Below are 85644 nucleotides of genomic sequence, written 5' to 3'. Positions count from 1 at the left end.
GCTCGCTGCAGGAGCAGGCGCAGCGCCTGGCCGAAGCCGTGGCGGTATTCCGCATCAACGCCGGCGAAGTCATCGACCTGCCGGCCGCGCAACTGCACGGCTACGGTGCGGCGCCGATGGTGACGCAAGCCTGATAGCGATTGCCATCTGATCGCTGCCTGGTTCATCGGGCGGCTTTCGACGACGGCGTCAACGGGTCGGATCCTCTTGGGAGTCCGGCCCGTTTTGTTTGTGTGCGTATTATCCGTCGCTTATATCGGGGTGGCTGCGGGCTCTTGGGACGTTCGATGTCTCTCGAAAGCGTCCTCTGTGGATCGGGTAGCCCGCGCCGGCCAAGTCACTTGGCTCGGGCGCGCCACCAGGCGCCCTCGGCCCCCTGCGGGGGCTTCCCTCGCTCCAATTGGCCGTCACGGGCCACCCGCCCCACAGAGGACTCACGCCAGTGGCATGCGCAGGTCTGGAAACCCCATGCGCGGCGGCGGTGGGCTTCATGGCGCGAGTGTCGAACTATGTCGTGGTCGACGCTCATGCTTTTCCGAGCGTCGAAGCGAGGGCCGAATCACGTCGGCCAAGGTCGTGACGAAGCCCAAGCCGATGCTGGAACCCATCGTTCAGTGCGAATACCGACACCAAGGTCGAAGCCAGGCTAGACAGTGAATAGCCAAGGTCACGTCAAGCAAGAGACATTCCAAACCCTGCCATGGCAAAAGCCCCACCAAGCCCAGCCCAGCTAACCTCCTGAACACATCGGCTGATGTCCATTCCATGAAAAGAGTCGACCGTCCGCTCGCGATGACTCCGATGCAGCCTCTGTGCGTCAGCCGGGGCCGTGGCGGCCAATTGGAGCGAGGGTAGCCCCCGTAGGGGGCCGAGGGCGCCTGGTGGCGCGCCCGACCCGAGTGACTTGGCCGGCACGGTCCCGGCTGACGCACAGGGGCGGACTCAAGAACCACCACCCGTCAGACAAGAACGACAACCGACAACCGAAAACCAGACCAAGAACGACAGCCCAAACCACCAAAGAAGACGGCTACCGCCCCGACAACCTCAGTATGAGATCCCCCATCGCCCGGAATCCCGCCTGGAACTGATCCTCGAAGAACGGGCCCGAATGCGGCAGGACGACGGCCAGCAGGATCAGCCCGCCGATCAGGTGGATCGGGAACCCGATGGCGAACACCGTCAGCTGGGGCGATGCGCGGTTCAGGATGCCCAGCGCCAGGTTCACCGTCAGCTGCGAGCAGATCAGCGGCAGGGCCAGCAGCAGCCCGGCCGTGAAGATGGTGCCACTCCAGTCGAGCAGCACGCCCCAGCCGTTCGGATCCAGCCCGTTCAGGCTCACCGGCAGCACCTCGAAGCTGCGCGCCAGGGTGGCCAGCATCAGCAGGTGCCCGTCCAGCGACAGGAAGACCAGCACCGCCACGATGTTGAACAGCCGCGACAGCACCGCCGTGTTGGCGCCGATCGACGGATCGAAGAGCGAGGCGAACGACAGGCTCATCTGCAGGCCCACGAATTCGCCGGCCGTCTGCACCGCGGCGAAGACGATGCGCATCACCAGACCCATGGCCATGCCGATCAGCACCTGCTGCAGCACGATCCACAGCGCGCCGTACGAATTCAGCGGCACCGCCGGCATCGGGTCCAGGCCGGGGGCCAGCGCCACCGTCAGCATGAACGCCGCGCCGATCTTGGCCTGGTTGGGGATGCTGGATTCGGAGAACAGGGGAGAGGCGCCCATCAGGGCGAGCACGCGCACGAAGGGCCAGAGGTACTGGCCGAGCCAGCCGGTCAGCTGCTCCAGGGTGAACGAGATCATGGCGCGCGACCGGCCTGGCGGGTCAGGAGACCAGCATCGGGATCTGGCCGATCAACTGGCGGATGTAGTCGACCATCATGCTCATCAGCCAGGGGCCCAGCAGCACGAGGGCGCCGCAGATCGCCAGCAGCTTCGGGATGAAGGCCAGCGTCATTTCGTTGATCTGCGTGGCAGCCTGGAACACGCTGATGACCAGGCCCACCACCAGCGTGATCAGCAGCAGCGGGCCCGCCATGGCCAGGGCGACCTGCATGGCCTGATAGGCCAGGGTCATGACGGTTTCGGCGGTCATGGCGTGGCGTCCCGTGCGGTCATTGATAGAAGCTCTGCGCGAGCGATCCCAGCAGCAGGTGCCAGCCGTCGGCCAGCACGAACAGCATCAGCTTGAATGGCAGGGACACCGTCACGGGCGGCACCATCATCATGCCCAGCGCCATCAGCACGCTGGCCACCACCATGTCGATGATGAGGAACGGGATGAAGATGGTGAAGCCGATCTGGAACGCCGTCTTCAATTCGCTGGTGATGAAGGCCGGGATCAGGATGCGCATGGGCACCTGCGAGGGGTCCTCCATGGCCGGCTGTTTGGCCATGTCGGCAAACAGGGCCAGGTCGGCCTCGCGGGTCTGGTGCAGCATGAAGGTGTGCAGGGGCGCGCCCGCGCGCTGCACGGCGGTCTCGAAGGTGATGGCGCCGTTGCTGAGCGGCTGGTAGGCGTCCGCGTAGATCTGGTCGAAGACCGGCGACATCGTATAGAAGGTCAGGAACAGCGCCAGGCCGATCAGCACGTGGTTGGGCGGCGAGGTCGGCGTGCCGATGGCGCTGCGCAGCAGGCCCAGCACGATGATGATGCGGGTGAAGCCGGTCATCATCAGCAGGGCCGCCGGCAGGAACGACAGCGACGTCATCAGCAGCAGCGTCTGCATGCTGAGCGAATACGTTTCCGAGCCGCCCGGGCCGGGCGTGGCCGTGATGGCGGGCAGCGTGGCCTGCGCCAGCGTGGCGCCGGGCCACAGCGCCAGCGAGGCCAGCAGCAGCACGGCCGCGCGGGGCCAGGCCGCGCGCAGGCTCGCTAGACGACGGCGATTGAGGAAAAGCATGATGTACGTAGGGCTACGGGCGCTTGTTGAGCGCGTCGGCGAAGCGCTTGGCCAGCGCCGTTGCGAAAGTGCCGGGCGCCTGCTGTCCGGGCACGGCCAGGGCAGCGTCGCCGGCGGATCGGGGCGCGCCGGCATCGGCCGCCGGTTCGGCGGGCAGGGTGTGCAGGGGCGTCATGCCGCCGGAGGTGATGCCCACCACCACCCAGGTGTCGCGCACCTGGATGACGGCGATGTTCTGGCGCGGACCGACGGTCAGGCTGGCGACGATGCGCAGGATGCCGCCGCCCTGGCGCTGCAGCAGGCCGGAGCGCCTGGCCAGCCACGCGGCGGCCAGGATGGCGGCGATGATCAGGCCTAGGGCGAGGGCGACGCGCAGGACGTCGGCATGCGTCATGGGATCAGCGGCGGTTGTTGAGGCGGTTCAGCCGTTCCGACGGGGTGATGATGTCGGTCAGGCGGATGCCGTACTTGTCTTCGACCACGACCACTTCACCCTGGGCGATGAGGTAGCCGTTGACGAAGATGTCCATGGGTTCGCCGGCCAGGCCGTCGAGCTCGACGACCGAGCCCTGGCCCAGCTGCAGCAGGTTCTTGATGGTCAGGCGCGTGCGGCCCAGTTCGACCGTGAGCTGGACAGGCACGTCCATGATCAGGTCGATGTCGGTGCCCGTGACGCTGTCCTTGGTGGACAGCGGCTTGAAGATCGAGTCCGCAGCGGACTTGGCCGACGTGGCGCTGCTGCTGGCGGCCGGCGCGCTGGCGGGCGCCGCGGCGGGTTCGGCGGGCTTCAGGCCGTCGGCCTGGGTGGGGGGATTGGGAACGCGGGCCTGTTCGGCGAGCGCGTCGGCCCAATCGTCGGCGGCCGAGGAGGCGGGCGTGCTGCTGTCGCCGGTCTGGTCAGTCATTTTCGGGAGCCTCGGGGGATTCGAAATCGTAGTTGAGCATGTTCTGTACGCGCAGGGCGTACTGGCCATTGAAGACGCCGTAGCCGCAATCCATGATCGGCACGCCGTCGATGTGGGCGGTGATGGTTTGCGGGACGTCGATGGGCAGCACGTCGCCCACCTTCAGGCGCATCAGTTCGCCGATGGAGGACGGGATGCGCCCGAATTCGGCGGACAGCTGCACGTCGGCGCTGCGCACCTGGCGCGACAACTGCTGCGTCCAGCGCTGGTCGACCTCTTCGAGGGCGGTTTCCTGCAACGGGCGGGTCAGCAGGTCGCGCACCGGCTCGATCATCGAGTACGGCAGGCAGATGTTCAGGTCGCCGCCGGTGGCGCCGAATTCGATGTGGAAGGGGGTGACCACCACCACTTCGTTGTCGCCCGTGATGCTGGCGAATTTCGTGTGCATCTCGGAGCGTACGTATTCGAACTCGATGGGATACACGGGTTCCCAGGAGCGGCCGTAGCATTCCAGCGTCAGGTTCAGCAGGCGGCGGATGATGCGCTGTTCGGTATTCGTGAAGTCGCGCCCTTCGACGCGCGTGTGGTAGCGGCCATCGCCGCCGAACAGGCTGTCGATGACCAGGAACACCAGGTTCGGGTCGTAGGTGAACAGGGCAGTGCCGCGCAGGGGCCGCATCTGGATCATGTTCAGATTGCTGGGCACCGGCAGGTTGCGCTCGAAGTCGGCGTACTTCTGGATGCGGATGGCGCCGACCGTGATGTCGGCGCTGCGGCGCATGAAGTTCAGCAGCACGTTGCGCATGCCGCGCGCGAACCGTTCGTTGATGAGCTCCAGCGTCTGCATGCGCCGGCGCACGACGCGATCTGGCGAACTGAGATCGTAGGCACGGGTGCCGTCGGGTTCGGCCTGCGCGGGGGCTGCGTCTTCGCTCTCGCCGGTTACGCCGGCGAGCAGGGCATCGACTTCGTCCTGGGAAAGAAACGCCTCATAGGCCATGCTTATTGCACCACGAATTCCGTGAACAGCACATCGGTGACGTACTGGCCGTCAGGGATCGGAGAGAACGGCTTGTTGATGGTCTGCATGATGGTCTTGGCCATGTCGGCCTTGCCCTGGGGCGTACGCACGGTCTGCGGCGTCTGGGCGGACAGCACCATCAGGACGCGGCTGCGCACTTCCGGCAGGTACTTCTCGATACGCGTGCGGGTCTGCTCATCGCTGACGCGCAGCGTGATGCCGACGCGAACGATGCGTTCCGATTCCTGGTCTTCGACGGTGGCCGTGAAGGGCTCCAGCGGCACGAAGATCGGGGCGGGCACGGGCTGCGGCGAGGCAGGCGGAGCCACGAAGGTGGTGGGTTGCGCGCCGGGCTGCCCGCCCGGCTGGCCGGCGACCGCCGCGCCGGGCTGGCCCGAGGCGCCCACGCCCAGCTGCACGGGGCTGAGGTCGCGGCCGCCTTGCCAGTGCAGGAAGAACCAGGTGCCGGCGACGCTGACGCCGGCGACCAGCAGCAGGATCACCAGCATGAGCAGCGGGCGCAGCAGGCGGCGGATGCCACCCGAGGAAGATGCTGCGCCGGGCGCTGCAGAAGAAGTCTTGGAGGTCGCCATCTCGTTGTCGATACGGGTTGTGCGGCTGAAACTGAACCGATGCTGATGGAATGAAAGCATTCTGCCCCAAAGTCCGCCTGCACAGGCACGCGAAAAACAGGACGAAAGCGGGGTATCTCAGGCTATTACGGCGCGTGTGCGATCAGGCGAAGGTGTCGACCAGCGCATTGGCATCGCGCACGACGGCAACCCGTTGCGCGGCGTCGGTTTCGCCCTGGGAATCGGTGCCTGCGCCGGCCTGGCCGTTACCCTGGCGGCCGGCCGGGGATTGCTCCTGGGCGAACTGATTGCCCTGTTCGCCGACGTCGGCCTGGCCCAGCGAGATGCCGGCCTCGGCCAGTGCCTGCTGCAGCTGCGGCAGCGCCGATTCGAGGGCCTGGCGCACGGAGGCATGGGCCGACACGAAGCTGGCCGTGGCCACGCCGTCGGACAGACTGAGGGTGACGCGCAGCGGACCCAGGTCGGGCGGGTCCAGGCGCAATTCGGCGGTGTGCTGGCCGCGCTGGGCGTCGCCGCCCAGCAAGACGAGCTGGCGGCCGATATCGCGGCCCCAGGTGGACGAGCCGACGGGGCTCTGCACGTCCAGGATGGGCGCGGGCGGCGCGGCGCGGGTCTCGGCGGCGCCCGACGGCGCCTGCGCCGCAACGGGGCGCAGGGCGGCAGCGGCGAACGCGGTCAGGTCGCCACGGGCACGGGCGCCGTCGTCCTGCTGCTGACCGGCCAATTGCGATCCGAAATCGGGCAACGGGGCGGCGACGGCCTCGGGGTCTGCGGGTACCTGCGCCAGCGCGTCCTGCGTGCCCTGGGCATGCTGGCCGCCGGCCGTATGGCCCGCCGCGCGCGGATCGCGCGCGGTGGCGATGGTCTGGCGCAGCGCGGCGAAGGGATTCTCCTGCGGCGCGGCGGGCTTGACGGCGGGCAGCGCGTCCTGCGCGGCTTGGGCGGCCTGCTGCGGCAGCGTGGCTGCCTGCAGCGCCGAGGCGGCGGCGGCCTGTGCGGCGGTGGGCTGAGTGCCGTTGGCCGGCCCGGCGCCTTGCTGCTGGGCGGCGGCGGGAGCGGCGGCGCCTGCTTGCGCGGCGGCCGCGGCCTGCTGCGCGGCCAGCCGGGCGGCGGATTGCGATTGCAGGGCGGCTGACTGGGCGGCGATCTCGAGCGCCTGGATGGGCAACGTCGGCGCGGCCTGTGTCTGGACCTGGGCCTGGGCGGCCGCCTGTGCCGCGGCCTGCGCCTCGGCCTGGGCCAGTTGGGCGGCCGAGGCATCGGACGGGGCCGTCGCGTCGGCGGCGGTGTCCTTGCCGGCGACCGGCTCGGCCGGCTGCTGGGCGTCGGCCTGGGCCGCGGGCGTGGCGTCCTGCTGCGATTCGGCGGGCTTGGGCTTGCTGTCCGGCGATTTCTCGGCGGGCTTGGCGTCCGCCTTCTTGCCCGGCGCATCCTGGCGCGAGGCGTTCTTCTGGTCGGCCAGCATCTTGGAGAACGACGGGCCCTTGTCGTCGCTCTTGGCGACGGGCGCAGCCGGCGTGGGTGCGGGCGCGGGCGCCGCGGGGGCGATGGTCAACAGGCTGGCAAGCGGAGCGGAGGTCGGCATGTTCTTGTGGGTCCCGCGAGGATCAGTAGATGGCTTGGCCGCGCGCCAGGCGCGCCGAATATTCGTCGCTGGCGCGCTGCTCGCGCCGGTTCTCGGCCAACTGCTCGGCGCGCACCTGGCGCTGCGACAGGGCGTCGAAGGAGTTCAGCTTGCGCTGCTCCTGCTGCCAGTGCTGCCGGCCGCGCGCCAGATGGTCGTCGGCCGCGCGCAACACGTTGGTCTGCTGGCCGATGGCGTCGTCCAGAGTGGAGATGAAGCGCTGGTAATTCTGGCAGTCGGCGACCGACATGCCCGTCTGCATGGCACGCTGCAGCCGCTGCAGGTAGTCCTGGCGGTAGTCGTACAGCATGGTCAGCTGGCGCTCGGCCTGCGAGCGGTCGGCGCTCAGCTTGCCCAGCACACGGGCGGCGGCGTCGGCGCTTTCCTTGGCCAGTCCCAGCAGCATGTCCAGAGGCAATTGGCTAGGCATAGGTGTCCTTGATTTCGAACGAACCCCGCAACTGGTCGACGGCGGTCGCGTAGTCGACGTTGTCGGTGATGTCTTGCTGCAGATAGGCTTCCAGGCGCGGATAGCGCGCGATGGCATCGTCCAGTTGGTGGTCGTTGCCGGCGGCGTACGCGCCCACGGCGATCAGGTCGCGGTTGCGCTGGTAGCGCGAGAACGTCTGCTTGAAGCGCCGCACCAGCGAGAACTGCTGCGGCGTGATCAGCGACGTCATGGCGCGCGAGATGGAGGCCTCGATGTCGATGGCGGGGTAATGGCCGGCCTCGGCCAGGTGTCGCGACAGGACGATGTGGCCGTCCAGGATCGCGCGCGCCGAGTCGGCGATGGGATCCTGCTGGTCGTCGCCCTCGGCCAGCACCGTATAGAAGGCGGTGATGGAGCCCGCCTTGCCATTCGGGCCCGGCGCGCCCATGCCGGTGCGCTCGACCAGCGCGGGCAGGCGCGCGAACACGGATGGCGGATAGCCCTTGGTGGCGGGCGGCTCGCCGATGGCCAGCGCGATCTCGCGCTGCGCCATGGCGTAGCGGGTCAGCGAATCCATGATCAGCAGCACGTCCAGGCCCTGGTCGCGGAAATGCTCGGCCAGGCGCGTGGCGTAGCTGGCGCCCTGCAGCCGCAGCAGCGGCGAGACGTCGGCCGGCGCGGCCACCACCACCGAGCGGGCCAGGCCCTCGGGACCCAGGTTGTGCTCGATGAATTCCTTCACTTCGCGGCCGCGTTCGCCGATCAGGCCCACGACGATGATGTCGGCGCGCGTATAGCGGGCCATCATGCCCAGCAGCACGCTCTTGCCGACGCCGGAGCCCGCGAACAGGCCCATGCGCTGGCCCCGGCCCACGGTCAGCAGGCCGTTGATGGCGCGCACCCCGACGTCCAGCACGGTGTCGATGGGCGCGCGCGACAGGGGGTTGATGGGGAGGGCGGTCAGCGGCGCGGCTTCGGCGCCGGTCAGCGGGCCCAGGCCGTCCAGCGGCCGGCCGGCGCCGTCGACCACTCGGCCCAGCATGGCGTTGCCCACGGGCAGGTGGCGGCCCAGCTGCGGCTTCGCGTTGCCGTTCAGTTCGGCCTTGCGCGGCAGCGGTACGGGGCGTTGCACGGTGGGCTCGCTGGGCACCACGCGAGCGCCGGGGGGCAGGCCGGAGATGTCCGCCTGCGGCATCAGGTACAGGGTGTGTCCGTCGAAACCGACCACTTCGGCGTCGGCCCAGTGGTCGTGGCCGCGCGCGATCTCGATGCGGCAGGCGGCGCCCACGGGCAGCCGCAGGCCGGTGGCATGCAGCACCAGGCCGGTGGCGCGCGTGATGCGGCCCGTGACCAGCCACGGCTCGGTCGACGCCGCGCGGATCGAGCCGATCTGCAGCTGCGTCTTCCAGCGGTCGGCCAGCGGCACCGGGGCCGCCGCGTCGGGCAGGGGCTGCAAGGCGGGATTCACGGCTGCTCGTCCCACGAGGCGCTGCGGCCCAGCGACGCCGCCACGCGGCGCCAGCGGGTCTGCAGCGTGGCGTCGATGTCGCCATAGGGCGTCTCGGCGCGGCAGCCGCCGCGCGTGATGGACTCGTCGGCCAGCACGCGCCAGTTGCCTTCCTTCAGTTCGTCGGCCAGGTGCAGGCGCACCAGTTCGAGGTCCTCGGGATGGATCCACAGGCGCAACGCGCCCTGTGGCGGGGTGGGGTTGATGTGCAACACCTCGCGCACGGCGGCCAGCATGGCCTGCGGCTGTTCGGCCAGCTGCTGGCGCACGACCTGCGCGGCGATGTCCAGGGCCAGGGTGATGAGGCTCTGGCCCAGTTGTTCCTCGATGCCGCGCAGCGACGTGGCCAGATTGCCGACCAGGGTGTTCAGGTGCGCGGCCTCGACGTTGCCCTGTTCGCGGCCCTGCGCCAGGCCTTCGGCGTAGCCTTCCTCGCGGCCGGCCGCCAGGCCTTCCTGGTGGCCCTGTTCGCGGCCTTCGGCCAGGCCTTGCCGGTGGCCCTCGGCCATGCCCTGCATGTGGCCCTCGCTGCGGGCCTGTTCGCGCAGCGCTTGCCGCACTTCCTCGGGATCGGGGCCGGGGTCGGGCGCGGGGACCGGCTCGGCGGGCGCTTCCTCGACCTGGGGTTCGTCGAAAGACGCCATCTGCCAGCGCTGCCAGGCAGCGCGGCGCGACAGCGTGGATCCGACGGGACCACGGTCAGACATACGCGTCGTCTCCGGAGTTGCCCAGCACGATCTGGCCGCTCTCGGCCAGGCGGCGGGCGATCTGCAGGATCTTCTTCTGCTCGCTCTCGACCTTGGACATGCGCACCGGGCCCTGGGCCTCGAGGTCTTCGCGCAGCATCTCGGCCGCGCGGCTGGACATGTTGCGCAGGAACTTGTTGCGCAGCTCGTCCTGCGCGCCCTTGAGCGCGACCATCAGCATGTCGTTGTCGATTTCCTTGAGGATGAGCTGGATGCCGCGGTCCTCGACGTCCAGCAGGTTCTCGAAGACGAACATCTCGTCGATGATCTTCTGGGCCAGGTCGGCGTCGCGTTCGCGCAGGCTGTTGACCACGGCCTCTTCCTGCGTCGAGTTCATCATGTTCAGGATTTCGGCCGCGGTGCGCACGCCGCCCATCTTGCTGCGCTTGGCGCTCTGGCCGGACAGCATGGAGTTCAGCACTTCCGTCAGCTCGGCCAGCGCCGAGGGCTGCACGCCGCCGAACGTGGCGATGCGCAGCATGACGTCGTTGCGCAGGCGGTCGGTCAGCAGGGCCAGCACGCCGGCGGCCCGATCGCGTTCCAGGTGGACCAGGATCGTGGCGATGATCTGCGGATGCTCGTTGCCGACCAGTTCGGCCACCGTGACGGGATCGAGCCAGTTCAGTGCGTCGATGCCGCTGCCGCCTTCGCCGGCCTCGAGGATGTCCTCGATCAGGCCCGCGGCGCGGTCGCTGCCCAGCGCCTTGGTCAGCACGGTGCGGATGTAGTCGTCCGACCCCAGCGTGACCGCGGTGAACTGGTCGGCTTCCTGGCGAAACTCTTCCAGTACGCCGCCGACGTCGCGGCGCGTGACCTGCTTGAGGGTGGCCATGGACGCGCCGACCTGCTGCACTTCACGCGCGGTCAGGTAGCGGAAAACTTCGGCGGCGGCGTCCTCGCCCAGCGACATCAGCAGGACGGCGCTGCGGGTCATGCCGTCCATCGGTTTGCCGTCATTCATCATCTTTGCTCATCCAGGTGCGCAGCACCATTGCGACGGCGCGCGGGTCCTTGGTGGCCATGTCGCGGGCGCGCTGCAGGTTCTCTTCGTAGCGGTCGATTTCGCGGGCACGCGCGGTGGCCTGCGCCTCGCGTTCGGCGTCGCGGCGTTCCTGCGCCTCGAGCTCGGGGTCCACCGCCGGATAGAAGTGCTCGATGACCGCCGGCTTGATCTTGCGGTACAGCCACAGCACCACGATGACGGCCAGCAGCCAGCCCAGCACGGACTTGCTGATGGCGATCAGCTCGGCATCGCGCCACAGCGGCACGGAGGGCTCGACGTCGTTGAACTGGCTGTTGACGACGTTCAGCGAATCGCCGCGGGCTTCGGAATAGCCCATGGCCTCGCGGACCAGGTCGGTCAGCTTGTTGAGTTCCTCGGGCGGCAGGGCCTGGCGGTCGCCGCCATCCTTGCCGGGCAGATAGTTGACGACCACCGCCACCGACATGCGCTTGAGCGTGCCCACGGGCTGCTTGATGTGGCTGATGGTGCGGTCGACTTCGTAGTTGGTGGTGGTGTCGTGACGGTTGTTCGTGGAGACGCCCGCCTGCGTGCCGGCCTGCGCGGTGCCCGTGGTGGTGCCGGTCTGCTGCGGCTGCTGCTGTTGCGCCTGCTGCTGCTGCTGGCCTTGCTGGCCGGGCGGCGTCTGCGGATTGTTCAGCGGTGCCTGGGTGGGCGCGGGCACCTGGTTGCTCAGCGCGCCCGGCACGCCGCGCGCGGGGTCGACGCCGCTTTGGCGCGACTCGCTGCTCTGCTGGCTGCGCACGGCGCCCTGGCCAGGCTCCTGGTTGGGGCGGTAGACCTCGGACGTCTCTTCGCGGCGCGCGAAATCGACGTCGGCGGTGGCCTGGGCATGCACGTTGCCCGGGCCCACCAGCGGGTTCAGGATGGTGAGGATGCGCTCGACGGCGCGCTGCTCGACCTCGCGCACGAAACGCATCTGGTCGGCATCCATGCCACGGCCTTCGCCCTGCGGGGCGGACAGCAGGCGGCCGTTCTGATCGACGATGGAGACGTTGTCGGCCGTCAGTTCGGGCACGCTGGACGCCACCAGCCAGGTGATGGAAGAGACCTGGGCGTCGGCCAGGCTGCGGCCGGGATACAGGTTCAGCAGCACCGAGGCGGTGGGGGACTGGCGTTCGCGCACGAACAGCGACTGGCGCGGCATGGCCAGGTGCACGCGCGCCTTCTGCACGCCGTTCATGGCCTCGATGGAGCGTGCCAGTTCGCCTTCCAGGCCGCGCTGGTAGTTGATCTGCTCGGTGAACTGGCTGGCGCCGAAGCGCGCGTTGTCCATCAGTTCGAAGCCGACGTTGCCGCCGCGCGGCAGGCCCTGGCTGGCCAGCTGCATGCGGGCGTCGTAGACGCGCTCGCCGGGCACCAGGATGGCGGTGCCGGTTTCGTTGTAGCGGTAGGGCACGTTCATGGTGCCCAGGGCCGCCACGATGGCGCCGCTGTCGCGGTCGTCCAGATTGGAGAACAGGACCTTGTAGTCCGGCTCGCGGCTCCAGAGCGCCAACACGGCGACCAGGGCCACCAGGGCGGCGGCCGCGCCGATCAACAGGGGTTTGGGCAGAGTCCGTACTTTCTCGAGTACCGGAAACCGGGCCAGAAGCGACGCACCGAGGGTTGCCTGTTGGTTCATCGGTGGCTCCCGCAAGCTTCGCGGAGCAGGGATTCTAGCGACATGGTCGAGGAAGGCAGGTTACACATGCAACGTGCTTTAGGTCGGGGAGCGTGGATTATGGCGGGGGGCCAGGCAATCCCAATCGCCGAAAACAACCGTTTTTCCCCGTTATTTGTCTCCTATGTCCCGGCCGGCGTCGCGCCGGGCCGCGCACGGGTGCGCCGGTTACAAACGCCGGTGAACTGCCGGGGTTTTTGGCGGCTTTTAGGCGTTATGAACGCGCGCGGCCCGAGGTACGCTTGCCCACTCTCCCGTTTGACGTCCGAGGTATCTTCATGGCGGTCTCTGGCCTGTCCGGAATCGAAAACATGTTGCAGCAGATGCGCGCCGTGGTGCGCACCGCGCAGGGCGGCGTGTCCGATCCCGCCGAGCTGTCGCCGAATCCCACGGGCTTCGCCGCCGAGCTCGAGCGGTCGCTCAAGCGCGTATCCGCGGCCCAGAAATCCGCCAACGCCCAGGCCCAGGCCTTCGAATTGGGCGCGCCCGACGTGTCGCTGAACGACGTCATGATCGACCTGCAGAAAGCCAGCATCGGGTTCCAGACCGCGCTGCAGGTACGCAATCGTCTGGTGTCCGCATACCGCGAAATCGCTTCCATGCCGCTCTAAGCCGGCGCAATGCCGGCCGGTCCGGCGTCCGGCCGGGCCGCCGTCGGTCATTCCTGGCGATCCGCACGACAATCCGTCAGACATTCAGGCCTCAATGCGCGCCGAATTCCTGCCGCAGGCGGTTCGGGAAGGGCGACACCATCAGCATGCTGCCGTCGTCGAAACGCACCACCGACGGCCGGCCGGACTGGAACTGCAGCCAGGCGCCGTCATGCGCCGTGGCGGTGAAGTCCAGCGGCGTCGCCGCTAGCCGCGCGGCCAGGTCTTCGCCCTGCGGGATCCGCGCGTTCTCGGGGCGCCAGAAGAACAGCCGCGAGCGTACGTCCAGCCCCAGTACCTTCACCATCCAGTGCATGCCGCGGTTGTCGCGCGCCTGCACCAGGCTGGACGGGTGCGTCAGCGACGACAGCGCGCTGCGGATCTCGCTGGCGCCTTGCAGCCAGGCTTCGTGATCGGGCGGTTCAGCGGAGGGGTGCACGGCGCGCCGCTGCGTCAGGCCGCAGGCTGCGCGTTGCCCTTGGGCAGCGCAGGGACGTCGCGGGCTTCGAGGCGGTACAGCCACGCCAGCAGTTCGGCCACGGCGGCATACAGCTGCGGCGGGATCTGCGAGTCCAGGTCGACCTGCATCAGCAGGCCCACCAGTTCATTGGATTCGTGTACGTACAGATCGTGTTCGCGCGCGTTGCGCACGATGGTGTCGGCCAGCTTGCCGTAGCCCTTGGCGACGACGCGCGGGGCGTCTTCCTGCTCGTCGTACGAAATGGCGACGGCGGCGCGGCGATTCGGATCGGCGGGCGTGGACGTGTCGTTCATGGTTCGTAGACGAAAGGCGAGGGCGGCGCGATGTCGACGCTGAGCTGGCTGAGCGTCAGGCCGACCGCGGTCATGCGCTGGCGCAGGGCGTCGCCATGGCGGCCCAGTTCGGCGGCGCTGCGCGGCGCCACCACGTGCATCACCAACTGGTTGCCGGCGATGTTCAGGCGTGCCTCGACCAGGCCCAGGCGCGGCAGGTCGAGCTTGATGCGAGTGGCCCAGTGGCCTTCCTCGACCTCGGTTCCGCCTGCGGTACGGTCGCGTTCGACCTCCCACTCCATCTCGGTGCCGGGCCAGGGCTCGCCCTGCCAGGCGACGGCCTGATTTGCCAGTACGTCGAGCTGCTGGCGCACCAGCACGGTGGCGTCCGGGTGGATGCTGGCCAGCGCCTGGGCGGGCGACGCGTGTGGGCCGCTGCTTAGCGAGACCGTGGCGCTGCTGGTCGGTGACGGGGAGGGCGTGCTGTCGCGGGGTGCCAGCGCATCGGCCATGGATTGCCTGGCGGCGGACGCCGCGGCATCGGCCTGGCCAGGCGGCATGCGCATCGCTGCCTGCGGTTCGCCGCTCAGTTGTTCCGGCGTACGTTGGCCGTAGACCATCTGCGTCAGGTGCGATTCGTAGAACAGGCCGCTTTGCTGCAACGCTGCGCGCAAGGCCTGGGCCAGGGCGGCGGGCGGCGGCGAGTTTCCGCTGGGCGCCGCCGCGGCGGCTTGGGCGGCGGGCACGGCGCCGCCGGCGCGGTTCGTGCCGGCGGTCCCAGCGTCCGAGCCAGCTTGCGCGGCGCCGGCGGCGGACGCGCCGCCTTGGGTGGGCGCGCCGGCTCCGGGCGCAGCAGCACCAGGCGACCCGGCGCCAGGCATACTCGCGCCCTGCGTACCGGCCCCAGGCGTCCCGGCCGCGGGCCGGCCGCTGCCGGGCGCAGCCGCGGCCTCGTCACCGGTGGGCGGCGTCCAGAGCGGCTCGCGTCCGGCGATCGGCGGCGCCTTGTCGGGGAACTGCGCCAGCAGCGCCAGGATGGTACGTGCCGTCATGCCCAGGGTGGTGGGCGCCGACGCCGTCAGGTCGCTGCGCGTGATCAGGCCGCGCGCGGCCAGTGCCAGAGCGGCCGCGGTCTTGGCGTCGGTGATGGCATTCTGCCGGCCGCTGCCACCGCCTTCGACGGTGTCGATGCCTTGCCGAGGACCGCGCGTGGCGTTCTCGGTGCCGTCGGGGCGTCCGCTCTCGCCCGGCGGGGGCACCGCGTCGGCGCGGGTGCCGGACACCATGTTGGCGTGCGCGGCCATGCTGGTGCCCAGCACGGCATCGAGCCGCTGGACCAGGATGTTGCCTAGCGCGGGCGGACCGATACTCATGCGCCCGCCGCTTGACCCCGATAGGCGGCCAGCACGGACTGCTGGCGCTTCATGCGACCCAGCAGCGTGCCCAGGCGGGCCAGCTGGGGCAGGGCCAGGTCACGGACGGCGGCGTCGTTCTCGAGGATGCGCACCAGCAGGTCATGCTTCAAGGTCCGGCCCGCCTCGTCCAGGGGCTGGCCCGGCTCCACGTCACGCAGGCGCTCGACGGTTTCGCAGTATTGCTGGCCACAGACCAGCACGGTGTCCCAATCGTCCGACTGCGCCGCGGTAAGCATTGCAGTTGTGATGTTTGCAATGTCTAGATACAAATCAAGAACAGGAGTGTGCTGCATGAGGGACGACATAGGGAGTCTCGCGATCGGGGCGGGCGTAAGGATGCGGCCCCGGGTCAGGCCGGGTTGGCGGACGGTTGCACGTCCACCGATTGCTGCCACGCTTCGGCCAGTTCCGCGAGCAACTGGTCTGCCACGTCCAGTTGTTCGGCGTCCGACTTCAGGTTGGCGGTAAGCAGTGCGCGGATGATGAAATCGTAAAGGCGGGAGAGGTTCTCGGCGATTTCGCCGCCGGCCTCCACGTTGAGCCCCTGCTTGAGGCCCTCTTCGACGATGCGGGTGGCCTTGCTGATGGCCGCGCCGCGTTCGGCGATGCGGCCGGCATCCATGTGGATGCGCGCCTGCGCAATGGCCGCCCGCGCGCCGCTGAACAGCAGCGTGATCAGCCGTTCCGGGCCGGCGCTCAGCACCTGGGTTTCCAGGCCGATGTCCGAATAGGAGCGAACCGAATAAGAGCCCGTCGGGCGGCGCGAGGCGTAGGTCATGGTGTGACGAGAGGATTACGACGTCGATTTGGACAGGGAAGCGAATTGCTGGGTGAGGTAGCTGCTGGTGCTGTTCATCTGGGCCACCATGACGCTCAGGGCGACGAATCGGGCACGCATGTTGTCCAGTTCGGCGTCCATCCGGGCTTCGGTGTTGTCATGCTGCTCCTTCAGCGAATCCACGGTCTCTTTCAAGCCGTCCTGGCGGTTCTTGATAGAGCCATTGGAGCCGAGGATGGTGTCGGTGGCCTTGGTGATGGAAGCCGCCAGGCCGTTGGGGCCGGCCAGCACGCGCGCCACGTCGGCGGGGTTGCTGGCCAGGGCCTTGTTGAGCTTGACCGAATCGACCGCCAGCGTGCCCGCCACGCCCGCGACCTTGTCGGGGTTGCTGGTGATGCCCAGCGCGCCCAGCGTCTGGATGGCGCCTTCGCCGCTTGCCACCTGCAGGGCGCCTGCCAGGCTGGTCTGGATACTGCGGGCGGTGCCGTCGCCGGTCAGCGGGTTCTGCGTCTCGGCGTCCACATCGAAGGAGGTCAGGCTGTACAGCGTGGTCTGCAGCGAGTTGTAGGCGTTGACGAACTTCTTTACGGCGTCGGTGATGGCGGTCGGATCGGACGTGATCGTGACGGTGGCCTTGTCGTTGACCTCCGCGTCGGGCGCGATGGTGAACGTCACGCCGTCCACGGCATCGCTGATGCTGTTGGAGGCGCTTTTGACCGCGACGCCGTTGATGGTGACGTTCGCGTCCCTGGCAGCCTGGGTCTGGTTCAGGTTGCCGCCGGGGGTGGCGGCGTCGTAGTCCAGCAGGGACGCCAGGTCGCCGCTGTTGCCGGTGACCGTGATCTTGGCGATGGCGTTCTTCTCGCCCGTCTCCTTGCTGGTCAGCATGAGATAAGAGCCGTTTTCGCCATCGTTGATGATGGTGGCGTGCACGCCGGCCTTGTCGTTGGCGTTGATGGCCTTGGCCACGGCATCCATCGACGTGTCGGTGAGGTTGATCGTGCTTTTCTCACCGTTCTCCAGCTCGATCTCGATGGTGCCGCCGGTACCGTGGGCGACAGTGCGATCGATCGGCGTGCTGGATTGCAGGCGTTGCGCGGTGGCGACTTGATTGACGGTGATCGAATATTGGCCCGGCGTGGCGCCGGACGCGGTGGAGACCGTGACGCTGTCGCCGGAGACGGAGCTTTTGACGGCATTCAGCGTGTCGACATTGGCCAAGGCCTTGGCGGCGTCCAGCACGGACTGGACGCTGCTCTGCAGCTGGCTGAACGACGAAACTTTTACCTCATAGCTCTTCTGGCGCGTGGTGATCGCGTCCAGGGTGGTCTGGTTGGCGGCATCCAGTTGCTTGAGGATAGTCTCCAGCTCCAGCGACGTACCGGCACCCAGCGAGGTAATGGTGGCCATGAAAAACTCCTTGCTAGCAATAGAATTCTGTCAAAAAACCGTCCAACCTATTGGCCGGGAAACGGCATAACGTTGGGCTATTTCAAAAAACTTGATTTAAACGCACCATTTTGGTGCGTTCGCCTGGCATATTCCGTGGCGTATTCCTGGGATCCGGCACCGGTCAGGCCGAGGTTTCCACCGCGTTGCCCTGCAGCTTCACGATCATCTTCGCGATGCGCAGCACGGCATCCGAGGGGATGGTGCGCACGACGTCGCCGCTCTTGGAATCGACCACCGACACGACCACGCGGTTGATGTCCGGATCGATCTCGAACTGGAGCTGGGTGGCCCAGGCCTTCATCTGCTCGTTGATGTCGTCCAGCGCCTTCTCGATGGTCTGCGGCTGCTGCGAGGGGTCGGAGGCCGCGTCGCGGGCGCCGTTGCCGTCGGTGGCGCCGGCCGCGGGAGTGACGGCCACGGCGGAATCGACCACGATGGGAGCGATCGGGGCCGCGGCTTGTGCCACGGGAGCCGAGACGGCAGGATGAAGCGGACTTACGGCCATGATGTTTTAGCTCCGGCGAGGTAGGGGCGCGTTCGATGTCAGCAAATCTCGATGGCATAACGGCATGCCGGGCCTCGAACTTTAGGTGCGGCGAACGGTCTGTCCGCAAGGGGCGGACGCGGTCGCCGGCCGACCCCGCCCGCAGCACGGACATGCGGGTAAACGCGGACGCGACTGGTACACTTCCGCGTGTTTCATTTTCGTGTCGCCGCTCATGACGCTTTCGCGCCCCGATGCCGCCACGCCGCTGGCCGGCTGGCTGCAATACCTGGAATCCCTGCATGCCCAGACCATCGAGCTGGGACTGGAGCGGGTCGGCGCCGTCGCGCAGCGGCTGGGCATCCAGCTGGACGCCGTCAAGTTCGTGGTCGGGGGCACCAACGGCAAGGGTTCGACCTGTGCGATGCTCGAGGCCATCCTGCTGGCGGCTGGCTACAAGGTCGGGCTGTACACCTCGCCGCACCTGATCGACTTCAACGAACGCGCCCGCATCAACGGTGAGATCGCATCCGATGCCGCCTTCGTCGAACAGTTCCAGGCGGTCGAGGCCGCGCGCGGCGACATCAGCCTGACATATTTCGAGTTCACCACGCTGGCCGTGCTGCGCATGTTCTCGCAGGCCGGGCTGGACGCCGTCGTGCTCGAGGTCGGCCTGGGCGGGCGGCTGGACGCCGTCAATCTGGTCGACGCCGACTGCGCGGTCGTCACCAGCGTCGATCTCGACCACATGGATTACCTGGGCGACACGCGCGAGAAGATCGGCTTCGAGAAGGCCCACATCTTCCGCGCGGGCCGTCCCGCGATCTGTAGCGACCCCGTGCCGCCGCAATCGCTGCTCGACTACGCGGCGGCCATCGGCGCAGACCTGTGGCTGTTCACGCGCGATTTCAATTATTCGGGAGACCGGCAGCAATGGGCCTACGGCGGCCGGGAACAGCGCCGCGCCGCGCTGGCATACCCGGCGCTGCGCGGGGCCAATCAGCTGCTCAACGCGTCGGCCGCGCTGGCCGCGCTGGAATCGGTGCGCGATCGCCTGCCGGTGCCGCAACAGGCCGTGCGCATCGGGTTGCTGCAGGCCTCGCTGCCGGGCCGCTTCCAGATCCTGCCCGGCCAGCCGCTGGTCATCCTGGACGTGGCGCACAATCCGCACGCGGCGGCGGTGCTTGCGCAGAACCTCGACAACATGGGGTTCCATCCGTATACGCATGCGGTGTTCGGCATGCTGTCCGACAAGGACATCGCCGGCGTGGTCGCCAAGATCGGCACGCGCATCGATCATTGGTATTGCGCGGGCCTGCCCGGTCCGCGCGGGCTGGCGCCGCAGGCGCTGGCCGAGCAGGTGCGGGCCGCCTTGCCGCCTGCGCCCGCCGCGGCCGAAGGGCCCACGGTGCAGGCCTGCGCCGACCCTGCGGCGGCCTATGCCGCGGCGCGGGCCGCGGCAGGCGAGGGTGATAGAATTCTCGTGTTCGGGTCCTTCCTCACCGTGGCCGGCGTCTTGCAGGCGCTGGGTCGTCGTGGATAGGGCGTCGAACGGGGCGCAGACAGGCTGGATGCTCCATCCGGCCGCCAGGGGTTGATCTCGAATGGGATTGTTCACACGCAAAAATTCCGCCGCCGACACGGGTTCGTCGCGGCCGCGTCCATCCGTCACCAGCGAGGCCCAGGCGGCCGAACTGCGGGCTCGCGCCAGGCGCCGCCTGGCCGGCGCCGTCGTGCTGGTGCTGGCCGCCGTCATCGTGCTGCCCATGGTGCTCGACTCCGAGCCCGTGCCGGTGGCCGACGACATCCCCATCCGCATTCCCGACCGCGACACGCCGTTCCAGCCGCAGGTCAGCGAGCCCCAGGCGCAATCGGGCCTGGCGGGCCAACCGCCTGCCAGCGGCGCCGCGCCTGCCGATGCGGCTTCGGGCCAGAGCGGGCAGGCACAGGCGCCCGCCGTGCAGCCGGGCACCGCCACAGCGGCCGGCCAGCAGCCGCCGACCCCGCCCGTGCCCGGCCAGCTGGCCGACAACACGGTGCCGGTGACGACACATCCCGCCACGCCGCCCAAGCCCGCCGAGACCAAGCCTGCCGAGACCCGCCCCGTGCAGAACAAGCCCGTCGAGGCCAAGCCCGAGACGCCGGCCAAGCCGCCCACCAACAGCACGCGCACCGACGACGGCGCGCGCGCCCTGGCGCTGCTCGAAGGCCGTCCGGCGCCCGCCCAGCAGCCGGCGCCCGCGGCCAAGCCGGCGCAGCAGTCCGGCAATTTCGTGCTGCAGATCGCCTCGTACGGCGCGCAGGCCGACGCCCAGTCGCGCCGCACGCAACTGCACCAGGCCGGCATCACCAACGCATTCGTCGAGCAGGCCAGCATCAACGGCAAGCAGCAGTACCGCCTGCGCGTCGGGCCGTTCCCGTCGCGTGAAGCGGCCCAGGCGGCCCAGGCGCGCTTGCGCACGCTGGGCTACGACAACGGTTTCATCGCCGCGCAGTGACCGGTTTCGATTTCGTCGTTCTGGCCATCCTGGCGGTGTCCGGCGTGCTCGGACTGGTCCGGGGCCTGCTGAAGGAACTGCTGTCGCTGATCGCCTACCTGGCGGCATTCGCCGCGGCCATCTGGTGGGGGCCTACCGTCTACGGCTGGCTCGAGCCCTATATCGAGACCACGCTGCTGCGCATGGCCGTTTCCTATGCCGTGGTCTTCATCGTGGTGCTGCTGGGGGTCGGGTTGGTCAACATGACGCTGTCGGCGCTGATCCGCACCACCGGGCTGGGCCCGGCGGACCACGGGCTGGGCGCCATGTTCGGATTGGCGCGCGGGTTGCTGATCATCGTGGTTCTGGTGGCAGCGGCGGGCTATACGCCGCTGCCCAAGGAACCCTGGTGGGAAGGCGCCATGTTTTCGCATTCGGCGGTCGAGGCCGTCAAACATATCAAGTCATGGCTGCCGCCGTCGCTGGCGGAGTACCTGCCGTACTGATATCCGCTTTACTTAACAGGAACTACCATGTGTGGAATCGTCGGGGTCATCGGGCGCGGGCCGGTCAACCAGCTGCTCTATGACAGCCTGTTGCTGCTGCAGCACCGCGGCCAGGACGCCGCGGGCATCGCAACGTCCAGCGGCAATACCTTCAACATGTTCAAGGCCCATGGCCTGGTGCGTGACGTGTTCCGCACCCGCAACATGCGCGCGCTGCCGGGCACCACGGGCGTGGGGCAGGTGCGCTATCCCACGGCGGGCTCCAGCGCCAGCGAGGAAGAGGCCCAGCCCTTCTACGTGAACGCCCCGTTCGGCATCATGTTCGCCCACAACGGCAACCTGACCAACTGGCGCGAACTGCGCGAGTCGCTCTACCGCGTCGACCGCCGCCACATCAACACCAATTCCGACTCCGAAGTGCTGTTGAACGTGCTGGCGCACGAGCTGCAGTCGGCCGCCAATGGCGTGTCTCTGGACGACGACGCCATGTTCCGCGCGGTCGCCGCGGTGCACAAGCGCGTGCGCGGCGCCTACGCCGTGGTCGCGCAGATCTCGGGCTACGGCCTGCTGGCCTTCCGCGATCCGCACGGCATCCGCCCGCTGTGCATCGGCCGCCAGGAAACCGACGAGGGCGTCGAATGGATGGTGGCGTCCGAATCCGTGGCGCTGGAAGGCAGCGGCTTCAGCTTCGTGCGCGACGTCGAGCCCGGCGAAGCCGTGTTCATCGACCTGGACGGCCGCCTGGTCAGCCGCCAGTGCGCCGACAATCCCCAGCTGGTGCCCTGCATTTTCGAATACGTGTACTTTGCTCGTCCCGATTCGCTGATGGACGGCGTGTCGGTCTACAGCGCGCGCCTGCGCATGGGCGAATACCTGGCCGACAAGCTGGCGCGCAACATGCGCCTGGGCGACATCGACGTGGTCATGCCCATTCCCGATTCCTCACGCCCGGCCGCCATGCAGCTTGCGGCGCGCCTGAACCTGGACTACCGCGAAGGGCTGATCAAGAACCGCTACGTCGGCCGCACTTTCATCATGCCGGGCCAGGCGGTGCGCCGTAAATCGGTGCGCCAGAAGCTCAACACCATCGGCGAAGAGTTCAAGGGCAAGAACGTGCTGCTGGTCGACGACTCGATCGTGCGCGGCACCACCAGCCGCGAGATCGTCGAGATGGCCCGCGCCGCTGGCGCCAACAAGGTTTACTTCGCCTCGGCCGCGCCGCCGGTGCGCTATCCCAACGTGTACGGCATCGACATGCCCACGCAGCACGAGCTGATCGCCACGGGCCGCAGCGACGCCGAGATCGCGCAGGCCATCGGCGCCGACGCGCTGGTCTACCAGGATCTGGAAGACATGCAGCAGGCCGTGCGCGACATCAATCCCGCGCTGTCGCGCTTCGAGGCTTCCTGCTTCGACGGCCAGTACATCACCGGCGACATCACCGCCGAGTACCTGGCCCGCCTGAGCCAGTCGCGCGAGGGCAGCTCGGGCGACGAGGAACGCAGCGGCGGCCTGCAGTTCAACATGGGCTACGCAGCCAACGACCAGTAGTGACTGCGGGCCGGCGGCGCATGCCTGCGGCATTGCGTCCGCCGGGCATGCCGACGCGGTCTGGCATGTCGGCATCGGGCGGCCTTGGCCGCCCGATGCGCTTCCGGGGCCGCGCATCGGGCCCATTCGGGGCTACGTATCGGCCCACGTATCGGGCCCATGCACGAGGGCGGAATCGCGCGCGCCGTCAGGCTGCGCACGCGGGCACGCAGCCTCGCGCAACGGGCTTACGCTATGCAACAAGCCCCGCATCAAGCCAATGCATCAGCCTCAGTGCATCAGGCCCGGCGCAGCAGCGCGATCAGCGACGCCAACAGCAGCACGGCAAACAGCGCCAGGCTCCACAGCGCGTACTCCAGCCCCAGCACTTCCACCGAGGCGTCCATGCAGGTGGCGAAGATGCCGAACAGCCACGGCACGGCGCCGTCCAGGCCCGTGGATACCATGAAGCGGTCGGCGAAGGTTTGATCGCACGACAGCATCTTGGCGGCCACCGTGTACTGGTACCAGGCGGCCACGATGCCCCCGGCAGACAGCACGGCCGTCAGAACGCCGGCGATGCGGGTGGCCACGGCGCCGCCCACCGCGCCCAGCAGGGCCACGATGCCGATCGCCAGGTAGATCAGGCGCTGGAACACGCACCAGGCGCAAGGCGCGAAGTCGTAGACGTGCTGCGAGACGAGCGCGACGGCGATGGCGGCGAAACTCAGGAAACTGATCAGAAGCAACAGGCTCTTGCGGGAGGAGGGCATGGCGGTGGTGGTCAAGGGTTGAACGGCAAGCTTGGCGAGCAGGCGCGGGAGTGCGGCGCATCCGACCGGGCCAGGTCGGGCCGGCCGCGTTCGGTCGGATGTATCCGGTCGAACCGGACTGGCCCCACCGCGTGCCCACGCCACGCTTAGGTCGGCGGCGCGGCAATTGGTTGCATGGATTGGCGCATCAATTCCAGCAGCAGCTCGCGCGAACCGTCCCAGAAGATCTGCACGCCCAGGCACAGCAGGATGAATGCCGACAGGCGCATGAACACCGCGGTGCCATTCTCGCCCAGCCGGTGCAGCATCTGCGCGGCGAAGCGCAGGCATACGTAAAGCGCCAGCGACACCACGACCAGGCCCGGCAGCGAGCCGGCCAGCCGCACCGCGCTGAGCAGCGGATTGTGGTCGCGCAGCGAGGCGCCCACCGTGATCGCGGCCGCGATCGTGCCGGGGCCGCAGCTGATGGGGAAGGTGAGGGGGTAGAAGGCCCGCGAGCGCGCCATTTCCGGGGTGAACGATTCGGCCATGCGCGCCACGCGGCTGGTATCGGCGTCGGGCGAGTTCACCAGGCGCCAGGCGCTGTGCATGACGAGGATGCCGCCGCCCACGCGGACAATGGCCAGCGAAATGCCGAAGAACGTCAGCAGCAGGTTGCCGGCGACCATGGCGATGGTCATCATCAGCATCACGTTGATCGCCACGCGCTTGGACAGGTTGGCGCGTGTCTGTGCCGACGCGCCCTCGGTCAGCGTCCAGAAAATGGGCGCGACGGCGGGCGGGTTCAGGAAGGGCAGCAGCGTGGCCAGCGCGAAAAGGAAGCTGCGGCCGAAGACGAGCAGATATTCGTTGTACGGCATGCCGGCTGGCCCAGAAGAGAATAGGTGGGGCGATTTTATGCGGGATCGGATGCCGCGCAGGCCTCGGCAGGGCACCTTCGTGCTCCGCGCTCCAACATTCGCCCTATGGGCGGCTCCGCACTCCGGTATTCGCCCTTGGGAGCGGCCCGGCGGGGGCAGATGAACCTTCGTGCTCCGCACTCCGGTATTCGCCCTTGGGAGCGGCCCGGCGGGCTCAGGCCGCGGCCTGCTGCTGCGCCTCGTCGCCCGCCAGCGCGCGGAGCACGGCCCGCTCGAACTGCATCTGCGTGCGCGGCCGTTCCAGCGCCGCGCCCGAAATGATGAACACGTCTTCCACGCGGTCGCCCAGCGTCATGATCTTGGCCATGATGAGGCTGACCTCGTTGTCTGCGAACACGCGTCCCAGCGCGTGCAGCAGGCCCGGACGGTCGGTGGCGGTGACCGACAGGCGCCACGAGCGGCTGCCCTCGTCGGGGTCCAGCTGCGCCTGCGGCATGACCGGGAACAGCCTGGACAGCCGAGATTGGCGCGAGCGGTAGTGCCGCACGGGCGGCAACTGCGACACTTCCTCGCGCCGCAGGCTCAGGCGCTCGGCGAGTTCGTGCTCCACCAGCGGCGCCAGCGCGCGCAGGTCGGACTGGCCTTCGGGCGGCAGCACGATGTAGCTGTCCAGCGCCCAGCCGTGCCGCGTGGTGTGCACGCGGGCGTCCTGCACGCTGAGCGACTTGGCGTCGAAATAGCTGCACGTGTTGACGAACAGGTCAGGCACGTCGGGCGTGTAGACCATGATCTGCAGGCCTTCGCCTTGCTCGGTGGGACGCGCGCGCACCACGGGCCGGTCGGGCGCCACCTGGTAGTACAGGTGGCGGGTGTGCCAGGCGATCTCGGAAGCGTCGTGGCGCAGGAAATAGGCCACGTCCAGCTGGCGCCAGAAAGCCTCGCGCGCATCGTCGCGCAGGCCGGCCAGGCGGGTCAGGGCGGCGGCCTCTTCCTTGCGCTGCGACAGCACGGTGTGCGCGTCCGGATGCGTGCCGCCCAAGGCCGCCAGGGTGAGACGGTACAGGTCTTCCAGCAGCTTGCCCTTCCAGGCGTTCCAGACCTTGGGACTGGTGCCGCGGATGTCGGCCACGGTAAGCAGGTACAGCGCGGTCAGGTGGCGCTCGTCGCCGACCTTGGCGGCGAACTCCTGCACCACGGCGGGATCGCTGAGGTCGCGCTTCTGCGCCACGGCCGACATGAGCAGGTGCTGGCGCACCAGGAACTCGGCCAGCTCGGCGTCCGCCGGATCCAGGCCGTGCTCGTGCGCGAAGCGGCGCACCTCGCGCGCGCCCAGTTCCGAATGGTCGCCGCCGCGGCCCTTGGCGATGTCGTGGAACAGCGCCGCCACGTACAGGACCCAGTGGCGGTCCAGGCTGGCGATCAGCTGGCTGGCGAAGGGGTACTCCTGTGCGTGCTCCGGCATGGTGAAGCGACGCAGGTTGCGCACCACGGCCAGGGTGTGCTGGTCGACGGTATAGACGTGGAACAGGTCGTGCTGCATCTGCCCGACGATGCGTCGGAACACCGGCAGGTAGCGCGGCAGGATGTTCAGCATGGTCATGCGGCGCAGTTCGTGCACGATGCCGCGCGGCTGCTGCAGGATCTGCAGGAACAGCCGGCGGTTGACCGGATTGCGGCGGAACTGCGCATCGATGCGGTGGCGCGAGTGCCAGATGGCGCGCATGGTGCGCGCCGACATGCCGTTCAGTTCGGGTTGCTGCTGCATCACCAGGAAGGCGCGCAGCAGCAGGGTGGGATTGCGTTCGAAGCAGTCGTCGCGGACGATGTCCAGCCTGTCGTGCAGGTTGCGGAAATCCTCGTCGATCTGACGGGCGTCGTCTTCGGGGCGCGGAAACAGCCGCTCTTCGATGTTCTGCACCAGGATCACGTTGAGCTGCGTCACCAGGCGCGCGGCCCAGTAATAGCGCTGCATCAGCAGTTCGCTGGCGCGCCGGGTGGCGGTGGCCTGGATGCCGTAGACCTCGGCCAGGCCGGGCTGCAGGTCGAACAGCACGCGGTCCTCGCGGCGGCCGGTCAGCAGGTGCAGTTCGATGCGCAGGCGCTTGAAGGCCTGTTCGGCGCGGCGCAGGTCGCGCGCCTCGGTGGGCGTGAGCAGGCCGGCCTGCGCCACCTCGCGCCAGGTGCCGCCGACGTCGGCCGCGCGCGCCATCCACAGGATGACCTGCAGGTCGCGCAGGCCGCCGGGGGACTCTTTGCAGTTCGGTTCGAGCGAGTAGGGCGAGTCGCGGTGGCGCGCATGGCGCTGCTGCATCTCGACCCGCTTGGCCTGGAAGAAGGCGCGGGCATCGAGCCGCGCGTGCATGGCCTGCTCGAAGCGCTTCATCAGCGAGCGGCTGCCGGCCAGCCAGCGCGATTCCAGCAGCGCGGTCTCGACCGTGATGTCGGCCTGGGCCTCCTGTTCGCATTCCTCGATGGTGCGCACGCTGTGGCCGGGCTCCAGGCCCAGGTCCCACAGCGCGGCCACCAGTTGCTCGATGGCGCCTTCGTCCTGCGGGCCCGGCGCCTGCGGCAGCAGGATCAGCAGGTCGACGTCGGAGTGCGGATAGAGCTCGCCGCGGCCATAGCCGCCCACGGCCGCCATCGTGGCGCCCGCCGGCAGCGGGCACAGCCGCACCAGCTCGCGCAGAGCCTGGTCAACGATGCGGCGCAGCTCGGCCAGCAGCGGATCGGGGCGGCGGTGTTCGCGGAACTCGGCGATGGCCGCAGCGCGGGCCGCCTGCAGGCGCGTCTTCAGCGGGGTCAGGTCGATGGGATCCATGCGGGCGGCGTGGCGGTGGCGCAGGTCAGAGGGCGGGAATGCCGACGGGCTCGGTGATGAAGGCGGGCGGGGCGGGCATGCCGGGAGAGACGGTCAGCACCTCGTAGCCGGTGTCGGTGACGCACACGGCGTGCTCCCACTGGGCCGACAGGCTGTGGTCGCGCGTGACCACGGTCCAGCCGTCGGACAGCTGGCGGATCTCGCGCCGGCCGGCGTTGATCATCGGCTCGATGGTGAACAGCATGCCGGTGACCAGGCGCACGCCCGTGCCGGGCTTGCCGTAATGCAGCACCTGCGGGTCTTCGTGGAAGCGGCGGCCGATGCCGTGGCCGCAGAACTCGCGCACCACGGAGAAGCCGTTGGATTCGGCGTGCTTCTGGATGGCCGAGCCCACGTCGCCCAGCGTGGCGCCGTTGCGCACCTGCTGGATGCCCTTCCACATGCACTCGAAGGTGATGTCGGCCAAGCGGCGCGACAGGATGGAGGGTTCGCCCACGTGGTACATGCGGCTGGTGTCGCCGAACCAGCCATCCTTGATGATGGTGACGTCGATGTTCAGCGAGTCGCCGTTCTTAAGCACCTTGTCGCCCGGGATGCCGTGGCAGATCTGGTGGTTGACAGACGTACAGATGGCGCCGGGGAAGGGCGGATAGCCAGGCGGCGCATAGCCTACCGTAGCGGACTTCACCTTCAGTTCGTCGGTCAGGTATTCCAGGCACAGGCGGTCGAGTTCGCCCGTGGTAATGCCCGGCTTGACGTACGGGGTGATGAAGTCGAGGATCTTGGCGGCATCCTGGCAGGCGGCGCGCATCTTGGCCAGGTCGGCCGGATCGGTTATGAGTCCCATGTATCTCTTGATCGGCTCTCCTCGCGGGTTTGTGCGCCGCGACTTGAGCAGTTGCTTGGAAAGATAGTAGAATTATAGGCTTTCCCGAATTTTCGGGCAGGCTCGGTACTAAGGTAAAAACACACCTCCGTGCTAGGGACGGGTTTGATACGCCGTTCTTGCTAGGGGTTTTTACTCAGTGTACGAAAAATCGCGCGTCGTGCCGCAAAGGGTCCGGAGCGGTGGGCAGGGCAAGAGGCTTCCTTTTCCGAAGCTGCCTTGAATCCATCCACTGGTACTGGCATTGGCGCAAGACCCAACCCTTGGAGATTTTATATGTCCCTCATGCGTGAAATGCTCGAAGCCGGCGTCCACTTCGGCCACCAGACCCGTTACTGGAACCCGAAGATGGCTCCCTACATCTTCGGCCATCGTAACAAGATCCACATCGTCAACCTGGAAAAGACGGTCGAGAAGTACCAGGACGCCACCAAGTTCGTGAAGCAGCTGGCTGCCCGCGGCGGCAACATCCTGTTCGTCGGTACCAAGCGCGCCGCTCGCGAGCTGGTCGCCGCCGAAGCCGCCCGTTGCGGCATGCCCTACGTCGACGCCCGCTGGCTGGGCGGCATGCTGACCAACTTCAAGACGGTCAAGACCTCGATCAAGCGCCTGAAGGACATGGAAGTCGTCGTCGCCGAAGGCGGCGCCGAGCGCATGATCAAGAAGGAAGGCCTGCTGTTCCAACGCGAACTGGACAAGCTGAACAAGTCGATCGGCGGCATCAAGGACATGAACGGCCTGCCCGACGCCCTGTTCGTCATCGACGTGGGCTACCACAAGATCGCCGTCGCCGAAGCCCGCGTGCTGGGCATCCCGGTGGTCGCCGTGGTGGACACCAACCACTCGCCCGACGGCATCGACTACATCATCCCCGGCAACGATGACTCGGCCAAGGCCATCGCGCTGTACGCCAAGGGCATCGCCGACGCCGTTCTGGAAGGCCGCGAACAGAACATCAACGGTCTGGTCGAAGAACTCGGCGAAGGCCAGGAAGAGTTCGTGGAAGTCCAGGAAAACCAGGGCTGAAGCCGCTGGCAGGCCTGGGACGAGGCACAGTCGCCCGCCCATGAGCCTGTAACCTCCGGCGGCTAGGATGGGGCGGGGCAACCCGCCCGCCGTCCGGCCGCCGTGCCCGTGGCGCACGGATTGCGCCCGTCCGCCGCAATGCCGGCGGGTCCGTCCGTTGCGTAACATCCATACCCTTGCCCCGGTCCTCCGGGGCATGTCTTAGCGAAATTTGGAGCAAACCATGGCTGAAATTACCGCCGCGCTGGTCAAAGAGCTGCGCGAAAAGACCGACGCCCCCATGATGGAGTGCAAGAAGGCCCTGACGGAAGCCGAAGGCGATCTGGCTCGCGCCGAGGAACTGCTGCGCGTCAAGCTGGGTAACAAGGCCAGCAAGGCTGCCTCCCGCGTCACCGCCGAGGGCCTGATCGGCCTGTTCATCAGCGCCGACGCCAAGAAGGGCGCCGTGCTGGAAGTCAACTGCGAAACCGACTTCGTGGCCAAGAACGACGACTTCGTCGCCTTCGTCAACAAGCTGGCCGAGCTGGTCGCCACGCAGAACCCGGCCGACGTGGCCGCGCTGTCGGCCCTGCCGTTCGGTGAAGGCACCGTCGACACCACCCGCACCGCCCTGATCGGCAAGATCGGCGAAAACATCTCGATCCGCCGCTTCGAGCGCATCGAGACGCCGAACGCGCTGGCCAGCTACGTGCACGGCGGCCGCATCGGCGTGCTGGTCGAGTACTCGGGCGCCGACGAAGTGGGCAAGGACCTGGCCATGCACATCGCGGCCACCAAGCCCAAGGCGCTGGACGCCAGCGGCGTCGCCGCCGAGGATATCGCCACCGAGCGTTCGGTCGCCGAGCAGAAGGCCGCCGAGTCTGGCAAGCCTGCCGAGATCGTCGCCAAGATGGTCGAAGGTTCGGTCCAGAAGTTCCTGAAGGAAGTCACGCTGCTGTCCCAGCCGTTCGTCAAGAACGACAAGCAGAGCGTGGAACAGATGCTCAAGGAAAAGAGCGCTACCATCAGCAAGTTCGTGCTGTACGTGGTGGGCGAGGGCATCGAGAAGAAGACGACCGACTTCGCCGCCGAAGTCGCCGCCGCCGCAGCCGCCCGCTAAGGGGCCGCACGGGCCGGTGCCCAGGAGCCGCCAGCGCGGTTGCCGGGCCCGGCCCGTTTCTTGTCATACACTTTCGTCGGATCGTTCTTCGGGATATCGCCTATGAGCAGCAGATCATACAAACGGGTTCTTCTCAAACTTTCTGGCGAAGCGCTGATGGGCGAGGATGCGTTCGGCATCAATCGCAGCACCATCATCCGCATGACCGAGGAGATCGCCGAGGTTGCGGCCTCCGGCGTCGAACTGGCCATCGTCATCGGTGGGGGCAACATCTTCCGTGGCGTCGCGCCCGGTGCGCAGGGCATGGACCGCGCCACCGCCGACTACATGGGCATGATGGCCACCATCATGAACGCCCTGGCGCTGCAGGACGCGCTGAAGCACCGCGGTGTCGACACCCGCGTGCAATCGGCCCTGAACATCGACCAGGTCGTCGAGCCCTACATCCGTCCCAAGGCCCTGCGCTACCTCGAAGAGGGCAGGGTGGTGATCTTCGCCGCCGGCACGGGCAACCCGTTCTTCACCACCGACACGGCCGCCGCGTTGCGCGGCGCCGAGATCGGCGCCGAGATCGTGCTGAAGGCCACCAAGGTGGACGGCATCTACAGCGCGGATCCCAACAAGGATCCCACCGCCACCCGTTATTCGCGCATCAGTTTCGACGAGGCCATCGTGCGTCGTCTGGAAGTCATGGACGCCACGGCCTTCGCGCTGTGCCGTGACCAGAAACTGCCCATCAAGGTGTTTTCGATCAATAAATCGGGGGCGCTCAAGCGCGCCATCGGTGGCGAGGACGAAGGCACCCTGGTCCACGTCTAAGTCCAAGCAAGCAAGGAAAAAGACCATGAGCGTCGCAGATACCCGCAAGTCCGCAGAAACCAGGATGACGAAGTCCCTGGAAACCCTGAAGACGAACCTGGCCAAGATCCGCACCGGCCGCGCGCACACCGGCATCCTGGATCACGTGCAGGTCGAATACTACGGTTCGCCCGTGCCCGTGGGCCAGGTGGCCAACGTCAACCTGGTCGACGCGCGCACCATCAGCGTGCAGCCGTACGAGAAGAACATGGCCGGCCCCATCGAGAAGGCCATCCGCGAGTCCGACCTGGGCCTGAACCCGGTCGCGCTGGGCGACAGCATCCGCGTGCCGATGCCCGCCCTGACCGAAGAGCGCCGCCGCGACCTGACCAAGGTGGTCAAGAGCGAAGGCGAGGACGCCAAGGTGGCCGTGCGCAACCTGCGCCGCGAAGCCAACGAAACCCTGAAGAAGCTGGTCAAGGACAAGACCATCTCCGAGGACGACGAGCGCCGCGGCCAGGACGACGTGCAGAAGCTGACGGACCGTTTCGTCGCCGACATCGACAAGATGGTCGCGCAGAAAGAAGCCGAGATCATGACGGTCTGAGGCCGTCCGCCCATGGCCATCAGTTCCACCCAGGCGGTTCCCGAGACCGGCGCGATCCCCAAGCACGTCGCCATCATCATGGATGGCAACGGCCGCTGGGCCACGCGCCGGCACCTGCCGCGTACCGCTGGCCACGCCAAGGGCGTGCAGGCGGTGCGCCGCGTGGTCGAGCAGTGCGGCCGCGCCGGGGTGCGCTACCTGACGCTGTTCGCCTTCAGTTCCGAGAACTGGCGGCGGCCCGCCGACGAGGTGTCGCTGCTGATGCGCCTGTTCGTGCAGGCGCTCGAACGCGAGGTCGACAAGCTGCAGGAGCAGGGCGTGCGCCTGCGCGTGGTGGGCGACCTGTCGCCCTTCGAGCCGCGCCTGCGCGACCTGATCGATGCCGCCCAGGCTCGCACCGCGCACAACGACCGCCTGCACCTTTCCATCGCCGCCAACTACGGCGGCCGCTGGGACGTGCTGCAGGCCACGCGCGCCATGCTGGCGGCGCGTCCCGAGCTGGCGGCCGATCCGCAGCGCATCGAGGAGGCCGAACTGGCCTCGCACCTGTCGATGGCCTGGGCGCCCGAGCCCGACCTGTTCATCCGCACGGGCGGCGAACAGCGCATTTCCAATTTTCTGATCTGGCAGCTCGCCTACACCGAGCTGTATTTCACCGACTTGTACTGGCCGGATTTCGGCGCGGATTCTCTGGAGGCGGCCTTCGAGTGGTACCGCACCCGCGAGCGCCGTTTCGGCCGAACCAGCGCCCAACTGCGCGACGACGCCCCACGTTGAAAGGAGCCCGCCCATGCTAGGCCAGCGCATCCTGACCGCCATCGTGCTGCTGGCCATCCTGGCCGGCGCGCTCGCTTCCGATCAACCCATGTGGTTCCTGGCGCTGCTGGCGCTGGCCAGCGCCTGCGCGGCGTGGGAGTGGCTGCGCCTGACGCTGCCCGCGGACCTGCCGCGCGCCACCGGGCCCGCCACCGCCATCCTGCTGTTCGTGGTGATGCTGGGCACGGCGGGCCTGTGGGCGCAGGGCGGCGATCTCGCCCTGCCGCTGCAGCGCTTCGTCTCGGCCGTGCTCGCGCCGGCCGCCAGCCTGGTGTGGCTGCTGGGCGCCTCGGTCGCCGTCGTGAAAGGGCGCGCCGACGCGCCGCCCGGCAGCGTGGGCTGGTCGCTGTTCGCGCCGTTGGCGCTGGTCACCGGCTGGGCCGTGCTGGCCCTGATGTACCTGGCCTATGGCGGCGTATTCGTGGTGTCGCTGCTGGCGCTGGTCTGGGTGGCAGACATCGCCGCCTATTTCGCAGGGCGCGCGCTGGGCAGGCACAAGCTGGCGCCGCGCGTCAGCCCCGGCAAGACCATCGAGGGCGCCATCGCCGGCGTGGCCGGCGCCGTCATCTGGATCCTGCTGTCCTCGCTGTGGCAGGGCACCTTCGGCGCCCTGCTGGTCGAGCGCTGGACCGTCTGGGGCGCCATCCCGCTGGCCGCGCTGCTGGGCATGATCGCCATCATGGGCGACCTGTTCGAATCGCTGCTCAAGCGCCGCGCCGGCCGCAAGGATTCCAGCTCGCTGTTGCCGGGCCACGGCGGCGTCTACGATCGTATCGACGCCATCATTCCCGTCATGCCGGTCGCGCTGCTGCTGTCCGGCGTCATGTCTTGAGGCTGCCGCAGGCAGGGGTTTCAGTGAACGCTATGCAACGCGTGGTCGTGCTGGGTTCGACCGGCTCGATCGGGGTCAGCACCCTGGATGTCATCGCCCGCCATCCCGAGCGGATGTCGGTGTATGCGCTGTCGGCGCACAGCCGCATGGAACAGCTGGCCGAGCAGGCCGCCGCCAGCCGCGCCGCCGTGGTGGTGGTGCCCGACGACGCCGCGCGCGGCCGTTTCCTGGCCGCATGGCGGGGGGCAGGGCGGCCGCCCGAGATTCGCGTCGGCGCCCAGGCGCTGGCCGACACCGCCGCGGATGCGGGCTGCGACACCGTGATGGCCGCCATCGTCGGCGCCGCGGGACTGCCCTCGGCCCTGGCCGCCGCGCGTGCCGGCAAGCGCGTGCTGCTGGCCAACAAAGAGGCGCTGGTGGCCGCCGGCCCGCTGTTCATGCAGGCCGTGCGCGAAAGCGGCGCCGAACTGCTGCCCATCGACAGCGAACACAACGCCATCTTCCAGTGCCTGCCGCACGGCGCGCGCGCCAGCGCCCCGACCGAGCCCGCGGCCGGCGTGCGCCGGCTGCTGCTGACCGCCTCGGGGGGGCCGTTCCGCCGCGCCGATCCGGCCGACCTCGAGGCCGTCACGCCCGAGCAGGCCTGTGCCCATCCCAACTGGAGCATGGGACGCAAGATTTCGGTGGATTCGGCCACCATGCTCAACAAGGGCCTGGAAGTCATCGAGGCGCACTGGCTGTTCGCCATGCCGCCCGATCGCATCGAGGTGGTGGTGCATCCGCAGAGCGTCATCCACTCCATGGTCGAGTACGAGGACGGCTCGGTGCTGGCCCAGCTGGGCCAGCCCGACATGCGCACGCCCATCGCCTATGCGCTGGGCTTCCCGGACCGCATCGCCAGCGGCGTGCCCGGCGCGCTGGACCTGGCCCGCCTGGGCCGCCTGGATTTCGAGGCGCCGGACTTCGAGCGCTTCCCGTGCCTGCGCCTGTCCTTCGACGCCCTGCGCGCCGGGCAGGCGGCCAGCGTGGCCCTGAACGCGGCCAACGAGGTCGCGGTGCAGGCCTTCCTGGAAGGCCGCCTGCCCTATACCTGGATCGCGCGGGTGATCGCGGCGGCCCTCGAGTGGCAGGCAGGCCGATCATCTGTTACCCTCGGCAGCCTGGGCGACGTGCTCGCCCTGGATGCCGAAGTCCGCGCCTATGCGGGGAACCTGGCGGTGGCGTAAGGGGGCTTTCTGCCCGCGCCCACCGGTTTCGAATCCTCGGTCCCGGATACTCCTTCGGAAGCCCGACCATGCTTTTCACGCTGCTTGCCTTCGCCGTCGCGCTCGGCGTCCTCATCACCTTCCACGAACTGGGTCATTACTGGGTGGCGCGGCTGTGCGGCGTGCGCGTGCTGCGCTTTTCTGTCGGATTCGGCAAGGTGCTGCTGCGGCGCATCGACCGCAACGGCACCGAATGGGCCATTTCCGCCATTCCGCTGGGCGGCTACGTCAAGATGCAGGACGACGCGCCGGTCGGCGCGCCCGCCTCCGAGGTCGCGCAATCCTTCAACGCCCAGTCCGTCGGCCGGCGCTTCGCCATCGTGGCCGCCGGTCCTGTCTTCAACCTGGTGCTGGCGGTCTTCCTGTACGCCTGCCTGAACATCGCGGGCACCCAGGAGCCCGCGCCCATCCTGGCCCAACCCGCGGCGGGCTCCGCGGCCGCGCAGGCGGGCGTGCAGGGCGGGGACCGCGTCGAGGCCGTCGACGGCAAGCCCGTCGAGTCCTGGAACGACGCCCGCTGGCACCTGCTGGATGTGCTGTCCTCGGGCGGCAAGGCCGTGCTGGACGTGCGCACGCAGGCCGGCGCGGCGCAGCAGCGCACGCTGGACATCGCCGCCGGCGACATGGACCCTGAGCACGATCCGCTGACCCGGACCGGGCTGGGCCTGGCCCGTCCCAAGCCGGTGGTGGTCGAGGCCTTCGCGGGCAGCGTCGGCGAGGCCGCGGGCCTGCGCGCCGGTGACCGCATCGTCGGCGCCGGCGACCTGCGCGACCCGGACGCGGGCCAGTTGATCGAGCAGATCCAGAAGCATGCCGATCAGCCGCTGGCGCTGGCCGTGGTGCGCGACGGCACCCCGCTGAACATCACCGTCACCCCCAAGGCCGAGGCCGTGGATGGCCGTACCATCGGCCGGATCGGCGTGCAGGTGGGCGGCGACCTGCCCATGGTCACCGTGCGCTACGGCGTGGTGGAAAGCGTCTGGCGCGGTGCACAGCGCACCTGGGACACCGCCGTCCTGTCGCTGCGCATGATGGGCCGCATGGTGATGGGCGAGGTCTCGTGGCGCAACGTCAGCGGCCCCGTCACCATCGCCGACTACGCAGGCCAGACGGCGCGCATCGGCCTGGCGGCCTACATCGCCTACATGGCCCTGATCAGCATCAGCCTGGGCGTCCTGAACCTGCTGCCCATTCCCATGCTGGACGGCGGCCATCTGCTGTACTATCTCGTCGAATTCGTGCGCGGCCGTCCTCTTTCCGATCGCTGGATCGAGATGGGGCAGCGGGCCGGCATCGGATTGCTCGCCTGCCTCATGGGGCTGGCATTGTTCAACGATTTCTCGCGCCTGTTCACCTAGTCGCGAATCGAATAAAATCCACGGCTTTGCCGCCGGGCCGCCCCAGGCAGGAAACTTCCGACGCACGCATGTCGAACGACGCGCGTGCGGGACAGCAAGCCGCAGGCGCCCGTGGGGGCCACACTGCTCTACCAAGGATACGCAAGGATGTCTTTTCGCCGGATGATTCAGTTGGAACGGGGCTGGACGAAACGGGGCTGGACTGCTGGGGGATTGACGGGTGGCCTGCGGCCGATGGGGCGTGTGTTCGCCCCGACCCTGCTGGCCGCCGCGCTGCTGGTGCCGTCGATCGCCCAGGCGTTCGACCCCTTCGTTGTCCGTGACATCCGCGTCGAAGGTATCCAGCGTATCGATGCCGGCACCGTCTTCGGCTACCTGCCGGTCAAGGTGGGCGAGCGCTTCACCGAGGACGAGGCCACCGAGGCGGTGCGCCGCCTCTACAGCACCGGCTTCTTCAGCGACGTGCAGATCCGTACCGACAACAACGTGGTCGTGGTCGCGGTGCAGGAGCGCCCGACGATCGCCTCGATCACGTTCTCGGGCATGCGCGAGTTCGACAGCAAGGCCATCACCACCTCGCTGAACCAGGTCGGCTTCGGCGAAGGCCGCATCTTCGACCAGTCGATGCTCGAGCGCGCCGAATACGAACTGAAGGAACAGTACCTGGGCAAGGGCAAGTACGGCGTCGAGGTCACCTCCACCGTCACGCCGCTGCCGCGCAACCGCGTCGGCGTCAGTTTCGACGTCTTCGAAGGCGACGTGGCCCGCATCCGCGAGATCCGCGTGGTGGGCAACAAGGCCTTCTCGGAAAGCGACCTCCTGGACCAGTTCGACCTGACCACGCCCGGCTGGCTCACCTGGTACACCAACACCGACAAGTACTCCCGCGAGAAGCTCGAGGGCGACATCGAGCGCCTGCGCTCGTTCTACCTCGACCAGGGCTACCTCGAGTTCTCGGTCGAGCCGCCGCAGGTCACCATTTCGCCGGACCGCAAGGACATCTTCGTCACCATCACCGTGCACGAAGGCGAGCCCTACAAGGTGCGCAACGTCAAGCTGGCGGGCAACCTGCTGGGCCTGGACAAGGAAATCAACAACCTGGTGCAGGTGAAGCAGGGCGAGGTCTTCTCGGCCGCGCAGGCCAACGCCTCGGCCAAGGCCATCACCGACTACCTGGGTGACCTGGGCTACGCGTTCGCCAACGTCAACCCCAATCCGCAGCTGGACCGCGCCAAGCACGAGGCCGACGTCACGTTCTACGTCGACCCCAGCCGCCGCGTGTATGTGCGACGCATCCAGGTGGGCGGCAACACGCGCACCCGCGACGAGGTCATCCGCCGCGAAGTGCGCCAGCAGGAATCGGCCTGGTACGACGCCGGCGACATCCGCGTCTCGCGCGACCGCGTCGACCGCCTGGGCTACTTCAACGAAGTCAACGTCAAGACCGATCCCGTGCCGGGCTCGCCCGACCAGGTCGACGTCAACGTCGACGTGAAGGAAAAGCCCACCGGCATGATCAACCTGGGCGTGGGCTATGGTTCGACCGAAAAGGCCATCCTTTCGGCCGGCATCAGCGAAGACAACGTCTTCGGCAGCGGCACCAACCTGACGCTGCAGGTCAACACCAGCTCGATCAACCGCGCCGCGGTGCTCTCGCACACCGATCCGTATTTCACCAAGGACGGCATCAGCCGCACCACCTCGGTGTACTACCGCACCACCGAGCCCTGGGACAACAACGACGGCGACTACCGCGTCAAGTCCATGGGCCTGGGCATGAACTTCGGCGTGCCGATCTCGGAATACGACCGCGTGTTCGTCGGCGCCAACCTCGAGCGCAACCAGATCGGCCTCTACAGCAACTCGCCGCTGGCCTACAAGAACTTCGTCGACCAGTACGGCGAGAAGACCAACTCGGTCATCTTCAACGTGGGCTGGTCGAAGGACACGCGCGACAGCGCGCTGGCGCCGACCAAGGGCTCGTACACCCGCCTGAAGGGCGACCTGGGCACGGTCGACCTGAAGTACTACATGCTGACGGCGCAGCAGCAGTACTACCTGCCGCTGGGCCGGTCGTACACGCTGGCCTTCAACGGCATGGCCGACTACGGCCGTGCGTATGGCGGCAACGACTACCCGATCATCAAGAACGTGTACGCGGGCGGCATCGGCACGGTGCGCGGCTACGACGGCGCCTCGCTGGGCCCGCGCGATCCCGAGACCAGCGACTACCTGGGCGGTTCGCGCCGCCTGGTGGGCAACGTGCAGCTGTACCTGCCGTTCCCCGGCGCCTCGCGCGACCGTACGCTGCGCTGGTTCCTGTTCGCCGATGCCGGCCAGGTATCGTCCAACAGCGGCGTGGGCTGCTCCAGCGGCAAGCCGGGCGACCTGGTCGAGGACCCGTGCGGCTGGCGCTACTCGACGGGCGTCGGCCTGTCGTGGCAGTCGCCGCTGGGCCCGCTGCAGCTGTCGTATGCCCGTCCGCTCAATGCCAAGCCGGGCGACGACAAGCAGAGCTTCCAGTTCCAGATCGGCACGGGGTTCTGATCGTTCGGTTACGCATGAAAACACCGGAAAAACAGCGGCAGCCCGGCGCTGCTGTTGTTTAATGGCACAATATCGTCTTGTTCGCTTTGCTTTACCTCATTCGAAGGTGAGATTTTCATGATGTCTGATTTTGCACTCAAAACCCTGGGTACCGCTCGCAGCGGCAAACTTGGCATGGCGGTTGCACTGGCGGGTGCGCTGTTGCTGGGTCCCGTGGCCGCCGGTGCCGCACAGGCTCAGGCCCAAGGCACCAAGATCGGCTTCGTGAACACGGAGCGGATCCTGCGCGAGTCGGGCCCGGCCAAGGCCGCCCAGAGCAAGATCGAAACCGAATTCAAGCGCCGCGAAGACGAGTTGCAGCGCATGAGCTCGAACCTGCGCTCGCAGGCCGAGAAGTTCGACAAGGACTCTCCCGTCCTGTCGGACTCCGACCGCGTGTCGCGCCAGCGCGAACTGTCCAACCTGGACATGGATCTGCAGCGCAAGCGCCGGGAACTGCAGGAAGACTTCAACCGCCGCCGCAACGAAGAGTTCTCGTCCATCGTGACCAAGGCCAACGACGCCATCAAGCGCATCGCCGAGCAAGAGAACTACGACCTGATCGTGCAGGATGCGGTCACCGTCAATCCGCGCGTCGACATCACCGACAAGGTGATCCAGAGCCTGGGCCGCTGATCCCTAGCCATGCCGGTTCTGCTGGACCTCGCTCATGCGCCAACCCTCGATGTCCTGTTGGCCGGCGCCGATACCCGGGGCCTGGACTGGCAGCTCGAAGGCCCCCCGGGGAATGAGTTTCCCCGCATTCGCGGCATCGGCACCCTGTCGGGTGCCGGCCCCGAAGAAATAAGCTTCCTGGCCAACAAGCGCTACCAGGCGCAGTTGGCCGGCACGCAGGCCGCGGCCGTCATCGTGCCGCCCGTCGCCGCCGAGGCGCTGCGCGCGCTGCCCGCGCCGCCGCCTTATGCGCGGGTGGTCTGCGCCCATCCCTATCTGCTGTACGCCCGCCTGGCGCAATGGTTCGAGGCCGCCGGCCGCCCGGACGCCGCCGCGGGGGTGCATCCCCTTGCCGTCGTTGCGCCCGACGCCACGCTCGAAGCCGGCGTCAGCGTCGGTCCCCATTGCGTCATCGAGTCCGGCGCGCGCATCGGCCGCGGCACCGTGCTGGGGCCGGGCTGCGTCATCGGCCGCGGGTCGGAACTGGGGCCGGATTGCCGCCTGCACGCCCGCGTGACGCTCTATCACGGCGTGCGGGTGGGCGCTCGCGCCATCATCCATAGCGGCGCCGTGCTGGGCGCCGACGGTTTCGGCTTCGCTCCCGATCCTTCGCTGGGGCAGGGCGCCTGGACCAAGATCTCGCAACTGGGCGGGGTCTGGGTGGGCGACGACGTCGAGATCGGCGCCAACACGACCGTCGACCGCGGGGCCCTCGAGGACACCACCCTCAGCGACGGCGTCAAGCTGGACAACCAGATCATGGTGGCGCACAACGTGCGCATCGGCGCGCACACGGCCATCGCGGCCTGCGTGGGCGTGGCCGGCTCCACCGTCATCGGGCAGCGCTGCACCATCGGCGGCGCCTCGATGCTGTCCGGCCACCTGACGCTGGCCGACGACGTGCACATTTCGGGGGGCACCGCCGTCACCTCGAACATCACCAAGCCGGGCCAGTACACGGGCGTGTATCCTTACGCCGAACATGGCCAATGGCAACGTAACGCCGCCGTGATCTCCCAGCTGGGCCAGTTGCGCCAGCGGATCCGGGCGTTGGAAAAAGATTCGTCGGCGTAGCCGGCCGCGTCGCGAAGCTGTTTCGCGGGCGCGCCGGCCATGCGCCGTCACCCTCATCGACTGAGCAGGAACGAGAAAGACATGGAACTCGACATCGCGGGGATTATGAACCGGTTGCCGCATCGCTACCCGATGCTGCTGGTCGACCGGGTGCTGGAAATGGTGCCGGGCAAGTCCATCGTGGCGATCAAGAACGTCTCGATCAACGAACCGTTTTTCACCGGACATTTTCCCCATCATCCCGTGATGCCGGGCGTGTTGATCATCGAGGCGATGGCGCAGGCCTCCGCCATTTTCTCGTTCTCGGACGAGGAGGGCGGTGGCCTGAAGTGCGACGGCACCAAGACGGCTTACTACCTCGTGGGCGTCGACGGCGCGCGGTTCCGCCGCCCGGTGGTGCCGGGCGACCAGCTGCGCCTGGAAGTCGAGGCCGAGCGCCTGAGCCGCAGCATCTGCAAGTACCAGGGACGCGCGCTGGTCGACGGCCAGCTCGTGGCCGAGGCCAAACTGATGTGCGCCATCCGCAGCCTGGAAGACTAAATGTCCGGAAACATCCATCCCACCGCCGTGGTCGATCCTGCCGCGCAGGTCGACCCGACGGCCCGCATCGGTCCGTATTGCGTGGTCGGGCCTGACGTCACCATCGGCGCCGGCACCGAGCTGGGGCCGCACTGCGTGTTCGATGGCGTGACGACGGTGGGCCGCGAGAACCGTTTCTACCGCTTCTGCTCCATCGGCGGCATGCCGCAGGACAAGAAGTATGCCGGCGAGCCCACGCGCCTGGTCATCGGCGACCGCAATACGGTGCGCGAGTTCACCACGTTCAACACCGGCACGGTGCAGGACGGCGGCGTCACCACGCTGGGCAGCGACAATTGGATCATGGCCTACGTGCACATCGCGCACGACTGCCACGTCGGCAACAACACCATCCTGGCCAACTCGGTGCAGCTGGGCGGCCATGTGCACGTGGGCGACTGGGCCATCGTGGGCGGGCTGACCGGGGTGCACCAGTTCTGCAAGATCGGCGCGCACAGCATGACGGGCGGCAACAGCTCACTGATGCAGGACACGCCGCCCTACGTGCTGAGCGCGGGCAACCCGTGCCGCCCGGTCGGCATCAATGTCGAGGGCCTGAAGCGCCGCGGCTTCACGCCGGCGGTCATCTCGGCGCTGCGCGACGCCTACAAGGCGATCTATCGGCGCGGCCTGACGCTGGAGCTGGCGTGCGCCGAATTGCGTGCCCGGCAGCAGGCCGAGCCGGAGGCAGCCGAGCCGCTGCAGGTCATGCTCGACTTCATCGACGCGTCCACGCGCGGGCTGATCCGGCCATGACCAAGGCGTGGCGTCCCCAGGGTGCGCCTGCCCTCGGGAAGCAGGCATGCCGCGCGGCGGCCGCACGATCGACTCCCTGCAGCCGCCGCGATGGCGGCTTTTGCCTGGTGGACGTCCCTTGGTCGGCCATCCGGAAGAACACATGAACACGCAATCCGACCCGGCCAGCGTCCCGCGGATCGGCATGGTGGCCGGCGAGCCCTCCGGCGACCTGCTGGCCGGCCGCATCATCGCCGGCCTGCGCCGGCGCGAACCCGGCGCCTCCTTCCAGGGCATCGGCGGGCCGCACATGGAACAGCAGGGCCTGGCCACCTGGCATCCCATGCATGCGCTGACCGTGTTCGGCTACGTCGACGCGCTCAAGCGCCTGCCCAGCCTGCTGCGCACCTACCGCGACGTGCGCGACCGCTGGCTGGCGCAGCCGCCGTCGGTGTTCGTGGGCATCGACGCGCCCGACTTCAACCTGCGCCTGGAGCGCCAGCTGAAGCAGGCGGGCACGCCCACCGTGCACTTCGTCGGCCCGTCCATCTGGGCCTGGCGCTACGACCGCATCCACAAGATCCGCGAATCGGTCTCGCACATGCTGGTGCTGTTTCCATTCGAGGAAGATATCTACCGCAAGGAGCGCGTGCCGGTCACCTACGTCGGCCATCCGCTGGCGGGCGCCATTCCCATGCAGCCCGACCGCCTGGCGGCGCGTCGGCGCCTGGGCATCGACCCGCAGGCGCGCGTGCTGGCCATCCTGCCGGGCAGCCGCGGCTCCGAGATCCAGCTGATGGGCCCGCGCTTCCTGCAGGCGGCCCAGGGGCTGCTGCGGCGCGATCCGGCGCTGCAATGCATCGTGCCCATGGTCAACGAACAGCGGCGCGCCGAGTTCGAGGCCTTGCTGGCGCAGTATCCGGTGCCCGGGCTGCGCTGCGTGATGGCCGGGGCGGCCGCCGACGGGCAGGCCGCGCAACCCATCGCCTGGTCGGCGATGGAGGCCGCCAACGCCGTGCTGGTGGCCAGCGGCACCGCCACGCTGGAGACGGCGCTGTACAAGCGGCCCATGGTCATCTCGTACGTGCTGTCGCCGTGGATGCGCCGCATCATGACGTGGAAGTCCGGCCAGCAGCGTCCCTACCTGTCCTGGGTGGGACTGCCCAACGTGCTGCTGCGCGATTTCGCGGTGCCCGAACTTCTGCAGGACGACGCCACGCCGCAGGCGCTGGAGGCCGCCACCTGGACGGCCCTGACCGACGACGCCCAGGCGGCGCGCATCGAGGCGCGTTTCACGGCACTGCACCAGGACCTGCTGCGCGATACGCCGGCCCTGGCGGCGCAGGCCATACTCGAGGTGGCGCATGGCGCAAGTTGACCTGTTCGCCGACGTGGCGGCGCCGCTGCCGTCCGTCATCGCCGGCGTCGACGAGGCGGGCCGCGGGCCCCTGGCCGGCGCCGTCTACGCGGCCGCCGTCATCCTGGACCCCGCCTGCCTGATCGAGGGCCTGGCCGATTCCAAGGTGCTGGCCGCCGAGCGCCGCGAGACGCTGGCCGAGCAGATCAAGGCCTGCTCGCTGGCCTGGTGCGTGGCCTTCGCCACGGTGCAGGAGATCGACTCGATGAACATCCTGCGTGCGACGCTGCTGGCGATGCAGCGCGCGGTGCAGGGCCTGGCCACGGTGCCGCAGCTGGCCCTGGTCGACGGCAACCAGGCGCCGCTGCTGTCGTGCGCGGTACAGACGGTGATCAAGGGCGACGCCACGGTCCCGGCCATCTCGGCGGCTTCCATCCTGGCCAAGACGGCCCGCGATGCCGACCTGCTGCGCCTGCACGCGCTGTATCCGGAATACGGTTTCGACCGCCACAAGGGCTACGGCACGCCGCAGCACCTGGACGTGCTGAGCCGCTTCGGGCCATGCCCCGAGCATCGGCGCAGCTTCGCGCCCATCAAGGCCTTCGACCTGCAGCCATGCGTCACCTGACGTCCCGCGACAACCCGGTGGTGAAGGCGCTGCGCAAGCTGGCGGGCGGCACGGGCCGCCGCGGCGAATGGGTGCTGCTGGACGGCGTGCACCTGTGCCAGGCGTGGCTGGATCACCATGGCGCGCCCGAGCAGGCGGTCTTCGATGCCGAGCGCCTGGACCGGCCCGAACTGCGCGCGCTGGCCGCGCGCGTCCCCGAACCGCAATGCTATGCGCTGGACACCCGCGTGCTGCGCGATATCGCCAGCGTGGAAAGCGGGCAGGGCGTCGTCTTCGCCGTGCGGCCGCCCGAGCCGGAACTGCCGGCGCGCATCGACGAGAGCTGCGTGCTGTTCGACCGCATCCAGGACCCCGGCAACGTCGGCACCTTGCTGCGCACCTGCGCGGCGGCCGGCGTCACGCGCGTGCTGCTGGCCACCGGCACGGCGGCCGCCTGGTCGCCCAAGGTGCTGCGCAGCGGGCAGGGCGCCCATTTCGCGCTGTGCATCCACGAACACCAGGATCTGGCCGGCCTCCTGCCCCGCCTGGCCGTGCCGCTGGTCGCCACGGCGCTGGACGGTTCGCAGGACCTCTACGACGCGGACCTGCCCGAGCGTTGCGCCTGGGTGTTCGGCCACGAGGGCCAGGGCGTGGCGGGCGAGCTGCTGGCCGCGGCGTCGCTGCGCGTGCGCATCCCGCACGAGGCCGGCGCGGTCGAGTCGCTGAACGTGGGCGCCGCGGCCGCCATCTGCCTGTTCGAGCAGCGGCGGCGCTGGCGGGCGCGCGGCTGAACGCGTAGCGATCCATGTACGCGGCAAGCGCAGCTGCCGCACAAGGGACCGTCCATACATACGGCAAGCGCAGCTGCCGCACACGGGGCGATCCAGACACAGACACGCAGCGATACAGACACGGGGTGCTCCGCTCATGCGGCAGGCGCTGGACCGCCGACGCTCCGCCCGTCGGACGAGAGGCGAGCATTGTCGCGGACCCGCCACGTTTGCAAGCGGTCCCGTGCTACATGGCCCTCTTTCTCCCTATACTGGCGCGTTTTCCAGCACAGGAACGTGTCATGAAGAATAAGAAGTGGGGGAGCGCAGCCGTCCTGGCCGCGGCGCTTTCCCTGTCGCTGTATGGCTGCATGTCGGTGGACTCGAAACCGGCGAACAATTTCGTGATGGTGGCGGCAGGTGAGCGCGCGGAAAGCCTGACTCTGGGCGGCGCCGTGCCCACCGCGCTGAGCAACGGCATGTCGGTCACGCTGCCCGCCAATTCGCGCTGGCAGAAGACCGGGGCACTGCCGCAGGGCGACGTGTACCGGCGCGTGGACGGCGTGTTCACCATCGTCAGCCAGCGCCAGGAAGAGGCCTGGGCCGTGGTGTCGGCCGGCAACCTGATCGGTTTCTATTATCCGGTGGCCAAGCGCTACACCACCGTCGCAGCCCCCGTCCGCATCCGCCTGGAGCCCCGTTGATGAATCGCCATCTGTTCCTGCGCGCCGCCGCCGGCGCGGCCCTCGTGCTGCTTGCCGGTTGCGCCGGCCCCAAGTATGCGGCCCTGGCCTCGTCCATGCCGGCCGTGCCCGCCGGCCAGGGACGCATCTATTTCTACCAGCCCGAGCCCGCCACGGTGGTGTCCGCGCAGCACGTGCTGCGGGTCAACGACGTGGCCGTGGGCCGCAACAAGCCGTCGAGCTTCTTCTTCGTCGACCGTCCCGCCGGCGACTACAGCGTGACGATGCAGAATTCGCGCAACCAGAGCATCAGCTTCCATCTGGGCGCGGGCGAGACCCGCTACGTGCGCGTGATGGCGGAAAACCTGGGCAGCACCGGGCAGACCGGCAAGGTGCAGATGGAGCTGGCCGATCCGCCAGAACTGGCGCAGCGCGAGCTGCTGGACATGCGCTACTGGGGCGCCGCCAGCCCGGAACAGCGCCGCTGGTGGTAGTGCCTCGCGGCGCCCGCGGGCGCCGCGCCGGGCGGATCAGCGGTCCAGCCCGACTTCCTGCAGCACCGTGGTGGCGATCTCCTCGATCGACTTGGTGGTGGTCGACAGCCACGAGATGCCCTCGCGGCGCATCATGCGTTCGGCCTCGGCCACTTCGTAGCGGCACTGTTCCAGCTCGGCGTACTTGCTGTTGGGGCGGCGCTCGTTGCGCACGCGGGACAGGCGTTCGGGCTGGATGGTCAGGCCGAACATCTTCTTGCGGTAGGGCGCGATGGTCGCGGGCAGCTGGCCGCGTTCGAAGTCGTCCGGCGTCAGCGGATAGTTGGCGGCCTTCACCGCGTACTGCATCGCCAGGTACAGGCTGGTGGGGGTCTTGCCGCAGCGCGACACGCCCACCAGGATGACGTCGGCCTGGTCCAGCTGGCGGATGAACTGGCCGTCGTCGTGCGCCAGGCTGAAGTTGATGGCGTCGATGCGTTGCGTGTAGCGCTCGGAATCCGCCGCCATGTGCGAGCGGCCGATGGAGTGGCTGGACTTCAGGTTCAGCGCCTGCTCGATGTGGCTGACGAAGGTGCCGAACAGGTCCAGGAAGATGCCGTTGGCCTGGCGCACGATGGCCTGGATCTCGGGGTTGACCAGGGTACTGAACACGATGGGCGGCACGCCGGCGTCGATGGCATTCTGGTTGATGCGCGCGGACACGTCCTCGGCCTTGGCCAGGGTGTCGATGAACGGCACCCGCACTGGGCGGAAACGCACCTGGTCGAACTGGGCCAGCACCGAGTTGCTGAAGGTCTCGGCCGTGATGCCCGTGCTGTCGGAAACGATGTAGACGGTGCGAAGTGGGGTCGTGTCATTCATGTGTAAGAGATTCCAACCAGGCGAGGGAGTTGCGGCCCGCAAACGGGTACAATCTGCCCCTTAAAAGTCACCCCAAGGGCGTCCAGGCCAGTTTGGTCAGTGCAGCGTTTCCTGCCTTGACCAAACTCGCTTTCATTCCATTGTAAAAGGTGACTTCAATGTCGTACGTCGTTTCGTTCGAGCAGCTCCGCATGACGGATGTGGACTCGGTAGGAGGCAAGAACGCATCGCTTGGTGAAATGATCAGCCAGCTGGCAGGCGCGGGAGTGCGCGTGCCGGGCGGCTTCGCCACCACCGCCGAGGCTTTCCGCGATTTCCTCAAGGCCTCCGGCCTGGATGCGCGCATCGCCGACCGACTGTCCACGCTGAACCCCGAAGACGTTCGCGAACTGGCGCTGGCCGGCGCCGAGATCCGCCAATGGATCGTCGAGGCCCCGCTGTCGCCCGAGTTCGAGAAAGCCATCCGTGACGCCTTCGCCGCGCTCGATGCCGACGGCAAGGGCTCGTTCGCCGTGCGCTCGTCCGCCACCGCCGAAGACCTGCCCGACGCCTCGTTCGCCGGCCAGCAGGAAACCTTCCTGAACGTCGTCGGCATCGACGACGTTCTGGACAAGATCCGCCACGTGTTCGCGTCGCTGTACAACGACCGCGCCATCTCGTATCGCGTGCACAAGGGCTATGCCCACGCCGAGGTCGCCCTGTCGGCCGGCGTGCAGCGCATGGTGCGCTCGGACAAGGGCAGCGCCGGCGTGATGTTCACCATCGACACCGAATCGGGCTTCCAGGACGTGGTGTTCATCACCTCGTCGTACGGCCTGGGCGAGACGGTGGTGCAGGGCGCCGTCAATCCCGACGAGTTCTACGTCTTCAAGCCGTCGCTGGAAAGCGGCCACTATCCCATCGTCAGCCGCCGCATCGGCTCCAAGCTGATCAAGATGGAATTCGACCCCGAGCGCACCGAAGGCCGTGCCGTGCGCACCGTCGACGTGCCGGTGTCCGAGCGCAACCGCTATTCGCTGACCGATGACGAAGTCACCGAACTGGCCCGCTACGCCGTCATCATCGAGCAGCACTACAAGCGCCCGATGGACATCGAGTGGGGCCGCGACGGCGTCGACGGCAAGATCTACATCCTGCAGGCGCGTCCCGAGACGGTGAAGTCGCAGCAGGGCACCGCCGACGTGCAGCAGCGCTACCGCCTGAAGGCCACCGGCCAGGTGCTGGTGACGGGCCGCGCCATCGGACAGAAGATCGGCGCGGGCCGCGTGCGCATCGTGGCCGACGTGTCCGAGATGGACAAGGTGCAGGCCGGCGACGTGCTGGTCACCGACATGACCGATCCCAACTGGGAGCCGGTGATGAAGCGCGCCGCGGCCATCGTCACCAACCGCGGCGGCCGTACCTGCCACGCGGCCATCATCGCGCGCGAACTGGGCATCCCGGCCGTGGTCGGCTGCGGGGAGGCCACCGACGTGCTGAAGGAAGGCCAGAACGTCACCGTGTCGTGCGCCGAGGGCGACGAAGGCCGCATCTACGACGGCCTGATCGAGACCGAAGTGGAAGAAGTGCGCCGCGGCGAAATGCCGCCCATCGACATCAAGATCATGATGAACGTGGGCAACCCGCAGCTGGCCTTCGACTTCGCGCAGATCCCGAACTCCGGCGTGGGCCTGGCCCGCCTGGAATTCATCATCAACAACAACATCGGCATCCACCCCAAGGCGGTGCTGGACTACCCGAACGTCGACAGCGAGCTGAAGAAGGCCGTCGAATCGGCCGCCCGCGGCTACGCCAGCCCGCGCGCCTTCTTCGTGGACAAGCTGGCCGAAGGGATCGCCACGATCGCCTCGGCGTTCTGGCCCAAGTCGGTCATCGTGCGCCTGTCCGACTTCAAGTCGAACGAGTACCGCAAGCTGGTGGGCGGTTCGCGCTACGAACCCGAGGAAGAGAACCCCATGCTGGGCTTCCGCGGCGCGTCGCGCTACATCGCCGAAGACTTCGACGAGTGCTTCCGCATGGAATGCGAGGCGCTGAAGAAGGTCCGCGACGAGATGGGCCTGACCAACGTCGAGATCATGGTGCCGTTCGTGCGCACGCTGAACCAGGCCGCCAAGGTGGTCGACCTGCTGGGCACGCGCGGCCTGAAGCGCGGCGAGAACGGACTGAAGCTGATCATGATGTGCGAAGTGCCGTCCAACGCCATCCTGGCCGAGCAGTTCCTGGAGCACTTCGACGGCTTCTCGATCGGCTCGAACGACATGACCCAGCTGACGCTGGGCCTGGACCGCGACTCGGGCATGGAACTGCTGGCCGCCGACTTCGACGAGCGCGACGAGGCCGTGAAGTTCATGCTGCAACGTGCCATCCAGGCGTGCCTGAAGGCCGGCAAGTACGTCGGCATCTGCGGCCAGGGCCCCAGCGACCACCCCGACTTCGCCCAGTGGCTGAAGGACGAGGGCATCCTGTCGATGTCGCTGAACCCCGACACGGTGGTCGACACCTGGCAGAAGCTGGCCGCCAGGTAAGACGGCGCCGCCGGGCGGGCGACGTCCGGCGGGCAGACCGTGCAGCCGCGCTCGAGCGCCGGCCCTTCGGGGACCGGCGCTTTTCATTTTCCGTCAGGCGGGTTCGCCGCCCACGCAGGCCCGCAGGAAGCGCCGCACCAGCGTGCCGGCCTGCGGCGTGTCGCCCACCGCCTGGGCGAGCGCGAGGGCATCGATGCCCTCGCCGCCGTACGGGTCGGCATACCGCATCAGGTGTTCGCGCACGAAATCGGGTCCGAATTCGGGATGGAACTGCGTGCTGTAGCAACCAGGCGCCCAACGGATCAGCTGGTGCGCGTCCATGGCCGAGCGCGCCAGCACGCGCGCGCCCTCGGGCAGGCGCAGCACCGTCTGCCGGTGCAGGGTCTGCGCCGGGAAGCTCCCGGGCACGCCTTGCAGCATGGCATCGTCCAGGCCGTCGGCGGTCAGCGTGATGGCCTGCGTGCCCACCTCGCGGCCGGCGGGGTTGTCGCCCACCGCTCCCCCCAGGGCGTATGCCAGCAGTTGATGGCCGTAGCAGACGCCGAACAAGGGCAGGCCGGCGGCGGCCCCGCCGCGCAGCCATTGCGCCGTGTCTTCGCTCCAGGACTCGTGATCGGTGACCATGGCCGGCGATCCCGTGATCAACGCGGCACGATAGTCCGACGGCTGGCGCGGCCGCTCGCCGCGGAACACGGCGACGATCTCGGCCTGGGCCTCGTCCAGTCCGGCCGCGGCCCGCAGTTGCACACCATAGCCGCCGTGCCGCGCGCGCAGCGCCTCGTCCGGATCGCCGGTATGCAGGATGAGGACGGGCAGGGCGCGGGTGGAGGGGGACTCGGTCATGGTGGCTACGGACGGCGAAGAGGGAGGTGGCATGGGGCGCCGTGCCGGGGGACTTGCGTAAAAGCCGTCGGCGGATGCGCCCATCAAGGGCGAATTCTGTGGGAAATCCGTACAATCCGCTATGTTTTCACGCGCGGAGCACTGGCGATGTGGGTTTGGTTCGGATTGGCGGCGATCGCGCTCATCGGCGAAGTCATGACCGGCACGTTCTATCTGCTGCTGGTGGCGCTGGGCCTGGCCGCCGGCGGCATCACGGCCGCGATGGCCGGCGCGATGCAATGGCAACTGGTGGCTTGCGGCGCCGTCGCGCTGGCGGGCCTGGCCGTGCTGCGCGGCACGGGCGTGCTGAAGAAACGCGAGGTCGACGCGGCACGCAACGCCGACGTGAACCTGGACATCGGCCAGTCGGTGCAGGTCGAGGAATGGTCCGCGTCGGGCACGGCGCGCGTCTGGTATCGCGGCGCGCACTGGCAGGCCGAACTGGCCGCCGGCCAGGCCGCCGCGCCCGGCACGTACGTCATCGCCGAAGTGCGCGGCACGCGCCTCGTGCTGGCCGCCAAGCGTTGATGCCGTCTGGCGGGCCGAGGCCCGCCGCAATCTGCTGATTTCTTCCAGAAGGGGTTCCCATGACGCTCGACCCATCCACCATCTTTCTGATCATCGCAGTCGTGCTCGTGCTGCTGGTGCTGATCCGCGCGATCGCCATCGTGCCGCAGCAGCACGCCTGGGTGGTCGAGCGGCTGGGCAAGTTCGATCGCGTGCTGTCGCCCGGCGCCGGCTTCGTGATTCCCTTCATCGAGCGCGTCTCGTACAAGCACTCGCTGAAGGAAATCCCGCTGGACGTGCCCAGCCAGGTCTGCATCACGCGCGACAACACGCAGCTGCAGGTCGACGGCGTGCTGTACTTCCAGGTGACCGATCCGATGCGCGCGTCTTACGGCTCGTCCAACTACATCACGGCCATCACGCAGCTGTCGCAGACCACGCTGCGTTCGGTCATCGGCAAGCTCGAACTGGACCGCACCTTCGAAGAGCGCGAGTTCATCAACAGCACCATCGTGGCCTCGCTGGACGAAGCGGCGCTGAACTGGGGCGTGAAGGTGCTGCGTTACGAGATCAAGGACCTGACGCCGCCCAACGAGATCCTGCGCGCCATGCAGGCCCAGATCACGGCCGAGCGCGAAAAGCGCGCCCTGATCGCCGCCTCGGAAGGCCGCCGCCAGGAACAGATCAACATCGCCACCGGCGAACGCGAGGCCGCCATCGCCCGCTCCGAGGGCGAGAAGCAGGCCCAGATCAACCAGGCCCAGGGCGAAGCCGCCGCCGTGCTGGCCATCGCCGAGGCGACCGCGCAGGCCATTGTCCAGGTGGGCAACGCGGTGAACCAGCCGGGCGGCATGGAAGCGCTGAACCTGCGCGTGGCCGAGCGCTACGTCGAGGCCTTCGGCGAAGTGGCCAAGGAAGGCAACACGCTGATCCTGCCGTCCAACCTGTCCGACGTAGGCGGGCTGGTGGCCTCGGCCATGACCATCGTCAAGTCCACGCGCGGCGCCTGATCGCGGCGGGGCCGCCCTCGGGCACGGGTTGCGATGCTGGCTCCGGTCAACCTGCTGGTCCTCACGGCGCTGTCCAGCCTGATCTGCCTGGCGGTGCTGGGCTCGCTGGCACGCAGCGGCATGCCCGGCATCCGCGAGGCCGTCTGGGCCAACGTGCTGGCCATCTGCGCGCTGGCCATCTTCACGCAGCAGGGGCCCGGCAGCATCCGCTGGCTGACCGTGCTGCTGCCCAACCTGCTGATCTCGGCCGGCTACGCGATCTACTACTACGGCATCTGCCGCTTCCTGGGTCAGCGCGCTCCGGCGGCGGCGCTGGCCGCGGGCGTGGCGCTGCTGATGGCGGTGCTGTGGCTCTTCCTGTACACCTGGCCGTCGACCGATGTGCGCATCATCGCGGCCAGCGTGCTGCACAGCCTGATCAGCGCCGGCATCTCGGTGGCCCTGTGGCGCGCGCTGCCCGGCGTGCGCTCGCGCTACAGCTACCTGTTCACATTCACCATCACGTCGACCGCGGCCATCGGCTACCTGATCCGCGCGGTGGTGTACGCGGTGGGCATGGAGAGCGTGGAAACACTGATGGCGCCCGCCTTCTGGAACGTCGCGTTCCTGACGATGGGCGTGCTGCTGAGCCCCGGGGTGACGCTGGGCGTGATCATGATGATCCACGACCGCATGCTGGGCGACCGCGAGCGCGAGGCCAATACCGATTTCCTGACAGGCCTGCTGACGCGCAAGGCGTGGTGGCGCGAGACCCAGCGGCTGCATGCGCAGGCGGGGCGCGGCGAGCGCGCCCTGACGCTGCTGACGCTGGACATCGACTACTTCAAGCAGATCAACGACCTGCATGGCCATGCAGCGGGCGACGCGGTGCTGCAGCATTTCTCGCGGGTGGTGGGCGGGGTGCTGCGCGCCGGCGACGCAGTGGGGCGCCTGGGCGGCGAGGAGTTCTCGGTGGCGCTGCCGGATACGCCTTTGGCCCAGGCGCAGCACGTGGCGCAGCGGCTCATGCAGACGCTGCACGAGACGCCGTGCTTCTACGAGGGGCGTACGCTGATCTGCACGGTAAGCGGCGGCCTGGCGCAGTGCGGAATCGACGAGCCGCTGGAATCCGCCAGCCGGCGGGCCGACCAGGCGCTGTATGCGGCCAAGGCCGCGGGACGCAATTGCCTGGTGACGGCGCCGCCGGAGGGATACACGGCCTGACCGGGGGCGATATGGCCGGATCGAGCGTGGATAGTGCCTGGACTGCGGGCCCTGGCGGGGAGGGCGTGGCGCGCAGGCCGTCGCGACCGGCCGCGCCGGGAAATCAGTCGTCGCGCCGGCTGCTGCGCGTGTCGTGCTTCATCACGCGGTCTTTCTCGCGCTGCCAGTCCTTTTCGCGCGCCGTGTCGCGCTTGTCGTACAGCTTTTTGCCGCGGCCCAGGGCGAAGTCGACCTTGACCCGGCCGTTCTTGTAATGCAGGTTCAGGGGAACCAGCGTGTAGCCGCGCTGCTCGACCTTGCCGATCAGCTTGCTGATCTCTTCCGCATGCAGCAGCAGCTTGCGCGTGCGCACCGCGTCGGGATGGATGTGCGTGGAGGCGGTGGGCAGGGGGCTGACGTGCATGCCCATCAGGTAGATCTCGCCCTCGCGTACGATGACGTAGCTTTCCTTGAGCTGCACGCGGCCCGCCCGGATGGCCTTGACCTCCCAGCCTTGCAGGGCGATGCCCGCCTCGTAGCGGTCTTCGATGAAATAATCGTGCGAGGCCTTGCGATTGTCGATGATGCTCATTGGTGGCCCCCGCGGTAAGTCCGGTGCTGTAATTCCGGCGCTGTAATCCTTGCAGCGGGCCCATGCCGAAGGCGTGGGCGCTAAACCGGTAAAATCTGATCATTCTAGCCATTTGCGATAGTCGATGCACACAGTCCAGCGTTCCGTCCTCGTGCCGTACTCTGCTGCCCAGATGTTCGATCTGGTGGCCGACGTGGAGAAGTATCCCGAGTTCATGCCCTGGTGCGGCGGGGCCGAGGTGCAGTCGCGCGACGAGCACGGCATGCAGGCCTCCATTACCATCAGCCTGGCGGGCCTGAAGCAGCGCTTCACCACGCGCAACACGCACGATTACCCCAACCGCATCAACCTGGAACTGGTCGACGGCCCGTTCTCGCGCCTGGTCGGCAACTGGCAGTTCCAGTCGCTGGCCGAAGATGCCTGCAAGGTGCTGTTCACCCTGGAGTACGCGTTCTCCAGCCGCGCGCTCGAGATGGTGGTGGGGCCGGTGTTCAACCGTATCGCCACCAGCTTCATCGATTCCTTCACCAAGCGGGCCCAGACCAAGTATGGCGAGTGACGCCCACGGCGGTCCGCTGCGCGTGCAGGTCTGCCATGCGGCGGCCGCGGGAGCCTGGCTGCGCGATCTGGCCATGCCCGCGGGCGCCACGGCCGCGGACGCGCTGGCGGCGAGCGGTTTCGCGCAGGCATTTCCGGACGTCGACCCCTGGCGCCACGGCGTGGGCATCTATGGGCGCGCCTGCCACCCCGGCGCGGCCCTGGCCGACGGCGATCGCCTCGAGATCTATCGCGAACTGACCTTCGACCCCAAGGAGTCGCGCCGCCGCCGCGTCGAGCACCGGCGCGCGCGCGAGGCGCGGCAAGGGCGCGAGCGGCCGGCCGGGCTGCTGTAGCGCCCCGCCGCGCGGGCGGATTGTCGTCCACGGGACAAAATCGGCGCGCCTTTCCGGCGTAAGATGGCGCGTAAAGTGACGTTTACGTCAACGTCACGTCGAGCGGCCGCGCGTGTTCACGACACGGTCGCATCCCCATAAGACCATGACGATCTCTGGAGACCTTCCGTGGACCTCGAACTGACCGACGAGCAGCGTGCCTTCGCACAGGCGGCGCGCGACTATGCCCAGGGCGAACTGGCGCCCCATGCGGCCCAATGGGACGAGGAAGGCATCTTTCCGCGCGAAGCCTTCGCGCGCGCCGGCGAAATGGGCTTCTGCGCCATCTACGCCAGCGAAGAGATCGGCGGCCTGGGGCTGCCGCGGCTCGACGCCACGCTGGTGTTCGAGGAGATGGCGGCGGTCGATCCCTCCACCACGGCTTTCCTCACCATCCACAACATGGCCACCTGGATGGTCGGGCAGTGGGGGCAGCCCGGGCTGCGCGCCGAATGGGGCCCGCTGCTGGCCAGCGGCCAGAAGCTGGCGTCCTATTGCCTGACCGAGCCGGGCGCCGGCTCCGATGCCGGTTCGCTGTCCACCCGGGCCGAGCGCGACGGCGGGGATTACCTGATCAACGGTGCCAAGGCCTTCATCTCGGGCGGCGGCGACACCGACCTGCTGGTGGTCATGGCGCGCACGGGCGGGGCAGGCGCGGGCGGCGTCAGCGCCTTCGCGGTGCCGGCCGACGCCGCCGGCATCGGCTACGGCCGCAAGGAAAGGAAAATGGGCTGGAACAGCCAGTCCACCCGTCCCATCACGTTCGAGAACGTGCGCGTGCCCGCCGGCAACCTGCTGGGCGCCGAGGGCGAGGGCTTCAAGATCGCCATGAAAGGCCTGGACGGCGGCCGCATCAACATCGGCACCTGCTCGGTGGGCGCGGCGCAGGGCGCGCTGGACGCCGCACGCCGCTACATGGACGAACGCAGCCAGTTCGGGCGCCGCCTGGCCGAGTTCCAGGCGCTGCAGTTCAAGCTGGCCGACATGGCCACGCACCTGGTGGCCGCGCGCCAGATGGTGCGCCTGGCCGCCTGCAAGCTGGATGGCGGGTCGCCAGACGCCACCACCTACTGCGCGATGGCCAAGCGCTTCGCCACCGACATGGGCTTCCAGATCTGCCTGGATGCGCAACAGCTGCATGGCGGATATGGTTACCTGCGCGACTATCCGCTGGAGCGGCTGGTGCGCGATACTCGCGTACATCAAATACTCGAGGGTACCAACGAGATCATGCGAGTGATCGTGGCCCGCCAATTGCTGGACAAAGGAGTCGACATCAGATGAATGTGCCCGTGCTGTTCGAGGAACGCTTTACCGATACCGGCATGCGCCTGGGCGTGGCCACGCTGAATTCGCCGCAGACGCTCAACGGCCTGTCGCTCGAGATGGTCGACCTGCTGGACACCCAATTGCGCGCCTGGGCGGCCGACAGCTCGGTCGCGCTGGTCATCCTGCAAGGGGCCGGCGAAAAGGCGTTCTGCGCGGGCGGCGACCTGCATGGCCTGTATCGCAGCATGCGCGAGCATGCGGGGCAGGGCGCCTGGGCCAACGTCCACGCGCGCACGTTCTTCGAGCACGAGTACCGGCTGGACTTCCTGATCCATCACTATCCCAAGCCCCTGCTGTGCTGGGGCCGCGGCATCGTCATGGGCGGCGGCGTGGGCCTGATGATGGGCGCCAGCCACCGCGTGCTGAGCACCGACGCGCGCGTGGCCATGCCCGAGATCAGCATCGGCCTGTTCCCCGACGTGGGCGCGAGCTGGATGCTGAACCGCATGCCGGGCCGGGTGGGATTGTTCCTGGCGCTGACCGGCGCGCAGCTGAACACCTCCGACGCCTTCTTCGCCGGCATGGCCGACTTCCGCCTCGATCCGGCCGACTGGCCGCGCTTCTGCGAGGCCTTGCTGCACCAGCCCTGGGCGGGCGGCCCCAACCAGGGCGGCCTGGCGCCGCGCTCGATCAACGACGGCCTGCTGCGCCAGGTGCTGCTGGCGCACGAGCCCGTCGAGCCGCTCGAACCCGGCCCGCTGCGCCAGCACTCCTTCCTGATCAACAGCATCTGCGGCGAACTGAAGCTGGAAACCATCTACGAAGAGCTGGCCGAGCTGAAGAACCACGACGATCCCTGGCTGGCGCGCGCCGCCAAGACCATGCTGGCCGGTTCGCCCGGCTCGGCGCGGCTGGCGTACGCGCTGCAGCAGCACACCAAGCTGCGGTCGCTGGACGACGTGTTCCGTATCGAATACGTGGCGGCGCTGGCCTGCACGGCTCACGGCGACCTGGCCGAGGGCATCCGCGCGCTGCTGATCGACAAGGACAAAACCCCGAAATGGAACCCGGCCACGCTGGCCGAGGCCAATTCCACCTGGGTGCAGCAGTTCTTCCAGGAACCCTGGCCGAACGACCAGCCGCATCCGCTGGAGGACCTGGGCCGCGCCGCCTGACGGCCGCCCGTCGCGCAAGACGTTTTCCACCAGAAGCCCGGCGCCGCGATCGGCGCGCATTCGTGTCTCGACGAGGCACGGCGGCGCGGCAGGCAGTCCGCCGGTCAATAAAACACGAGGAGACACGCACTATGAGCAATATCGCTTTCATCGGACTGGGCAACATGGGCGCGCCGATGGCGCAGAACCTGGTCAAGGCCGGCCACGCGCTCACGGTATTCGACCTGGTCCCCGCCGCCGTGCGCATGCTCACCGACGCCGGCGCGCGCGCCGCGGCCTCGGCGACCGAGGCGGTGGCCGGCGCCGACATCGTCATCACCATGCTGCCCGCCAGCAGGCATGTCGAAGGCCTGTACCTGGGCGAGGACCTGCTGGCGCACGTCCAGCCGCCGACGCTGGTCATCGATTGCAGCACCATCGCGCCCGACGCCGCGCGCAAGGTGGCGGCCGCCGCGCGGGCCCGCGGACTGGACATGCTGGATGCGCCGGTATCGGGCGGCACGGGCGGCGCGGTGGCGGGCACGCTGACCTTCATCGTGGGCGGCTCCGAGGACGCGCTGGCCCGCGGCCGCCCGGTGCTGGAGCAGATGGGCAAGAACATCTTCCACGCCGGCCCGTCGGGCGCCGGCCAGGTGGCCAAGATCTGCAACAACATGCTGCTGGGCATCCTGATGGCGGGCACCTCCGAGGCGTTGGCGCTGGGGGTGGCCAATGGGCTCGACCCGAAGGTGCTTTCCGACATCATCGCCAAGAGCTCCGGGCGCAACTGGGCCACCGAGCTGTACAACCCCTGGCCCGAGGTGATGGCGCACGCGCCGGCCTCCAAGGACTACGCGGGCGGCTTCGGCACGGACCTGATGCTGAAGGACCTGGGCCTGGCAGCCGAGGCGGCGCTGTCCGCGCGCGCGGCCACCCCGCTGGGCGAACTGGCGCGCAACCTGTACGCGCTGCACAGCCAGGGCGGCAGCGGCGCGCTGGATTTCTCCAGCATCGTGCGCCTGTACACGCAGAAGCCTCGCTGATGGACGCCGCGGCGGTTCCGGAGGCGCTGGCCGCGCGCGTGCAGGCCAGCTTCGCCCGCCAGGGCGTGATGGCACTGCTGGGCGCGCAACTGCGCGTGGCGGCACCGGGCAAGGTCGAGATCCGCCTGGCGCACCGCGCCGACCTGTCGCAGCAGAACGGCTTCCTGCACGCGGGCATCTCCACCACCATCGCCGACAGCGCGGGCGGCTATGCCGCGTTGAGCCTGTTCGCGCCCGGCGAGGACGTGCTGACCTCGGAGTTCAAGATGAACTTCCTGGCGCCGGCGTCGGGCGATCACTACGTCGCCACCGGTACCGTGCTCAAGCCCGGCCGCCGCCTGACCGTCTGCCAGGCGGAAGTGCATGCCTGGCGGGATGGGAAGGCCACGCTGTGCGTGGTGGGACTGATGACGACGGTGCGGGTCGCGCCGCGGTAGGCGTCGTCACACGCTGCGCCGGGCATTGCCTCGGCGCCACGTGCCGTCATCGCGGCCCGCGCCCGGGCGCGCTTCGGCCGGGCTTATACTCCCCACGCGCCGATCGGCACGGATGCCGGGCGCTACCACGATGCCCACCGCAGAACACCATCGCATCTTCCGCATCGGCTGGCTGCGCGCCGCCGTGCTTGGCGCCAACGACGGCATCGTGTCCACCGCCAGCCTGATCGCGGGCGTGGCGGCGGCGCAGACCAGCCACGCGGCCATTCTTGCCGCGGGCCTGGCGGGGCTGGTGGCCGGATCGCTGTCGATGGCGGCCGGCGAGTACGTATCGGTGCGCAGCCAGGCCGACACCGAGGCCGCCGACCTGCAACTGGAAATGCGTTCGCTGCGCGGCAACGCGGCGCAGGAACTCGAGGAACTGATCGGCATCTACGTGGCGCGCGGACTCGACCGGGAGCTGGCCGCGCAGGTGGCCCGCCAACTGACGCAGCACGACGCCCTGGACGCGCATGCGCGCGACGAATTGGGCATTTCCTTGCTCCATCGCGCCCGGCCGGTGCAGGCCGCGGTGGCGTCGGCGTGTTCGTTCGCGGTCGGCGCGGCCCTGCCGCTGGCGGTGTCCGCCGTGGCGCCGCTGCCGCACGTGATAGTCGCCGTGACGCTGGCGTCGGTGGCGAGCCTTGGGGTGCTGGGCGCGGTGTCGGCACGGGCCGGCGGCGCGCCCATGGGGCGGGCCAGCGCGCGGGTGATGCTGCTGGGCGCGCTGGCGATCGGGCTGACGGCCGGCGTGGGCGCGTTGTTTGGTGTGGCGGTGTAGAAGGGCGGGTCGGCCGGCTTGAGGGCGGCGTGGCGCGATGACAGGCCCGCGCTGGTTGGGCAACCGGCACTACCTTTCCGGCGCTGCGCCACGAAACCGAGACGCGGCTCGCAGGCGGCGACACCGGCGCAGGTGACGCGGGATGGTCTTCCAACAGCCCGCAGCCGCACCCATCCCGATAACGCCGCCCGCTCAGTCCTTCGCCGTCAATGCATACGGCAGCGGCACCACCGCGATGCGCGGCCCGTCCGGCGCGCCCAGGCGCAAATCGCCGTCGGGCAACGACGCCAGGGTGGTCTCGAACAGCAGCGACACGCCCGCGTGGCCCGTGGCATCCACCACCCGGCCGCAGGGTTCCCCGGGCTGCGCGGCGTCGTAGACGTCGGCGCCGGCCAACTGCGCCGTGGCGGCGTCGCCCTGCAGCTGGCCGTAGGCCATGCGCCGCTTGACCGTGCCGCGATAGTGGCTGCGCGCCACCACTTCCTGGCCCGGATAGCAGCCCTTGGTGAAGCTGACGCCGCCGGCCAGTTCCAGGTTGACCGTCTGCGGAATGAACAGATCCTGCGTGGCGCTGCCGATCCACGGCAGGCCCGCGGCCAGATCGGCCGCCTGCCATAGCTCGGGCTCGGCGCGGGCCAGCAGCCGGGCCAGTGCGCCCGCCTGCTGCAACTGGGCGTCGGTGGCGATCCACCACCAGCGCGGGCCAGCGCCCGCCGAGGCGGGGGCGCAAATCCAGGTGCCGGTGGGCAGCTCCGTGCGCTGCCAGGCCGTTTGCGGCAGGTCGCCGCCGGCGGCGGCCTGCAAGGCGGGCACCTGCTCGGCCTCGCACTGCACGCCGGCGGCCTGCAGCGGCGCGATGGACAGCTTGGCCTTGGCCCGCAGCACGAACATGGACAGGCGCTTGAGCAGCGCATCGGCCAGGTCGGCGCGCACCAGCGCGTACAGCCGGGCGTCGTTCTCGGCGGCCTCGGCGGCGCGCCACATGACCAGCGTGGCCAGCAGGCGGCCCTTGGCGGTGCAGTAGCCGGCCAGGCGCGCGGCGTCGGTGGGCAGGCCGGTCACGTCCTGCGTCAACTGGCCGTGCAGGAAAGCCAGCGCGTCGTCGCCGGCGGCGGCCAGGACGCGGAAGCCGGGCAGCGGCGCGCACAACGGCGAACCTTCGGCACCCAGCGGAATCGAATCGTAGAAAGCATGCATGGTGGCATTGGGCGAACGGCGGCGCCGTCCGCGGCTGGCGACAAACTTCCATGATACGCCGCGCGCGGCGGCCGGACGGCCTATGTCCGCGCGGATATCAGGGGTGCCGCGCGGGCCGGGCGCCGCGCCTATCCATTACACTTCACCCCACTCATGAGAATCCGCTTCCGCTACCTCTTCCTGATGTTCGTGCTGCTGGCCTTCCTGGCGGCGGCCGTCGCCGTCGGCCTGGCCTGGCGCTGGGCCAACCAGCCGGTGCCATTGGCCGCCGAACGGGTCGATTTCGTCGTGCAGCCCGGCAGCACGCCGCGCGCGGTCGCGCGCACCCTTGCCCAGGCCGGCATTCCGGTCTGGGAAGACGGCTTCATCTGGATGGCGCGCCTGACCGAGCAGGACAAGCTCATCAAGGCGGGCGGCTACGAGGCCACGCAGGGCGACAGCCCCTGGCTGCTGCTGCAGCGCATGGCGCGCGGCGACATGTCCCAGCGCCAGATCACCTTCGTCGAGGGCTGGACGTTCCGGCAGATGCGCGATGCGCTGCGCAACAACCCGGACGTCAAGCAGACCCTGGACGGCGTCACCGACGAGGACCTGATGCAGCGCCTGGGCGCCACCATCGCGCATCCGGAGGGCATGTTCTTCCCGGACACCTACGTCTTCACGCCCGGCAGCAGCGATTTCGACATCCTGCGGCGGGCCTACCAGGCGGGCGAGCAGGTGCTGCAGAAGGCCTGGGCGGGCCGCGCGGCAGACCTGCCGCTGGCCACGCCCTACGAGGCGTTGATCCTGGCCTCGATCATCGAGAAGGAAACCGGCGATGGCGCCGACCGGGCCCGCATCAGCGGCGTGTTCGTCAACCGGCTGCGCCGCGGCATGTTGCTGCAGACCGATCCATCCGTCATCTACGGCATGGGCGCGGCCTACGACGGCCGCATCCGCAAGCGCGACCTGCAGACCGACACGCCGTGGAACACTTACACGCGGCCGGGATTGCCGCCCACGCCCATCGCCGCCTCGGGCCGCGCGGCGCTGCAGGCGGCCATGCATCCCGAGTCGCACGACTACTTCTATTTCGTCTCGCGCGGCAACGGCACCAGCGAGTTCTCGCGCAACCTGAACGAGCACAACCGCAACGTGTCGCGCTACATCCTGGGACAAGGGCAGAAATGAGTTTCCCGCATACGGCCCCGAGGGCCGGGGCATGACGGCGCGCGGTCTGTTCATCACGCTGGAAGGCGTGGACGGCGCGGGCAAGAGCACCCACGCAGGCTGGCTGGTCGACGCGATCCGCGCGTCGGGCCGCACGGTGCTGGCCACGCGCGAACCCGGCGGCACGCCGCTGGGCGAGCGCCTGCGCGAGCTGGTGCTGCACGAACCCATGCACCTGGAAACCGAAACGCTGCTGATGTTCGCGGGGCGCTGCGAACACGTGCGCACCGTCATCGAACCGGCGCTGGCCAGCGGCACCTGGGTGGTGTGCGACCGCTACACCGATGCCACCTACGCCTACCAGGGGGGCGGCCGAGAGCTGGGCGCGGGGCGCGTCGCCGCGCTGGAACAATGGATGCAACCCGGCCTGCAGCCCGACCGCACGTGGCTGTTCGACGTACCGCCCGAGGTGGCGCGCCAGCGCCTGGCCGCCAGCCGCGATCCCGACCGCTTCGAACGCGAGGCCGGCGCCTTCTTCGAGCGCGTGCGCGCCGCGTATCACGCCCGCGCGCAGGCGCAGCCGGGCCGGGTGCGCGTCATCGACGGCAGCCGCCCGGTGGACGCCGTGCGGGCGCAGCTCGAGGCCGAACTGCGCCCGCTGCTGGAGCAGGCGTGATGGCGGCGTTTCCCCCTTGGCACCTGGAAAAGGCGCGTGCCTGGCTGGGCCAGCGCGACCGCTTTGCCCACGCCTGGCTGATCCATGGCGTGGCCGGTATCGGCAAGCTGCAGTTCGCGGCGGCCGCGGCCGCCAGCCTGTTGTGCGAATCGCCCGAAGGCGGGCTGGCCTGCGGCCGCTGCTCGGCCTGTGCCTGGGTGGCGGGCGGCAACCATCCCGACCTGCGGCGCATCCGGCCCGAGGCCGTGGCGCTGGAAGAGGGCGCCGATACCACGGCCGAATCCGACGAGGCCGAGGCCCCGGCCTCGGGCACCGCCAAGCGCGCGCCGTCCAGGGACATCCGCATCGACCAGATCCGCGGGCTGGAATCCTGGTTCAACACCGCCACGCACCGCGGCGGCTGGCGCGTGGCGCTGCTGTATCCGGCGCAGGCGCTGAACGTGATCTCGGCCAATGCCTTGCTGAAGGTGCTGGAAGAGCCGCCTCCCAATACCGTGTTCCTGCTGGTGGCCGACGCGCCCGACCGGCTGCTGCCCACCCTGGTGTCGCGCTGCCGGCGCCTGCCGCTGCCCGCGCCGGCGCCCGATCTGGCCCTGCAGTGGTTGAGCGACCAGGGGGTCAAGCCCGCCGGCGAATGGCTGGCCGCGGCCGGCGGCGCGCCGCTGGCGGCCCAGCGGCTGTCACAGCAGCAGGACCAGCCGTGCCCCGCCTGGCTGGGGCAGCTGGTCACGCCGCTGGCGGCGGGCAAGACTCCCGACGTGGGCACGCTGACCGAGTTCCTGGAAAAAGTCCCCACGCCCGAATGGATCGACGCCCTGCAACGCCTGTACGCCGACCTGATGCTGGCAGGCTGCGGCGCGACGGTGCGCTACTTTCCGGCGCTGGCCGACGCCGTGGGCCGCGCCGCCGCGCGCGCCCGTCCGGCCCGCCTGGCCGACACGGCGCACTGGCTGTCCACCCAGCGCGCGGTGGCCAATCATCCCCTGAATGCCAAGCTGTTCGCCCACGCGGCGCTGCAGCGGGTGGTGCTATCCTGCCAAGGATGAGGCCCCGGTTGCGCGGGGCTTGAACCACGGCCGTTCCCGTAGCGGTTTTCCTGGCGGATACGCCTGTCCCGGTACCATGCCGCGACGCGCCCTGGCGCGGCTCGCGGCCCATTTCCATTCACCATGTACGTCGATTCGCATTGCCATCTGAACTTTCCTGAACTGGCGAAGGACCTGCCGGGCATCCTCGATCGCATGCAGGCCAACCAGGTCAGCCATGCCCTGGTCGTCAGCGTGAACCTGCCGGAATGGCCCGGCCTGATGGAAGTGGTCGAGCCTCACGGCAACCTGTGGGCCTCTGTGGGCGTGCACCCCGACTACGAGGACACGCCCGATCCCGAGCCCGAGGAACTGGTGCGCCTGGCGCAGCATCCCAAGGTGGTCGCCATCGGCGAGACGGGGCTGGATTACTACCGCTTGTCCGAGCCGCTGGACTGGCAGCGCGACCGCTTCCGCCGCCACATCCGCGCGGCGCGCACGGCCGGCCTGCCATTGATCGTGCATACGCGTTCGTCGGCCGCCGACACGGTGCGGGTGCTGCGCGAAGAAGGCGCGGCCGAGGTGGGGGGCGTCATGCACTGCTTCACCGAGACCTGGGACATCGCCCGCGCGGCCATGGACCAGAACTTCCATATCTCTCTGTCGGGCATCGTCACCTTCAAGAACGCCCAGGTGGTGCACGATGTCGCCACGCGCATGCCGCTGGATCGTCTGCTGATCGAGACGGACTCGCCGTACCTGGCGCCGGTGCCGCACCGGGGCAAGCTGAACGACCCCGCCAAGGTGGTGCACGTGGCCGAGCGCATCGCCCAGCTCAAGGGCATCACGGTGGAAGAGGTCGCCCGGGCTTCGACAGATAATTTTTTCAAACTTTTCAATAAGATAGAGAGATAATTTAAACCTAATTATCTTATTTGGAAAAGTTAAAGTATTACTTTAGGAGTGTTCGATATGGCCCTGACGAAACGCATAAACCTTATCAAACGTTCCGCCGTCCGCGTTGCCCCAGCCGCCCTGGCGGCGGCGCTCGCGCTGGCCTCGGGCGTGTCCGCCCTGGGCCTCCCCACTGCGGCCTCGGCGGCCGACGTATCCGTCGACTGGTGGCCCGCCATCGCCAATGACCGCGTGGACGACATGCGCAGGATGCTGGCGCAGGGCGCCGATCCCAACCTGCGCTACCAGAACGGCCAGCCCGCGCTGATGCGCGCCGTCGTCGACAAGGCCTGGAGCGTGTTCGACGTGCTGGCTGCCGATCCGCGCACCGACGTCAACGCCGAGAACCCGGCGGGCGAAACGCCCCTGATGTACCTGGCGCTGTTCGGCGAGACCGACCGCGCCCGGGCGCTGATCGCCCGCGGCGCCCAGGTCAACCGGCTGGGCTGGACCCCGTTGCACTATGCCGCGTCGAAGGCCAGGCTGGACGCCGCCCGGCTGATGCTGCAGAACCAGGCCATGCCCAACGCCCCCTCGCCGCAGGGCACCACGCCCCTGATGATGGCCGCGCTGTCGGGCAGCCAGCCCATGGTGCAACTGCTGCTGGACGCCGGTGCCGACGTGACCACGCGCGACCTGCAGGGCAAGAACGCAGCCGACTGGGCGGACCAAGGCAAGCAAAAGGTGCTGGCGGGCCACCTGCGCGAGGCCATCGCGCGGGCGGAGCAGCGCAAGCGCGACCTGCGCGCCGCGCAAGGGCAGGGCGAGCCGCTGGAGTCCGCGCCGAGCCTGCCGCCGCTGCGGCCCGCCGAGGCGGGCGTCCCGGGCGTGGTCCCGGCGGCCGGCAGTTCCACGCCCGGGACGTCGGCGGGCGGCAATCCCGCGGCCGTTACGCTTCCGCCTTCCAGGCGGGATGCGCAGCCTGCCGCGCCGGCCGTGCGCGGCGTGACGGGAGTCCGCCAACAGACCTATGATTGAACCGATTCGACCCGTGTCAGTTGACTCGTCCCCAATTAAATAAATATGAATAAATTGGGGACGTGTTAGGGTTCGTGGCTAAAATGGTGACATTCCCTCCAGGAGAGCAGCCCATGTCTCAAACTCCCGCCCATGCATTGCCGTCGTATCTGGATTCCAAACATCTCGGCCCGTGGGGCATCTACCTGCAGCAGGTGGACCGCGTCACGCCTTATCTGGGTTCGCTGGCGCGCTGGGTCGAGACCCTGAAGCGGCCCAAGCGCGCGCTGATCGTGGACGTGCCGATCGAGATGGACAACGGCACCATCGCCCACTTCGAGGGCTACCGCGTCCAGCACAATACGTCGCGCGGTCCGGGCAAGGGCGGGGTGCGTTTCCACCAGGACGTCACGCTGTCGGAAGTCATGGCGCTGTCGGCCTGGATGTCCATCAAGAATGCCGCGGTCAACCTGCCGTACGGCGGCGCCAAGGGCGGCATCCGTGTCGATCCGCGCAATCTGTCGCAGTCCGAGCTCGAGCGCATGACGCGCCGCTACACTTCCGAGATCGGCGTCATCATCGGACCCTCCAAGGACATTCCCGCGCCCGACGTGAACACCAACGCGCAGACCATGGCGTGGATGATGGACACGTATTCGATGAACGAGGGCGCCACCGCCACCGGCGTGGTCACCGGCAAGCCGATCGCGCTGGGCGGCAGCCTGGGCCGCGTCGAGGCCACCGGCCGCGGCGTGTTCGTGGTGGCGTGCGAGGCCGCGCGCGACCTGAGCATCGACGTCTCCAAGGCCCGCGTCATCGTCCAGGGCTTCGGCAACGTCGGCGGCACCGCCGCCCGCCTGTTCCATGAGGCCGGCGCTACCGTGCTGGCCGCGCAGGACCACACCGGCACGGTCTACAACCCGGCCGGCCTGGACGTGCACAAGCTGCTGGCCCACGTGTCCTCCAAGGGCGGCGTGGGCGGTTTCAGCGGCGGCCAGGCGCTGGACAACGCCGAGTTCTGGGGCCTGGAGACCGATTTCCTGATCCCGGCCGCGCTGGAGAACCAGATCAACGGCGCCAACGCCGCGAAGGTGCGCGCCAAGGTGGTGGTCGAGGGCGCCAACGGCCCGACCACGCCCGAGGCCGACGACATCCTGCGCGACAACAACGTGTACGTGGTGCCGGACGTGCTGGCCAACGCGGGCGGCGTCACGGTCAGCTACTTCGAGTGGGTGCAGGACTTCTCCAGCTTCTTCTGGAGCGAGGAAGAGATCAACCAGCGCCTGGAACGCCTGATGCGCGAAGCCTACGCGGGCGTGTCGCAGATGGCGAAGGAGCACAAGGTCACGCTGCGCACCGCCGCGTTCATCGTGGCGTGCACGCGCATCCTGCAGGCCCGCCAGGTGCGCGGCCTGTATCCGTGATGCGCTGACGGCCGGTCCGGCTGCAGGGCCGGCCAGGGTGGCGCACGTCGGCAACGGCGTCGTGTCATCGAAGCGTCTTTGCCGGCGCATGCCAGACGAAAAAGGTCGCCCCCAGGGCGACCTTTCTGCATGGCGCGGGCGTGGCGTGACCGCCGGCTACGATCCCGGCGGCATGAACTCCGGCTTCAGGATGCCGCGCAGCGTTCGGTACGGCAGCGTCAGCTCGGGCTGCCCGTGCGAGTATGGCGCGATCGCATAGGCGTCGTACTTCACCACCATGCCCTGGCGCGTCAGCGTGACGTTGTCGGTGGGCTGGAATGGCCAGTTCCTGTCGTAAGCGGCCGGGTCGCGCCGCGCGTCTTCGTTCTGCTTCAGCCAGGCCTTATGGGCATCGCGCAAGGCTTGCAGGTATTGCTCGCCGCGGCCGGGAATCAGCATCTGCGCCAGCGTGATCTCGCTGGCGGTGCCGCGTTGCCAGTTCAGGAAGTGCGTGGCCGGAATGGGGTGGGCGGCGCCGGTCAGGTATTGTTCGGTGGTCAGTTCGACGCCGACCAGGTCACCCACGGCGTCGCGCACCCGGGCGCGCAGGTCGGTGCGGTCGCGCGGCTGCGCGGTCCGCCAGAAGTACGCGATGTATTCGTCGACCGTACGGTACGTGCCGCGCAGGTTGGCGTCCACCCCCGTCATGCCGGCCAGGTCGCGGTCCACGGCCTGGGTCAGGGCGGGAATGCCGGGAAACGCCACGCTTTCCAGGGTGATCCGGGGGCATTCTCCCCGGCAGCCGGGCTTGGTCAGTTCGCGCTTGATGGACTCGGTGCGCACGTCGCCCACGCTGGCCGCCGCGCGGCCGGCCGGCAGGCTGATCGTATCGGGAGGAGAGCTGCCGCAGGCGGCCATCAGCAGGCCGGCCATCGCGGCCAGGCCGATGCGCCCGGCGCGTCGTTGTGTATCCCGCATCTTCATGTCCCTCGCGGGCTCCTTTCCATGTGGACGGTCCTCAGGGAACCGCGCCGGTCCATTCGTCGGTGGAAAATTTTTCGCGCGCCTGGCGCTCGGCTTCTTCCAGGGTGGCAGCGCCCAGCGTGCCGGGCGCCAGCAGGCACATGCCCGAGAAGGTCTCGAGCATGCGCCCGATGATGGCCTGCCGCGCCAGACCGGTCTGGCTGCGCAGCGGGTCGACGCGCTTCTTGGCGCTGGTGGTGCCCTTGTCGGACAGCTTCTCGCGGCCGATGCGCAGCACCTTCACCATCTTCTCGGCGTCGATGTCGTAGGACATGGTGACGTGGTGCAGCACCGCGCCGCCGCGGCGCGCCTGGGCGGCGCCGCCGATCTTGCCCGCCTCGGACGCGATGTCGTTCAACGGCTGGTACCAGGCCTTGATGCCCAGGTCGTGCAGCGCGCGGATGACCCAGGCGTCCAGGAATTCATAGGACTCCTGGAAGCTCATGCCATGCACCAGGGCCTGCGGCACGCTGAGCGAATACGTGATGGTGTTGCCCGGCTCGACGAACATGGCGCCGCCGCCGCTCACGCGGCGCACCACGGCGATGCCGTGTTCGCGCGCGGCTTCCATGTCCACCTCGTTGCGCAGCGACTGGAAGCGGCCGATGACCACCGCCGGCGCCGACCATTCCCAGATGCGCAGCGTGGGCGGCCGGCGGCCCGCGCCGACCTCGTCGGTGATCACGGCATCCAGCGCCATGTGCGTGGCCGGCATCTGCGGGCCCTCGTGGACCAGTTGCCATTCGTAGTCGGACCAGGTGGTGCGGCGCGCCGGGGTGGAAGGAAGGGGCGGCACCGTGGTGGGCGCGGCGGGATTGTCTTGGGAGGCGTCCATGGAGGTCATGACAGGGCCCTGCGGATGACCACGGCCACCGCTTCGGGCGAGAAGCCGAACAGTTCTGCGTCGTCGGGCAGGGCGCGGCGCACGGCCTCGGCCAGGCCCGGTTCGTCGGTGGCGGCCGGCAGGCCGGCCAGGCTGCTGTTGATGGTCTCGAGCGCATCGGGCGGCTCGAGGAAGAAATCGCCGCTGATGCGCACGTGCGCCAGGCGGCCGTCGACCACGTCGACGTCGGCCACGACCAGTTTGCCGCCGGGGACCTTGTACTCTCCGTGCATGGGGAAGGACTCCTTGCCGTTCAATCCAGGACGAGCTTCATGCCTTCGTGGCTGGCCACGAAACCCAGGGATTCATAGAAGCGCCGGGCATCGGCCCGCCGCTTGTCGGTGGTGAGCTGCACCACGCCGCAGCCGTGCTCGCGGCATTGCGCGATGGCCCATTCGAACATGACGCGGCCCAGTCCGGTGCCGCGCGCCTCGGCGGCGATGCGCACGCTTTCGACCTGGCCGCGCCAGCGCCCTTGCTGCGACAGGCCCGGCACGAAAGTGAGCTGCAGGCAGCCCACGATATGGCCCTCGCGCTCGGCCACGACCAATTGATGCAGCGGATCGCGGTCGATGGCCTCGAAGGCGGCCACGTAGCCGGGCCGCGGCGGCATGGTGGTGTCTTCACGGCTGGTGCCCAGCACGTCGTCGGCCAGCAGGGCGATGATGGCGGGCAGGTCGTCGGCGGTGGCGCGCCGGAAGGTGGGAGCAGCGTGCGCCATGCGGTCAGCGGCGCAGCGAGGCCGCCGTCTGGCCGAACAGCACGCGGCGCGAGGCCTCGTCGTTGACGGACGGCGTGACGTTGATGTCCTTGGCCTTCTGGTAGGCGCGCACGGTGGCGGGACGGGCGGCGATGGCGTCGAACCAGCGCTTCAGGTTCGGGAAGTCTTCCAGCTTCTGGCCCTGGCGCTCGTGCGGCACGATCCAGGGATAGGCCGCCATGTCGGCGATGGAGTACTCGCCCGCGACGAACTCGCGGTCGGCCAGGCGATGGTCCAGCACGCCGTACAGCCGGTTGGTCTCCTTGACGTAGCGCTCGATCGCGTAGGGGATCGGTTCGGGCGCGTAGGCCGAGAAGTGATGGTTCTGCCCGGCCATGGGACCCAGGCCGCCCATCTGCCAGAACAGCCATTGCAGCGCGTCGGTGCGGCCGCGCAGGTCCTGCGGGATGAAGCGGCCGGTCTTCTCGGCCAGGTACAGCAGGATGGCGCCCGACTCGAACACCGACACCGGGGCGCCGCCGCCAGCGGGCTCCTGGTCGACGATGGCGGGAATGCGGTTGTTGGGCGAGATGGCGAGAAACTCGGGCTGGAATTGCTCGCCCTTGCCGATGTTTACCGGATGGATCTTGTACGGCAGCCCGGTTTCCTCGAGAAACAGGGTGATCTTGTGGCCGTTGGGGGTCGTCCAGTAATACAGGTCGATCATGGTGGTCCTCTGCGCGTTGCGTCGCCCGGCGTGCAGGCGGCAAGCCACCATGATAGCGGCTTGCCGCGCGGCCGTGGCTCAAGCCCCGGCGCGGGACGCGGGATTGCAGGCGCAGGCGGGCGCGGCCCGCAAGGGCGCGGCCTGCAAAGGCGCGGCCAGCACGGGCGCCGCCTGCACGGGCGCGGCGCGGCGCAGGCTGACGCCCGCCACGGCCAGGAAGATGAGCACCACGCCCAGCCACTGGGCGGGGCCCAGCCGCTGGCCGTACACCACGAAGTCCACCAGCATGGCCACCACGGGGTAGATGAAGCTCAGCGGCGCGACCGACTCCGTCGGCAGCTTCTGCAAAGCGGAATACAGCAGGATGTACATCAGGCTGGTATGCACCAGGCCCATGGCCACCGTGCTGCCCCACTGCGCGGGGTGCTGCGGCATGGCCTGGAAGTCCGCCATCGGCAACAGCAGCAGCACGCCCAGCGTCACTTGCACCAGGGCCAGCACCTGCGGCGGGACGTGCGCCAGCCGCTTGACCAGCACCGCGGTCACGGCATACAGCGCGCCGGCGCCCAGGGCCAGCACCAGGCCATGCAGATAGTCGACCGCATCGGCCACGCGGCCGGGCGTGACGCCCAGCACCAACAGCAGGCCGACGAAGGCCACGCCTGTCCATGCCAGCTTGCGCCGGGTGGGACGCTCACCCAGGAACAGGGCGCCCAGGCCGATCATGATGAACGGCTGCATGTTGTAGACGGCGGTGGACAGCGAGATCGAGGCCAGGTGATAGGACGAGAACAGCAGTACCCAGTTGAACACCAGGGCCGCGCCCGCGACCAGCGCCATCAAGAATGTCCGCCGCGTGAACAGGCCCGGCCGCAGCAGGCCGCGGGCGGCGCAGTAGGCCAGCAGGCCCAGTGCGCCGAACACGCATCGCAGGAACACCACGTTCCAGGGACTCTGCCCCGATTCGAGGACGAAGAAACCGAGCGTGCCTGAGAGGGTCATGGCGGCGGCCATCTGCGACAGGCCGGTGCGTTGCATATGCGTGGAGGAAGACATGTCGGGCTCCTGACGCCGCGTCGAGCGGCCAAAAATGTACTGACAGGAGAAAATTATCCCAGGCATAATGCCCGGAATACATGCATGAACTTCGGCAGGAAAGCACTTCTACCTGCTCTTCATCCGCAAATCTGCCATCTACCCTTATGAACGAAGCCACCCCACTGGACGAGATCGATCGGCGTCTCGTGACGCTGCTGACCGCCAACGCCCGCACCACCGCGGCCGACCTGGCCCGCCAGGTCGGCATGTCGCCGCCCAGCGTGGCCGAACGGCTGCGCCGGCTGGAAGAATCGGGAGTGGTGCGCGGCTATACGCTGGACGTCGATCCGCAGGCGCTGGGCTTCGGCCTGCAGGCCATCGTGCGCATCCGCCCATTGCCCGGACAACTGCGCAAGGTCGAGGAGATCATTCCCACGATCGGCGCGTTCGTTGAATGCGACAAGGTGACGGGCGAAGACTGCTTCTACGCCCGTGTGGTGATACGGTCCATCGGCGAGCTCGACGCCGTGCTGGACCGTATCGTGCAGTACGCCGAGACCAATACCTCGGTGGTCAAGTCCACGCCGCTGCGGCGCAGGCTGCCGCCGCTGCGGTAGGGCTCAGGCGCCCGGCGCCGCGGGCGCGGCGCACGCTGCGGCGACGTCGCCGGCGATCGAGGCGGGCGCGTCGGTGGGGGCATAGCGCTTGATGACCTGGCCGTCGCGGCCCACCAGGAACTTCGTGAAGTTCCACTTGATGCCCTCGGTGCCCAGCAGGCCGGGCTTCTGCTCCTTCAGCCAGCGGTACAGCGGATGCGCCTGGGCGCCGTTGACGTCGATCTTGGCGAACATGGGGAAGGTCACGCCGTACTGCATGTCGCAGAAACTGCGGATCTCGGCCTCGTCGCCGGGCTCCTGGTGGCCGAACTGGTTGCACGGGAATCCCAGCACGGCGAAACCCTGGTCGCGGTAGCCGCGATAGAGGTCTTCCAGGCCCGAATACTGCGGCGTGAAGCCGCATTGGGAGGCCACGTTGACGACCAGGGTGACCTGGCCGGCGAACTCGGACAAGGAATGCGGCTGGCCGTCCAGGCCATGCGCGGAGAAGTCGAACAGGGTGGTCATGCAGCCTCCGTTGGGGCGGCCAGGCGGCAAGGCGCCGCGGCAGGCAGCCGGCGCCCAGAGTGTAGCGCCGCACGGCCGCACGCGGTGCGATGCCGCGCGGCGGACGCCGTCACACCAGCTTCAGGTCCAGCGGCTTCGCGCCGGGGAACACGGTCTGCAGTTGCGGCTGACGCAGGCCGTACAGCTTGCCGAACAGGCCGGCGAATACCGAGCGGTAGTCGTTGAGCACCGGGTAGTCGCGGTCCTGGAACAGCGAGGCGCGGTCGACCCTGGCCTGGCGGCCGGCGATGCGCCCGCCTTGCACCGTGCCGCCCAGCACCCAGTACACCGTGCCGTGGCCGTGGTCGGTGCCCTTGTTGCCGTTCTCGCGCAGCGTGCGGCCGAACTCGCTGATGACCACGACGGTGGTGTTCTTCCATGCCGGTCCCATCGCATCGGCATAGGCCGACAGCGCGCGGCCGAGCCGGCCGAGGTTGTTGGCCAGCGCGCCGGTGGCGCCGCCCTGGGCCACGTGCGTGTCCCAACCGCCCACGTCGACGAACCCGACGTTGTAGCGATCGGCCATGAACTGGCCGATGCGGCGGGCCTGCTGTTCGAGGTTCTGGGCCGAGCCCGCCTTGCCGTTGGCCTCGACCATCTCTTTTGCCATGGCCGCGTTGGTCTGGCCGACGATGCGCAGGCCCTCGTCGACGGACGCGCTCAGGTCCGTGCCCTGGTACATCTGCGCGATCGCGTCGGCACGGTCCTCGTTCAGCGACGATTTGCGGCCGCCCCCGCTCAGGTCGATGTTGGGAATGTTGAGCGAGCCGCGGAATATCTGCGGCAGGCCGCGGGTGAAGGACGCGGGCCTGCGGCGATCCTCGGTCAGCACCGCGGACAGGCGGCCCAGGAATCCCGTGCCGTCGGCCCCGCGCTGGGCCGTGGAGCGGCCCAGTTCGATGCTGTTCTGCGTCTCGAAATGGCTGCGGCTCAGGTCGTCGGTGCCGGCGAACGGCACGAAAGCGAGACTGCCCTGTTTGTACAGCGGCATCAGGCTGTCGGCCACGGCGGGATGCAGGCCCCAGCCGTCGGCCAGGGGCAGCGCCGCGTCGGCGCCGCCGCCGGGCCTGGGAATGGCGATGGTGGGACGCGACTCGTAATAGAAGTCGCTGTCCACGGGTACCAGCAGGTTGGCGGCATCGTAGGCGCCGCGCATGAACACCACCAGCAGCCGGGTATCGGCGGCGGGCGCAGCATACAGCCTGGCGCCGTGCAGCAGCAGCGGCGCGGCGGCAGCGTGTAGCAGGAATTGGCGTCGTTGCATGATCAGGTCCTTTCGGCGCTGGGCGGCCGGAAAAGCGGGTGGGGCCTCAGCGGCGCATGAACTCCGGGGACGACAGCAGCAGGGCGTTGGCGTCGTTGCGATCGGGCGCTTTCTCGATGGCGCCACGCGTGGCGGGGGAGAGCGCCGCGAACGGCTGGTCACCGGTCTTGCCGTAGGCGTCCAGCAGCAGCGGCATGGCAGGCAGCTGCGGCGGCTCGCCGTCGGCATCCCGGTAGAACGGCGCGCGCGACGTGGCGATCGTGCGCGCGATCTCGAAGCGCGTGGTCATCTGCCCCGATGACGACCAGTCCGATTGCTTGACGGGATAGCCGTCCGGCGTGACCCGGCGTCCCAGCAGCTGGTCCTGGCGCGCGACCATGGCCACCACCGGCTGCGCGCTGCGGATAGGAGGCATGCTGTCGTAGGCCAGGCGCATCGAGGAATAGACGTATTGCGTCGGGTCCTTGAACTTGCCTCTCTCCAGCGAAGCGGCGAACTCGGGGGAATCGAACATGGCGCGCAGCGTCGCGGCGATGTCGCCGTCCGTCTTCAGGAACGTCTGCGCCATGCGCTGCACCAGGGCATCCGGGGGCTGTTCGGACACGAAATACTGGGCCAGCTTGCGGCTGATGTGGCGCGCGGTGGCGGGCTGCCTGGCCAGCATGTCGAGCGCACTGTCGATCTCGCGCATGCCGCCGTTCTCGAAGTCGTGCCCCAGCACGGTCTTGCTGCCGGAATCGTGCAGCCTGGGATTGAACAGGAACAGCCCATCGGACACGACCTGCGCCTGTTGCGCCGGATCGACCTTCGGCGCCTTGTCCAGGGGGTTGATGGTCATGCCGGTCAGGATGCGCGCCAGTTCCTGGACGTCGTGCTGGGAGTAGCCGCCATCCACCCCCAGCGTATGCAGCTCCATCAGTTCGCGCGCGTAGTTCTCGTTGATCCGGCCGGCCACGTTGCGGGCGTTGTCCAGGTAGACGAGCATGGCCGGCGAACGCACCGTGGCGCGCAGCAGGTCGCCGAACTTGCCCAGCGTGTGCGGTCGGATGGTGCGGTCCTCATAGTCGTCCAGCAGGGTGCCGATGTTGCCCTTGCTGGAGTACACGCTGAAGTGATTCATCCAGAACCACGTCATGACCTCCTGCAACTGGTCGCGCGAATACAGGGCCCGCCACGTCGACCGCATGATGGTTTCGCCGGAACGCCGGCTGGTGATCTTGCGGGTCTCGGCGTTGGCCTGCTTGCGCTGCGCGTCGGGCAGGTCGCGGTTCTCGCGGGCGCGCAGCACCTGCTGGCGATAGGCCTGCTGGCCAGGCACCTGGGAGATGGACAGTGCATCGATGCGGGACTGGACCTCGGCCGGCAGCGGTATCCTCAGGTCGGGCTTCAACTGCTGGTCCAGGTAGGCCTGCCAGCCCGCCTTGCGCGCGGCGGCCAATTCGGACGGCGTGACGCCCCAGGTGACCCGGTCGACCTGGCGCCAGAGCGGCGCGGACTGCGCGCCGCAGGCGCATGTCCAGGCCAGCAGCAGGGTAGCGGCGAACGCGTTGCGTAGACGTCTGGCTGACACGGTACCTCCTGTATCCCGCTTCGATCGACGGAGCGCGAAAAAATTCCGCCCGCGGCCCGGCCTTCGAAACGGGCGGGCCATGTACGCGGCCGGCAGTGCATGCGGGACCGCTATCATGGCAGCCGGATGGCCATGCAAGGGGCGACGTGATGGACTCGATGATAGACCGCTTGAAATCCATGCTGGCCGCGGGCCAGGACAATGTGTTGCTGCGTTTTACGCTGGGCAAGGCATGCGCCGAGGCCGGCAGCCACGAGGAAGCCGTGGCGCATCTGCGCGCCGCCCTGGCCTTCGACGCGCACTATTCGGTGGCCTGGAAATGGCTGGGCAAGGCGCTGCTGGCGCAGGGGCGGCGGGACCAGGCCCGCGAGGCCTGGCAGTCCGGCGTGCAGGCGGCGCAGACGCGCGGCGACGCGCAGGTCGTGAAAGAGCTGCAGGTGTTCCTGCGGCGCCTGGAGCGCGAGGCAGGGCAGGGGTGACCGCTGTAAAGCCCGGGTACAGATGTGACATTGCATGCCGCTGGACGCATCCCCCCCGCGTGCTGGTCAAACCATGAAACACAGCCGCATCCCGCGCGCTTGACGGACCCGCGCGTGGGTCCTGTAATTCCGTGGAGAGATGACGACACCAACAGAACAGGAAGACACGGCCCATGGGAATACTGACGGAGATCGAGCGACGCCTGCCCTCGCGGGCGCGGCAACCGGATGCGGGGCATCCGCTGCACCGCCTCTGGCAGGACGCCGAAATGCCCGGCGAGGCCCTGGGCCACGTCGATCTGCCGGGCCATGAACCCGCCTTGCCGTCGTCCTTCGCGGTGGGCACGGCGGCCCAGGCCAGCATCGCGGCGGCCGCCCTGGCCGCGGCCGAGATCTGGCATCTGCGCGGCCAGCGCCGCCAACGGGTCTCCGTCGACCTGCTGCGCGCCGCGCAGGAATGCCGCAGCCACTTCAAGCTCGACGGCGTCACGCCGTCCATCTGGGACAAGCTCAGCGGCAGCTATCGCTGCGGCGACGGCAACTGGGTGCGCATCCACGCCAACTTCGCGCATCACCGCGACGGCGCGCTGGCCGTGCTGGGCTGTCCCACGGGCGAGAGCACGCCGCGCGAGGCGGTCGAGCGTGCCCTGGCCGGCTGGAACTCCTTCGAATTCGAACAGGCGGCCGCCGAGGCGGGCGTGGTGGTATCCGCCATGCGCGACTTCGCCACCTGGGACGCGCATCCGCAGGCGCAGGCCGTGGCGGCGCAGCCTGTGGTCAGCATCGAGCGCATCGGCGAGGCCGACCCGCGGCCCCTGCCGGCCCACGGCCCGCTGCATCGCCCGCTGCAGGACCTGCGCATCATGGACCTGACCCGCATCATTGCCGGCCCCGTGTGCGGCCGCGCGCTGGCCGCCTACGGCGCGGACGTGATGCTGATCAATTCGCCCGAGCTGCCCAATATCGAGAACATCGCCGACACCAGCCGCGGCAAGCTGTCGGTGCACGCCGACCTGGAAACCGCCGAGGGCCGCATCGCGCTGGCCAACCTGCTGCGCCGCGCGCACGTATTCGTGCAGGGCTACCGGCCCGGCGGCATGCAGGCGCTGGGTTTCGGCCCGGAGGACGCGGCGCGGCTGCGGCCGGGCATCGTGTACGTGTCCCTGTCGGCCTATGGCCACGAAGGGCCGTGGGCGACGCGGCGCGGCTTCGACTCGCTGGTGCAGACGGCCACCGGCTTCAATCACGCCGAGGCGCAGGCCGCCGGGCAGGAGGGGCCCAAGCCGCTGCCGGTACAGTTGCTGGACCACGCGTCCGGCTACCTGATGGCCTTCGGCGCGCTGGCCGCCCTGGCGCGCCAGGCCACCGAGGGCGGCAGCTGGCACGTGCGCGTGTCCCTGGCGCGCACGGGCCTGTGGGTGCGCGACCTGGGGCGGGTGCAGGACGGACTGGCGTGCCCCATGCCGCCGATCGATAATCTGGTCTATACCGAGCCTTCCGGCTTCGGCCTGCTCGAGGCGGTGCGCCACAGTGCGCAGTTCTCGGACACGCCGGCCCGCTGGGACCGGCCCTCGGTTCCGCCGGGCACGCATCCGCCCGTGTGGCCGTTCAACGCCTGATTACCGTACGCCGCACCATGACCGCCACCATCTATCACAATCCCCGCTGCGGCACCTCCCGCAACGTCCTGCAGGCCCTGCGCGATGCCGGTGTCGAACCCACCGTCATCGAATACCTGAAGACGCCGCCTTCGCGCCAGACGCTGGCCGGGCTGATCCAGCAATCGGGCCTGACCGTGCGCGAAGCCGTGCGCACCAAGGAAGCGCTGTACCAGGAGCTGGGCCTGGACGCCGAGGGCGTCGACGACGGCGCGCTGCTGGATGCGATGGTCGAGAACCCCATCCTGATCAATCGTCCGTTCGTCGTCACCGAGCGCGGCGCGCGGCTGTGCCGGCCGGCCGAGGTGGTGCGGGACCTGCTGCCCTGATCGGGTTCGCTGCAACGAAAAAAACGCGGGAGGCGCCAGCCATCCCGCGTTTTTTTTGGGCGAGGCGCGCGCTCAGCCCTGTCTGGCCTTCCAGTCGCGCAGCGCCTTCAGCGTATTGGCGACGTGGTGGTCCGGATTCATGTCGGCGTATTCGTACAGGATCTTGCCGTCGGGCGTGATCACGTACGAGATGCGCTGCGCGCGCTCGGGATTGCGCTCGTGCGCGGCGTCGTAGCGTTTCATCACCTGACGGTCGGCGTCGGCGGCCACCGCGAACTTGCCGGCGCAATCGGCCATCGAGAATTTCTTCAGCGTGGCCATGTCATCGGCCGACACACCCACCACCGTGGCGCCCAGTCCCTTGTACTGGTCGATGGCCTCGGCGAAGCTGCGAGCCTCGAGGCTGCAGCCCTGCGTGAAGGCGGCGGGGTAGAAGTACAGCACCACGGGGCCCTTGGCCAGGGCCTCGCTCAGCTTGAAGGTGAACGGCTGGCCACCCAGGGCGGCCTGGGCCGTGAAGTCGGGCGCCGGCGCACCTACCTTCAGGGCGGCGTGGGCGGCGGCCGCCACGCCCAGCGCGGCGGCGAACGTGGCGGCAATCAGATGGCGTTTCATGCGGATCTCCGGACGGCGACAGGCCGAACCCAGCCAGTTATAGCGATTGTGCCGGGCGCGGTCCAGTGCCGCCGCGCGATTCCGGACGCGTACATCCACTTACGCGATGCGGTTGACGGCTGTGGGGGTTTTGGCGGACGCTAGACCTGTCCAGGCGCTGAAAAACCGCCCGCGCGTCCTGACCGCTGGCCAGGCCGGCGCACCTTGCAGGAGGACGACCCATGATCACTGTCCATCGCCTGGGTGCGGTGTTGCTGCTGGCAAGCGGCGCCGCGTCCGCGCATGCCCAGGTGCTGCCGCCCGCGGCCCAGCCGTCGGGATCCACGCCAGCCCGCGTCTATTCCACGGGCCAGCAGCCCGCGTACACCGCGCCGCCCGGCGGCAACATCGCCATGCCGCCGATACCGCGGCAGCCCGGGCAACCGGGTGCGCTGCGCTACCAGCCGCCGCCCGCCGTGCCGGTGCAACCATCGCGGCCCAGTGCGCCGACGCTGCCGTCACGGCCCAGCCAGCCGTCCGCTCCGTCGGCGGGGCTACCCAGCGCCCGGCCGTCCTATACGCCCGCGCCGGCGGCCCCCATGGCGCCCGCGCCGCGCGGGGGTTCGTCCACGGGTTCGTCCCCGTACGGACGCTAGCGGCGCATGCGGCATGCGCAACGCGCCGATGACGACCGGCCATGCAAACGGGGCCGCCTTAGCGACCCCGCGAGCAACAGCCGGCCGCAGGGCCGGCGGACATCAGTTCCAGCGGCCGTTGGCGCCGCCCAGGGCGAAGCGGCCGGCGCCCATGAAGGCGATGGCCAGCGCGCTGAACAGGAACATGCCCTGCAGTTCCAAAGCCCAGCCGCCGTTGGCGGTCAGGCCACCCAGTTGGCTGGTGTGCGCCAGCATGATGGCCACGACCATGTTGATGGCGATGATCAGGCCGCCCAGGCGGCTGGCGATGCCCAGGATGACCAGCAGCGGCGCCAGGATTTCGCCGACGTAGACGAAGTAGGCGACGAAGCCGGGGATACCGTGCGAGGACAGCATGCCGGCGATGCCGCCGACGCCGGTGCTCAGCTTGGACAGGCCGTGCAGCAGGATGAGAATGCCCAGGCTCAGGCGCAGAATCAGTTTGCCGGTATCGTCGGATCTCATGGATTGTTCTCGCTGTAGTCGTTTGGGAAATCGATGGGTACGGGCGCCGCGTGATTGGCGCAGTGGCCCGGATGGCCTGGGCGCGGCGCCCGCCCGGCACGGCGGCTCGGGCGCGCCATTATGGCAAATCCGGCCCGCCTGGTACAGCATGTCGGGAATGGCCCGCCAGCGGCCGTCCGTCCTCGTGTTCCATCGTAGAAAGGAGCTTGCATGTCAGTGATCGCGCCCCAGTCCCTGCCGCGTTGCCTGGTTCCTCCCTATCTGCTGGACCGGCTGGCCCGCCAGGGCGCTGGCCGGGCCGCCACCGGTGCCGCCAACACGCTGCACCTGGATGCGCGCCAGGTCAGCCTGCGCGCGTCTTCCGTGGCCTTGGCGCCCGCGGGCGCGACCGCCGCGGTGCGTGCCAGCGCCACGGCTCGTCCGCAGCGCCGCATCCACGACGCGGGCAATGCCACCGCCTTGCCGGGCAGGCTGGTGCGCGCGGAAGGGCAGCCTGCGCGCGCGGACGCCGCCGTGGACGAAGCGTACGACCACCTGGGCGCGGTGCACGAGTACTTCCGCGACGTGCACGCCCGCGACTCCATCGACGGCCGCGGCCTGCCGCTGGTCGGCACGGTGCACTATGGCGAGGACTACGACAACGCGTTCTGGAACGGCGCGCAGATGGTGTTCGGCGATGGCGACGGCCAGATCTTCAACCGCTTCACGGTCGCGCTGGACGTGGTGGCGCACGAGTTGACGCACGGCGTCATCGACCATTCGGGCGGCCTGGTCTACCAGGGGCAGGCCGGCGCCCTGAACGAGTCGCTCTGCGACGTGTTCGGCTCGCTGGTGCGACAGCACGCGGCCGGGCAGACGTCCGAGCAGGCCGACTGGCTGATCGGCACCGGACTGTTCACCGCGGCGGTCAATGCGCGCGCGCTGCGCTCGATGGCCGAGCCGGGCACGGCCTACGACGACCCGCTGCTCGGCCGCGATCCCCAGCCCGGCCACATGCGCGATTTCGTGGATACGGACGAGGACAACGGCGGGGTGCACATCAATTCGGGCATTCCCAACCGCGCGTTCTACCTGGCGGCGCGCACGCTGGGCGGCCATGCATGGGACGCCGCGGGGCAGGTCTGGTACCGCGCGCTGACGGGCGGGCAACTGCCGCCGCAGGCCGACTTCGCGCTGTTCGCGCAACTGACGGTGGCGTCGACCAGCGACGCGCGGGTGCGCGAGGCCGTACAACGCGCCTGGTCCGACGTGGGCGTGCTGCCATGATCATGCTGCCGCCGCTGGACGGCGCCACGCGCATCCGCCTGCGCCGCGAAGGCGGCGTGGCCTACGTGGCCGCGCTGGCGCGCGTGCGGGACATCGACCTGCAGGCCTGCGACCCCGCTCGCCGCCAGGCGCTGTGCGAGGCATTGGGCGAGGCCGCCGCGCGCGCGGGCCCGCTGGCGGGCGGCGACAGACGGTACTACCGCGTCGAGATCCTGTTCGGCGGACGGACCGGCGACATCGCGTTCGACATCGCCGAAACCAGCCTGCCCGCGCTGCTGGCCGAGGCCTGGAAGCAGGCGCAGGCGGGCAGGGCGGTCTGAGGCTTGCCCCGGGGACCTGCTGGCGGGCCGAGGACTTGCCGGTCTGCCGGCACACGTCGCCGGCAGGGAGGCTACTTGACCAGCATCACCGGCATCGATGCCAGGTGTACGACCTTGCGCGCCACCGAACCCATCAGCATGCCGGCCACCTCGCCCAGGCCGCGCGTTCCCATCACGATGTAGTCGCAGTGTTCTTCCTTCGCGTACTCGGCGATGGCTTCGCCCGTGTGCCCGGCGCGCACCGCCTTGGTATGCGACACCGATGCGCCGGCCAGCTCCGACTCCGCCCGCGCGAGGGGTTCGCGCGCCTCGTCCTCGTAGTAGGCCTGCATCTCGGACTTGTCGAGGAACATCCGGGCATGGCCGGATGCGACGGGGGGCTGGACGTTCAGCAGATGGATGGTGGCGCCACCGCCCGTGCCCGTCAGGCGCAGGGCTTCCTGCAGGGCGCGGTGAGCGGAATCCGAACCGTCCACGGGAACCAGGATCTTCGTCATGTCAGCCTCCTTCGGCGATCAATGAGGTTGAGGAAAAGTCGCGATGCTGCAAGTCCCAGGCTACCGGTTTCACTGTTTCCTGACTATAAGCTGAACAAGTTTGCTGACCATTCTTGCGTACCGTTGCATGCGGCGGGTGACTGTGTCGTTCATCTGTCCACCGGGGTGCGCCGCCTGGCCGACGCACGCGACCGGTTGCGGCTGGATCGCATGGCGCCCGACGCGCGGGCATGAGGACCACTGTGATCGCGCAACCGGCCTGTGCGACATCGCCTGCCGTGTCGAAAAATGCGTGGCGAATCGGCTTATCAGGGGCTTGCCGGGATTCCCTTTCGCGCCGGCTTGTGCCAAGCTCACTCCGAACGATTGCTTTACGTTTTTTCTTCGCCACCTGAAGCCAAGGAAAGTGCGATGAACAGATTCGCCGAGCTGCTGGCGCAGCTGTTCGACCCCGCAGTGCTGCAGGCCTTGCCCGCCTGGCAGTGGACACTGCTTATCCTGGTGCCCCTGTGCACCGTCACGGCCACCGCCTTGGCGTTGCGCCATTGGCTGCGCGGCCGCCCGCGCCGCGAGGCCCTGCGCTTGCTGGGCGACATCGAGCGTGCCGCCCGCGTCGACCGCCTGGCCGCCCGGGCCTTGCCCGTGGCGCTCAAGCAGATGCAGGCAAGCTTGCCCGACGTCGCCGGCGCCTATGCCGGCCCGCCGGGCACGGCGCAGTTGCTGGCCATGCTGACCTACGCGCCGGCCCACACGCTGCAGGCCATTCCCGAACACACGCTGCACGACCTGTTCCGCTCTTCGCGCGACTGGATGCAGCGTGGCGGGCAGACCGCCTGACGCGCCGCGGTACGGATGGCGCGAGTCGGCTATAGTGTCCGCCGTCTGGCGGGCATGACAGCCGCCGCATGGCTCCAGCACGGCATGCGCCCGCCCGATGGCGCGCCGTGGAGCCGCCTCTCATTCCGCCGGCCATCCGCGTGAGCTACAAACCGACCACCGTGCACGACATGGCGCGCTTCGATGCCATCATCGACGCGCGTTCCCCCGCCGAATTCGCCCTGGACCACGTGCCCGGCGCCTTGAACTGCCCCGTACTGGACGATGCGCAGCGCCACGTCGTGGGCCTCACGTACGTGCAGTCCTCGGCCTTCGAGGCGCGCCGCATCGGTGGCGCCATGGTCGCGCAGAACATCGCGCGGCACATCCAGGAACACTTCCATGACAAGCCGCAGGGCTGGCGCCCGCTGGTCTATTGCTGGCGCGGCGGCCTGCGCAGCAGCAGTTTCGTCACCTGGCTGCGGCTGGTGGGCTGGGATGCGCAGCAGCTGCAGGGCGGCTACAAGGCCTTCCGCGGCCACGTCATCGCGCGCAACGACGTGCTGGCGCAAGCCTTGCCGCTGCGCGTGGTGTGCGGCCCGACGGGCAGCGCCAAGACCCGCGTGCTGCATGCGCTGGCCAGACAGGGCGAGCAGATACTCGATCTCGAGGCCCTGGCCGCGCATCGCGGCTCGGTGCTGGGAGCGCTACCCGGCGTCGAACAACCCTCGCAGAAGGCATTCGAGACCCTGCTGTTCCAGGCGATGGATGCGCTGGATCCCGCGCGACCGGTCTGGGTCGAGGCCGAAAGCCGCCGCATCGGCCGCGTGTCGCTGCCGCAGGCATTGCTGGATCGGCTGCGCGCCAGCCCCGTGGTGGAGATCGCCGCGCCGGCATCGGCGCGCCTGGAATTCCTGCTGCGCGACTACGCCTGGCTGGGCGACGACCCGAAGGCGCTGGCCGGCAAGGTCGCCGCGTTGAAGGGCACCCAGGCCAACGACACGCTGGCGCGCTGGCACGACTGGGCGCTGGCGGCGCAACTGGCGCCGCTGTTCCAGGAGATGATGGCCTTGCACTACGACCCGCTGTACGCACGCTCGCAGGGCCGCCATCTGCTGCGGCTGGCGCAGGCGGCGCGCATCGAGACGGATGCGCTGTCCGACGGCGCCATCGAGGATCTGGCGCGGCGCGTGGCCGCGGTGCGGTTCGACGACCGGTAGGTCACCATCCCATCGCGTACGCCGGCCGGCGCGGATCCGCGCCGCCCCAGCGGATGCCGCTGTCCAGGTCGTGCCGAACCGCGCACATCGCGCCCGCGCGCCAATTGCGGTCGCGCCACCACTTCACCGCATGGCCCATGCGGGCCAGCTCGTCGCCGACCTCGCGCGGGATCAGGTCCTCGATCATCAGGCGGCCTGGCTGCATGGTGTGCGGCTCGAAAGACGAGGGGAAACTGAAGCTGGCGAAGCGCGGCGCCTCGATGGCCTGCTGCAGGTCCATGCCGAACACTTCGATGTTCAGGAAGGTCTGCAGCATGGCCTGGCATTGCACGTCGCCGCCCGGCGTGCCGAACGGCATGACGTAGCGGCCGGGGCGCACGGCCAGGGAGGGATTCGGCGTCAGGCGCGGGCGGCGGCCCGGGCCGATCGCGCAAGGGTGCCCGGCCTCGGCCCACGACTGGCTGCCGCGGCCCGAGGCGCACAGTCCCGTGCCGGGAATGACCGGCGTGTTGTACGAGCCGTCGCTGGGCGTGGCCGAGAACGCGTTGCCGTGCCGGTCCACCACCGCCACGTACGACGTGTCCAGGCGCGGGTCGGTCCGCGCGTGATCCCCGTCGCCTGCGAGGCGGGCGGCGATGGCGCGGATGTCCGGCAGCGCGCCCGGCGCGGGCATGTCGGGCCCCGCGCGGCGCGGATCGATCAGGTCCAGCCGCTGGCGGCCATATTCCAGCGACAGCAGTGCTTCCTGCGGGATGTCGGTGTGGCGCGGATCGGCGTAATGGGCCTCGCGGTCGGCGAAGGCCAGCTTGATGGCCTCGGTCAGCAGATGCACGTAGGCCGCCGAATTGTGGCCCAGCGCCTTCAGGTCGCGCCCGCGCACGATGTTCAGCATCTGCAGCAGCGACGGCCCCTGGCACCAGAAGCCGCAGCTGTGCACGCGCGTGCCGTGGAAGTCCGTGGTCAATGCGGGTTCGACCTCGACGGAGAAATCGCGCAGGTCCTCGTGCGTCAGCAGGCCGCCTTCGGCGCGATGGTAGGCCACCATGGCGTCGGCGACGTCGCCCTGGTAGAACGCGTGGCGGGCGGCCGCCAGGCCGGCCTCGCGGCCGCGCCCCGCGTGCGCGCGCTCCTGGTCGGCCATGTATTGCAGCGTGCCGGCCAGGTCCGTCTGGCGGAACAGCGCGCCCGCCGGCGGCGGCTTGCCGCCAGGCAGGTAGATGGCCGCGCTGGACGGCCAGCGGGCGTAGTCCCGCGCGTGCTCCGCCAGCACCTCCGCCATCAGCGGATACATCACGAAGCCGTCGCGCGCCAGGCGGATGGCGCCGGCCGCGACCTCGCCGAAGCTCATCGTGCCGAAGCGTTCCAGCGCGGTGATCCAGGCGTCCGGCGCGGCCGGTATCACCGTGCGCAGGATGCCCGCGGGGATCGTGCCGCCGTGCTGTTCCAGGAAGGTCTCCAGCCGCGCCGCGCGCGGCCAGTGACCCAGGCCCGAGATGCTCCAGGCCTGCCCGGTGGACGCGTCGTAGAAGAGGCAGGGCGCCACGCCGCCCACGTTGACGATGTCGCTCTGGACCACGCCCAGCGCGATGCCCGCGGCCACGCCCGCGTCGGCGGCATTGCCGCCGGCCTGCAGCACGTCCATGCCGGCCTGGGTGGCCAGGTAGTGCCCGGCGGAAATCATGTGGTTCAAGCCGGCCAGCGTGGGCCGCATCGATAGCGGGGCGCTGCCCGCGGTCAGGTCGGGCGCGGCGGTGGATGAGGCCATGCGAGTCTCCGGTAGGGCTTATTGCGGGGTGACGCCCAGCTTGGCCGTGACGGCCTTCCAGCGGGCGTACTCGGCGTGGATGAACTGCTTGAATTCCGCGGGCGGCATGCCCTGCACCAGCACGTCGCGCTCTTCCATGGCGCGGCGCACATCGGCGCCGGACAGCGCCTTGCGGGTGGCCTGGTACAGCGCCTGGACGATGGCGGGCGGCGCGTCCTTGGGCAGCAGCAGGCCGTACCACGAACCGCCGACCAGATCCGGAAAGCCGCCCTCGGTGGTGGTCGGCACCTCGGGCAGGCGGGCCAGGCGTTCCTTGCTGAAGATCGCCAGCGGCTTCAACTTGCCCGTGCGGATCAGGGGCAGGGTGGTGCCCGGGGTCTCCAGCGTGTACTGCACCTGGCCGGAGATCAAGTCGTTGATCAGCGCCGAACTGCCCTTGTAAGGCACGTGCGTGGTGCGGATGTCGGCCTGCATGTTCAGCAGTTCCGAGAAGAAGAAATTGGCCGTGCTGATGCCGGGGGACGCGTAGTTGACCTCGCCCGGATGCGCGCGCGCATACTTCACCAGTTCCGGCAGGGTGTCGGGCGGGAAGGCCGGGTTGGCCACCAGGATGAAGGGACCGCCGCCGATCATGGTGACGGGCGCCAGGTCGGCCATGGGATCGTAGTTCAGGCCCTTGATGGTCAAGGGCGCGCCGGTCAGCGGCGACGCGGTGGCGAACAGCACCGTGTAGCCATCGGGGACGGCGCGCACCACCTGCTGCGTGGCGATGGTGCCGCTGGCGCCCGCGCGGTTCTCGACCACCACGGACTGGCCCAGCACCTTGCCCAGTTCGATGGCCAGCACGCGCGCCACCGTGTCGGTGCCGCCGCCGGGCGGATAGCCGACCAGCATGCGGATGGGACGGTCCGGCCACTGCGCCGCGCGGGCCGGTCCGCCATGCTGCAGGGCCCACGCGGCGGCCAGGCCGCCGGCCAGCAGGGCGCAGGCGCGGCGGCGGCCGGCGTGCGGGGCATCGGTCCCGTGGCCGTGCCGGAGGGCCTGCCCATGGCCCCGGCCGTCGTCCCGCCCGTGGCCGGGATCATGGCCTTGGCCGTCCTCGTGGCCGAGATCCGGGCCGGTCTGTCCGCACTGCGATTTCCTGGTATCCATCTATGGTTTCCCCTTGTCGCACAGCATCAGGAACGGTCCGCGCCTACGTGCCGAACCGTCCGAAACGGAAGGCCCGCAGGTCGTGCTGCGCGGGCTCGCCGCGCAGCATGCGTGCCATGGCCTCGCCGACCGCCGGACCGATGCCGAAGCCATGGCCGGAGAATCCCGAGGCGAGATACAGCCCGTCGATGCCGGGCACGCCGTCCATCACGGGCAGCGCGTCGGGCGTCACGTCGATGTAGCCGGCCCACGAGTGCGCCACGCGCGCACCCT

The 85644-nt window shown here is 68.9% G+C and carries 92 protein-coding genes (1 of these 92 only partly in view); 49 read left to right on the top strand and 43 right to left on the bottom strand.

From position 1 onward, the window contains the following. Positions 1-1030 precede the first annotated feature (1030 nt). From fliR to fliF, 13 genes are all read right to left on the bottom strand, one after another. A complete protein-coding gene (fliR, locus tag FS845_RS26220; protein WP_144641570.1) occupies positions 1031-1819 on the bottom strand; it encodes a flagellar biosynthetic protein FliR in 789 nt (262 codons plus the stop codon). 22 nt (positions 1820-1841) lie between these two features. Next, positions 1842-2111 (bottom strand): flagellar biosynthesis protein FliQ, encoded by a 270-nt coding sequence (fliQ, locus tag FS845_RS26215; protein WP_144641567.1) that lies wholly within the window; start codon positions 2109-2111, stop codon positions 1842-1844. Positions 2112-2130: 19 nt separating this feature from the next. Then, complete coding sequence (gene fliP / locus FS845_RS26210) at positions 2131-2919, bottom strand: flagellar type III secretion system pore protein FliP (protein ID WP_144641564.1); 789 nt, start codon at positions 2917-2919, stop codon at positions 2131-2133. 13 nt (positions 2920-2932) lie between these two features. Further along, positions 2933-3313, bottom strand: a complete 381-nt coding sequence (gene fliO / locus FS845_RS26205) for a flagellar biosynthetic protein FliO (RefSeq protein ID WP_144641561.1) — start codon at positions 3311-3313, stop codon at positions 2933-2935. Between the two features lie 4 nt (positions 3314-3317). After that, entirely contained in the window at positions 3318-3824 is a 507-nt protein-coding gene (gene fliN, locus FS845_RS26200) for a flagellar motor switch protein FliN (protein WP_144641558.1), read from the bottom strand. Next, positions 3817-4824, bottom strand: coding sequence for a flagellar motor switch protein FliM (gene fliM, locus FS845_RS26195; RefSeq protein WP_144641555.1), 1008 nt, complete (start codon positions 4822-4824; stop codon positions 3817-3819). Before fliM ends, fliN begins: the two co-directional genes overlap by 8 nt. A gap of 2 nt (positions 4825-4826) precedes the next feature. Continuing rightward, positions 4827-5438, bottom strand: coding sequence for a flagellar basal body-associated FliL family protein (locus FS845_RS26190; protein ID WP_144641552.1), 612 nt, complete (start codon positions 5436-5438; stop codon positions 4827-4829). 142 nt (positions 5439-5580) lie between these two features. Then, on the bottom strand, positions 5581-7023 hold the full coding sequence (locus FS845_RS26185) for a flagellar hook-length control protein FliK (protein WP_144641549.1): 1443 nt from the start codon (positions 7021-7023) through the stop codon (positions 5581-5583). A 22-nt stretch (positions 7024-7045) separates the two neighbouring features. Then, the gene (fliJ, locus tag FS845_RS26180; protein ID WP_144641546.1) at positions 7046-7492 is read right to left on the bottom strand and encodes a flagellar export protein FliJ; all 447 of its coding nucleotides are present in this window, start codon (positions 7490-7492) and stop codon (positions 7046-7048) included. Next, entirely contained in the window at positions 7485-8960 is a 1476-nt protein-coding gene (gene fliI / locus FS845_RS26175) for a flagellar protein export ATPase FliI (protein ID WP_409929344.1), read from the bottom strand. The genes fliJ and fliI overlap by 8 nt, the downstream gene beginning before the upstream one ends. Beyond that, a complete protein-coding gene (gene fliH / locus FS845_RS26170) occupies positions 8957-9706 on the bottom strand; it encodes a flagellar assembly protein FliH (RefSeq protein WP_144641543.1) in 750 nt (249 codons plus the stop codon). Before fliH ends, fliI begins: the two co-directional genes overlap by 4 nt. Further along, positions 9699-10709 carry a flagellar motor switch protein FliG gene (gene fliG, locus FS845_RS26165; RefSeq protein WP_144641540.1) on the bottom strand — a complete coding sequence of 337 codons (1011 nt, stop codon included), beginning with the start codon at positions 10707-10709 and terminating at the stop codon, positions 9699-9701. The genes fliH and fliG overlap by 8 nt, the downstream gene beginning before the upstream one ends. Then, positions 10699-12390: a flagellar basal-body MS-ring/collar protein FliF gene (fliF, locus tag FS845_RS26160; protein ID WP_144641537.1), complete on the bottom strand. Its 1692-nt coding sequence runs from the start codon at positions 12388-12390 to the stop codon at positions 10699-10701. The genes fliG and fliF overlap by 11 nt, the downstream gene beginning before the upstream one ends. Positions 12391-12707: 317 nt before the next feature. On the opposite strand from fliF, the gene fliE reads away from it, so the two are divergent. Then, entirely contained in the window at positions 12708-13040 is a 333-nt protein-coding gene (fliE, locus tag FS845_RS26155; RefSeq protein WP_144641534.1) for a flagellar hook-basal body complex protein FliE, read from the top strand. A gap of 91 nt (positions 13041-13131) precedes the next feature. On the opposite strand, the gene FS845_RS26150 is transcribed toward fliE, so the two are convergent. From FS845_RS26150 to FS845_RS26120, 7 genes are all read right to left on the bottom strand, one after another. Further along, complete coding sequence (locus tag FS845_RS26150; protein ID WP_186332436.1) at positions 13132-13518, bottom strand: hypothetical protein; 387 nt, start codon at positions 13516-13518, stop codon at positions 13132-13134. Positions 13519-13532: 14 nt separating this feature from the next. Continuing rightward, positions 13533-13853, bottom strand: coding sequence for an EscU/YscU/HrcU family type III secretion system export apparatus switch protein (locus tag FS845_RS26145; RefSeq protein WP_144641528.1), 321 nt, complete (start codon positions 13851-13853; stop codon positions 13533-13535). Further along, the gene (locus tag FS845_RS26140) at positions 13850-15205 is read right to left on the bottom strand and encodes a flagellar hook-length control protein FliK (protein ID WP_144641525.1); all 1356 of its coding nucleotides are present in this window, start codon (positions 15203-15205) and stop codon (positions 13850-13852) included. Before FS845_RS26140 ends, FS845_RS26145 begins: the two co-directional genes overlap by 4 nt. Further along, the gene (locus FS845_RS26135; protein ID WP_144641522.1) at positions 15202-15552 is read right to left on the bottom strand and encodes a flagellar protein FliT; all 351 of its coding nucleotides are present in this window, start codon (positions 15550-15552) and stop codon (positions 15202-15204) included. Before FS845_RS26135 ends, FS845_RS26140 begins: the two co-directional genes overlap by 4 nt. A gap of 44 nt (positions 15553-15596) precedes the next feature. Further along, positions 15597-16025 (bottom strand): flagellar export chaperone FliS, encoded by a 429-nt coding sequence (fliS, locus tag FS845_RS26130; protein ID WP_144641519.1) that lies wholly within the window; start codon positions 16023-16025, stop codon positions 15597-15599. Between the two features lie 15 nt (positions 16026-16040). After that, positions 16041-17435, bottom strand: coding sequence for a flagellar filament capping protein FliD (fliD, locus tag FS845_RS26125; protein ID WP_144641516.1), 1395 nt, complete (start codon positions 17433-17435; stop codon positions 16041-16043). A 163-nt stretch (positions 17436-17598) separates the two neighbouring features. Further along, entirely contained in the window at positions 17599-17982 is a 384-nt protein-coding gene (locus tag FS845_RS26120; protein WP_144641513.1) for a flagellar protein FlaG, read from the bottom strand. 214 nt (positions 17983-18196) lie between these two features. On the opposite strand from FS845_RS26120, the gene folC reads away from it, so the two are divergent. From folC to purF, 4 genes are all read left to right on the top strand, one after another. After that, positions 18197-19504: a bifunctional tetrahydrofolate synthase/dihydrofolate synthase gene (folC, locus tag FS845_RS26115; protein WP_144641510.1), complete on the top strand. Its 1308-nt coding sequence runs from the start codon at positions 18197-18199 to the stop codon at positions 19502-19504. Between the two features lie 61 nt (positions 19505-19565). Further along, positions 19566-20459 (top strand): SPOR domain-containing protein, encoded by an 894-nt coding sequence (locus tag FS845_RS26110; protein WP_144641507.1) that lies wholly within the window; start codon positions 19566-19568, stop codon positions 20457-20459. Beyond that, positions 20456-20944: a CvpA family protein gene (locus FS845_RS26105; RefSeq protein WP_144641504.1), complete on the top strand. Its 489-nt coding sequence runs from the start codon at positions 20456-20458 to the stop codon at positions 20942-20944. Before FS845_RS26110 ends, FS845_RS26105 begins: the two co-directional genes overlap by 4 nt. A 27-nt stretch (positions 20945-20971) precedes the next feature. Beyond that, on the top strand, positions 20972-22495 hold the full coding sequence (purF, locus tag FS845_RS26100; protein ID WP_144641501.1) for an amidophosphoribosyltransferase: 1524 nt from the start codon (positions 20972-20974) through the stop codon (positions 22493-22495). A gap of 278 nt (positions 22496-22773) precedes the next feature. On the opposite strand, the gene FS845_RS26095 is transcribed toward purF, so the two are convergent. From FS845_RS26095 to map, 4 genes are all read right to left on the bottom strand, one after another. Next, the gene (locus FS845_RS26095; RefSeq protein ID WP_144641498.1) at positions 22774-23247 is read right to left on the bottom strand and encodes a disulfide bond formation protein B; all 474 of its coding nucleotides are present in this window, start codon (positions 23245-23247) and stop codon (positions 22774-22776) included. 146 nt (positions 23248-23393) lie between these two features. Next, positions 23394-24107: a MarC family protein gene (locus tag FS845_RS26090; RefSeq protein WP_144641495.1), complete on the bottom strand. Its 714-nt coding sequence runs from the start codon at positions 24105-24107 to the stop codon at positions 23394-23396. Positions 24108-24321: 214 nt separating this feature from the next. Continuing rightward, a complete protein-coding gene (locus tag FS845_RS26085) occupies positions 24322-26925 on the bottom strand; it encodes a [protein-PII] uridylyltransferase (protein WP_144641492.1) in 2604 nt (867 codons plus the stop codon). A 25-nt stretch (positions 26926-26950) separates the two neighbouring features. Continuing rightward, positions 26951-27772 carry a type I methionyl aminopeptidase gene (gene map, locus FS845_RS26080; RefSeq protein ID WP_144641489.1) on the bottom strand — a complete coding sequence of 274 codons (822 nt, stop codon included), beginning with the start codon at positions 27770-27772 and terminating at the stop codon, positions 26951-26953. A 315-nt stretch (positions 27773-28087) separates the two neighbouring features. Here map and rpsB point away from each other — a divergent pair, with 315 nt between their 5' ends. From rpsB to FS845_RS25990, 18 genes are all read left to right on the top strand, one after another. Continuing rightward, on the top strand, positions 28088-28837 hold the full coding sequence (rpsB, locus tag FS845_RS26075; protein ID WP_144641486.1) for a 30S ribosomal protein S2: 750 nt from the start codon (positions 28088-28090) through the stop codon (positions 28835-28837). Positions 28838-29060: 223 nt separating this feature from the next. Further along, on the top strand, positions 29061-29936 hold the full coding sequence (gene tsf, locus FS845_RS26070) for a translation elongation factor Ts (protein ID WP_144641483.1): 876 nt from the start codon (positions 29061-29063) through the stop codon (positions 29934-29936). A 102-nt stretch (positions 29937-30038) separates the two neighbouring features. Continuing rightward, positions 30039-30755: a UMP kinase gene (pyrH, locus tag FS845_RS26065; protein ID WP_066409287.1), complete on the top strand. Its 717-nt coding sequence runs from the start codon at positions 30039-30041 to the stop codon at positions 30753-30755. A gap of 25 nt (positions 30756-30780) precedes the next feature. Next, the gene (gene frr, locus FS845_RS26060) at positions 30781-31341 is read left to right on the top strand and encodes a ribosome recycling factor (RefSeq protein ID WP_144641480.1); all 561 of its coding nucleotides are present in this window, start codon (positions 30781-30783) and stop codon (positions 31339-31341) included. Between the two features lie 12 nt (positions 31342-31353). Beyond that, the gene (uppS, locus tag FS845_RS26055) at positions 31354-32118 is read left to right on the top strand and encodes a polyprenyl diphosphate synthase (RefSeq protein ID WP_144641477.1); all 765 of its coding nucleotides are present in this window, start codon (positions 31354-31356) and stop codon (positions 32116-32118) included. Positions 32119-32131: 13 nt separating this feature from the next. Next, complete coding sequence (locus FS845_RS26050) at positions 32132-32989, top strand: phosphatidate cytidylyltransferase (RefSeq protein WP_144641474.1); 858 nt, start codon at positions 32132-32134, stop codon at positions 32987-32989. 23 nt (positions 32990-33012) lie between these two features. Then, positions 33013-34215, top strand: coding sequence for a 1-deoxy-D-xylulose-5-phosphate reductoisomerase (locus FS845_RS26045; RefSeq protein ID WP_144641471.1), 1203 nt, complete (start codon positions 33013-33015; stop codon positions 34213-34215). A 68-nt stretch (positions 34216-34283) separates the two neighbouring features. Next, complete coding sequence (gene rseP, locus FS845_RS26040) at positions 34284-35612, top strand: RIP metalloprotease RseP (RefSeq protein ID WP_144641468.1); 1329 nt, start codon at positions 34284-34286, stop codon at positions 35610-35612. 243 nt (positions 35613-35855) lie between these two features. Then, positions 35856-38159 carry an outer membrane protein assembly factor BamA gene (bamA, locus tag FS845_RS26035; RefSeq protein ID WP_409929343.1) on the top strand — a complete coding sequence of 768 codons (2304 nt, stop codon included), beginning with the start codon at positions 35856-35858 and terminating at the stop codon, positions 38157-38159. A 117-nt stretch (positions 38160-38276) separates the two neighbouring features. Next, entirely contained in the window at positions 38277-38834 is a 558-nt protein-coding gene (locus FS845_RS26030) for an OmpH family outer membrane protein (protein ID WP_144641462.1), read from the top strand. A 9-nt stretch (positions 38835-38843) separates the two neighbouring features. Further along, positions 38844-39947 carry a UDP-3-O-(3-hydroxymyristoyl)glucosamine N-acyltransferase gene (gene lpxD, locus FS845_RS26025; protein WP_144641460.1) on the top strand — a complete coding sequence of 368 codons (1104 nt, stop codon included), beginning with the start codon at positions 38844-38846 and terminating at the stop codon, positions 39945-39947. Between the two features lie 81 nt (positions 39948-40028). Next, positions 40029-40487: a 3-hydroxyacyl-ACP dehydratase FabZ gene (fabZ, locus tag FS845_RS26020; protein ID WP_144641457.1), complete on the top strand. Its 459-nt coding sequence runs from the start codon at positions 40029-40031 to the stop codon at positions 40485-40487. Beyond that, positions 40488-41282 (top strand): acyl-ACP--UDP-N-acetylglucosamine O-acyltransferase, encoded by a 795-nt coding sequence (gene lpxA / locus FS845_RS26015; RefSeq protein ID WP_144641454.1) that lies wholly within the window; start codon positions 40488-40490, stop codon positions 41280-41282. 142 nt (positions 41283-41424) lie between these two features. Next, entirely contained in the window at positions 41425-42639 is a 1215-nt protein-coding gene (gene lpxB, locus FS845_RS26010) for a lipid-A-disaccharide synthase (protein WP_144641451.1), read from the top strand. Further along, positions 42626-43246 (top strand): ribonuclease HII, encoded by a 621-nt coding sequence (gene rnhB, locus FS845_RS26005; RefSeq protein WP_144641448.1) that lies wholly within the window; start codon positions 42626-42628, stop codon positions 43244-43246. The genes lpxB and rnhB overlap by 14 nt, the downstream gene beginning before the upstream one ends. Beyond that, the gene (locus FS845_RS26000; RefSeq protein ID WP_144641445.1) at positions 43234-44016 is read left to right on the top strand and encodes a TrmH family RNA methyltransferase; all 783 of its coding nucleotides are present in this window, start codon (positions 43234-43236) and stop codon (positions 44014-44016) included. Before rnhB ends, FS845_RS26000 begins: the two co-directional genes overlap by 13 nt. 281 nt (positions 44017-44297) lie before the next feature. After that, the gene (locus tag FS845_RS25995) at positions 44298-44699 is read left to right on the top strand and encodes a hypothetical protein (RefSeq protein WP_144641442.1); all 402 of its coding nucleotides are present in this window, start codon (positions 44298-44300) and stop codon (positions 44697-44699) included. Continuing rightward, positions 44699-45172, top strand: a complete 474-nt coding sequence (locus FS845_RS25990; protein ID WP_144641439.1) for a DUF2846 domain-containing protein — start codon at positions 44699-44701, stop codon at positions 45170-45172. The genes FS845_RS25995 and FS845_RS25990 overlap by 1 nt, the downstream gene beginning before the upstream one ends. A gap of 36 nt (positions 45173-45208) precedes the next feature. Here the strand turns inward: FS845_RS25990 and FS845_RS25985 are convergent, their stop codons facing one another. Next, complete coding sequence (locus FS845_RS25985; RefSeq protein ID WP_144641436.1) at positions 45209-46033, bottom strand: pyruvate, water dikinase regulatory protein; 825 nt, start codon at positions 46031-46033, stop codon at positions 45209-45211. A gap of 158 nt (positions 46034-46191) precedes the next feature. Between FS845_RS25985 and ppsA the strand changes: the two genes are divergently transcribed. Continuing rightward, entirely contained in the window at positions 46192-48558 is a 2367-nt protein-coding gene (gene ppsA, locus FS845_RS25980) for a phosphoenolpyruvate synthase (RefSeq protein WP_144641433.1), read from the top strand. Positions 48559-48651: 93 nt separating this feature from the next. Here ppsA and FS845_RS25975 read toward each other — a convergent pair whose 3' ends face one another. Beyond that, the gene (locus tag FS845_RS25975) at positions 48652-49401 is read right to left on the bottom strand and encodes a glutamine amidotransferase (RefSeq protein WP_144641430.1); all 750 of its coding nucleotides are present in this window, start codon (positions 49399-49401) and stop codon (positions 48652-48654) included. A gap of 147 nt (positions 49402-49548) precedes the next feature. Between FS845_RS25975 and FS845_RS25970 the strand changes: the two genes are divergently transcribed. From FS845_RS25970 to FS845_RS25960, 3 genes are read left to right on the top strand one after another with little or no spacing between them, the layout of a single operon-like run. Further along, the gene (locus tag FS845_RS25970; protein ID WP_144641427.1) at positions 49549-49968 is read left to right on the top strand and encodes an NfeD family protein; all 420 of its coding nucleotides are present in this window, start codon (positions 49549-49551) and stop codon (positions 49966-49968) included. A 59-nt stretch (positions 49969-50027) separates the two neighbouring features. Next, on the top strand, positions 50028-50957 hold the full coding sequence (locus FS845_RS25965; RefSeq protein ID WP_144641424.1) for an SPFH domain-containing protein: 930 nt from the start codon (positions 50028-50030) through the stop codon (positions 50955-50957). 33 nt (positions 50958-50990) lie between these two features. Further along, positions 50991-52160, top strand: coding sequence for a GGDEF domain-containing protein (locus tag FS845_RS25960; RefSeq protein ID WP_144641421.1), 1170 nt, complete (start codon positions 50991-50993; stop codon positions 52158-52160). Between the two features lie 103 nt (positions 52161-52263). Here the strand turns inward: FS845_RS25960 and smpB are convergent, their stop codons facing one another. After that, positions 52264-52731, bottom strand: a complete 468-nt coding sequence (gene smpB, locus FS845_RS25955) for an SsrA-binding protein SmpB (protein ID WP_144641418.1) — start codon at positions 52729-52731, stop codon at positions 52264-52266. A 124-nt stretch (positions 52732-52855) separates the two neighbouring features. Here smpB and FS845_RS25950 point away from each other — a divergent pair, with 124 nt between their 5' ends. From FS845_RS25950 to FS845_RS25920, 7 genes are all read left to right on the top strand, one after another. Next, on the top strand, positions 52856-53290 hold the full coding sequence (locus FS845_RS25950) for a type II toxin-antitoxin system RatA family toxin (protein WP_144641415.1): 435 nt from the start codon (positions 52856-52858) through the stop codon (positions 53288-53290). Further along, the gene (locus tag FS845_RS25945; protein ID WP_144641412.1) at positions 53280-53624 is read left to right on the top strand and encodes an RnfH family protein; all 345 of its coding nucleotides are present in this window, start codon (positions 53280-53282) and stop codon (positions 53622-53624) included. Before FS845_RS25950 ends, FS845_RS25945 begins: the two co-directional genes overlap by 11 nt. A 168-nt stretch (positions 53625-53792) precedes the next feature. Further along, on the top strand, positions 53793-54947 hold the full coding sequence (locus FS845_RS25940) for an acyl-CoA dehydrogenase family protein (protein ID WP_144641409.1): 1155 nt from the start codon (positions 53793-53795) through the stop codon (positions 54945-54947). Continuing rightward, positions 54944-56107 carry an enoyl-CoA hydratase/isomerase family protein gene (locus FS845_RS25935; protein ID WP_144641406.1) on the top strand — a complete coding sequence of 388 codons (1164 nt, stop codon included), beginning with the start codon at positions 54944-54946 and terminating at the stop codon, positions 56105-56107. The genes FS845_RS25940 and FS845_RS25935 overlap by 4 nt, the downstream gene beginning before the upstream one ends. 131 nt (positions 56108-56238) lie before the next feature. Further along, entirely contained in the window at positions 56239-57129 is an 891-nt protein-coding gene (mmsB, locus tag FS845_RS25930) for a 3-hydroxyisobutyrate dehydrogenase (RefSeq protein ID WP_144641403.1), read from the top strand. Further along, positions 57129-57566, top strand: a complete 438-nt coding sequence (locus FS845_RS25925; protein ID WP_144641400.1) for a PaaI family thioesterase — start codon at positions 57129-57131, stop codon at positions 57564-57566. The genes mmsB and FS845_RS25925 overlap by 1 nt, the downstream gene beginning before the upstream one ends. A 130-nt stretch (positions 57567-57696) precedes the next feature. Next, positions 57697-58386 (top strand): VIT family protein, encoded by a 690-nt coding sequence (locus FS845_RS25920; protein WP_144641396.1) that lies wholly within the window; start codon positions 57697-57699, stop codon positions 58384-58386. A gap of 192 nt (positions 58387-58578) precedes the next feature. Here FS845_RS25920 and FS845_RS25915 read toward each other — a convergent pair whose 3' ends face one another. After that, entirely contained in the window at positions 58579-59583 is a 1005-nt protein-coding gene (locus FS845_RS25915) for a YgfZ/GcvT domain-containing protein (RefSeq protein WP_144641394.1), read from the bottom strand. Between the two features lie 153 nt (positions 59584-59736). On the opposite strand from FS845_RS25915, the gene mltG reads away from it, so the two are divergent. The 6 genes from mltG to FS845_RS25885 all read left to right on the top strand — a co-directional run bounded on the left by mltG (position 59737) and on the right by FS845_RS25885 (position 65768). Further along, on the top strand, positions 59737-60753 hold the full coding sequence (mltG, locus tag FS845_RS25910; RefSeq protein WP_144641390.1) for an endolytic transglycosylase MltG: 1017 nt from the start codon (positions 59737-59739) through the stop codon (positions 60751-60753). Between the two features lie 31 nt (positions 60754-60784). Continuing rightward, positions 60785-61408, top strand: coding sequence for a dTMP kinase (gene tmk / locus FS845_RS25905; protein ID WP_144641387.1), 624 nt, complete (start codon positions 60785-60787; stop codon positions 61406-61408). Continuing rightward, positions 61408-62454: a DNA polymerase III subunit delta' gene (gene holB, locus FS845_RS25900; protein WP_144641384.1), complete on the top strand. Its 1047-nt coding sequence runs from the start codon at positions 61408-61410 to the stop codon at positions 62452-62454. The genes tmk and holB overlap by 1 nt, the downstream gene beginning before the upstream one ends. A gap of 123 nt (positions 62455-62577) precedes the next feature. After that, positions 62578-63348, top strand: a complete 771-nt coding sequence (locus FS845_RS25895) for a TatD family hydrolase (protein ID WP_144641381.1) — start codon at positions 62578-62580, stop codon at positions 63346-63348. Between the two features lie 150 nt (positions 63349-63498). Continuing rightward, positions 63499-64365, top strand: coding sequence for an ankyrin repeat domain-containing protein (locus FS845_RS25890; RefSeq protein ID WP_260986452.1), 867 nt, complete (start codon positions 63499-63501; stop codon positions 64363-64365). 113 nt (positions 64366-64478) lie between these two features. Next, positions 64479-65768: a Glu/Leu/Phe/Val family dehydrogenase gene (locus FS845_RS25885; RefSeq protein WP_144641374.1), complete on the top strand. Its 1290-nt coding sequence runs from the start codon at positions 64479-64481 to the stop codon at positions 65766-65768. A 156-nt stretch (positions 65769-65924) separates the two neighbouring features. Here the strand turns inward: FS845_RS25885 and FS845_RS25880 are convergent, their stop codons facing one another. The 6 genes from FS845_RS25880 to FS845_RS25855 all read right to left on the bottom strand — a co-directional run bounded on the left by FS845_RS25880 (position 65925) and on the right by FS845_RS25855 (position 70136). Continuing rightward, positions 65925-66731, bottom strand: a complete 807-nt coding sequence (locus FS845_RS25880; protein WP_409929342.1) for an RsiV family protein — start codon at positions 66729-66731, stop codon at positions 65925-65927. 34 nt (positions 66732-66765) lie between these two features. After that, positions 66766-67485: a biotin/lipoate A/B protein ligase family protein gene (locus FS845_RS25875; protein WP_260986456.1), complete on the bottom strand. Its 720-nt coding sequence runs from the start codon at positions 67483-67485 to the stop codon at positions 66766-66768. A 125-nt stretch (positions 67486-67610) separates the two neighbouring features. Further along, positions 67611-67886, bottom strand: coding sequence for a biotin--protein ligase (locus FS845_RS25870; RefSeq protein WP_144641368.1), 276 nt, complete (start codon positions 67884-67886; stop codon positions 67611-67613). 20 nt (positions 67887-67906) lie between these two features. After that, positions 67907-68374, bottom strand: a complete 468-nt coding sequence (locus FS845_RS25865) for a GNAT family N-acetyltransferase (protein WP_144641365.1) — start codon at positions 68372-68374, stop codon at positions 67907-67909. 4 nt (positions 68375-68378) lie between these two features. Next, entirely contained in the window at positions 68379-69080 is a 702-nt protein-coding gene (locus FS845_RS25860; protein WP_144641362.1) for a glutathione binding-like protein, read from the bottom strand. A gap of 78 nt (positions 69081-69158) precedes the next feature. Then, positions 69159-70136, bottom strand: a complete 978-nt coding sequence (locus FS845_RS25855) for a DMT family transporter (protein ID WP_144641359.1) — start codon at positions 70134-70136, stop codon at positions 69159-69161. Between the two features lie 146 nt (positions 70137-70282). On the opposite strand from FS845_RS25855, the gene FS845_RS25850 reads away from it, so the two are divergent. After that, complete coding sequence (locus FS845_RS25850; RefSeq protein WP_260986451.1) at positions 70283-70735, top strand: Lrp/AsnC family transcriptional regulator; 453 nt, start codon at positions 70283-70285, stop codon at positions 70733-70735. Positions 70736-70738: 3 nt separating this feature from the next. Here the strand turns inward: FS845_RS25850 and FS845_RS25845 are convergent, their stop codons facing one another. The 3 genes from FS845_RS25845 to FS845_RS25835 form a co-directional block, all read right to left on the bottom strand. Next, on the bottom strand, positions 70739-71242 hold the full coding sequence (locus FS845_RS25845; RefSeq protein WP_144641357.1) for a glutathione peroxidase: 504 nt from the start codon (positions 71240-71242) through the stop codon (positions 70739-70741). A 109-nt stretch (positions 71243-71351) separates the two neighbouring features. Next, positions 71352-72545, bottom strand: a complete 1194-nt coding sequence (locus FS845_RS25840) for a DUF1501 domain-containing protein (protein ID WP_144641354.1) — start codon at positions 72543-72545, stop codon at positions 71352-71354. A gap of 46 nt (positions 72546-72591) precedes the next feature. Continuing rightward, positions 72592-74115 carry a DUF1800 domain-containing protein gene (locus FS845_RS25835; RefSeq protein ID WP_260986450.1) on the bottom strand — a complete coding sequence of 508 codons (1524 nt, stop codon included), beginning with the start codon at positions 74113-74115 and terminating at the stop codon, positions 72592-72594. Between the two features lie 149 nt (positions 74116-74264). Between FS845_RS25835 and FS845_RS25830 the strand changes: the two genes are divergently transcribed. The 3 genes from FS845_RS25830 (at position 74265) to arsC (ending at position 76581) form a co-directional block, all read left to right on the top strand. Continuing rightward, positions 74265-74594, top strand: a complete 330-nt coding sequence (locus FS845_RS25830; protein WP_144641348.1) for a tetratricopeptide repeat protein — start codon at positions 74265-74267, stop codon at positions 74592-74594. A gap of 269 nt (positions 74595-74863) precedes the next feature. After that, positions 74864-76213, top strand: coding sequence for a CoA transferase (locus tag FS845_RS25825; protein WP_260986455.1), 1350 nt, complete (start codon positions 74864-74866; stop codon positions 76211-76213). 17 nt (positions 76214-76230) lie between these two features. Beyond that, positions 76231-76581 (top strand): arsenate reductase (glutaredoxin), encoded by a 351-nt coding sequence (arsC, locus tag FS845_RS25820; RefSeq protein ID WP_144641342.1) that lies wholly within the window; start codon positions 76231-76233, stop codon positions 76579-76581. 72 nt (positions 76582-76653) lie between these two features. Here the strand turns inward: arsC and FS845_RS25815 are convergent, their stop codons facing one another. Next, a complete protein-coding gene (locus tag FS845_RS25815) occupies positions 76654-77196 on the bottom strand; it encodes a peroxiredoxin (protein WP_144641339.1) in 543 nt (180 codons plus the stop codon). Positions 77197-77417: 221 nt separating this feature from the next. On the opposite strand from FS845_RS25815, the gene FS845_RS25810 reads away from it, so the two are divergent. Beyond that, positions 77418-77831 carry a hypothetical protein gene (locus FS845_RS25810; protein ID WP_144641336.1) on the top strand — a complete coding sequence of 138 codons (414 nt, stop codon included), beginning with the start codon at positions 77418-77420 and terminating at the stop codon, positions 77829-77831. Between the two features lie 102 nt (positions 77832-77933). Here the strand turns inward: FS845_RS25810 and FS845_RS25805 are convergent, their stop codons facing one another. Further along, entirely contained in the window at positions 77934-78335 is a 402-nt protein-coding gene (locus FS845_RS25805) for a DoxX family protein (protein WP_144641333.1), read from the bottom strand. 210 nt (positions 78336-78545) lie between these two features. Between FS845_RS25805 and FS845_RS25800 the strand changes: the two genes are divergently transcribed. Continuing rightward, positions 78546-79601, top strand: a complete 1056-nt coding sequence (locus FS845_RS25800) for a M4 family metallopeptidase (protein ID WP_144641330.1) — start codon at positions 78546-78548, stop codon at positions 79599-79601. Continuing rightward, positions 79598-79921: a protealysin inhibitor emfourin gene (locus FS845_RS25795; RefSeq protein ID WP_144641328.1), complete on the top strand. Its 324-nt coding sequence runs from the start codon at positions 79598-79600 to the stop codon at positions 79919-79921. Before FS845_RS25800 ends, FS845_RS25795 begins: the two co-directional genes overlap by 4 nt. A 71-nt stretch (positions 79922-79992) precedes the next feature. Here the strand turns inward: FS845_RS25795 and FS845_RS25790 are convergent, their stop codons facing one another. Next, positions 79993-80418 (bottom strand): universal stress protein, encoded by a 426-nt coding sequence (locus tag FS845_RS25790; RefSeq protein WP_144641324.1) that lies wholly within the window; start codon positions 80416-80418, stop codon positions 79993-79995. Between the two features lie 411 nt (positions 80419-80829). Between FS845_RS25790 and FS845_RS25785 the strand changes: the two genes are divergently transcribed. Next, a complete protein-coding gene (locus tag FS845_RS25785) occupies positions 80830-81255 on the top strand; it encodes a hypothetical protein (protein ID WP_144641321.1) in 426 nt (141 codons plus the stop codon). A 134-nt stretch (positions 81256-81389) separates the two neighbouring features. Then, on the top strand, positions 81390-82454 hold the full coding sequence (gene mnmH, locus FS845_RS25780) for a tRNA 2-selenouridine(34) synthase MnmH (RefSeq protein ID WP_409929345.1): 1065 nt from the start codon (positions 81390-81392) through the stop codon (positions 82452-82454). 1 nt (position 82455) lies between these two features. Here mnmH and FS845_RS25775 read toward each other — a convergent pair whose 3' ends face one another. The 3 genes in view from FS845_RS25775 to FS845_RS25765 are tightly spaced (at most 43 nt apart) and all read right to left on the bottom strand, a layout consistent with a single transcriptional unit that may run on beyond the window. Continuing rightward, on the bottom strand, positions 82456-84219 hold the full coding sequence (locus FS845_RS25775) for a gamma-glutamyltransferase family protein (protein ID WP_144641315.1): 1764 nt from the start codon (positions 84217-84219) through the stop codon (positions 82456-82458). A gap of 18 nt (positions 84220-84237) precedes the next feature. Next, a complete protein-coding gene (locus tag FS845_RS25770) occupies positions 84238-85371 on the bottom strand; it encodes a Bug family tripartite tricarboxylate transporter substrate binding protein (RefSeq protein ID WP_144641312.1) in 1134 nt (377 codons plus the stop codon). 43 nt (positions 85372-85414) lie between these two features. Next, positions 85415-85644 carry the 3' end of an NAD(P)/FAD-dependent oxidoreductase gene (locus tag FS845_RS25765; RefSeq protein ID WP_144641309.1) on the bottom strand. The gene runs 1042 nt beyond the window's last position, so only the last 230 of its 1272 coding nucleotides appear in the window; its start codon lies beyond the right edge, outside the window; it ends in the stop codon at positions 85415-85417.

Origin of the sequence: Bordetella genomosp. 13, from assembly GCF_007679965.1 — a bacterium.
GTDB lineage: Bacteria > Pseudomonadota > Gammaproteobacteria > Burkholderiales > Burkholderiaceae_B > Bordetella.
This window is presented reverse-complemented; position numbering and strand designations above follow the sequence as displayed.

What these genes read in the sequence shown, in the direction of transcription:
- fliR (WP_144641570.1), bottom strand. Translation starts at nt 1,819, where the DNA reads ATGATCTCGTTCACCCTGGAGCAGCTGACCGGCTGGCTCGGCCAGTAC.
- fliQ (WP_144641567.1), bottom strand. Translation starts at nt 2,111, where the DNA reads ATGACCGCCGAAACCGTCATGACCCTGGCCTATCAGGCCATGCAGGTC.
- fliP (WP_144641564.1), bottom strand. Translation starts at nt 2,919, where the DNA reads ATGCTTTTCCTCAATCGCCGTCGTCTAGCGAGCCTGCGCGCGGCCTGG.
- fliO (WP_144641561.1), bottom strand. Translation starts at nt 3,313, where the DNA reads ATGACGCATGCCGACGTCCTGCGCGTCGCCCTCGCCCTAGGCCTGATC.
- fliN (WP_144641558.1), bottom strand. Translation starts at nt 3,824, where the DNA reads ATGACTGACCAGACCGGCGACAGCAGCACGCCCGCCTCCTCGGCCGCC.
- fliM (WP_144641555.1), bottom strand. Translation starts at nt 4,824, where the DNA reads ATGGCCTATGAGGCGTTTCTTTCCCAGGACGAAGTCGATGCCCTGCTC.
- FS845_RS26190 (WP_144641552.1), bottom strand. Translation starts at nt 5,438, where the DNA reads ATGGCGACCTCCAAGACTTCTTCTGCAGCGCCCGGCGCAGCATCTTCC.
- FS845_RS26185 (WP_144641549.1), bottom strand. Translation starts at nt 7,023, where the DNA reads ATGCCGACCTCCGCTCCGCTTGCCAGCCTGTTGACCATCGCCCCCGCG.
- fliJ (WP_144641546.1), bottom strand. Translation starts at nt 7,492, where the DNA reads ATGCCTAGCCAATTGCCTCTGGACATGCTGCTGGGACTGGCCAAGGAA.
- fliH (WP_144641543.1), bottom strand. Translation starts at nt 9,706, where the DNA reads ATGTCTGACCGTGGTCCCGTCGGATCCACGCTGTCGCGCCGCGCTGCC.
- fliG (WP_144641540.1), bottom strand. Translation starts at nt 10,709, where the DNA reads ATGATGAATGACGGCAAACCGATGGACGGCATGACCCGCAGCGCCGTC.
- fliF (WP_144641537.1), bottom strand. Translation starts at nt 12,390, where the DNA reads ATGAACCAACAGGCAACCCTCGGTGCGTCGCTTCTGGCCCGGTTTCCG.
- fliE (WP_144641534.1), top strand. Translation starts at nt 12,708, where the DNA reads ATGGCGGTCTCTGGCCTGTCCGGAATCGAAAACATGTTGCAGCAGATG.
- FS845_RS26145 (WP_144641528.1), bottom strand. Translation starts at nt 13,853, where the DNA reads ATGAACGACACGTCCACGCCCGCCGATCCGAATCGCCGCGCCGCCGTC.
- FS845_RS26140 (WP_144641525.1), bottom strand. Translation starts at nt 15,205, where the DNA reads ATGAGTATCGGTCCGCCCGCGCTAGGCAACATCCTGGTCCAGCGGCTC.
- FS845_RS26135 (WP_144641522.1), bottom strand. Translation starts at nt 15,552, where the DNA reads ATGTCGTCCCTCATGCAGCACACTCCTGTTCTTGATTTGTATCTAGAC.
- fliS (WP_144641519.1), bottom strand. Translation starts at nt 16,025, where the DNA reads ATGACCTACGCCTCGCGCCGCCCGACGGGCTCTTATTCGGTTCGCTCC.
- fliD (WP_144641516.1), bottom strand. Translation starts at nt 17,435, where the DNA reads ATGGCCACCATTACCTCGCTGGGTGCCGGTACGTCGCTGGAGCTGGAG.
- FS845_RS26120 (WP_144641513.1), bottom strand. Translation starts at nt 17,982, where the DNA reads ATGGCCGTAAGTCCGCTTCATCCTGCCGTCTCGGCTCCCGTGGCACAA.
- folC (WP_144641510.1), top strand. Translation starts at nt 18,197, where the DNA reads ATGACGCTTTCGCGCCCCGATGCCGCCACGCCGCTGGCCGGCTGGCTG.
- FS845_RS26110 (WP_144641507.1), top strand. Translation starts at nt 19,566, where the DNA reads ATGGGATTGTTCACACGCAAAAATTCCGCCGCCGACACGGGTTCGTCG.
- purF (WP_144641501.1), top strand. Translation starts at nt 20,972, where the DNA reads ATGTGTGGAATCGTCGGGGTCATCGGGCGCGGGCCGGTCAACCAGCTG.
- FS845_RS26095 (WP_144641498.1), bottom strand. Translation starts at nt 23,247, where the DNA reads ATGCCCTCCTCCCGCAAGAGCCTGTTGCTTCTGATCAGTTTCCTGAGT.
- FS845_RS26090 (WP_144641495.1), bottom strand. Translation starts at nt 24,107, where the DNA reads ATGCCGTACAACGAATATCTGCTCGTCTTCGGCCGCAGCTTCCTTTTC.
- FS845_RS26085 (WP_144641492.1), bottom strand. Translation starts at nt 26,925, where the DNA reads ATGGATCCCATCGACCTGACCCCGCTGAAGACGCGCCTGCAGGCGGCC.
- map (WP_144641489.1), bottom strand. Translation starts at nt 27,772, where the DNA reads ATGGGACTCATAACCGATCCGGCCGACCTGGCCAAGATGCGCGCCGCC.
- rpsB (WP_144641486.1), top strand. Translation starts at nt 28,088, where the DNA reads ATGTCCCTCATGCGTGAAATGCTCGAAGCCGGCGTCCACTTCGGCCAC.
- tsf (WP_144641483.1), top strand. Translation starts at nt 29,061, where the DNA reads ATGGCTGAAATTACCGCCGCGCTGGTCAAAGAGCTGCGCGAAAAGACC.
- pyrH (WP_066409287.1), top strand. Translation starts at nt 30,039, where the DNA reads ATGAGCAGCAGATCATACAAACGGGTTCTTCTCAAACTTTCTGGCGAA.
- frr (WP_144641480.1), top strand. Translation starts at nt 30,781, where the DNA reads ATGAGCGTCGCAGATACCCGCAAGTCCGCAGAAACCAGGATGACGAAG.
- uppS (WP_144641477.1), top strand. Translation starts at nt 31,354, where the DNA reads ATGGCCATCAGTTCCACCCAGGCGGTTCCCGAGACCGGCGCGATCCCC.
- FS845_RS26050 (WP_144641474.1), top strand. Translation starts at nt 32,132, where the DNA reads ATGCTAGGCCAGCGCATCCTGACCGCCATCGTGCTGCTGGCCATCCTG.
- rseP (WP_144641468.1), top strand. Translation starts at nt 34,284, where the DNA reads ATGCTTTTCACGCTGCTTGCCTTCGCCGTCGCGCTCGGCGTCCTCATC.
- FS845_RS26030 (WP_144641462.1), top strand. Translation starts at nt 38,277, where the DNA reads ATGATGTCTGATTTTGCACTCAAAACCCTGGGTACCGCTCGCAGCGGC.
- lpxD (WP_144641460.1), top strand. Translation starts at nt 38,844, where the DNA reads ATGCCGGTTCTGCTGGACCTCGCTCATGCGCCAACCCTCGATGTCCTG.
- fabZ (WP_144641457.1), top strand. Translation starts at nt 40,029, where the DNA reads ATGGAACTCGACATCGCGGGGATTATGAACCGGTTGCCGCATCGCTAC.
- lpxA (WP_144641454.1), top strand. Translation starts at nt 40,488, where the DNA reads ATGTCCGGAAACATCCATCCCACCGCCGTGGTCGATCCTGCCGCGCAG.
- lpxB (WP_144641451.1), top strand. Translation starts at nt 41,425, where the DNA reads ATGAACACGCAATCCGACCCGGCCAGCGTCCCGCGGATCGGCATGGTG.
- rnhB (WP_144641448.1), top strand. Translation starts at nt 42,626, where the DNA reads ATGGCGCAAGTTGACCTGTTCGCCGACGTGGCGGCGCCGCTGCCGTCC.
- FS845_RS26000 (WP_144641445.1), top strand. Translation starts at nt 43,234, where the DNA reads ATGCGTCACCTGACGTCCCGCGACAACCCGGTGGTGAAGGCGCTGCGC.
- FS845_RS25995 (WP_144641442.1), top strand. Translation starts at nt 44,298, where the DNA reads ATGAAGAATAAGAAGTGGGGGAGCGCAGCCGTCCTGGCCGCGGCGCTT.
- FS845_RS25990 (WP_144641439.1), top strand. Translation starts at nt 44,699, where the DNA reads ATGAATCGCCATCTGTTCCTGCGCGCCGCCGCCGGCGCGGCCCTCGTG.
- FS845_RS25985 (WP_144641436.1), bottom strand. Translation starts at nt 46,033, where the DNA reads ATGAATGACACGACCCCACTTCGCACCGTCTACATCGTTTCCGACAGC.
- ppsA (WP_144641433.1), top strand. Translation starts at nt 46,192, where the DNA reads ATGTCGTACGTCGTTTCGTTCGAGCAGCTCCGCATGACGGATGTGGAC.
- FS845_RS25975 (WP_144641430.1), bottom strand. Translation starts at nt 49,401, where the DNA reads ATGACCGAGTCCCCCTCCACCCGCGCCCTGCCCGTCCTCATCCTGCAT.
- FS845_RS25970 (WP_144641427.1), top strand. Translation starts at nt 49,549, where the DNA reads ATGTGGGTTTGGTTCGGATTGGCGGCGATCGCGCTCATCGGCGAAGTC.
- FS845_RS25965 (WP_144641424.1), top strand. Translation starts at nt 50,028, where the DNA reads ATGACGCTCGACCCATCCACCATCTTTCTGATCATCGCAGTCGTGCTC.
- FS845_RS25960 (WP_144641421.1), top strand. Translation starts at nt 50,991, where the DNA reads ATGCTGGCTCCGGTCAACCTGCTGGTCCTCACGGCGCTGTCCAGCCTG.
- smpB (WP_144641418.1), bottom strand. Translation starts at nt 52,731, where the DNA reads ATGAGCATCATCGACAATCGCAAGGCCTCGCACGATTATTTCATCGAA.
- FS845_RS25950 (WP_144641415.1), top strand. Translation starts at nt 52,856, where the DNA reads ATGCACACAGTCCAGCGTTCCGTCCTCGTGCCGTACTCTGCTGCCCAG.
- FS845_RS25945 (WP_144641412.1), top strand. Translation starts at nt 53,280, where the DNA reads ATGGCGAGTGACGCCCACGGCGGTCCGCTGCGCGTGCAGGTCTGCCAT.
- FS845_RS25935 (WP_144641406.1), top strand. Translation starts at nt 54,944, where the DNA reads ATGAATGTGCCCGTGCTGTTCGAGGAACGCTTTACCGATACCGGCATG.
- mmsB (WP_144641403.1), top strand. Translation starts at nt 56,239, where the DNA reads ATGAGCAATATCGCTTTCATCGGACTGGGCAACATGGGCGCGCCGATG.
- FS845_RS25925 (WP_144641400.1), top strand. Translation starts at nt 57,129, where the DNA reads ATGGACGCCGCGGCGGTTCCGGAGGCGCTGGCCGCGCGCGTGCAGGCC.
- FS845_RS25920 (WP_144641396.1), top strand. Translation starts at nt 57,697, where the DNA reads ATGCCCACCGCAGAACACCATCGCATCTTCCGCATCGGCTGGCTGCGC.
- FS845_RS25915 (WP_144641394.1), bottom strand. Translation starts at nt 59,583, where the DNA reads ATGCATGCTTTCTACGATTCGATTCCGCTGGGTGCCGAAGGTTCGCCG.
- mltG (WP_144641390.1), top strand. Translation starts at nt 59,737, where the DNA reads ATGAGAATCCGCTTCCGCTACCTCTTCCTGATGTTCGTGCTGCTGGCC.
- tmk (WP_144641387.1), top strand. Translation starts at nt 60,785, where the DNA reads ATGACGGCGCGCGGTCTGTTCATCACGCTGGAAGGCGTGGACGGCGCG.
- holB (WP_144641384.1), top strand. Translation starts at nt 61,408, where the DNA reads ATGGCGGCGTTTCCCCCTTGGCACCTGGAAAAGGCGCGTGCCTGGCTG.
- FS845_RS25895 (WP_144641381.1), top strand. Translation starts at nt 62,578, where the DNA reads ATGTACGTCGATTCGCATTGCCATCTGAACTTTCCTGAACTGGCGAAG.
- FS845_RS25885 (WP_144641374.1), top strand. Translation starts at nt 64,479, where the DNA reads ATGTCTCAAACTCCCGCCCATGCATTGCCGTCGTATCTGGATTCCAAA.
- FS845_RS25880 (WP_409929342.1), bottom strand. Translation starts at nt 66,731, where the DNA reads ATGAAGATGCGGGATACACAACGACGCGCCGGGCGCATCGGCCTGGCC.
- FS845_RS25875 (WP_260986456.1), bottom strand. Translation starts at nt 67,485, where the DNA reads ATGCCGGCCACGCACATGGCGCTGGATGCCGTGATCACCGACGAGGTC.
- FS845_RS25870 (WP_144641368.1), bottom strand. Translation starts at nt 67,886, where the DNA reads ATGCACGGAGAGTACAAGGTCCCCGGCGGCAAACTGGTCGTGGCCGAC.
- FS845_RS25865 (WP_144641365.1), bottom strand. Translation starts at nt 68,374, where the DNA reads ATGGCGCACGCTGCTCCCACCTTCCGGCGCGCCACCGCCGACGACCTG.
- FS845_RS25860 (WP_144641362.1), bottom strand. Translation starts at nt 69,080, where the DNA reads ATGATCGACCTGTATTACTGGACGACCCCCAACGGCCACAAGATCACC.
- FS845_RS25855 (WP_144641359.1), bottom strand. Translation starts at nt 70,136, where the DNA reads ATGTCTTCCTCCACGCATATGCAACGCACCGGCCTGTCGCAGATGGCC.
- FS845_RS25850 (WP_260986451.1), top strand. Translation starts at nt 70,283, where the DNA reads ATGAACGAAGCCACCCCACTGGACGAGATCGATCGGCGTCTCGTGACG.
- FS845_RS25845 (WP_144641357.1), bottom strand. Translation starts at nt 71,242, where the DNA reads ATGACCACCCTGTTCGACTTCTCCGCGCATGGCCTGGACGGCCAGCCG.
- FS845_RS25840 (WP_144641354.1), bottom strand. Translation starts at nt 72,545, where the DNA reads ATGCAACGACGCCAATTCCTGCTACACGCTGCCGCCGCGCCGCTGCTG.
- FS845_RS25830 (WP_144641348.1), top strand. Translation starts at nt 74,265, where the DNA reads ATGGACTCGATGATAGACCGCTTGAAATCCATGCTGGCCGCGGGCCAG.
- FS845_RS25825 (WP_260986455.1), top strand. Translation starts at nt 74,864, where the DNA reads ATGCCCGGCGAGGCCCTGGGCCACGTCGATCTGCCGGGCCATGAACCC.
- arsC (WP_144641342.1), top strand. Translation starts at nt 76,231, where the DNA reads ATGACCGCCACCATCTATCACAATCCCCGCTGCGGCACCTCCCGCAAC.
- FS845_RS25815 (WP_144641339.1), bottom strand. Translation starts at nt 77,196, where the DNA reads ATGAAACGCCATCTGATTGCCGCCACGTTCGCCGCCGCGCTGGGCGTG.
- FS845_RS25810 (WP_144641336.1), top strand. Translation starts at nt 77,418, where the DNA reads ATGATCACTGTCCATCGCCTGGGTGCGGTGTTGCTGCTGGCAAGCGGC.
- FS845_RS25805 (WP_144641333.1), bottom strand. Translation starts at nt 78,335, where the DNA reads ATGAGATCCGACGATACCGGCAAACTGATTCTGCGCCTGAGCCTGGGC.
- FS845_RS25800 (WP_144641330.1), top strand. Translation starts at nt 78,546, where the DNA reads ATGTCAGTGATCGCGCCCCAGTCCCTGCCGCGTTGCCTGGTTCCTCCC.
- FS845_RS25795 (WP_144641328.1), top strand. Translation starts at nt 79,598, where the DNA reads ATGATCATGCTGCCGCCGCTGGACGGCGCCACGCGCATCCGCCTGCGC.
- FS845_RS25790 (WP_144641324.1), bottom strand. Translation starts at nt 80,418, where the DNA reads ATGACGAAGATCCTGGTTCCCGTGGACGGTTCGGATTCCGCTCACCGC.
- FS845_RS25785 (WP_144641321.1), top strand. Translation starts at nt 80,830, where the DNA reads ATGAACAGATTCGCCGAGCTGCTGGCGCAGCTGTTCGACCCCGCAGTG.
- FS845_RS25775 (WP_144641315.1), bottom strand. Translation starts at nt 84,219, where the DNA reads ATGGCCTCATCCACCGCCGCGCCCGACCTGACCGCGGGCAGCGCCCCG.
- FS845_RS25770 (WP_144641312.1), bottom strand. Translation starts at nt 85,371, where the DNA reads ATGGATACCAGGAAATCGCAGTGCGGACAGACCGGCCCGGATCTCGGC.